The organism is Streptomyces sp. NPDC048057 (assembly GCF_040653095.1).
Taxonomy (GTDB): domain Bacteria; phylum Actinomycetota; class Actinomycetes; order Streptomycetales; family Streptomycetaceae; genus Streptomyces.
The window spans coordinates 1-114,676 of the sequence record NZ_JBEZNF010000007.1; the positions used below are offsets into that span (position 1 = coordinate 1).

Sequence of the window (114,676 nt, forward strand, 5' to 3'; positions counted from 1 at the left end):
AGAGTTCAGGATCACGGGGAAGGCCGCCCTCATACCCTGCGATCACTCCAAAGAGTGACCACGCGACCAGGCCAGACGTTAAGGATCAAGCTGGGCGTAGGGGGCGGAACTGCGCGAGCAACCCACCCCGGGCCGCAGTGGTCATGGCTCCCGCAGGGGGACGGCGGGTGTGCCAGTAGGGGCGCGGGCGGCGCTGGCGCGGCCCCCCGCCGATGAGAAACCGCGTCCGCCCCGGTCCACCCCGCAGGAGATGTTCGCAGAGCGACGGAACGGGGACCGTGAGCCATGTGCCGTAGTACGCCGACAGCGTCGGAGCCGGAGGAGCGCGACGGCGTGCCCGGTCCGCCGGACGGGCCGGAGCACGTCGTCATACGGATCACCAGGCGGGTGACCGGCAGCGACGTGCTCCTGCTCTGCACGGAACTGGGCGCCCGGATCGACGACCGGTGTCGTGACGGCGGGGAGCCGGTCGACGCGGTGTGCGACGTGGGGGCGCTCCCGGCCGACCTCGCCGCGGTGGAGGCGGTCGCCCGCCTCCACCTCACCGCTCGCCGCCACGGCGCCCGGCTGCGTCTGCACGACGTGCCACCCGAACTGCGGGACCTACTGCACCTCGTGGGCCTCGGCTGCCTCACCGAGACCATCAAGCCGCCCGGTTAGGAGTCCTCCGGCGCCAGCCGGTCCGGGAGGTCGAACATCGGGAACCAACGCGCGGTGTCCAGGAAGGAGTTGATCCCCGCGATCTTGCCGTCCCGGATGTCCATGACCATGAGCGCCCACGGCGTGTGGCCGTTGCCGTCCTCCGCCTGGTGGTAGTGCGCGAAGGCCGGCATTCCGTTGGCCACGGTCGGCACCAGCCGGGACCCGCGGCAGACCGAGCCGACGCCCAGCATCCACCCGACGATGTTCTCGTGGCCCTGGAGCCACAGGTCGTACGGCGGCATGGAGAGCGTGGCGTCGTCGTGCAGGACGGCGGTGAGCGCCTCCATGTCGTACCCCTCGAAGGCGGCCACGTACCGCTCCAGCAGCTCGCGCTGCTCCTCGTCGAGGGGGTCGGCCTGGTCGCTCGGCGCCGGCGGGGACTCGGCGAGCGTCGCCCGGGCGCGCTGCAGGGCGCTGTTCACCGAAGCGACGGAGGTGCCCAGCAGCTCGGCGACCTCACTGGCCTTCCAGGCCAGCACCTCGCGCAGGATCAGCACCGCGCGCTGCTTCGGCGGCAGGTGCTGGAGCGCCGCGACGAACGCGAGCCGGATCGTCTCCCGCTCGACGGCCGTCTCCGCGGGGTCCGCCACCGACGGCAGCACCCGCCCGTCGGGCACCGGCTCCAGCCAGGTGGCCTCCGGGCGGCTGCTGAGCTGCGCCTGCGCGACCGGCGTCGGACCGGTGAGGTCCATCGGGCGGGCCCGGCGCTTGCCCGCGTTCAACATGTCGAGGCAGACGTTCGTCGCGATGCGGTACAACCAGGACCGCAGCGACGAACGCCCTTCGAACTTCTCCATGCTCCGCCAGGCACGCACCATCGTGTCCTGGACGGCGTCCTCCGCCTCGAAGGAGGAGCCCAACATCCGGTAGCAGTAACCGGTCAGCTCGCGCCGGTAACGCTCCAGGTCTTCCTGTGTCGCCGGTGTTGCCTGTGCCGCCTGCGATTCCCTCGCGGTCGCCAGATCGCTCAGCTCGCTCATTGGGGTCCACCCCTGTAACCCATCGGAACCAGTCCTTGGGTCGGGAACCTACAGGAGGGCACTGACAACGCGGCTCAGGTTCCCGGCTTCCGACCGTATACGTACACCTCGTCGCCGTTCTTCAGCAGGTTCCAGTACGCCTTGGCGTCAGCGGGACGCATGTTGACGCAGCCCGCGGAACCCGGCGGGTTGTACATCGACTTGGTCGTCGAGTGGAACGCCTGCCCGCGGTCGAAGAACTGCGCGTACGGCATCTTCACGCCGTACAGCGACGACACGTGGTTGAGGTTCTTCCAGTACACCTTCTTCAGGCCGGTCCGCGTCTCCGCGCCGTCCCGTCCGGTGCGCACCGGAACCGGCCCGTACTTCAGCTTCGACCCGTCCTGGATCCAGGTCAACTGGCGGGTCAGGTCCACACAGGCGATCCGGCCCTTGTTCGTCGGGCACTTCCCCGCCTTGTTCGGGTTGGAGCCGGCCGCGCGCTGCTGGAGGATGGTGTCCATCGTCCGCCAGGTCAGCGGGCCCGCGTACCCGGCGGCCGGGGTGATCCCGTGCTGCGCCTGGAAGGAGCGGATCGCCCGGCAGTCCGCCGTCGACTGCCTGCCGTCGACCGGCCGCCCCAGGAACCGCTCCACCTGCTTCTGGTGCGGCCCCGCGGACGCCGTACAGGCCGACGCCGCCTGGGCGGTGCCCGAGCCGAAGACCACGGCCAACGGAACGACCATGCCCGCGACGCCGAGAACGACCCCCGCGCGTCTGCGTACGTTCTTCATGTGGTGCCCCCCTTTTCCTCTTCGATCGACAGGAACTTCTGGGATTTCCAGCGATCTTCCCCATGGGAGCCGGCCGTTGCACCGGCTCTGATGGGTTGGACGAAGGGGCGGGAGCAGCAGTTGTACAAAAGACGTCTCGGTTTTGCGACAAAGGGCGCCGGCCGTACGGTCCGCGCCGCGGGGTCAGCCGACTGCGCCCCGCGCAGCCGCCCGCGCCGCCGACCAACTCCCGTACCCCGTGATCGACACGACCCCGACGACCGCCAGCAGGCCCAGCGCCACGGTGCCCGCCCAGCCGCCGGAGTGGAAGGCGAGCGCGCCGAGCGCGCCACCGACGCTGCTGCCGACGTAGTACGCGGACTGGTACAGCGCCGACGCCTGCGCCCGACCCGTCGTCGCCGTACGGCTCACCGAGGAGGAGGCGACCGCGTGCCCGGCGAAGAAGCCGGCCGTGATCAGCACCAGTCCGAGCAGCACCGCGGTCAGCGAGTCGGAGAGGGAGAGCAGCAGGCCGGCCGCGGTGGTGACCACGGCGGCGTACAGCGCGCCGCGCCGGCCCATGCGGCCCACCAGCCGGCCGGAGGCCGCGGAGGAGACCGTACCGACGAGATAGACCAGGAAGATCGAGCCGACGACGCCCTCGGGGAGGTCGAAGGGCGCCTCCGTGAGCCGGTAGCCGATCATCGTGTACACCGCGCCGAAGACGGTCATGAAGAGCGCGCCGATCACGTACAGCCGCAGCAGCAGCGGGTTCGCGAGGTGCTCGCGTACGGTCGACCCCAGCGCCTTCGGGCTCAGCGGCGCGGGGGTGAAGCCGCGCGGCTTCGGCAGCAGGAGGCGGAAGACCAGCGCGCCCACCAGCGCCAGCAGGCCCACGGCGGCCAGTCCGGCGCGCCAGCCGCCCAGCTGGGAGGCCCAGCCGGTGACGATCCGGCCGCTCATCCCGCCGATGCTGTTGCCCGCGACGAAGAGCCCGATCGCGGCGATCAGCGCCCGCGGACGGACCTCTTCCGCGAGGTACGCCATGGCGGAAGCGGGCACCCCCGCCAGCGCCGCGCCCTGCACGGCGCGCAGCACCACCAGCGCCTCCAGGCTCGGCGCGAACGGCACCAGCAGTCCGACGGCGACGGCGACGGTCAGGGAGACGGTCATCAGGGTGCGGCGGCCGAAGCGCTCGGAGAGCGCGCTGAGCGGCAGCACGAAGAGGGCCAGTGCGCCGGTCGCCGCGGTGAGGGTCCAGCTCGCCGCCGAGGCCGTCACGCCGAAGTCGGCGGAGACGGCGGGCAGCAGTGCCTGCGTGGAGTAGAGGAGCGCGAAGGCGGCGACGCCCGCGGCGAAGAGCGCGAGGCTCATCCGGCGGTAGCCGGGCAGTCCCGGTGCGAGCGGTTCGGATCGAGGAGTCGGGGGCAGGGGAGGCAGGGACTTCGCGGCGACGGCGCCCACCGGAGTGGACGCCTCGGTACTGGCAGCAGGCATGCCATGAACGTACGGCCGCCTCAACTCATGCGTCCAATGCATGGAACGGCGATAATCGTTCCCATGGTGCATGACCGCAGTTCAGAGAAGTGGCTGTCACACGCTAGTGACACAGAAGACATGTCCATGGTGCTTGCGCCACGCCTGGCGTACTTCGCCGGGGTGGCCCGGCACGAGCACGTGACGCGCGCCGCGCTGGAGATGGGCGTGCCCCAGTCCACCCTCTCGCGCGCCGTCGTACGCCTCGAACAGGACCTCGGCGTCACCCTGTTCGCCCGCAAGGGCCGCACGGTCTCCCTGACGCCCGCGGGCCGGACCTTCCTCGCCTCCGTGGAACGCGCCCTCGGCGAGGTCGAACGCGCCGCGGACGAGGTGCGGGCGGATGCCGACCCGCGTGCCGGGAAGGTCGCGTTCGGCTTTCTGCACACCATGGGCTCGGAAACGGTGCCGGCGCTGCTGCGGGCGTTTCGGGTGGACCACCCCAAGGTGCGGTTCACCCTCGTACAGAACTACGGCGAGGCGATGCTCGGCGGACTGCGCACCGGCGAACTCGACCTCTGCCTGACCTCACCGGTGCCGGACGCGCCCGACCTGGTCGCCCGCCGCCTCGACGAGCAGCGGCTGCGGCTGGTCGTCCCCGACGACCACCGGCTGGCCGGGCGCCGCCGGATCCGCCTGGCGGAGGCGGCGGACGACGTCTTCGTCACCCTGGAACCCGGGTACGGCCTGCGCCGCATCACCGACGCGCTGTGCGCACAGGCGGGCTTCAGCCCCAAGATCGCCTTCGAGGGCGAGGAGGCGGAGACCCTGCGCGGCCTGGTCGCGGCGGGCCTCGGCGTGGCGCTCCTGCCGCCGCCCGCGGTTCCCCGCCCGGGGGTGGTGGAACTGACGGTCACCTCCCCGCGGGCGGTCCGCGAGATCGGCCTGGCGTGGTTGGACGGCCACCCCGACACCCCGCCGGTGGCGGCGTTCAAGAGGTTCCTGCTGAGCCGCCGCGGCCATCTCCTGCCGAAGTAAGAGGGCGGTGGGGCGCGCCGTTGGTTTTCGGGTGCGTCGGCCTCCGCGCCCCGGTGGGTGGCTCGTCGCGCAGTTCCCCGCGTCCCTAAAAGCCCCGCCCTGCGGGCGTGGGGGGACCCCCAAAGCACCCCGGAGGCGAACCGAGCCGCAAAAAGATCAGTGCCGGAGGGACTTGCCGAAGCCTGCCGCCAAGGGCATGCGGAGGCCCAGTGGGGGCGGGGCCGCGAGTGCGTCCGCGATCGGGCGGGCGTAGGGGTGCGGGAACAGGGAACCCCGTACGAAGTCGACCGCCAGCGCCAGCACCTCCGCGTGGTGCTGGCGCAGCGCGTTCCCGTCCGTGTGGACCTCGAACCGGCACGTGTCCCGGTTCGCCTTCTTCGCCCGCTCCGCCAGCCGGTACGACAGGTCGGGATCCGCCCGTGCGTCGTTCGTGCCGTGCACGATCAGGACCTGCCGGCCCACCAACTGCTTCACCGGCTCCGGCACGTCCTCCGCGTCCTGCCGCGGCAGCCAGGGGGCCATCGCCAGGACGGACGTCACCGCCGGATGCCCCGCCGACCGCAGCGCAGCGCGGGCGCCGAGGCCGTGGCCCGCCAGGCACACGGGTATGTCGCCGTAACGGCGGGTGACCTCCGCCAGCGCCCAGTCCGCGTCCGCCGCCGGCCCCGCGTCCGCGCCGTTCCAGCCGCGGCTGCGGTAGTGCACCGGGAACACCACCAGCCCGTCCGAGCGCCCGCCGCGGGCCAGCGCCCGCCCGAGCGGCAGCGCCGCCAGGTGCGCCCGGCGCGAGGGGCCGCGCGTCGACTGGGGCTCGCCGTCCGGCAGCACGAGAACGACGCCGCCGACGCCCGCTCCGCCCACCACGGCGCCCGCGGGCGCTCCGCCCCGTCCGCCGTACGCCCTGCCCAGCCGGGCCCCTCGCTTCGCCGTGGTCGTCGTGCGACCGCTCGTACGCCCTGTCACGACAGCACACTCTCAGAACCCCGGGGGTACGCCACCCGTCCGCACGATCACTGTTACATATCTCCACGGAGCGCTCTACGCGCGTAGGGACTAGAGTGCGCAAATGACGAGCCAGACCCTCATCACGCCCACCACGGACCAGATCCGTCGCGCGCCGAAGGTGCTCCTCCACGACCACCTCGACGGCGGGCTGCGTCCCGGCACGATCATCGACATCGCCCGCGAGACGGGGTACGACGCGCTGCCCGAGAACGAGCCCGACAAGTTGGGCGCCTGGTTCCGGGAGGCCGCCGACTCCGGCTCGCTGGAGCGCTATCTGGAGACGTTCGCGCACACCTGCGCCGTCATGCAGACCCGCGACGCCCTGGTCCGGGTGGCCGCCGAGTGCGCGGCCGACCTCGCCGAGGACGGCGTCGTCTACGCGGAGGTGCGGTACGCCCCGGAGCAGCACCTGGAGGGCGGGCTGACCCTCGAAGAGGTCGTGGAGGCGGTGAACGAGGGCTTCCGCGAGGGCGAGCGCATCGCCCGCGCCGCCGGCCACCGCATCCGCGTCGGCGCCCTGCTCACCGCCATGCGGCACGCCGCCCGCGCCCTGGAGATCGCCGAACTGGCCAACCGCTACCGCGACCTGGGCGTCGTCGGCTTCGACATCGCCGGCGCCGAGGCCGGCTACCCGCCCACCCGCCACCTCGACGCCTTCGAGTACCTGAAGCGGGAGAACAACCACTTCACCATCCACGCGGGGGAGGGCTTCGGGCTGCCGTCCATCTGGCAGGCGCTCCAGTGGTGCGGCGCGGACCGCCTCGGGCACGGCGTGCGGATCATCGACGACATCGAGGTCGACGAGGCCGGCGGCGTCCGGCTCGGCCGACTCGCCTCGTACGTACGGGACAAGCGCATCCCGCTGGAGCTGTGCCCGACGTCCAACCTCCAGACCGGCGCCGCCGACTCGTACGCCGAGCACCCCATCGGGCTGCTGCGCCGGCTGCACTTCCGGGCCACCGTGAACACCGACAACCGGCTGATGTCCGGCACCAGCATGAGCCGGGAGTTCGAGGTGCTGACGGAGACCTTCGGCTACACCCTCGACGACATGCAGTGGTTTTCCGTCAACGCGATGAAGTCGGCGTTCATCCCTTTCGACGAACGCCTCGCCATGATCAATGACGTCATCAAGCCCGGCTACGCCGAGCTGAAGTCCGAATGGCTGTTCAGGCAGACCGCTGTGACCAGCGACTCTGCATCGGCGGAACGCTGATCGTACGAATCCGGGGGCGGCGGGGAACGTCAACAAACCGCCGCCCCGGGGTGTTTGCCACGCCCTCGGACCGGTGGCTAGCTTGCGGAGCCGCTCCTGTTCCCGTTACGAGGACGACCCTGATGAAGCAGTCCGCAGTCAAGACCCTCGGTGTCACCGCGCTCGGCGCAGCCTTCGCGGCTGCCGCCGCGGGCACCGCCGCTGCAGCTCCCGCCGCGCTCCCCGCGGCGCCTTCGCTTGACACCGTCACCAGCGTGGTGCCGGTGCAGGACACCCTCACCCAGCTGCCCACTGGCGCGCCCGACTCGCTGAGCGGTGCGCAGAACGCCCTCACCGAGAGCGCGAGCACCCTTCCCGGCACCCTCCAGGGCGCGGGCGAGCGCGTGCTCGGCGGCAAGGGCATCGGCGGCGGCGACCCGGTCTCCGGCCTGCTCGGCGGGCTGCCGGTGGGTGGCCTCACGGGCGGCGGTCTCGCCTGATCCCGGAGACCTGGTGACCCCGGTCGCCCGGTGATCCGGGTGATCCCGGAAGAACCCTCTCCCGCCGTCCCTTCCCCGTGAACGGCAGGCCGACGGGGCGGGTGCGCGCCACAGTGCGCGTGCCCGCCCCGTTCGTCCGTCCAGGACGCTTGGCGTCACCAGGCGGTCGACGCGGTCTTCTCCGCCGGCAGGAAGATCCAGAGCGCGAGATAGACCAGGAACTGGGGTCCGGGCAGCAGACACGAGGCGACGAAGACGACGCGCATCGTGGTCGCGGAGGTGCCGAAGCGCCGCGCCAGCGCCGAGCACACCCCACCGATCATGCGTCCCTGACGCGGGCGGACAAGTGCGGCCATGGTGGGCTCCTTAGCGAGTCGACGAGACGATTCGGTGAGAGCCGGTACCGCTTCGAGTACCGGTGTTCCGATGACTCCATCGTCGCCGCCCGAAGCGGGCAAAGCGTCGCTCTACGGGGCGATCCCGACCCTGGGAATCGTCGGGGTCGAGCCCTGAGCCACGTCATCCGCAGGAACGGGACGGGCCACGACCTCCTCACGACCCGGCGGGGCGCCGGGTGCGAGCAGCCGACGGCGCAGCCGGGCGCGGGTCACCGGGACGACCAGCAGGTGCGCCAGCGCGACGCCGGCGCTGTTCAGCAGAAGCGAATCCACGTCCATCACGCGGCCGGCGATGCCGGTCTGCAACAGCTCGATGCCGAGCGAGATCAGCGCGCCCGCGGCGACGGTGCGCACGAGCGACCCCAGCGTCGAAGCGGTGAGGCTGCCGCCGGCCATCGGCAGCAGGACGCCGAGCGGGGCGAGCAGCGCGAGCGCGCCGCCGATGCGCTGGGCGGCCTCCATCGGGCCGAGCGCGAGGCTCGCCTCGATCCCGGCGAAGGGCTCCAGATTGGCCGCGGCGACCCAGGGGACGTCGAGGGGGCGCAGCGTGAGCCATCCGACGAGCAGCAGGTGCGCGAAGAGGAGGAGGCCGCCTGCTGCACGGAAGCGGATGGCGGTGTTGCCGCCCTTACCTTGACGCTGCACGACTCACAAGACGCCGCCCCGGCGTGTTCCGGTTCCCGGTTGCACGCGCTGCTTCTCACGCCCCTTCGGGCAGCGGCGCGTGCGCCCCTGCCCGGGGTGGCCGTGCCCGCCCTTCCCCGTGGCCCGGCGGGACGTGCCCCTGGGTGTGTGTGGGGCAGTCCCAGGGGCTCAGGACGGTGAGGGCGTGCGCGTGGGGAGAGGGGACCTGGGGCGGGATTTGGACTCGGGAGGGCAGTCGTACGTGCGGGGGGCGTACGAACCGGGGCCGCCCAGGAGGACCGCGCCGTCCAGCACGCCCACCCGGTTCTCCGCCAGCGTGCAGACGAGCTGCGACAGGGACTGGGGCTCCAGGTCCTCCGGCTGGCGGCTCAGGCGGAGGGTCGCCGAGGGGTCGCCGGCGCGGGCCGTGGTGATCGTCATCGGCTTCGGGACGTGCGTCGAGAAGCCCGCCTCCTGCTCCGCGTCCGACGGTTCCCGCTGCAACTCCGCCAGCACCGCCCGCGCCACCTGGAGCGCGCCGCGGGCCGGGGCGCCGGAGCTCGTCGTCGGGGCCTGCGCCGTGCGGTCGACGGCGACCAGTTGCGAGCCGCACACCAGGTAGATCCGTACCGGGACCACCTGCGGATGCACCTGGTCCACGGCGCCCCCGCTCACCTCGCACGGCACCCGCGACGGCGCGGGACCGCCGTCGACCGGCACCTGGGTGGGGCGGATGCCGCAGCCCGTGAGCACCAGCGCGCCCACCAGCAGGGCGCACCAGGCGTACGTCCGCCGGCCCCGGCCGGCCCCGTCGCCGACTGCTTGCGTCACCGCACACCTTCCTCTCCGGGCTCCGGGTCCTGGCCGTCGGCGTCGGGGTTCGGAGCATCGGGCCGCGGGAGCCGCAGCACGAACACCGCGCCGTCGCCGTCCGGCGAGTTCGCGGCCGTGATGGTGCCGCCGTGGATGTGCGCGTTCTCCACCGCGATGGAGAGCCCGAGCCCGCTGCCCTCGGACCGCGGCCGGGACGCGCTCGCCTTGTAGAAGCGGTCGAAGACGTGCGGCAGCACGTCCTCGGGGATGCCGGGGCCGTGGTCCCGCACCTCGATCACCAGCTCACCGCCGGTGTTCTCGCGCGAGGTCGCGCCCGTCGCCGGGTCCACCGCGCGCACCGACACCCGCACCGGGGAGCCGCCGTGCTTGAGCGCGTTCCCGATCAGGTTCGCCAGGATGACGTCGAGGCGCCGCGGATCCAGCCGCGCCATGATGCCGCGCTCCGCGTCCAGCTCCACCGCGTCCAGCCACGCCCGGGCGTCGATGCAGGCCGTGACCTGGTCGGCGACGTCCACCGTGTCCAGGACGACCTTGGCGGTGCCCGCGTCGAAGCGGGTCACCTCCATCAGGTTCTCCACCAGGTCGCCCAGCCGCCGGGTCTCGCTCACCACCAGGTTCACCGCGGGCGCGATCATCGGGTCGAGGTTGTCGACCTCGTCCTCCAGCACCTCCGTGACCGCGGTCAGTGCGGTCAGCGGCGTGCGCAGCTCGTGGGACATGTCCGCGACGAAGCGCCTGCTGGACTCCTCCCGCGCGCTCATGTCCGCGACCTGCTTCTCCAGGGACTCCGCGGTCTTGTTGAAGGTGCGCGCCAGCTCCGCGAGTTCGTCCGTGCCCGAGACCCGCAGCCGGGTGTCGAGCTGGCCCTCGCCGAGCCTGCGGGCCGCGTCGCCGAGCCGGCGCACCGGCTTGAGGACCGTCGTCGCCGCGGCCTGCGCGAGCAGCGCCGAGCCGGCCAGCGCCAGCGCGGTCGCGATCCCGAGCGACCAGGCCAGGGTGTTGAGGTCCTTGCTCTCCTGGTCCAGCGACTTGAACAGGAAGCCCGTGGGACCGCCGTTGACGATCTTGGTGCCGCCGACGAGGTACGGCTTGCCGTCGCGCTCGACGCGCTGCCAGTACAGGTGGTACGGGGCGGAGTTGCCCGCGCCCGTCTCCTGTCGCTTGCCCACCTGGTCGCGCAGCCGCTGCGGCACGTCGTCGTAGGTGAACTCGTCCGGGTCGGACGCCCCGGCCACCGGCTTGCCCTTGGCGCGCTCCCCGATCAGGAGCACGTTGTACCCCGCCTTGCCGTGGCTCATCTGCTCGGCCGCGGCCTGGAGTTCCTCCTGGGTCGCGTTCAGCGGCAGCGTCGCCGCCTGGCCTTGCATCTGCCCGCGGAAGTCGTCGATCGCCGAGTCCTGCGTACGGGTCAGCACCGCTTCGCGGTTGAGCCAGTACGCGATGCCGGACGCCGACACGGCGGCGGTCAGCGCGACCACGGCGAAGACGACCACGAGCCGCAGTCGCAGACTCGTCCAGCGCAGCCCGGTGCGTATGAAGCGTCGTGCGGTACGGCTCACCGAGCGGCACCCGTACGGAAGCGGCCCGGCGGGAAGAACGGTCGCAGGGGCGGTCGGATCACTGAGGGACGTCCAGTCGGTAACCCACGCCCCGGACCGTGCGGATCAAGGTCGGGGACGAGGGCACGTCCTCCACCTTCGCCCGCAGCCGCTGCACGCAGGCGTCCACCAGCCGGGAGTCCCCGAGGTAGTCGTGTTCCCACACCAGCCGCAGCAACTGCTGCCGGGACAGGGCCTGTCCCGGTCTGCGGCTCAGTTCCAGCAGGAGTCTCAGCTCGGTCGGCGTGAGCTGGAGGTCGTCGCCGTTCTTGGTGACCGTCATCGCCGAGCGGTCGATGACCAGCGATCCGAAGGTCGCCGAGTCCGTGGCCTCGCGTTCGCCGCGGCGCAGCACCGCACGGATGCGGGCGTCCAGGACGCGGCCCTGGACGGGCTTGACCACGTAGTCGTCGGCACCGGACTCCAACCCCACGACGACGTCGATGTCGTCGCTGCGCGCGGTCAACAAGATGATCGGCAACTGGTCGGTACGGCGGATGCGACGGCACACCTCGAAGCCGTCGATCCCGGGCAGCATGACATCCAGCACGATCAGATCGGGCCGCTGCTCGCGGAGCAGTTTCAGGCCGTCCTCGCCCGTCGCCGCGGTGGCCACACGGTGGCCCTGGCGCGTCAGGGAGAGTTCGAGGGCCGTGCGGATGGCGTCGTCGTCCTCGATCAGCAACAGGAAAGGCACGGGGGTCATTCTGACCCATGGGCGTCCCGGAGTTCGACCGGTGCACCGGTCGCTTCCCGCGGGGGCCCTGTGACAGGTCTGTGACAGTCGGCGGACACCTCGATGAAATCGCCTCGGCAAGCTTGTGGTCATCGCCGACGGCAGGATGCGAAAGGCGGGGAAACCCAGACACCACTCGACGGGGGGCGCGAGATGAACACGCTGCACAGCACCACCTCAACCGCTGTTGTCACGCGCCTCCACGACATGACCCGGGCCGCCGACCGCGCCGGCGTCGCGACCGGACGGGGCTGCGCCCGCAGCACCGCCCGCCCGCACAAGACGGCGTCGTACATGACGGTCGTCGACGTGACCGGCGCCGCCGCCGCGAACGAGTCGGTGGAGCCGACCGCGACCAAGGGGACGACGGCGAGTGCGCAGTCGCTCACGGAGGCGGAGTTCACCGCGTACGTCCAGGAGCGCCGCTCCTCGCTGTACGCGACGGCCTACCACCTCACGGGTGACCGGTTCGAGGCGGAGGACCTGCTGCAGAGCGCGCTCTTCTCCACCTACCGGGCCTGGGAGCGGATCAGCGACAAGGCGGCCGTGGGGGGCTACCTCCGTCGCACCATGACCAATCTGCACATCAGCGCCTGGCGCCGGCGCAAGCTCAACGAGTACCCGACGGAGGAGCTGCCGGAGACGGCGAGCGACACCGACGCGATGCGGGGGACCGAACTGCGGGCCGTGCTGTGGCAGGCGCTCGCCCGGCTGCCCGAACTCCAGCGCACGATGCTGGTCCTGCGCTACTACGAGGGCCGCACCGACCCGGAGATCGCGGAGATCCTGGACATCAGCGTCGGCACGGTGAAGTCCAGCATCTGGCGCTCGCTGCGCCGGATGCGGGAGGACGAGGCCCTGAGCTTCGGCCGTGACATGGAGGAGTCCTTCGGCGAGCTGGTGGCCTGAAGGCGACGGGGGAACCCCGCGGGGGAAAGTGCGGGGAGCACGAGGGGGGAACCACGGGGACACGGGGGAATCCGGGCGCCTTGCTTCGGGGGAAGCGGCGTTCGGTCGGGGGACACGGGGTCGGGGGGATCTCGTGGCCACCACACGGGGGAACAGGGTTCGTGGGGGACCCTTCGAGCGGGGCTGGACGGGCCGGGGGGTCTTGTCTGGCCCCGCTCCCTTTTTCCCTTCGGCCCCCTTCATGCTTTTCTCTCCCTTCTGCCCTCCTTCTCGTCTTCGCGGCTCAGCCCCCTCCCTCCGGTCTCCGGCCCGCTCCCCGCTCTCCGGTGACTCCCCTGTACAGGCTGCTACGCGCGTAGATATGCTCTCGTGGTGACCATGCCCCGCATCACCTCCGCCCTCGCCGACGTGACCGCGTCCGACCAGGCCCTTCGCCGGTTCCTCCACGGGCTGCCCGGCGTCGACCCCGTCGGACTCGAAGCGCGTGCCGCCTCCCTCGGGACCAGGTCGATCAAGACGTCCGCCAAGGCGTACGCCATCGACCTGGCCGTCTCGATGATCGACCTCACCACCCTGGAAGGCGCGGACACCGCCGGCAAGGTCCGGTCCCTCGCCGCCAAGGCCGTGCGGCCCGACCCCGCCGACCGGACCGCGCCGTCGACCGCCGCCGTCTGCGTCTATCCGGACATGGTGGCCACCGCGAAGGAGGCGCTGGGCGGCGCCGACGTCAAGGTGGCGTCCGTCGCCACCGCCTTCCCCGCGGGCCGCGCCGCCCTCGGCGTGAAGCTCGCGGACACCCGGGACGCGGTCGCCGCCGGGGCCGACGAGATCGACATGGTCATCGACCGCGGCGCCTTCCTCGCGGGCCGCTACCTGAAGGTGTTCGAGGAGATCGTCGCCGTCAGGGAGGCCGCGGGCCCGGCCCGGCTGAAGGTCATCTTCGAGACCGGCGAGCTGTCCACGTACGACAACATCCGCCGCGCCTCCTGGCTCGGCATGCTCGCCGGCGCGGACTTCATCAAGACCTCGACCGGCAAGGTCGCGGTCAACGCCACCCCGGCGAACACCCTGCTGATGCTGGAGGCCGTCCGCGACTTCCGGGCGCAGACCGGCGTGCAGGTGGGGGTGAAGCCCGCGGGCGGCATCCGCACCAGCAAGGACGCGGTGAAGTTCCTCGTGCTGGTGAACGAGACCGCCGGCACGGACTGGCTGGACCCGCACTGGTTCCGCTTCGGCGCCTCCAGCCTGCTCAACGACCTGCTGATGCAGCGCCAGAAGCTGGCGACCGGCCGCTACTCCGGCCCCGACTACGTAACGGTGGACTGAGCCCGATGACCCATCCCCCTACCCCCTTCGCGTACGCCCCCGCGCCCGAGTCGCGCGCGGTCGTCGACATCGCGCCCGCGTACGGCCTCTTCATCGACGGGGAGTTCACCGACGGCTCGGGCGAGGAGCGCCACAAGACCCTCGCGCCCGCGACGGAGGAGGTCCTCGCGGAGTACGTGCAGGCGACCGAGGCGGACGTGGACCGCGCGGTGCGCGCCGCCGGCAAGGCGTTCGAGAAGTGGTCGGCGCTGCCCGGTGCGGAGCGCGGCAAGTACCTCTTCCGCATCGCCCGGATCATCCAGGAGCGCAGCCGCGAGCTGGCCGTCCTGGAGACCCTGGACAACGGCAAGCCGATCCGGGAGACCCGGGACGTGGACCTGCCGCTGGTCGCCGCGCACTTCTTCTACTACGCCGGCTGGGCCGACAAGCTGGACCACGCGGGCTTCGGCCCCGACCCGAAGCCGCTCGGCGTGGCCGGGCAGGTCATCCCGTGGAACTTCCCGCTGCTGATGCTGGCGTGGAAGATCGCGCCCGCGCTGGCCACCGGCAACACCGTCGTGCTCAAGCCGGCCGAGACGACCCCGCTGTCCGCGCTGTTCTTCGCCGACATCTGCCGCCAGGCCGGGCTGCCGAAGGGCGTCGTCAACATCGTCACCGGCGACGGCCGCACCGGTGCCGCGCTGGTCGCCCACCCGGACGTCGCCAAGGTCGCCTTCACCGGCTCCACCGCCGTCGGCAAGGCCATCGCCCGCCAGGTCGCCGGCGGCTCCAAGAAGCTCACGCTGGAGCTGGGCGGCAAGGGCGCGAACATCGTCTTCGACGACGCCCCGATCGACCAGGCCGTCGAGGGCATCGTCAACGGCATCTTCTTCAACCAGGGCCAGGTCTGCTGCGCCGGCTCGCGCCTGTTGGTCCAGGAGTCGATCCAGGACGAACTGCTGGACTCGCTCAAGCGCCGGCTCGCCACCCTGCGCCTGGGCGACCCGCTCGACAAGAACACCGACATCGGCGCGATCAACTCGGCCGAGCAGCTGGCCCGCATCACCGCGCTCGCCGAGACCGGCGAGGCGGAGGGCGCGGAGCGCTGGAGCGCCCCGTGCGAACTGCCGTCCAACGGTTACTGGTTCGCCCCCACACTCTTCACCGGCGTCACCCAGGCGCACACCGTCGCCCGGGACGAGATCTTCGGCCCCGTGCTGTCGGTGCTCACCTTCCGCACCCCGGACGAGGCCGTCGCCAAGGCCAACAACAGCCAGTACGGGCTGTCCGCCGGCATCTGGACGGAGAAGGGCTCCCGCATCCTCGCGGTCGCGAACAAGCTCCGCGCCGGCGTCGTCTGGGCCAACACCTTCAACAAGTTCGACCCGACCTCGCCCTTCGGCGGCTACAAGGAGTCGGGCTTCGGCCGCGAGGGCGGTCGCCACGGCCTGGAGGCTTACCTCGATGTCTGAGTCCCGACTGAGCGTGTTCAAGACCTACAAGCTGTACGTCGGGGGCAAGTTCCCCCGCTCCGAGAGCGGCCGGGTGTACGAGGTGACCGACTCCAAGTCCGGCACGTGGCTGGCGAACGCACCGCTCTCCTCCCGCAAGGACGCCCGGGACGCCGTCGTCGCGGCCCGCAAGGCGTTCGGCGGCTGGTCCGGCGCGACCGCGTACAACCGCGGACAGGTCCTGTACCGCGTCGCCGAGATGCTGGAGGGCCGACGCGAGCAGTTCGCCCGCGAGGTCGCGGCGGCGGAGGGCCTTTCGAAGTCGAAGGCGGCGGCCGTCGTGGACGCGAGCGTCGACCGCTGGGTCTGGTACGCCGGCTGGACCGACAAGATCGCACAGGTGGTCGGCGGGGCGAACCCGGTCGCCGGCCCGTACTTCAACCTCTCCACGCCCGAGCCCACGGGGGTCGTCGCGGTCCTCGCCCCCCAGGAGTCGTCGTTCCTGGGCCTGGTGTCGGTGCTCGCCCCGGTGATCGCCACCGGCAACACCGCCGTGGTGGTCGCCAGCGAGCGCGCCCCGCTGCCGGCGCTCTCGCTCGGCGAGGTGCTGGCCACCTCCGACGTCCCGGGCGGGGTGGTGAACGTGCTCTCCGGCCGTACGGCGGAACTCGCGGCGCCGCTCGCCGCCCACCAGGACGTGAACGCGATCGACCTGGCCGGCGCGGACGCGGCGCTGGCGAAGGAGTTGGAGATCGCGGCGGCGGACAACATGAAGCGAGTGCTGCGGCCGGAGCCGGTGGACTTCGCCGCGGACCCCGGCACCCGCCGGCTGACCGCCTTCCTGGAGACGAAGACGGTGTGGCACCCCACGGGCGCGCTGGGCGCCGCGGGTTCGTCGTACTGACGCAACGAAACGGGTGAGGACCCTCCGACGAACGACCGGAGGGCACTCACCCGTCCCGACCGCGGCGGCCCTACAGCGGCAGGGTCTGCACCAGGCCTCCGACGACCGGCAGGTCCTTCAGCCCCGCGCCGTTGGACAGCGGGCCCGTCACCAGGTCCGTACCCACCGGCTTGAAGTCCGCGACCTGGGTGCCGACCCCGTTCGCCAGCGGGTCGACGCCCGTCTGCGCCAGCGGGTTGATCTGGTGCTCCTTGAGGTAACCGAGGCCGCTCACCGAGTTCGTCAGCGCGTTCGTCACGCCGGCGCCCGGCCCCGACAGGGCGCTGCCCAGCACGTCGAGGCCGCCGAGTTCGCCCACGGGCGCGGCGACGGGGGCCGCCTGCGCCGCCGTCTGGCCCGCGCCGAGGGCGGCGGCCACCGCGGCGACGGTCAGCCCGGCGCCCAGGGCGAACCGTCGGGAGGTGGAGGGGGTCTGCGAGGTCATGGCTGACTGCCTACCAATCTGTGCCTGAGGGTAATGGATCGGACACATAGGGTATTTGAGGCGAGGATGTCGGATCCACCTCATCCCCGGTGGGTCCCCTCCACGGGGCAATGCCTCACACTGGTGTTCCGTGACTGCGATCCCCGCCCAACCCTCCCCGGCCACGCGCGTGCTGCTGCTCGCCGGCCCCTCCGGCTCCGGGAAGTCGTCGCTGGCCGCGCGCACGGGACTGCCGGTGCTGCGCCTCGACGACTTCTACAAGGAGGCCGACGACCCGACCCTGCCGCTCGTCCCGGACAGCGCCGACATCGACTGGGACTCCCCGAAGTCGTGGGACGCGGACGCGGCCGTGACGGCGATCGAGGAACTGTGCCGCACCGGACGCACGCACGTCCCGGTGTACGACATCGCCACCAGCGCCCGGGTCGGCCGGGACGCGCTCGCGATCGACCGCACGCCCCTCTTCGTCGCCGAGGGGATCTTCGCCGCCGACATCGTCGCCCGCTGCCAACAGCTCGGTGTCCTCGCCGACGCGATCTGCCTGCGCGGACGCCCCGCCACCACCTTCCGCCGCCGGCTGCTGCGCGATCTGCGCGAGGGCCGCAAGTCCGTGCCCTTCCTGCTGCGCCGGGGCTGGCGGCTGATGCGCGCCGAGCGCGGCATCGTCCACCGGCAGGCCCTGCTCGGCGCGCACCCCTGCGGCAAGGAGGAGGCGCTGGGGCGGGTGGCCGCGGCTGCGGCGGGCCGCCACCGGCCCGCGATGCCGCCCGCGAGCGCGCCCGTTTCCGGACGTACGGCAGAATCGGACGCATGAGCAAGCCGAAGTCGCCCGCAGAGCCCACCTACGCCGACCGCGCGTACCGGTCGACCTCGGGAATGGTCGGCGGTGGGCTGCTGCTGGCGCTGATGGCCTGGCTCGGCGGGGACGCGGTCTTCCGCGGCGACGGGCTCACCCCCCTGTACGCCATCGCGGGCGTCCTGTTCGCCGCGCCGCTGGTCATCGCGTTCACCCTGCGGCCCGCGGTGTTCGCCAACGAGGACCGGGTCCGGATCAGGAACCCGTTCCGGACGATCGTCCTGCCCTGGGGCGCGGTCGGCCAGATCCGGGCCGCGTACTCCACCGAGGTCGTCTCCAAGGACGGCGCCAAGTTCCCGATGTGGGCGATCCCGGTCTCCCTGCGCCAGCGCAAGCGCGCCACCCGCCAGCAGGCGAAGCGCGAACGCGACCAGAGCCAGGGCCGCGAGACGGAGCTGCGGCCGGTGCAGCGGGCGCAGGCGGACGAGGCGATCAACGAGCTGCGCGAGCTGTTCGAGCGGCACGGCCCCGAGCAGGGCGGACAGGGCGAGATCTCGGTCCGCTGGTCGTACGAGGTCCTCGCGCCCACGCTGGCGGGCGCGCTGGTCCTGGTGATCCTCTCCGTGGCGAGCTGACCGCGGTACGTCTCACGGGGGGCCCGGCCAGACCAGGAGCATGTGGGCACCCAGCCAGGCCGACAGCAGCGTGGCCCCCGCCAGCACCACCGCCACCGTCAGCCGGCGGCGGGCCCGGGCCAGCGCCAGCGCCAGCGGGAGCAGCAGCGGGAAGCCGGGCAGCAGGAACCGGGCGCGCGGGAAGTACACGCCCGCGCTGCCCAGCACCACCAGCAGCAGCACGCCGGTGAAGACCAGCAGCGGCAGCGGCTGCCGGTCCGCCAGGCACAGCACGTACATCACCACGGCCAGCACCAGGCACGCGGAGACCGCGAGCACGAAGAGCTGCGGGCGCGGCTCGTAGAAGAGCTGCTGCCGCAGCTCCAGCACGGTCGCCCGGCCGCCGTCCCACTCGTTCTTCCACAACCGCTGTACGGCGAAGTACCCGTCGACCCGGCCGACGCGGGCACCCACCCACCCCACGAACCCCAACCACCCCAGCGGCGCGAGGGCCGCGCCCACGAGGGCGGGCGCACGGGGGCCGCCGTGGCGGCGCCGGCACGACAACAGCGCGGCCAGCGTCACCGCGACGGCGAGCGCCACGCCCGTCGGCCGGGCCAGCCCCGCCAGGCACGCCAGCGCGCCCGCCGCGAGCCAGCGGCCGGTGAGGACCGCGTACAGCGACCACGCGGCGAGCGCGGTGAACAGCGACTCCGTGTACCCCATCCACTGCACGACCGCGACGGGGAACGCGCCCCACAGCACCGCCAGCAACGTGCCCACGCGCCGGCCGTGCAGACGCTCCCCGACCGCGTGCACGCCCCACGCCGCGGCGAACGAGCACACCACGGAGAGCACCAGTGCCACGGAGGCGCGGGAGCCCGGGGTGACGGCCGCGAACGCCTTCACGAGCAGCGGGTAGAGGGGGAAGAAGGCGAGGTTGTTCGCGTTGACGCGGGTGCCGAGCTCGTCGGTGTAGCCGTGGTCGGCGATCCCGAGGTACCAGTTCGAGTCCCAGGACGTCGCCAGCGTGGGCCACACCCCGTGCCCCTTGGCGTGCGCCAGCCGGGCGAGCACCGCGAGGCCCACCAGCCGCACGACGAGGTACGCGAGGAGCGCGGGGGCGGCGGAGCGCAGCGAACGCAGCACCCGGGCCCGGTGCCGCGGGGCCCGGCGCCGGCGGAAGGGGCCCGTCGGGCGGGGCGTGCGTCGGGAAGCGGGTACGTACGCGCGTACGGTCGCTGCGGGTGACAACGGCGGGTGCTCCTGGTGGCTCGGCGCGCCCGTGTCGGCGCTCCCGGGCCACCATTGCCCGGGACGGTGCCCGCGCCGCCCCGTCCCGCGTCCCCCACGTACAAGAATCACCCGCGCGGTGCAGCGTGCCTGCCCCTGTCCGATGCGTGTTCGCACCCCGTCCCGGGTCCCCCCGGTGCGCGTGCGGGCGCTGTGCGCCGCTGCCCGCCTTGGTGGGCGCCGCCCCTCCTCGCGGCAGACTCAGCCGACCGGCGGGGCCGGCGGTGCGACCGCCTCACGCAGTTCGGCGGCGGTCTGGGCGACGAGCTCGGAGAGGGTCGCGTCCGGGTCTGCCAGCCAGCGGGACGTGGCGCGCCGGGAGACCGCTATCGCCACGTCGATGATGAAGCGTGCTTTGCCGGGTTCGACGCCGCGGTGCTCAAGCGCCCGTGTCAGCGCGTCGGCGATGTCGGCGAGCTTGGTCAGATCGCGCTCGGCCAGTGCCGGGCTGGCGGCGATCACCCTGACGCGGCGCAGCAGGAACTCGCGCGGGCGGAAGATCTCGTCGGCGGTCCCCAGCGCGGTCAGCAGCGCATCGATCGGCGTGAGGCCCGGGTCGGCCGCCTCGACCTGGGCGACGAGGTGGGCCTGGAGCTCGTCACCGGCGAAGAGGACCTCCCGCTTGTCGGGGAAGTAGCGGTAGAACGAGCGCTCGGTCAGACCGGCGGTGCGCGCGATCTGTGCGACCGAGGTGCGCTCGAACCCCTGTGCTTCGAAAAGCTCCAGTGCGGCGCGCTTGAGCCGGCCCTGTGCGTCTGACTCCCATCTCGGCATGCCTACCAGGGTATGACAGCAGAGGCTGTCGTCGTGGCGTTAGGGTTGATGACAACAGATGCTGTCATCAATGGAGGTCGTCATGAAGGCTCTTCAGTTCGACCGGTTCGGCTCCCCGGACGTGATCGTGCTTCGTGAGGTCCCGAAGCCGGAGCCGGGACCCGGCCAGATCCGGATCGCCGTACGGGCGTGCGGCCTGACGCCGGGTGACTGGGCAGTGGTCGACGGCCTGCTCGCCGACCGGTTGCCGCCGCTGCCGCGCGGGCTCGGCGTTGAGGTCGCGGGCACCGTCGACGCGCTCGGTGAGGGCGTCATCGGTGTCGAGGTCGGCGACCGCGTGTTCGGCCCGGCGGTCTTCGACGGCCCGACAGCCGGGGCCGCCGAGTACGCGCTGATGGCGGTCTGGGCGCGCATTCCCGTGGGCGTCACCGCCGAGCAGGCCGCCGCGCTGCCGATGGCGGCCGAGACGGCATGGCACGCGCTCGACGACCTCGGCGTCCAGCCGGGTGAGCTGCTGCTCGTTCATGGCGCGGGCTCCACCGTGGGTGAGGCGGCGGTGCGCTTCGCGCTGCACCGGGGTGTCCGGGTGATCGCCACCGCCGGGCCGACGCGGGCCGCAGCCCTGGAAGAGGTCGGCGCCCGGGTGACCCGCTACGGCGACGGCGTGGCCGAACGCGTCGCTGCATTGGCCGGCGGCCGGGTCGACCGCGCCCTGGACGCGGCCCCGACCGGTGGCCGGATCGACCGCGCCCACCAGGCCAGCCCGGGCGGCGGCTCGCTGCCGTCGCTGATCGAGCTGACCGGGGACCCCGACCGCGTCCTCACCGTCTCGGACTTCGCCGCCGCAGCCGAGCTGGGGACCCGGATTACTCAGATAGAGATGCGCTACGACCGGATGAGCGAGTTCGCCCGGCTGGCCGGCGAAGGCGTTCTCGTCGTTTCGGTCGCCCGCACCTACCCGCTCGATCAGATTCAGGAGGCGGCCACGCTCAGCCAGTCCCGTCGGCCCGGCGGCAAGCTCATGCTCGTCCTGTGATCGGGTGTGAAGCGGGTGAAGAAGCACGCGGGGTGACGATGACGCGGTGGGGTGCGTTGCAGTCCCGGAGCCGGATCATGCGGGTGGCGTCGGGCATGGGGTGTGTGCGGGTTCGACGTTGAGCGTCACGGGCCGGTCGTCCCGGGTTCGGGGTGCGGGGTCGGTGGGCCCCAGCGCACGGGTTCGCGGTGGATCTCGGCGAAGGGGTCGTGGCCGGTGGCGCGGAGGTGGAACTCCATCCACTCGTCCGCGTCCCCGTCGACGCGTTCGCCGCCTTCGTGACCGGCGTCAAGGCCGGCACCTTCGGCACGGTCTGACGAACACACCCCGCACCACCACGAGGGCGCCCCGCCGAGTCCCGTTCTCTGGCTCGGTGGGGCGCCCCCGTTGTCCCAAGGCCCGGCGGGCTACAGCCCGGCTGACGTGGCGAGGTCGGACTTGAGCGACTGGAGCAGTTCCTCCGCCCGGGACCGGGCCGACGGCAGCGCGTCCCGGTCCGCCACCGGGAGCACGACCTCCAGGTAGCACTTGAGCTTGGGCTCCGTGCCGCTGGGGCGGACGATCACGCGGGCGCGGTACTCGCCGGCGAGGTGGTAGCGCAGGCCGTCCGTCGGCGGCAGATCGCCCGCGCCCTGCGCCAAGTCCTCCGCGGAGGTCACCGCGAGGCCCGCCAGCTCCGCGGGGGGCGCCGACCGCAGGCGGGCCATCGCCGCGCGGATGACGTCCAGGTCGTCGACCCGTACGGACAACTGGTCCGTCGCGTGCAGACCGTGCTCGACCGCGAGGTCGTCCAGCAGGTCCGTCAGCGTGCGGCCCTCCTCCTTCAGTACGGAGGCCAGCTCCGCGATCAGCAGCGCCGCCGTGATGCCGTCCTTGTCGCGGACGCCGTCGGGGTCGACGCAGTAGCCGAGGGCCTCCTCGTACCCGTACCGCAGGCCGTCGACGCGGGCGATCCACTTGAAGCCGGTCAGGGTCTCCTCGTACGGCAGGCCCGCGGCGTCCGCGATCCGGCCGAGGAGGGACGAGGAGACGATCGACTCGGCGAAGGTGCCGCGCGCGCCGGAGCGGACGAGGTGCGCCGCGAGCAGCGCGCCCACCTCGTCGCCGCGCAGCATGCGCCAGTCGCCCTCGTGCGGCACGGCGACGGCGCAGCGGTCCGCGTCCGGGTCGTTCGCGATGATCAGGTCGGGGCGGACTCGACGGGCCGCGGCGAACGCGAGGTCCATCGCGCCCGGCTCCTCCGGGTTCGGGAAGGCGACCGTCGGGAACGCCGGGTCCGGGTCCGCCTGCTCGGCCACCGGCACCGGCGCGGGGAAGCCCGCCCGGGCGAACGCCGCCTCCAGCACCGGCCGGCCCACGCCGTGCAGCGCGGTGTGGACGGTGGTCGCGGTGCGCGGCGAGCCGGGGTTGAGGACCGCGTCGGTGCGCTCCAGGTACGCCGTGAGCACCTCGTCGCCGAGCACCTGCCAGCCGGACTCGGCGCGGGGGACGTCCGCGAGGCCGGCGACCGCGTCGATCTCCGCGGCGATCCCGGTGTCCGCGGGCGGCACGATCTGTGAGCCGTCCCCGAGGTACACCTTGTAGCCGTTGTCGCGCGGCGGGTTGTGCGAGGCGGTGACCTCCACGCCCGCGACGGCGCCCAGGTGCCGTATGGCGAAGGCGAGCACGGGGGTCGGCAGCGGGCGTGGCAGCACCGCGGCCCGCAGTCCCGCGCCCACCATCACCGCGGCGGTGTCGCGCGCGAAGTCGGCGGACTTGTAGCGCGCGTCGTACCCGATGACGACGAGGCCGTCGCCCCGCCCCTCGGCCTTGAGGTACGCGGCGAGCCCGGCGGCGGCGCGGATCACCACCGCGCGGTTCATCCGCATGGGTCCGGCGCCCAGCTCGCCGCGGAGCCCGGCGGTGCCGAACTGGAGCGTGCCGGCGAAACGCGCCGCCAGCTCGGCGGTGTCGCCGCCGGCCCGCACCGCCTCGATCAGCTCCGCCAACTCCGTACGGGTGTCGGGGTCAGGGTCCTCGGCGAGCCAGGTCGCGGCCCGCTCCATGAGGTCCTGCTGCACGTCCGTCCGCCTCTCGTCGTTCCTCGCGTACGCCTTCGAGCCCGACAGGCTCTCAGACGCGGGTCAGGACCCGGGTCAGCAGCTCGCCCATGCGGGCTGCGGAGTCACGGCCGGCCTGGAGCACTTCCTCGTGGTTCAGCGGCTCGCCCGAGAGCCCCGCGGCGAGGTTGGTGACGAGCGAGATGCCCAGCACCTCGGCGCCGGCCTCGCGCGCCGCGATGGCCTCCAGCACCGTGGACATGCCCACCAGGTCGCCGCCGATCGCGCGGACCATGTTGATCTCGGCGGGGGTCTCGTAGTGCGGGCCGGTGAACTGGACGTACACGCCCTCCTCCAGGGAGGGGTCGACCTCCTTGCACAGCGTGCGCAGCCGCGGCGAGTACAGGTCGGTCAGGTCGACGAAGTTGGCGCCGACGATGGGGGAGGTGGCGGTGAGGTTGATGTGGTCGCTGATGAGGACCGGCTGGCCGGGGCGCATGCCCTCGCGCAGACCGCCGCAGCCGTTCGTCAGGATCACCGTCTTGCAGCCCGCGGCGACCGCGGTGCGCACGCCGTGGGCGACCGCGGCGACGCCCCGGCCCTCGTAGTAGTGCGTGCGGCCCAGGAAGACCAGGATCCGCTTGTCGCCGATGCGGTACGAGCGGATCCGGCCGCCGTGGCCGGCGACCACGGGCGGCGGGAAGCCCGGAACCTCGGTGACCGGGAACTCGGACTCGGGCGCGCCCAGTGCGTCGACGGCCGGTGCCCAGCCGGAGCCCATCACGAGGGCCACGTCGTGGGTCTCGGCGCCGGTCAGCTCCCGCAGGCGCACGGCGGCGGCGTCGGCCGCGACGCGCGGATCGTGGGGGGCGGCAGCAGCGCCGTTGAGCTCCGGATTCACATGTGCGTTCACGCGAATGAGGGTAGCCCCAGATTCCCTACGCGCGTAGATGAAGAAGGCACGGACACGCGGATCGTTGTCTTGTCGTTTCCGACGAAGCCGCCCGACGTTCGGGCACCCGTGTCTTCAGCAGGGGCGCTTGCGCAGCTCCATCACGTAGTCGTGCGGCGCCCCGGCCGACTCCGCGGCGTCCGCCATCTCGCCCAGGTAGCGCGCCGAGGGCAACCCGCCCTCGTACCCGTTCAGGACGTACGTCCAGGCCGGCTCCTCGCCGTCCAGGGTGTGGACGCGGATGCGCATCCGCCGGTAGATGTCGAGGCCGACGCCCTCCCAACGGTCCATGGAGTCCTCGTCCATCGGGGCGATGTCGTAGAGGGCCACGAAGACCTGGGAGCGCGGCGCCTCCACGATCGTGGCGAGCGCTCCCTCCCAGCCGAGCTGTTCGCCGCCGAAGGTCAGCCGCCAGCCGTTCAGCCAGCCCGTGCCGCGCAGCGGGGAGTGCGGTGCGCGGCGGGACATCAGCCGCGCGTCGAGGTTGCCGGCGTACGCGGCGTAGAGCGACATGGGATCGAGGGTACGGGAGGGGCGCGGGTGGTTGCCTTGTCCGCTGTGTTTCCCGGCGTTCCGCGGGGGTCTGCGGCGTTCTGTGCTGCGGGATAACGCCAGGTCGGCTCCGAGCGGCGCGGAATGCCGGCCCGGGCGCGGGGCAGGTTGATGCGTGCGGGACAATGGGGTACGTACTCCAGTCCGGCGGGACGCACACGGGGCCCGCACGGCAGGCACCCGCACACCCACCCGGACCGAACGAGAGCGCGAGGCGTAACCCCAGTGACCCGGATCGTGATCATCGGCGGCGGACCCGGCGGATACGAGGCGGCCCTGGTGGGCGCCCAACTCGGCGCGGAGGTGACCGTCGTCGACTGCGACGGCCTCGGCGGCGCGTCCGTGCTGACCGACTGCGTCCCCTCGAAGACCCTGATCGCCACCGCCGAGGTGATGACGACCTTCGACTCCTCCTACGAGGAGCTCGGCATCATCGTCGCCGACGACACCCCGCCGCTGGAGCAGTCGGCCCGGGTGGTCGGCGTCGACCTCGGCAAGGTGAACCGACGGGTGAAGCGGCTGGCGCTCGCCCAGTCCCACGACATCACCGCGTCCGTGACCCGGGCCGGCGCCCGGGTGCTGCGCGGGCGCGGCCGGCTGGAGGGCCAGCAGGCCGCGGACGGTTCGCGCACGGTCGTCGTCACCGCGGCCGACGGCACCGAGGAGCGGCTGACCGCGGACGCCGTCCTGATCGCCACCGGCGGCCACCCGCGCGAGATCCCCGACGCGCTCCCCGACGGCGAGCGCATCCTGAACTGGACCCAGGTCTACGACCTCGACGAGCTGCCCGACGAGCTGATCGTGGTCGGCTCCGGCGTCACCGGCGCCGAGTTCGCCGGCGCGTACCAGGCGCTCGGCTCCCGGGTCACCCTGGTCTCCTCGCGCGACCGCGTGCTGCCCGGTGAGGACCCGGACGCGGCGGCCGTACTGGAGGACGTCTTCCGCCGCCGCGGGATGAACGTCATGGCCCGCTCCCGCGCCGAGTCCGCCAAGCGGGTCGGCGACCGGGTCGAGGTCACCCTCGCCGACGGCCGGGTCATCTCCGGCTCGCACTGCCTGATGGCGGTCGGCGCCATCCCCAACTCCGCCGGGATGGGCCTGGAGGAGGCGGGCGTACGGCTCAAGGACTCCGGCCACATCTGGACGGACAAGGTCTCCCGCACCACCGCGCCGGGCGTGTACGCGGCCGGTGACGTCACCGGGGTGTTCGCGCTCGCGTCGGTGGCGGCCATGCAGGGCCGCATCGCGATGTACCACTTCCTCGGCGACGCCGTGCAGCCGCTGAACCTGAAGACCGTCTCGTCGAACGTCTTCACGGACCCGGAGATCGCGACCGTCGGCTACACGCAGGCGGACGTGGACTCGGGGCTGATCGACGCCCGGGTCGTCAAGCTGCCGCTGCTGCGCAACGCCCGCGCGAAGATGCAGGGCATCCGGGACGGCTTCGTCAAGATCTTCTGCCGGCCGGGCACGGGGATCGTGGTCGGCGGCTGCGTGGTGGCGCCGCGGGCCAGCGAGCTGATCCACCCCATTTCGATCGCGGTCGACAACAACCTGACCGTGGAGCAGATCGCCAACGCCTTCACCGTGTACCCGTCCCTGTCGGGGTCGATCGCGGAGGTGGCGCGCCAGCTCCAGACGCGGAAGGCGACCGGCGAGGGCTGAGCGGCTCCGAGGCGGGTCCGGGCCGGTCAAGGTGGGACAAACCCGGGCGAGCATTGGCTTTTCGCTCGCCCGGTGATCACCTTCCGACCTCGGTACGGTCAGGTGTGGACCCCTCCATACCACTCGGCACCACTCCCCGGGCGCAAAACTCGTTAATCGGTGCATGGAGCTGAAAAGCGTCGGCCGATCAGGTTACTGTCAGTTCCGTGTTCGCTGCAGAACGTCGCCAACTGATCCTTGAAATGGTGCGCGCCAACGGAGCCGTATCGCTCCGGGAGCTCGCCCGCGTCGTCCAGACCTCCGAGGTGACCGTACGTCGGGACGTGCGCGCCCTGGAGGCCGAAGGACTCCTCGACCGGCGCCACGGCGGCGCGGTGCTGCCGGGCGGCTTCACCCGCGAGTCGGGCTTCCCGCAGAAGTCCCTGTCGGCCACCGCCGAGAAGACCGCGATCGCCGACCTCGCCGCGAGCCTCGTCAAGGAGGGCGAGGCGATCGTCGTGGGCGCGGGCACCACCACCCAGGAGCTGGCCCGCCGGCTCGCCCGGGTGCCCGGCCTCACCGTCGTCACCAACTCCCTGCTGGTCGCCCAGGCCCTGGCGCACGCCAACCGCGTCGAGGTCGTGATGACCGGCGGGACCCTGCGCGGCTCCAACTACGCGCTGGTCGGCAGCGGTGCCGAGCAGTCCCTCCAAGGGCTGCGGGTCTCCCGGGCGTTCCTGTCCGGGAGCGGGCTGACCGCCGAGCGCGGGCTGTCCACGTCCAACATGCTCTCCGCGAGCGTCGACCGGGCCCTGGTGCAGGCGGCGGCGGAGGTCGTGGTCCTCGCCGACCACACCAAGCTGGGCGCGGACACCATGTTCCAGACCGTGCCGACGGACGTCATCACCCGACTGGTCACCGACGAGCCGCCGGCCCACGACGACCGGGCGGCGGCGGAACTCCAGGCGCTGGCCGACCAGGGCGTCCAGATCGCCGTGGCGGGAGCGACCGGGCCCACCGCGACCGAGCAGGGCGGACGCACCCCGCGCCGCGAGGTCCCGCTGCCGGGCCAGCGCCGCACCCGCGGCGGAGGCACCCCCACCCGCCTCACGCCCGCCGCGCTCGAACGCGACGGGCTGGGCGGCGGCGGAGGCGGAGGCGGCGGAATGGAGCGCGGCGCCCGGGTCGCCGGGCTACGCCGCTGACGCAGCCCTCAGCGGCGCAGGCCGCGCAGGGTGAGGGCCAGCAGCCGGTCCGGCAGGCCCGGGTCCGCGGGCGACTGCTCGCCCGCGAGGGCGATCGCGTTCGTGAGCTGCATCAGGTCGCCGATGGACGTGTCGTCCCGTACGGCTCCGGCGTCGACCGCCCGCCGCAGCAGCTGCTCGCCCGCCTCGGCCAGCGGCACGCAGCACGAGGAGAGCGCCGAGTCCGCGTCGTGGGAGGCGGACATCAGCGCGCGTGAGATCCCGTTGTACTCGCCCGAGCAGGAGATCAGCGCGCGCAGCCACTCGGCGAGCGCGGCGAAGGGGTCGGGCGCGTCCGCCAGCGCCCGCGAACGGTCCAGCAGGGCGGCGAGCGCGTCCTGGAAGACCGCGCTCATGATCGCGTGCCGGTTCGGGAAGTGCCGATACAGGGTGCCGATGCCGACGCCCGAACGGCGGGCGATCTCCTCCAGGGACGCATCGGTGCCGCGCTCGGCGAAGACGGCACGGGCCTCGGTCAGCAGCCGGTCGTAGTTGCGGCGCGCGTCGGCCCGCTTGGGACGGACCGCCCGGGCGACCTGCCCCACCTGCCCGGTCCGCCCGGCCCTCCCGTCCGTCGTGCCACCCGTCCCCGGTCCCGGCATCATCGCGTCGTTCCTTCCTCGGTCCCCCGCTCCAGCTGGTCACCCAGCGGACGGAGGGCCCGTCCGGTCGTCGACGACCGGACGGGCCCTCCGTCACGACTCGGGCCAGGGCGGTGTCAGTCCTTGATCTCGCAGATGGCCGCACCGGAGGAGATCGCGGCGCCCACCTCCGCGGCCAGTCCCTTGACGGTGCCCGCGCGGTGCGCGTTCAGCGGCTGCTCCATCTTCATCGCCTCCAGGACGACGACCAGGTCGCCCTCCTGCACCTGCTGGCCCTCTTCGACGGCGACCTTCACGATCGTGCCCTGCATCGGGGAGGCGAGGGTGTCGCCGGACGCCCCGGACGCGGACTTGCGGGCCGCGCGCCGCTTGGGCTTCGCGCCCGCCGCCAGGCCCGTACGGGCCAGGGTCATGCCCAGGTGCGCGGGGAGCGAGACCTCCAGGCGCTTGCCGCCGACCTCGACGACGACGGTCTCGCGGCCCGTCTCCTCCTCCGTCTCCGCGTCCCCGGACGCGGTGAACGCCGGGATCTCGTTGACGAACTCGGTCTCGATCCAGCGGGTGTGCACCCGGAAGGGGTCACTGGTGAAGTCGGGGTCGACGACCACGGCGCGGTGGAAGGGGATGGCGGTGGCCATGCCCTCGACCTGGAACTCGCCCAGCGCCCGGGCGGCGCGCTGGAGCGCCTGCTCGCGGGTGGCGCCGGTGATGACCAGCTTGGCGAGCAGGGAGTCCCACGCGGGGCCGATGACGCTGCCGGACTCGACGCCCGCGTCCAGCCGGACGCCGGGGCCGGTCGGCGCGGCGAAGGAGGTCACGGTGCCGGGCGCGGGCAGGAAGTTGCGGCCCGGGTCCTCGCCGTTGATCCGGAACTCGAAGGAGTGGCCGCGCACCGGCGGGTCGTCGTAGCCCAGCTCCTCGCCGTCGGCGATGCGGAACATCTCGCGCACGAGGTCGATGCCGGTGACCTCTTCGGTGACCGGGTGCTCGACCTGGAGCCGGGTGTTGACCTCCAGGAAGGAGATCGTGCCGTCGAGGCCGACGAGGAACTCGACCGTGCCGGCGCCGACGTAGCCGGCCTCCTTCAGGATCGCCTTGGAGGCGCGGTACAGCTCCGCGTTCTGCTCGTCCGTCAGGAACGGGGCCGGGGCCTCCTCCACCAGCTTCTGGTGCCGGCGCTGGAGGGAGCAGTCACGGGTGGAGACCACCACGACGTTGCCGTGCTGGTCGGCCAGGCACTGCGTCTCGACGTGCCGCGGCTTGTCCAGGTAGCGCTCGACGAAGCACTCGCCCCGGCCGAACGCGGCGACCGCCTCGCGGACCGCCGAGTCGTACAGCTCCGGCACCTCTTCCAGGGTGCGGGCGACCTTCAGTCCGCGACCGCCGCCGCCGAAGGCGGCCTTGATCGCGATGGGCAGCCCGTTCTCCCGGGCGAAGGCGACGACCTCGTCCGCGCCCGCGACCGGGTCGGGCGTGCCGGCGACCAGCGGCGCGCCGGCGCGCTGGGCGATGTGCCGGGCGGCGACCTTGTCGCCGAGGTCCCGGATCGCCGCGGGCGGCGGACCGATCCAGGTCAGTCCGGCGTCGAGCACGGCCTGGGCGAACTCGGCGTTCTCGGACAGGAAGCCGTAACCCGGGTGGATCGCGTCGGCTCCCGAGTCCTTCGCCGCCTGGAGCACCTTGCCCATGTCCAGATAGCTGGCCGCCGGGGTGTCACCGCCCAGGGCGAACGCCTCGTCGGCCGCGCGGACGTGCAGAGCGTCCCGGTCCGGATCGGCGTATACGGCGACGCTCGCGATGCCGGCGTCACGGCAGGCCCTGGCGACGCGGACCGCGATTTCGCCTCGGTTGGCGATGAGCACCTTGCGCACGTTGGCTCCCTCCTTGAAACAAGCCGAGTTTAGGGACTGCCGACACGGCCGTTCGACCCGTCCCCTATGGTGAGCTTGCCCACACGGAGCGTGATTCGAGGCTCGCTCGAAGTCGCAAAATCCCTAGTCGCACCACGGTACGACGGGTTTACCTTCCAGACAGTAGCCCGCCTGTGTGGCGCAGGTCTCTGTGCGCGGGGCCAGCCGCCCCACCCCTTTCTTTGTGGAGTCCCTACGAATGGCCGAACGATTCCGCTCCGTTCGGTGGGGTGGGGCGGGTGGTGCCGGAGCCTTGTCCGGTGGTTTACCCATGAGTAGCGTGCACGCTGTCCTCGGTGCGTACTGGCGGTGACGGAGGGGGTGGGGTCCGTGATGCGCAGACCGGTGGCCTGGGTGGCGGCGGTCGTCCTGCTGGTGGAGGCGGTGGGCATCGTGGTGATCAACGGCGTCCTCGCCGCGTTCGTGGACGGCCAGTCCATGTCCCTGGACGGCCTGGACCCCGATGCGATGGTCGTCGGCACCTGGGCGGCGGGCGGCGCCCTCGGGCTCTTCCTCGCCGGGTGCGCGACGATCTGCGTCCTCGCCGCCCTACGGGACCGCTCGCCCGGTCGCTTCGGCCGCGGCCTGCTGATCGCGGCGGCGGTGGTGCACGGCGTGCTGGGGGCGGTGACCGTGGGCCTGGTGGGCTGGTCGGCCTTCGCCTTCCTGATGGTGGTGCTGGGGCTGATCGTGCTGGTGCTGACGTCGTACGACCCGCGGGAGGCGGAGCGGGCGCCCGCGGGCGGGCCGGCGCCGGCGTAGGGGCTCCGCGCTCTGCGCCCCGTGCTCCGTCTTCCGCGCTCCGTGCTTCCGGTTCGGCTCAGGTCCAGAAGTCGGTCACCGAGTGGCCGAGCTCGGCCAGCAGGGTGCGCACCAGCGGCAGCGAGATGCCGATGACGTTGCCGTGGTCGCCCTCGATGCCGTCGACGAACGGGCCGGAGCGCCCGTTGAGGGTGAACGCGCCCGCCACGTGGAGCGGTTCGCCGGTCGCGACGTACGCGGCGATCTCGGCGTCCGTCGGCTCGCCGAAGTGCACCGTCGTGGACGCGGTCGCCGACGCGATCCGCCCGGTGGTCGTGTCGGTGATGCAGTGCCCGGTCCGCAGCACGCCGGAGCGCCCCCGCATCGCCTTCCACCGCGCGGTGGCCTCCTCCGCGTCCGCGGGCTTGCCCAGCGCCTCCCCGTCCAGGTCGAGCACCGAGTCGCAGCCGATCACGAGCGCGCGGGTGACGTGGGGGAGGGCGGCGACGACGGCCGCCTTCTCCTCGGCGAGCACGAGGGCGAGTTCGCCGGGCGTGGGCGCGCTCAGGGCGTCCTCGTCGACGCCGCTGACGATCACCTCGGGGTCGAAGCCCGCGGCCCGCAACTGGCGCAGGCGGGCGGGGGAGGCGGAGGCGAGGACGAGGCGGAGAGGGGCGGCGGGAGCGGAGGGTTGGCCGGTCATGCGGCCATGTTAGGCGCGACCTGCCCGGGGCCCGCACTCCCTCAGCGCCAGCTTCCGTGCAGGCCCACCACGATCATCCCGAGCACCATGGCCAAGGCGAGCAGCACGCCGGCGCGGCGCATCATCGCCTGCGTTTGGCGCAGCTCCTCGGGGGCTTCGTCTTTCGGGTCGGACCACAGCATGCCTTGATGGTGGCGGGGGAGGGGGTGCGGGCGCCTGAGTACACGTACTCACCTTTGGAACCCAAGATTCCGCCACCTGTGCCCAGAGGGCGTGGGCGGACCCCCAACGCTCCTCCTGGCACGCCCCCGCGGGGGAAACGGTGAGAGTGTTCAGGGGGCTCGACCCGCGGAGCGCCACGCATCCGCGGGCCGCCCGGTGTCAGATCGGCCAGTACGTGTGGGCCCACGCCCGGGGGCCCGGCATCGGGACGGTGCCGTGGGCGATGCGGGACGGGGCGGACCAGCGTTGCTGCGGGGCCACCGCCGCGCCGCCCTCCCGCGCCGCGGACTCCATCACCCGCGCCCGCACCACCGCCACCGCCGCCGCCAGCTCCTCCGGCGTCGGGTTGCCCCGCACGATCTTGATCATGGTCACGCCCTTCCTCCGTCGGTACGGGGACCGGTGGTCACAGCGGGATGTTCCCGTGCTTCTTCGGCGGCAGGCTCTCCCGCTTCGTGCGCAACTGCCGCAGCCCCCGCACGACCTGCCACCGCGTGTCCGACGGCGCCACCACCGCGTCGACGTACCCCCGCTCCGCCGCCGTGTACGGGTTCAGCAGCGCGTCCTCGTACTCCTGGATGAGCCGGGCGCGGGTCTGCTCCTGCTCCGCCGCGTCGCCCGCGTCGGCGATCGCGCGCCGGTGCAGGATGTTCACCGCGCCCTGGGCGCCCATCACCGCGATCTGCGCGGTCGGCCAGGCCAGGTTGATGTCGGCGCCCAGGTGCTTGGAGCCCATGACGTCGTACGCGCCGCCGAACGCCTTGCGCGTGATCACCGTGATCAGCGGGACGGTCGCCTCCGCGTACGCGAAGATCAGCTTGGCGCCGCGCCGGATGATGCCGCCGTACTCCTGGTCGACGCCGGGCAGGAAGCCGGGGACGTCGACGAAGGTCAGGACGGGGACGTTGAACGCGTCGCAGGTGCGGACGAACCGCGCCGCCTTCTCGGACGCGTTGATGTCGAGGCAGCCGGCGAACTGCATCGGCTGGTTGGCGACGACCCCGACGGGATAGCCCTCGACGCGGCCGAAGCCGGTGATGATGTTGGGCGCGAACAGCGCCTGCGTCTCCAGGAACTCGCCGTCGTCCAGGACGTGCTCGATGACCGTGTGCATGTCGTACGGCTGGTTCGCGCTGTCCGGGATGAGGACGTCCAGCTCGCGGTCCTCGTCGTTGACCGCGAGGTCCGCCTCCTCGGGGAAGGCCGGCGGCTCGGAGAGGTTGTTGGAGGGGAGGTACGACAGGAGGGACTTGACGTACTCGATCGCGTCCTTCTCGTCGCCCGCCATGTGGTGGGCCACGCCCGACGTGGTGTTGTGGGTGCGGGCGCCGCCCAGCGCCTCGAAGCCGACGTCCTCGCCCGTCACCGTCTTGATCACGTCGGGGCCGGTGATGAACATGTGCGAGGTCTGGTCGACCATCACCGTGAAGTCGGTGATCGCGGGCGAGTAGACGGCGCCGCCCGCGCACGGGCCGACGACCAGCGAGATCTGCGGGATCACGCCGGAGGCGTGGGTGTTGCGGCGGAAGATCTCGCCGTACATGCCGAGCGCGCTGACGCCCTCCTGGATCCGCGCGCCGCCGGAGTCGTTGATGCCGACGACCGGGCAGCCGGTCTTCAGGGCGAAGTCCATCACCTTGATGATCTTCTGGCCGAAGACCTCGCCGAGGGCGCCGCCGAAGACGGTGAAGTCCTGGGAGAAGACCGCGACCGGGCGGCCGTCGACGGTGCCGTAGCCGGTGACGACGCCGTCCCCGTACGGACGGGTCCGCTCCAGGCCGAAGTTGGTGGAGCGGTGCCGGGCGAGTTCGTCGAACTCGACGAAGGACCCCTCGTCCAACAGCAGGTCGACGCGTTCGCGCGCGGTCAGCTTGCCCTTGGCGTGCTGCTTCTCGACGGCCCGCGCGGAGCCGGCGTGGGTGGCCTCGTCGACACGGCGCCGAAGGTCCGCGATCTTTCCCGCGGTGGTGTGGCTGTCGTGCTGTTCCGGCTCTGCCATCGGGATGCGGCTCCCTGCCTGGTCACGGGGGGGGTGGAGGGGGACGTGTCAGAGCCCGGCGGGCGGTGCCGTCGGCTGCTGATCGGCTACTGCCTCGTAGCGTATCGGCGCGTCTACGGGAGCGCAGTGCGGTCTTTGCCACACCTAACCTGGCTTGCATGACGTCGAACGATGCGCGTGGCAACAGCGGTGACGAGGCGCGTGAACCGGGGGCCCCGAGGGCCGAGGGGGCCGCGAGTCGCTGGGCCGACCTGGAGCGGCCACCCCTGAACGCGACCACGCTGCGGCGCGCGCTGGTGCGCCCCGGCGGGCTGTGGACGGCGCTGGACGTCGTGCCGAGCACCGGTTCCACCAACGCCGACCTCGTCGCCCGGGTCACCCGGGCCGCGGGCGGCGCGCCGCCCGAGGGCGCGGTGCTCGTCGCCGAGGAACAGACGGCGGGGCGCGGGCGGCTGGACCGCACGTGGAGCGCGCCGCCGCGCTCGGGGCTCTTCTTCTCCGTACTGCTGCGGCCCGGTCCCGCGGTGCCGCCGGAGCGCTGGGGGTGGCTGCCGTTGCTCGCCGGGGTGGCCGCCGCGACGGGCCTGAGCCGGGCCGCGGGCGTGGACACCTCGCTCAAGTGGCCCAACGACCTGCTGGTGACGGTGGACGGCGAGGAGCGCAAGACCGGCGGCATCCTCGCCGAGCGGGCGGGGAGCGACGCCGTGGTGCTCGGCATCGGCATCAACGTCACGCTCGCGGCGGCGGAGCTGCCGGTGCCGACGGCCGGTTCGCTGGCGCTCGCCCGGGCCGTGTGCACCGACCGCGACCCGCTGCTGCGGGCAGTGCTGCGCTCGCTGGAGCAGTGGTACGGGGACTGGCGTGCGGCCGGTGGGGACCCCGCCGTCTCGAACGTGCAGGAGGCATATGCTGCCGGGTGTGCCACGCTGGGCCGTACCGTACGGGCCGAACTGCCGGGCGACCGGTCGCTGACCGGCGAGGCGGTCGCGCTCGACGGGGACGGACGGCTGGTCCTGGCCCTGCCGGACGGTGCGCGCGAGGCGGTCGGGGCCGGTGACGTGGTGCACCTGCGGGCCGCCGGCGCAGCCGGCCCGGAGTGACGGGCCGGGGCGTACCGGTACCGTCGCGAGGACGTGAGCCAGGGCACACCTGCCGTATCGTTGAGGCGATCGAGCGACAGATCGGCAGGCAGTTGCGCAGGGAAAGGGCAGGAGGCGGCTGGTGACCGTCGACGACACCACTTCCGGCGCGGGCGCGTCCGACGACTCCGAACGATCCTCCGGCACGAGTTCTTCCGGTACGAGTTCCTCCGGCGCGGGCGCTTCGGGTGCCGGCTCTTCCGGTACGGGCTCCTCGGGCGGGGGACACCCCACGCCGCACCACGCGGTCGACCACACCGCCGAGCCCACCGACGACCCCCTCGCCATCCGCCTCGAACAGCTCATCCTCGGTGCCGAGCGGCGCTACACCCCCTTCCAGGCGGCCCGCACCGCCGGCGTCTCCATGGACCTGGCCTCCCGCTTCTGGCGGGCCATGGGCTTCGCCGACATCGGCCAGGCGAAGGCGCTCACGGAGGCGGACGTCCTCGCGCTGCGCCGGCTCGCCGGCCTCGTCGAGGCGGGGCTGCTGAGCGAGCCCATGGCGATCCAGGTCGCCCGCTCCACCGGGCAGACCACCGCCCGGCTCGCCGAATGGCAGATCGACTCCTTCCTGGAGGGCCTGACCGAGCCGCCCGAGCCCGGCATGACCCGGACGGAAGTCACGTACCCCCTGATCGAACTGCTCCTCCCGGAGCTCCAGGAGTTCCTGGTCTACGTGTGGCGCCGGCAGCTCGCCGCCGCGACCGGCCGGGTCGTCCAGGCCGCGGACGACGAGGAGATGGTCGACCGCCGGCTCGCCGTGGGCTTCGCCGACCTCGTCGGCTTCACCCGCCTCACCCGCCGCCTGGAGGAGGAGGAACTGGGCGAGCTGGTCGAGGTCTTCGAGACCACCGCGGCCGACCTGGTCGCCGCGCACGGCGGCCGGCTCATCAAGACCCTCGGCGACGAGGTGCTGTACGCGGCGGACGACGCCGGCACCGCCTCCGAGATCGCCCTGCGGCTGATCGACACCATGCGGCAGGACGAGTCGATGCCCTCGCTGCGGGTCGGCATCGCCTTCGGCACGGTCACGACCCGGATGGGAGACGTCTTCGGCACCACGGTGAACCTCGCCAGCCGGCTGACGTCGATAGCGCCGAAGGACACCGTCCTGGTGGACGGCGCGTTCGCGTTGGAGCTGATCAGGACCGGGGACGCGCCCAAGTCGGAGACGCAGGCGGCGGAGGAGGCCGCTGCGGCGGAGAAGGAGGGCGAGCCGGCGCCGCCGTACCGCTACGCGCTCCAACCGATGTGGCAGCGACCGGTGCGCGGGCTCGGCATCGTCGAGCCCTGGCTGCTCTCGCGCAGGTCCTAACTAAGGGCTGTCCCGTAATCCCTGGCGGGCGCGCGACGACAGCTACGGCACTCCCCCTGCGCCCTGCGGGCACGGTGGGACCCCCACGCCGCGTTGTCGGAATCACCACATACATCCAGTATGCGGTGACCCCTCCGCCTTGCGATGCACCGCATCTGACGCCGCGCGCTGATCCACCAGGGGATTACGGGACAGCCCTTAGGGGCCCCTCGCCTGGTGGCCCGGGGCCGCCTATGATCCGGTGAACCATCGTTAACCTGTTCGTTGTTCTGCCGGGTCACCGGCTCACCGGGAGGGTGCCAGATGTCCGTGCCGTCTTCTTCGCCTTCGGAGCCCTTGTCGGAGCAGTCGCAGCGCTACGGGGACTTCGTGCTCGTCCGCAGGCACGGGCACGTCGCCGAACTCGTCCTCGACCGGCCCGAGGCCATGAACGCCGTCTCCACCGGCATGGCGCTCGCCATCGCCGAGGCGTGCGCGGCGCTCGCCGCGGACCCGGGCGTCCGGGTCACCGTGCTGACCTCCTCGAACGACCGGGCGTTCTGCGTCGGCGCGGACCTGAAGGAGCGGAACTCCTTCAGCGACGCGGACCTGCTGCGGCAGCGGCCGACGTCGCGCGCCGCGTACACCGGCGTCCTGGAGCTGCCGATGCCGGCCGTCGCCGCCGTGCACGGGTACGCCCTCGGCGGGGGCTTCGAGCTGGCGCTGGCCTGCGACGTGATCGTGGGCGACGCGACCGCGGTCGTCGCCCTGCCCGAGGTGGCCGTCGGAGTCATCCCCGGCGGCGGGGGCACCCAGCTGCTGCCCCGCAGGGTCGGCGCCGCGCGCGCCGCCGAGCTGGTGTTCAGCGCGCGTCGGGTCGCGGCGCAGGAGGCGCGGGAGCTGGGGCTGGTGGACGAACTCGCGGACGACGCCCGTACGGCCGCGCTCGCCCTCGCCGGGCGGATCGCCGCGAACTCGCCGGTGGGCCTGCGCGCCGCGAAGCGCGCCCTGCGGCTGGGGCAGGGGCTGGACCTGCGGGCCGGCCTGGAGGTGGAGGACGCGGCGTGGCGCGCGGTGGCCTTCTCCGGGGACCGGGCGGAGGGGGTCGCCGCGTTCAACGAGAAGCGGAAGCCGCAGTGGCCGGGGGAGTGAGCGAGCGGCGCGGAGAGTGAGCACGCCATGATCACGCTGCGTCATCACTTGTGGGGTCGTCCAACCGCTTAAAACCGGTAAACCTCCCTAAGCTGGGGTGATGGCAGAGGATCAGCGGTTGCGGGCCGTAGTCTCACTGGCCCAGGCGATGGCTGCGGCACAGACCCCGCGCGAGTTCTGGCGCGCGGCGGCACTGGGCGCCTGCTCCGCGCTGAACGGTTCCTTCGCGGCGCTGTCCGTGTGGGAGCGGGAGCTGGGGCGGCTGAAGGTCCTGGTGAACGCGGGCGAGCGGGTCGTGGACGAGGAGGAGTTCCCGGAGTCGGAGACGTACCCCGTCAATCGCTTCCCCGAGATCACGGAGTTCCTGCACGAGCGGTGGGCGGGCGGCGGGGAGCCGGAGGCGTGGGTGGAGACGGCGGAGCCGGCGACGGTCGCCGGGGAGGGGTCGGCGTCCTGGTCCGACCCGGGCCGTGACTCGATCGTCCCGGAGTACGGCCCTGTCCCCGCGCGCGGGTACCGCCACCCGTCGGTGACGTCCGGCGGCGCGGGCGGCCGGGCCTCCGCACTGCGGCGCCGCCGCCGAGGGTGCTGCGTGGTCGCGCCGATCGTGCTGCACGGGCGGGCGTGGGGCGAGCTGTACGTGGCCCGACCGCTCGGGGCGCCGGTGTTCGGTCGGGACGAGGCCCACTTCGCGACGGTGCTGGCGTCCGTCGTCGCCGCGGGCATCGCACAGACCGAACGGCTGGAGGAAGTGCGACGGCTGGCCTTCACCGACCCGCTGACCGGCCTGGCGAACCGACGCGCGGTGGACGCCCGGCTCGACGAGGCGCTGGAACTCCACCGTGCCGACGGCACCGTGGTCAGCCTGGTCGTCTGCGACCTCAACGGGTTGAAGCGGGTCAACGACACCCTCGGCCACGCCGTCGGCGACCGTCTGCTGGAACGGTTCGGCTCGGTGCTGTCGCTGTGCGGGGCGATGCTGACGGACGCGTTGGCTGCGCGGCTGGGCGGCGACGAGTTCTGTCTGGTGTGCGTGGGGCCGGCGGCGGACGAGGTGGTGCGCGTCGCGGACGAACTGTGCGGGCGGGCGGCGGAGCTGGAGCTGGGGGAGGGGGTGGCGTGCGGGGTCGCGTCCACGGGCGACCCCATCGGGCAGGTCAGGAGCGCGCGCCGGCTGTTCCGCCTGGCGGACGCGGCGCAGTACCGCGCGAAGGCGGAAGGGGCGGTGGGGCCGGTGGTGGCGGGGCGGGACGGTGCGGTGCTGAGGCTGGCGGACGAGCCGGGGCGGGGCCGCGAACGCCGCCGCTTCCGCGGCGCGGGCTGACCCGGCACGACCTGCCCCCGCCGTGCGCCCTGCGGGCGGGCTGATTGGGGCGACCTCGCCGTTTGCCCTACGGGCTGTTCGGCTTCTGCGGCCTGGTGGTGGACTGTTCGCGCAGTTCCGCCCCCTGTGCCCTGCGGGCACGATGGGGCCCCCGGCGCCCCTGGACACCCCGCCGTTTTCCTGCGGGAGCCGTGTTTTCTGCGGGTGCGTTGTGGCTTGTCGCGCAGTTCCCCGCGCCCCTGTGTGCCTTCTGCCGTCGAGCAACTGCGGGTGTTTGGGGCAACGATGCCCCAAGCAACCCAGGGGGCGGAACTGCGCGACAAGCCACGCACGGGCGTGCAGTGACTCATGGTCCGGCAGGAAAACGGCGGGGTGTCCAGGGGCGCCGGGGCCCCATCGTGCCCGCAAGGCACGGGGAGCGAAACCGCAGGACAAGCCCCACGGCCCGTGGGGGCCAACGCGCCCGCAGTGGTGTCCCGGGGGGCCCACGTGGGAGCGGCGCGGGCAACCACAACGCACCCGCAGGGGGCCTCGCGCATGCCCCGCCGGCGGCGGACGCGCAACAGGCTCGTGACATGCGGGAATTCAGTACGTACGCTGCTGAATATGGATATGCAAACCGTGGTGGTGCGCACCTCCGGGGCCACCCGTGCCGACGTCATCGCCGTGGCCCGCCACGGCGCCCGGGTCCTGATCTCCCAGGACGCGCTCGACGCGCTCGCGGCCTCCCGCGCCGTCGTCGACGCCCTCGCAGCCAAGCCCGAGCCCGTCTACGGCGTGTCCACCGGCTTCGGTGCGCTCGCCACCCGGCACATCGGGCACGACCTGCGCGCGCAACTCCAGCGGAACATCGTGCGGTCGCACGCGGCCGGCATGGGGGACCGCGTGGAGCGCGAGGTGGTGCGGGCGCTGATGTTCCTGCGGCTGAAGACCCTGTGCTCGGGGCACACCGGCGTACGGCCCGAGGTCGCCCGCACCATGGCGGACGTGCTGAACGCCGGCATCACCCCCGTCGTCCACGAGTACGGCTCCCTCGGCTGCTCCGGCGACCTCGCGCCGCTGTCCCACTGCGCCCTGACCCTGTTGGGCGAGGGGGGCGCGGAGGGGCCCGACGGGCGGCTGCGGCCCGCCGGCGAGCTGCTCGCGGAGCACGGCATCGCCCCCGTCGAGCTGCGGGAGAAGGAGGGGCTCGCCCTCCTCAACGGGACCGACGGCATGCTCGGCATGCTGATCATGGCGATCGACGACCTCCAGCGCCTGCACACCAGTGCCGACATCACCGCCGCGCTCTCGCTCGAAGCGCTCCTCGGCACCGAGCGGGTCCTCGCTGCCGAGCTGCACGCCATCCGCCCCCACCCCGGGCAGGCCGTGGCCGCCGCCAACATGGCCGCCGTGCTCAAGGGGTCCGGGCTCACCGGGCACTACCAGCAGGACGAGGCGCCGCGTGTCCAGGACGCGTACTCCGTACGCTGTGCGCCCCAGGTCTCGGGCGCGGGCCGGGACACCCTCGCGCACGCCCTGCTGGTCGCCGAGCGCGAGCTGGCCGCCGCCGTGGACAACCCGGTGGTCCTGCCGGCGCAGGGCCGGGTGGAGTCCAACGGGAACTTCCACGGCGCCCCCGTCGCGTACGTCCTCGACTTCCTCGCCATCGCCGCCGCCGACCTCGGCTCGATCGCCGAGCGCCGCACGGACCGCCTCCTCGACAAGAACCGCAGCCACGGCCTGCCGCCGTTCCTCGCCGAGGACCCCGGCGTCGACTCCGGGCTGATGATCGCCCAGTACACCCAGGCCGCCCTGGTCAGCGAGATGAAGCGGCTCGCGGTGCCGGCGTCCGCCGACTCGATCCCGTCGTCGGCGATGCAGGAGGACCACGTCTCGATGGGCTGGTCCGCGGCCCGCAAGCTGCGCACCGCCGTGGCCGCGCTCGGCCGGATCGTCGCGGTCGAGCTGTACGCGGCGACCCGGGCCGTCGAGCTGCGGCAGGGCCTCACCCCCGCGCCCGCCACCCGGGCCGCCGTCGACGCGCTGCGCGCGGCGGGCGTGGCGGGTCCGGGACCGGACCGCTTCCTCGCGCCGGACCTGGCGGCGGCGGAGGCGTTCGTCCGGGACGGGCGACTGGTCGCGGCAGTGGAGGAAGTCACCGGCCCGCTGGGCTGAGGGCCGGGGTCCGGCTCAGCGGTCCCGGGCCGGACCCGTACCCGCGGCGGAGGAGGAAGCGGAACCGGAAGAGGACCCTCCGCGGCGGAGTGCGAAGGTCACCGACGCCACCCCCACCGCGAGGAACGCCGTACCGCCGAGCACCGGCGGGGTGAGGTCCACGCTGCTCGGGTCGGTGAGCCGCAGCTCGTCCCGCCCGACCGCTCCGACGCTGGTCGCGCCGGAATCCACCGACGGCCGGCCGTCGGTCGCGTTCGCCGACGGAACGAACCAGAGCGCGCACAGCAGGGCCCCCGCGGCAGCAGCGGTCAGCAGCGGTCGGCGAGCGACGGGCACAGACGTGATCCCCCTTGTGGAATCGTGGACTTGGGCGGTTGGCTGATGCTAGTGAACGCGGCGGCCGTCGCGAAAGTTGGATGTTCACAGCTGCGTAACAGGGGTGTGCCGACCTCGTCCCGGTCGGCGCGGAACCACGGACAAGCGCCGAGCCGTCACCGTGTGTACCGTGAAACGGTATGTACCGTGAAGGGGTGCCCCACGACAGGCCCTTAACCGTCCGGGGCGTGCGGAAAGCCGTGCCGGGCGGCGCGCCCGACGGCGTACCGTGGCGGACGGGGCGGGCGGCGGAGCGACCGGGTCGACGGTGCAGAACGGGGTGACCGCGGCGGCCGGAACGGCCCCCGCAGTGGTGTCCGTCACATTCCGGGAGGGGTGTGGAACCGGACACCCGGAATACTCGAAATAGGTGGTGTCCCCCGTGTTCGGTCCCGGGGGCTCGGCGACGATGGAGAAGCGTGTGATGACGGACAGCAAGCGGCGGCGTCGGGCCCTCGCAGCCGCCTCCGCTGTGCTCGGCGGCGTACTGGTGTTGTCGGCCTGCGGTGGCGACGGCGAGAAGGGCAGCGGCGACGCGGCCAAGAAGTCGCAGGCCCAGGTCGACGAGGCCGCCGCCAAGGCGGTCTCCAAGGCCCGAATAGCCATCGAGCCCAAGAACTCCACGAGCAACGCGAGCATCAACAACGCCAAGGTCACCGTCACCGACGGCACCCTGACCAAGGTCACGTTGACCAGCTCCGAGGGCACGGAGGTCAAGGGCACCATCGCCGCCGACGGCAAGAGCTGGAAGCCCGACGCCAGCCTGAAGCGCTCCACCACCTACAAGGTGTCCGCCAGCGCGAAGGACGAGAAGGGTCTCGTCGCCTTCGAGAACTCCTCCTTCACCACCGTCTCGCCGAGCAACAGCTTCATCGGCAACTTCACCCCCGAGGACGGCTCCACCGTCGGCGTCGGCATGCCGGTGTCCATCACCTTCAACAAGCCGATCAGCAACAAGAAGGCCGTGCAGTCCGCCATCGCGGTCACCTCCACCGGCGGCCAGGAGATCGTCGGCCACTGGTTCAGCTCCCAGCGCCTGGACTTCCGCCCCGACCAGTACTGGAAGGAAGGCTCCACCGTCACGCTGAAGCTGGCCCTGGACGGCGTCGAGGGCTCGCAGGGCGTCTTCGGCGTCCAGCAGAAGACGGTCACCTTCAAGGTCGGCCGCAACCAGGTCTCCACCGTCGACGCCGCGACCAAGATGATGACGGTCAAGCGCAACGGCAAGGTCGTCAGGGAGATCCCGATCTCCGCCGGCGCCCCGGGCACCCCGACGTACAACGGTCAGATGGTGATCTCCGAGAAGTTCAAGGAGACCCGGATGAACGGCGCCACCGTCGGGTTCACCGACTCCGACGGCAAGGGCGAGTACGACATCAAGGACGTCCCGCACGCGATGCGGCTGTCCACCTCGGGCACCTTCATCCACGGCAACTACTGGGGCCCCGACTCCATCTTCGGCAAGTCCAACACCAGCCACGGCTGCGTCGGTCTGAACGACAAGCAGGGCGCCAACGACCCCAACCAGCCCGGCGCCTGGTTCTTCAACAACTCGATGATCGGCGACGTCGTCATCGTGCAGAACTCCAAGGACACGACGATCAAGCCCGACAACGGTCTGAACGGCTGGAACATGGACTGGGCGGCCTGGAAGGCCAAGTCCGCGGTCTGAGCCGCCGAGTTCCCGAGCTCCTGAGTTCCTGAGTCGCTGAACGGTGGCGGCACCCTCGCCGGGGTGCCGCCACCGTCCTTTCGTCACGACCCGTCACAACCCGAGCCGGGTCAGCTGCTCCTCGTACGTGATCGTCACGTCCTCCAGATCGCCCTGCGGGTCGTCCCAGAGCGCGGCCAGCTCCGCCTTCACGTCCGTGGCCAGCGCCTCGTACCGCGCGGACCAACTCTCGCCGCCCGGCGCCCAGTAGCCGACGACCTTGAAGCGGTCGGTGGGCAGGGCGAGCGTCTTGCGCAGGTGTTTGCGGACGGAGCGCAGCGCGGTCGTCTCGCCCGCCACCCAGATGTAGGTGCCCGTGAGGTCGGCGTCCGGGGGCACCGCGGTGGTGACGAGTTCGGCGAGCCGGCTCGGGCCGTGGCCGTTGCCGCCGTGCGTCCAGGTGACCTTGGCCCGCGGGTGCGCCGGCAGCGGCTGGACGGAGCGCTCGTCGGGCACCTCGACGACCGCGCGGGTGGTGACGTCCCGCGGGGTGCTCTCCAGGATGCGGGCGAGCGCCGGCAGGCCCGTCAGGTCGCAGACGAGGAACTGCCGGGCGAGGTCGGCCGGTGGGTCGTACAGACCGGTCGGGGAGTTCAGGCCGAGCGGGTCGCCGGGGCGCGCCGCCGCGGCCCAGGGGCCCGCCACCCCGTCGTCGTGCAGCACGAAGTCGATGTCTATCTCGGCGGCTTCGGGCCGCGCGGCACGGATGGTGAAGGTGCGCATGGGGGCGGTGGGGCGGCCCTCGGGGGTCTCCCAGCCGCCGTTGTCGGTGGACACCGGCAGGGACAGCTCCCGGCGGTCGGGCCCGTGCGGGAAGAAGAGGCGCACGTACTCGTCGCCCACCCCGGTCGAGACGAAGGCGGGCACGTCGTCGGCCGCGAACGTGATGCGGACCATGGTGTCGGCCAGGGGCCGCACGCGGGAGACGGTGGCACGGTGGATGGTCATGGCTCAGGGCTCCTCGGTCGTTTCCCGGGGGACGCCGATGCGGCCCCCGCTGTACGCGTGCCAGAGGGCGGCGTACTCGCCCCGCTGGGACAACAGGTCTTCGTGGGTGCCCTCCTCGGCGATCCGGCCGTCCTTCAGGAGCACGACGCGGTCGGCGTCGCGGGCCTGCTCCAGCCGGTGGGCGACGACGACACCGGTACGGCCCCGGGTCACCCGGCGCAGCGCCTCGGTGAGCTGCGGCCGGGCGGCGGCCCTGCGCACCGGGCGGCGCGGCTGGTGCTCGTCGACGGACGGTGGTGAAAGCCGTCACCGCGGTGCGGACACGCGTCACTTCCGGTCCCCCGGTACCGGAAGTCAGGCAACCCTCACTTCGCTCCACGCTAGGGAACGGAAGCGCCGTCGGGCGTCGCGTGCCGGCCAGGGTGCGTCGCGAATCGGTCACGCGCAGCCCGACGGCGGACGCGAGACGACATGAGGGGACGTGAGCGGACGCGGAAGGGCGTGCTGGTGGGTCGCGGAGCTACGACGCTGCGACGTCGGGCAGTTGTCGTGTCAGCGCGTTACGGGTGTACGGCGTTCACAGGGTTAAGGGCGCGGGCGACGCAGAACGGGGCAGAGCGCGCAGGTACTCGGTGGGGCTGCTGCCGGTGACCCGGCGGAAGGCGGCGCTGAACGCGCTGGTCGTCGAGTAACCGCAGCGGTGCGCCACCAGGTTCACCGGCTGCCCCTCGCTGAGCAGGGCGACGGCCCGGGACATCCGCACCAGGGCGCGCCAACGCGTGAACGGCATGCCGATGTCCTGCGCGAAGGCCCGGGTCACGGTGCGCACGCTCAGCCCGTGCCGCGCGGCGAGGTACTCCAAGGAGGCGTCGTCGTCGGGGTCCTCCAACACCTCGTGCGCGAGGGCCCGGATGCGCCAGTCCTCCGGCACCGGCACGTCCAGCGCCGGCAACGGGTCGTCCTGGAGCATCTCCAGCACCACCCGCTGGGTGCGCAGCCGCAGCCCGTCGTCCATCGGCGTCACGTCGAGGTGCAACAGCATCTCCTGGAGCGCCCGCCCCACCCGCAGCGCCCGCGGCGCCGACCAGTCCCCGGGGGCGGCGGAGCGCGTCACGTAGGTGTAGCAGCCGACGCTGCCCGGCTCGGCCGCGGAGGCGTGCGGCATGCCGGCCGGCACCCACACCCCTTGTCCGGGAACGAGTCGGCGCACCGCCCCGGGGGTGTGCAGGGTCATCGACCCGGCGTGCGGCCACACCAACAGCGCGTCGGTGTGCGTGTGCACGCCGACGTACACCGACCCGGTGGGCTCGCTGCCGTCGAAGACCGACGTGGTCAGCAGATACGGCGGCGTCACCTCGGCACCCCCGACCACGGGGTCTGACCACCGGAGCACGGGTGTGGCGAGCGACCCGCCCCACGGGCGGCCTGACGCAGCAGCAACCGACATGAACTTAGGCTAACCTAACCTGACTCCGGGGTGGGATGCCTCCCCAAGCCACATGCTGGCGGCACCCCGCGCCCAGGCTTTCGGCCCGATTCCCGGCCCCAGCCATGCCCCACGGGCAAACGACGCTGCTTTCCGGACAGCCCCCGCGCTCTCCGCCCGCGGCTCAGCAGCCCGCGCCCGCACCCCGCGACAGCCGGTACGCGGAGTCCAACCGGTACTCCCCGGCCTCCTTCACCGTCAGCCGGGTGAACTCACCCGCCGGCTCCAGGCACGCCCCCTCGGCCCGCAGCCACGGCGAGTGCGCCACCCGTATCGTCACCGACCCGGGCTGCGACATCCGTATGACCAACTCGGCCGGGTCCAGGCTCACGACCTGCGCCGGTGCCTCCACCAGCGGCACCGCGTCCTTGACCCGGTAGATCGTCCAGTGCTTGTCCTTCCAGACCCGCTTCAAGTACTCGGGGCCGCTGCGCACCAGCGCTGCCTCTTCCTCGGCCGGGCCGTCCGGACGGCCGTGGTGCAGCACCACGAAGCCCACCGCCCACCGGTCCAGCCACGCCCGGTACGTCTCGGGGCTCAGTGACCCGTCGTAGAACAGCCGGCCGCGCTCCACGTCCAACTGGCGGTTCCATCCGCGGGCCAGATTCACATGCGGGGCCAGCAACGTCGCCTCGCGGTGGTTCCGGGCGGGGACCGCCTCCACCCGCGTGCGGTCCGCGCCCAGGCGCTGCAACTCCGCGACGACCCCGTCGGTGTGCTGCGCCCAGGCAGGCACGGTGTTCGACACGACGAGGTCGTCCTCCGTCTTGTCGATCAGCCAGGACGTGTTCACCGCCAGGGCCACGGTCAGCACGCCCACCAACAGCCACGCCCCGACCCCGGCGCCGGCCCCGGGCTTTGCGCCGGCCTCGGGCCCCGCGACGGGCCCGGTCTCCGCGCCGGACGCCGCAACCGGCGCGGCTTCCGCGCCCGAGCTCCGCCGGGACCTCGCCCGCAGTGCGCCCCACACCAGGGCGCCGCTCGTGAGCACCGCGGCCAGCAGCACGGGCGGGCCCGCGAGGCCGGTCAGCCGCTCCACATTCCGCCCTATGGGGGAGGGCGTGAAGTACGTCAGCACCACACCCAGGGCGTACACCCCGGCCGCGTACCGCACCAGCCGCCACTCGCGGAGGGGCGGTGCGGCCAGCACCACCACCGCGGAGACGAAGAGCGACATCCACAGCTTCCCCGACTGCATCGGCATCTCGCCCTTGAAGGGGAACAGCAGCGTCGTGGCGCCCACCACCAACGCGGGCGGCACCAACAGCACCACCGCCTTCCACCACTGGCGATCCAGCAGCCACGCCGCGCCCACGACCACCAGGAACAGGCCCGCCACCGGGCTCGCCGCCGTCGACAGCGCCGCGCACAGCGCCGCGAGCGTCGCCGCCCCCGCCGTCCGGCGCTCCACCCGCGCCAGCGCCACCAGGGCGACCAGCCCTATCGCCGTGCCGAGCGCGAACGTCGTACGGCCGGAGGCGACATTGGCCCACAGCGCGAGCGCCCCGGCGAGCGCGGGCCACACGGGACGGCGCAGCCCGCTGCGCACGCACAGCAGGGCCAGCGCCCAGGTGGCGCCGAGCCCGGAGGCGACGGAGACCGCCTTCACGCCCATCAGCGCCATCAGCGGGGGAGCGAGCAGGCTGTAGTTCGCGGTGTGCGTGCCGCCGTACCACGACAGGTTGTACGCGGCGCCGGGGTGCTGCTCGGTGAAGCCCTTCCACGCCAACTGGGCCGCGAGGTCACCGCCGCCGGTGGCCAGCCAGCCGGCCCACAGCACGTACAACGGCACGACGACCGCGGTGGCCAGGAGCGGGACGCGCCACCACGACGACGACGTCGACCCTCCCCGCTGCCCCTGCCCGCCGGCGTCGTCGCTGCCGCCGCTGCTGCTGTCGGTCCTGCCGACCCGGCCGTCCTGGGCAGCACCTCTCGGACGCGCACCTTGTGGCGCGTGTCCGGTGCTCTCCGGGACGGGTGATGTCTGTGCCGTTTCGCTGATCCCCACGCACGAAACCCTAACCTCGGCCGTCGACCTCGCCGCGAGCCTGTGGACAACGCCCGGCCGCCGCCTGTGGAAAACGACCACCAGCCGTGGATCGCGCCAGGTCACGCCGGACCCAGCCGGACCGGCACCGGTCATACCGGTCCCGCCGGGAGGCGCGGACCCACAGCGCGACGCGGACCCGCAGCGCGGCGCGGAGTCACCATGCGACGTGAAACCACCGCGCGACGTGGAGGGTCACGCCGCCTGACGTCCCGAACGCAGCTCCAGCAGATCGCCCCCGAAGCCGCTGCGGAACCTGCGGTCGTGGGAGACCGCGACGACCGCCCCCGCGTACGACCCCAACGCCTCCTCCAACTCCTCCACCAGGCTCAGCGCCACGTGGTTCGTCGGCTCGTCGAGGACGAGGAGGTCGGCGGGGGCCACCAGCAGCCGCGCCAGCTCCAGCCGCCGCCGCTGCCCGATGGAGAGCGCCGCGACGGGCACGATCAGGTCCTCCTCCCGGAACAGACCGAGGCCGAGCAACTCGTCCGCGTACTCGTCGGGATGGCCGGGGCGCCCCGCCGCGTACGCGCCCAGCAGCGGCTTCGCCGTCGGCACGGCCGGCAGCTCCTGCGGCAGATAGCCGACCGCGACGCCCTCGGCGCGGGCCACCGTGCCCCGGTCGGGGCGCAGGTCACCGGCGAGCACCCGCAGCAGGGTCGTCTTGCCCGCGCCGTTCGGGCCCGTGACCAGCAGCCGCTGCCCGGGCTCCACGCACAGGGCGTCCAGCCGCAGCCGATCCCCGACGGCGACGTCCTTCAACTCGGCCACCGGCCCCCTCCCCGACGCGGCCCCGTCCCCGTCCCCGTCCGCCGTGGTCACCGGTCGGCCCGTGAACCGCAGCGGCTCGGGCGGCGCCGCCACCGGCTCCCGCAGCAGCCGCTCCAGCCGCTGCCGCGCCGCTCTGACCTGCCCCGACAGCTTCGCCTCGGAGGACCTGCGGTGCTTGCCGAAGCCCTGCCGGGGGTCCTTCCCGGTGGCCGCGAGCCGCGCCCCGGCCGCCGCGACCAGCTCCTCCGTGGCCGCCAACTCCGCTACGTACTCCTGGTGCTCCTGCTCCCGGCGCCGCCGGGCCGCGGCCTTCGCCGCCCGGTACCCGTCCCAGCCGTCGCCGTAACGGTGGACCGCACGGGTGTCCCGGTCGACCTCCAGGACCGTGGTGGCCACGCGCTCCAGGAACGCCCGGTCGTGGGTGACGGCGACGACGGTGCCGCGGTGCGCCCGCAACTGCGCCTCCAGCCAGGTGACCGCCGCCAGGTCCAGGTGGTTCGTCGGCTCGTCGAGCAACAGCAACTCGGGCGCCGACGCCAACACGCAGGCCAGCGCCAGCCGGGACTGCTCGCCGCCGGAGAGCGTGCCGAGCGTCCGGGACCGCTCGATGCCCTGGAGCCCCAGGCCGTTCAGCGCGGCGTCCACCCGCGCGTCCGCCTCGTACCCGCCGCGCTCCTCGAACGCGGTCAGCAGCTCCCCGTACGCGGCGAGGCCCGCCTCGTCCGGATCGGCGCCGAGGCCCTGCTCGGCCTCCCGCATCCGCCGCTCCAGCTCCCGCAGCTCGGCGAGGGCCGCGTCCACCGCGTCCTGCACGGTGTGCTCCGGCCCGAGCCCGAAGGTCAGGGCCAGCGTCTGGGCCAGGTGCCCGGTGCCGCCGGGCGCACTGACGGTGACGGTGCCGGTGTCGGGCGACGCGGCGCCCGCGATCAGCCGCAGCAGCGTGGACTTCCCGGAGCCGTTCTCACCGATCACCGCGGCGCGCTCGCCGGGGCGCACGGTGAAGCCCACCTGGTCGAGGACGGAGCGGGTGCCGTACGCCGCGGAGACGTCCTTCAAGGTCAATTGGGCGCGTTCGCGCATGGTTCTTCCCCTGGGGGTGTGCTTGCTCAATGTGATCAGGGCAGCGAAAAGCGACCACCGGCGGAGCGGTCAGACGCTCGACGCCGCGGTGGCCGCGGTCCCGATCAGATGAAGAAGAAGAGCTTGAAAGCACCCATGCGTCCACCGTAACGGAGGCGCGGGCACGACGCCGAACCGTTTTTCCCAGCGCCGTACGAGCTTCCCAGCGCCGTACGGGTTTCCCCAGGGCGGTACGAGCTTCCCAGTGCAGTACGAGCCGGGGCCGGCCGGAGTCGTCCCCCGCTCCGACCGGCCCCACCCCCTCGGCGCTGCGGCTACCTCCCCAGGTACGCGTCGTGGATCGTCACCGAGCCGCTGTTGCCCTGCCGGTCGACGACGTGGGCACGCAGCGCGACGCCTTCGCCCGCCCGCGGGTTCACCAGCGTGATCCGACCCCGGCGCACCGGCACCTCACGCCACGTCGCACCGCCGTCGTACGAGGCGTGCACCCGCAGCGACGCCAGGTTCCGCCCGGCCGCCGCGCCCTGCACCGCGACCGGGAACGTCTGCCGGCGGCCCGCCGGCGCGGTGGAGTCCAGACCGACGGACGGGGCGAAGCGCACCGTGGACAGCGGCAGCGCGGTCTCCGCCGCGACCGTGTCCGAGGTGAACGTCCACGAGGCGTCCACCCGGCCCGCGACCCGCGAGACGTCCGCGGACCGCCGCACCGACGAGGCGAGCGTGTACGTGTGGCGCCCGGCCGGCAGCGTGAACAGCGGATCCTCCACCATCACCTTGTCCGTCACCAGGTCGTCGTCGAGCCGGGCGACGAGCTCCGAACCGCGGTGCAAGGTGGTGCTCGCGCTCGTGTACGTCGAATCGCCCGGGTGGCCCCGGCCGTCCGCGACCAGCGGCACCTGCCCGTACACCGCGTCGCCCTGCCGGGCGAGCCGGTTGTCCCGGTCGAGCAACGGGCCGTGGACGGCGGTGTTGACGTCGATCCGGTACGTCGTGCCCGGCCGGAACGCGCGCGGAGCGGAGAAGCCGTGCAAGGTCTCCAGCTCGCCCCCGGAAGGGCCCTCGGCCGACCACTGCCCGTACCTCAGGTCCCACACGACGTCGTCACCCGTGGACAGCCACACGTCGCGACGGCTGCCCGCCTCGTGGAGGGTGGCGTAGCCGAAGCCCGAGCCGTTGGGCATCTGGCCTATCGGCAACAACTCGCCACGCTTGCCGGGAACGGAAGAGCCCAGACCGACCTTGATGCGCGCGAACTCGCCGCGCGTGTGCTTCTTGGCCAGGCCCGTGGGGAACCGCCCGCCCGGGCCGTCGCGCAGCGCGTCGACCGCGACGTCGTACCTCCGGTCCGGGCTCGACCAGGTGCCGTGCCAGGAGAACGCCGCCCGGCCGTCGGGGGAACCGGGACCGAGGTGCGCGATGCGGTGGTCGACCCCCGCCTCCAGGCCGGTGAAGCCGGCGTACCCCAGGGCGTCCAGGCCGCGGTCCAGACCGTAATGGACCGCCGACATCTCCTGCCGCGCCCGTGCGTCGGGCACGGTGACGAGGACCGGCTCGGCGGTACGGGCGTCCAGCGTGACCGTCGTCTTCCCCGTGACGTTCAACTCGGGCCGGAGGATCTGGTCGAACGTCGTGCCTTGAGGGCCCGCTGCGCGGTACGAGGACGCGTCCAGGAAGTAGCGGCCCTTCGGAAGGCGGAACGACGCCGAACCCGACGCCAGGTTCGGCCGGTGCACGACGTCCGCGCCCTCGCCGGTCATCGCGTACAGCAGCGCGACGGCGTTCGTGTCCGGCTCGCCGTCCCGCCCGACGGCGTTGAGCGTGACGTCGTACGCCTCGCCCTCGCGGTCGACGCTGACGGCGGTACGGACCGACTGGCCGCCGCCCGTGGCGACGACGGTGACGTGGTAGCCGCCGTCCCGCGCGCCCACCGCATCGGTGTCGGCGGTGACGTCCACGGCGACGCTGCCACCGGCGGGCACGGTCACCTGCCGCTGACCGAGGGCGAACAACCCGGCCGGGGCGGCGGCGCCACCGGGGCCGCTCGCCCCGGCCAACGCCAGGTCCAGCGCGACCGCCGCGGTGCCGGAATTGCGGTACGTCAGCTTCCGGGTGATCGGGGCGTCGTCGTCACGGGGCCAGAGCTGCGGGCCCAGATTCAGCGAAGCCGGCGACGCGGACACGGACTGCGCGACGGCCCGGTCCACGGCGATGCGGCCCGTGCCCTGCTCGGGCGCCGGGTACGACCCCGGCACGGCCGAGCCGACCAGGGCGGACTTCAACTCGGCCGCCTTCCAGTCGGGGTGCTGCTGCTTCAACAGCGCTGCGGCGCCCGCGACGTGCGGAGTCGCCATGGACGTCCCGGAGAGGGTGACGTACCCCTCCGGCCGCTGGCCCACCGCCTGTCCGATGGCGCTGCCCGCGGCGGACGCCGCGGTGACGTCGACGCCCGGGGCGGTCACGTCGGGCTTCACGGCAGAGTCCCCGAGGCGCGGTCCACGGCTGGAGAAGTCCGCGAGCCGATCGTCGCCGTCGACCGCGCCGACGGTGAGGGCGGCGTCCGCGGCGCCGGGGGAGCCGAGGGTACGGGCGTCGGGACCGGAGTTGCCCGCGGCGATCGCGAAGAGGACGCCCTTCTGCGCGGACAACGCGTTGACCTGCGCCTCGACCGGGTCCGTCCCGACGCTGTCCGAGCCGCCGAGACTGAGGTTGACGACGTCGGCGCCCTGCGCCACGGCCCAGTCGATGCCGGCCATGATGCCGGAGTCGCTGCCCGAGCCGAAGTCGCTGAGCACCTTGGCGTTCAGCAGCTTCGCGCCGGGCGCGACCCCCTTGTAGACGCCGCCCGACCTGGCGCCCGTGCCGGCCGCGGTGGACGCGACGTGCGTGCCGTGCCCGTGGCGGTCCTCGGTGCCGGGCGACGTCGAGAAGTTCGCCGCGCCGACGACCCTGCCCTTCAGATCGGGGTGCGCGGCGTCGACACCGGTGTCGAGGACGGCGACGGTCACGCCGGTGCCGTCGTACGACCGCTGCCAGGCCGCCGGCGCCCCGATCTGCGCGGCCGTCGTGTCCAGGCTGGCCTTCTTGATGCCGTCCAGCCAGATGCGGGAGATCCCGGCGGAGGGCGTGACGGCGCCGTCCCGCCCGGTGCGGGTGAGCGCCCGCCACAGGGCGGTCCCGCTGTCGGGGGCCGCGGTGACGGCGTCCGCGTTCGCCGAGACCAGGGTCCGGTGGACGGCGACCCCGTCCGCACCCCGCACGCCCTCCCGGGCCTCCTTCGCCTTCGCGCTGCGGTAACTGACGATGACCTTCAGCCCGTCGGCGTACGCCGTCCGGCTCTCCGGCCGGCTCAACTCGGTGACGTCGAACAGCCGCTCGTCGAGGGAGCCGGCCGCGAGCAACTGCTGTGCGTCGTACGGCACGACGTAGGTGCGCCCGCCGGCGGTGTGCGCATGGACGGGCATCCCCTCGCGCCCCTTGGCCCGTCGGACCTCGACGACCCGCCCCCGCTCCCCGAGCACCACCCGGTCCCCGGTCACCAACGTCACGACCTGCGCTCCCACCCCGCTCGCCCGCGCACCCCCGCCCGGCGCGCGATCCGCCCCCGGGCCGACCACACCGACGCTCAACACCACCCCGACGCCGACGGCCACGGTGGTTCGCCCGACCCTCATCACCCGTCTACGCACGTCTCCTCCTGGAGCCGAGACCCGATCTCACGAACACGTCCGCCCCCGTCCGGGGAAGTATGTCCGCGAGCCCGGCCCGCCCAACGACGTGATGACGGTGATTTTCCGAGCCTCAGATGACGCGGTTGACGCCCTGCTCGCTGCCGTCCGGGTCCTTGGCGGAGAGTTCCTCGGCCAGCTCCATGCAGCGCAGGCGGGCGGGGGAGAAGGCGTAGGGCATCTTGCCGATGGCTTCGAACGCGCTCATGGAGCCGGGCTCCCGCCCGCCCGAGCCGGCCTCGGCCTCGCCGTCATCGGCGGGGTGCACAGCGTCCCAGGCGTCGAAGAGAGCATCGTCGTCCTTGTCCAGGCCGGACTCCTCGATGACGGCGTGCAGGGCGCTTTCGAAGGCGTACCGCTCGGCGGCCAGGAGAGCCACCCGTGGATCGTCGACGGCGACGCCGTCGTCGAGTGCCTCCTCGGCGGCGTCGATGCGGTCGGAATCCTCCCGCAGCGGGGGATGCCTGGCCAGGGCCACGAAGCGGGTGGCCTGGACGGCGGCGCCGAGCGGGCCGAAGATCCGCTCGGTGACCAGCAGAACGTCCAGGTCGGCCTGGCGCAGGGAACCCTCGGGCAGGTCCTTGAGGCGTTCGGCGACGACGTCGGAGAGCAGGCCCATCCGGCTGCCCTGGGTCCGCATCCGCTGCACGGCGGTCCGTTGCCTCCGCAGTTCCGCCTCCTGCTCGGCGAGGGTTTCCTCCAACCGCTCCAGGATGCCCGCGATTCCTTCTGCGCCGTCCGCACCGGTGGAAGCCGGGCCGGTGGCAAAGGCGTCACGGATGTCGTCCAGGGCGATCCCGGCGTCGGCCATCTTGCGGATCCACAGCAGGCGGATCATGTCCTCGTACCCGTAGCGGCGGCGGCCGTCGCCGCCCCGCTCGGGCTCGGGGAGCAGGCCGATCTCGTGGTAATAGCGGATCGCCCGTGGCGTGGTACCGGCGAAGGCCGCCGCGTCACCGATCCTGACCTGGCGGGGTGGCATGAAAGACACATCCATGAGCAGGGACCTTCCTCAAGGGGCCGGGGCGTCAGTCCACCGGACCACATGCCGCTACGGAAGGTGCAACTCCCCGTACGGCCGCGTACCGAGCCTCGTCGCCCTCGCGGGCCGACAGCGCCCGGGTGCCGCACGCCACCCCGTCGCGTCAGCCGTCGGCCTTGGCCACGCCGATCGGGCAGGAGACGCCCGTGCCGCCGATGCCGCAGTAGCCCGCGGGATTCTTGTCCAAGTACTGCTGGTGGTAGCCCTCCGCCGGATAGAACGGACGGCCCTCGGCCGGGAGGAGTTCCGTGGTGATCGTGCCGTAGCCAGAGGAGGCGAGGACCTGCTGGTACGCGTCGCGGGACGCGGCGGCGGTCACGGCCTGGGCGGGGGAGTGGGTGTAGACCGCGGAGCGGTACTGGGTGCCGACGTCATTGCCCTGGCGGAAGCCCTGGGTGGGGTCGTGGGACTCCCAGAAGACCTTCAGGAGCTGCTCGTACGAGACGACGGACGGGTCGAAGACGACGCGGACCGCTTCGGTGTGGCCGGTGAGGCCGGAGCAGGCCTCCTCGTACGTCGGGTTCGGGGTGTGGCCGCCCTGGTAGCCGACGAGGGTGGTCCAGACGCCGGGGACCTGCCAGAACTTGCGCTCGGCACCCCAGAAGCAGCCCAGGCCGAAGTCCGCGACCTCCAGGCCCTCGGGGTAGGGGCCCTCAAGCGGGGTGTCCAGGACGGTGTGGCGCTCGGGGACGGAGAACGCGGGGGCGGGGCGGCCCGGCAGGGCTTCCTCGGGGGTGGGGAGGACGGGCGCGCGGCGGGACAGGAACATGCGGATTCCTCCTCGGAGGTCGGTATCCGCACAACGCACGGGGCGCGGCGGACATTCCGGAAGCGGTACGGGCAGGGGGCGGCGGCTCAGCCGCGGAGCATCGCGGGGGTACCCCCGTTCGCCTCGAAGCCGGCCACCGCGAGGTTCCGGTAGACGGTGTACTCCGCGGCCGGGTCCTCACTGAGGGTCCACGGCAGGGCCCCCACGTGACCGTCGATGTGGACGAGCTGGCTCATCGCCTCCGCCCAGCGCTCGGAGCGGACGAGGAACAGCACCAGCAGATGGCGGACGTGGGCGAGCATCGGGTCGTCCGCGCGGGCCGAGTGGACCGCGTAGAGCGCGCCCTCGACCGCCTTGGAGACCACCGCGCTGCGGTAGAAGTCCTGCATGAGCACGACCTCGGGGACGTGCTCGTGCACCGCGAACAGGGGGAGCGCGGCCAGCAGCGAACCCTTGGGCGCCCGCGCCGCGGCCGTCGTGGCGAAGTGATCGGCCTCCACGCGGGAGCCGTGCCACTTCTCGCCGAGGTAGAGCAGCGCGACCAGGTGTGCGCCCATGTGGTCGGGCGCACGGTCGATGACCTTCGCCCAGAGCTGGTCGAACTGCTCGTGGCCGTAGCCCAGGCCGCGGGCGACGGCCAGCTCGATGACGTACGGAACGGGGTCGTCCGGAGCCAGCCGCGCCGCTTCCTCGCAGACCGTGCGCGCTTCCTCCAGGATCATCCGGAAGTCGTCCTCGCCGACGGCGGACGACCGCCACGCCTGCTGCACCAGGAACTGTGCGTGCACCTGCGCGGCGCCCGCGTCCTGCGGGGCCTCGGCGCGCCAGGTCCGCAGCCAGGCGCCGCCCGCACCGGGCTTCTGGTGCAGCTCCAGGGAGGCCGCGCCGGCGAACGCCTGCACGCGCTGCCAGCGCACCTCGCCGCGCGCCGGCGTACCGGCGAGGAGCTGGGATGCGGCGCGCCAGTTCTGCGTGTGCTGGACGACCTCCAGGACGTCGAGGAGGTCCCGGTCCGGACCGGGGAGGCGCAGATCCAGCTCCTCCTGGCGCAGGAACCCGTAGTCGTCCGGGTTCGCAGCGTCCGGGGAAGCGGGGTCGACCACCTGTAGCCCGCCCGAGCGGCGTCGGCGCACGAACGGTGCGACGACGGCGATCAGCAGGCCCACCGCGATCAGGAACCAGAGAATCTCCATGGCCCCATTGTCCCGGACCCGCTCCGAAACGGGCCACGCCCGGTCCCCGTTCCCCGCATCGGGGCACGGAGTTGTCCACAAGCGGGGCGCTGTCCACAGCCCAACACCGCGACGCCCGGGCTAGGTCCTTTCTTTCGGATCAGGCTGGGCGAGCCCAGCAAGGTCCGGAAGAGAGGGCCTAGTCTCGGGCGTCATGAGCCACCAGCACAGCTTCGACCACCTCGAAACCCTCGCCATCCACGCGGGCAACACCGCCGATCCGCTCACCGGCGCCGTCGTGCCGCCGATCTATCAGGTGTCCACCTACAAGCAGGACGGAGTGGGCGGACTGCGCGGCGGTTACGAGTACAGCCGCAGCGCCAATCCGACCCGCACCGCCCTGGAGGAGAACCTCGCCGCGCTGGAGGGCGGGCGCCGCGGCCTGGCCTTCGCGTCCGGCCTGGCCGCCGAGGACTGCCTGCTGCGCACCCTCCTGGTCCCCGGCGACCACGTGGTGATCCCCAATGACGCGTACGGCGGCACCTTCCGCCTCTTCGCGAAGGTCGTCGCCCGCTGGGGCGTTGAGTGGTCGGTCGCCGACACCTCGGACCCGGCGGCGGTGCGTGCCGCGATCACTCCGAGGACCAAGGTCATCTGGGTCGAGACCCCGTCCAATCCGCTGCTCGGCATCACGGACGTCGCCGCGCTCGCCGAGGTCGCCCACTCGGCCGACGCCCGGCTCGTCGTGGACAACACCTTCGCCAGCCCCTACCTCCAGCAGCCCATCGCCCTGGGCGCCGACGTCGTGGTGCACTCCCTCACGAAGTACATGGGCGGCCACTCGGACGTGGTCGGGGGCGCCCTGGTCGCCGCGGACGCCGCGGTCGGCGACGACCTGGCCTTCCACCAGAACGCGATGGGCGCGGTCGCCGGTCCCTTCGACTCCTGGTTGGTGCTCCGCGGCATCAAGACGCTGCCGGTGCGCATGGACCGGCACAGTGCGAACGCGAGCCGGGTCGCCGAGATGCTCACCAGCCACCCCAAGGTCACCCAGGTGCTGTATCCGGGGCTGCCGGACCACCCGGGGCACGAGATCGCCGCGAAGCAGATGAAGTCCTTCGGCGGGATGGTGTCCTTCCGCGTCGAGGGCGGCGAGGCGGCGGCGGTCGAGGTGTGCAATCGCGCCCGGCTGTTCACCCTCGGTGAGTCCCTGGGCGGGGTGGAGTCGCTGATCGAGCACCCCGGCCGGATGACGCACGCGTCCGTCGCGGGCTCCGCGCTGGAGGTGCCGGCCGATCTGGTGCGGCTCTCGGTGGGCATCGAGGCGGTCGACGACCTGCTCGCCGACCTCCAGCAGGCGCTGGGCTGACGCCGGACGCGAAGGTGCCGCCTCCGACAGCGCGGAGGCGGCACCCGCGAAACTTCAGATCAGACTCAGACGAGCCAGCCCACGAAGTGGAGGACGCCGGCGAGCAGGTCGGTCAGAACGTTCATCGTTGCTTCTCCTGTGTCTTGCGTTCACGTGCGTGGGACTACGCACGCCACGTGCCGGGCAGCACGTGAGGGACATGCACAGGACGCCGGTCTGCAGCCCGTTCTTCCTGCGCACCACCAGAATCGTTGGGTCACAGGCCCCTCCGCAGGCACATGTGTACTCTGCACCCGTTTCGGGGAGGGCTTGTCCTCCTGTTCGATTCATAGGCCATGCACATCGCCGTGCAGGCGACGCGGCGCAGCCGGTGGAGCGCCTGGTTACGCGGGGACCTTCTCGTCCTCCAGCAGCTCGCGGAGCTGTGCGCGGAACTCGGGGGAGTCGGTGTGGCCGTGGACGGAGATCGCGTGCTCCGTCGCGGCGCGCACGACTTCCTCCTCCTCGCCGGAGATGGTCAGCGTGCAGTTCACTTCACTGGGGAACTTGCGGCAGTCAGCGACTTTCCTGGTCATGACGACCTCCTCGGACGTACACCGCTCCTTCCAGCATAGGCAGCTTGACGGCGTCGGTCACGGGTTCTGAAACCGCAGGTCACACCCCTTCCACGGGAGGCGTCGTCGCTCTCGGGCCGGCCTCCCAGGGGGACACCGTCGCCGCCCACACCGTGAGCACCGCGATCAGGGCCAGCACCAGGACCCAGGCCACGGCCCGGGCGGCGCGGCGGCGGCGCTGCATCCGGTCGCCGCGTTCGACCGCGCGCACCGCGACGTCGTGGGGCAGTGGCGGGTGGTGGGCGTCCAGCATCCGGCGCACGTTCTGCTGGCGTCGGGTCTCAGCGCTCATCCGCGTGCCGTCCGCTGTTCCGGTTCCGGCTGTCCCGGCTCCTCCGACTGCTCTGGCTGTGCTGAGTCTTGCTGCTGGACCGGCTGGACCGGCTGGACCGGCCGGTCCAGCTCTTCTCGCTGCTGAGGCTGGGCCGGCTCGGCGCCCTGAGCCTCTTCCGCGCTGACGGCGCCGACGGCGCTGGCGGTGTCGACAGGGCCGGCGGGTTTGGCATCGGCCGCGGCGACCGCCCGTTCGCACACCGTGTGGATCCGTTCCACCGGCAGCCCGAGCAGCGCCGCGGCCTGCTCCTCCGGGACGCCCTCGTACAGCCGGAGCACGAGGACGAGCCGTTCGCGCGGGGTGAGGCGTTGCAGCACCCCGCCCCGCGCCCGACGGAAGCGCCACGAGCCGCGCGCGAAGCGGATCGCGAGCTCCTGGCGGGTGCGGTTGTACGGGTCCTCGCCGCGCAGCCGGCCCCACTCGGCGTAGGTGTGCGCCAGTGCGGCCGTCAGCAGGCGGCGGGCGTGCGGATTGTCCTCCGTGGTCTCGGAGGTCAGCAGGGTGGCGGCATGCAGCAGCCGGCCCCCCGCCCCCGCCATGAACGCTTCGAACTGTCGGGCACGGTGGTGCTTCACCACGGACCGCTGCCGCTCGCTCACGTCCTCATCTAGGAACAGGCGCGCGCCCCGGGTCAAGACGTCGGCGGACATTGCCCGTGCTGACGGGCGTGCGCCGGCGCCGTTCGCGGGGGAAGGGGGCGCGGCCCCGGTCGAAGGCCCGGTGGACGTGGACCCAGGTGGTCGGCGTACCAGGGTCGGTCACAAAGGACGGGCAGGACCGGAAGGACCGGAGGGAACAACAGGGGAAGGGGAGAAGGAGAAGGGGGAGAAGCGTCGGTCAGGTCACTGCGGGTGGCGCTTCAGCTCCGTTCTGACGCGTGGACAGCGCCTGGTTGAAGCGGGTGAGCAGAGAGGTGAAGGACTCCCGTTCGGAGTCCGACCACCCGTCCGTGACCTGCTCCATCAAGGCTCTGCGCGAATTGCGCACCTCTTCCAGGCGGGCTTGCCCGCGCGGGGAGAGCTGGAGCACGACGGCTCGGCCGTCCTCGGGGTGCGAGGTCCGCTTCACCAGTCCGGTGTCGACGAGGGGCGCGACCTGGCGGGTGACGGTCGACGAGTCGATGCCCATCCCCGCCGCGAGCGCTTTCACCCCCATCGGCCCCTCGCGGTCGAGTCGGTTGAGTAGGAGGTATGCGGCGCGGTCCATGGAGTTGCGGACCTGACCGATGCCGGCGAGACGGGTTTGCTCTGCGCGCCGTGCGAACAAGGCGACTTGGTGTTGTAGAGCATCGAGGAGACCGGGATCGAGACGGGTCGTCATGTCCTGAGTAGTGGGCATGGCAATGGGCTCTCTTGTACGGGAGCGGTCGATTGGTGGGGGACAGAGTACGCGGCCCGCAGGCGGTCCGTACGGGCCCTGGGAAAACCGGCGAGGAAGCGGTGGGGAAGGGCGCGAGGGCGCCGAACGCGCTTGCCGCACAAGGGCGTACGCCTGCGAACGCGCTTGCCGCACCCCGGCGCCCGCCGTCGAACGCGTCCGCCGCGGAGCTGCGAGACTGGAGGTCATGAGCTTCACAACGCGTGGCACCTTTCCTCCCGTGATCATCGACGACGTCCGGGGGGCGCAGAAGATGCTGACCGGTGTCGCCCGGGTCACCGCGTTGGAGGGCAGTCGCTACCTGTCCCGGCTGGTCAGCGCGCCGGTGCACCTGAAGTGCGAGAACCTCCAGCGCACCGGTTCGTTCAAGCTGCGCGGAGCGTACGTGCGGATCTCCGGGCTGCGCCCCGAGGAGCGCGCGGCGGGCGTCGTCGCCGCCTCGGCGGGCAACCACGCGCAGGGCGTGGCCCTCGCCTCCGCGCTGCTCGGAGTCCACTCGACCGTGTTCATGCCGCAGGGCGCCCCGCTGCCCAAGGTCGCGGCGACCCGCGAGTACGGCGCGGAGGTGCGGCTGCACGGGCAGGCGATCGAGGAGACCCTGGAGGCGGCGCAGGAGTACGCGCGTACGACGGGTGCGGTGTTCATTCACCCCTTCGACCACCCGGACGTCATCGCGGGGCAGGGCACGGTGGGCCTGGAGATCCTGGAACAGTGCCCGGAAGTGCGCACGATCGTGGTGGGCGTCGGGGGCGGCGGGCTGATCGCGGGCATCGCGGTGGCGGTGAAGGCGGTCCGGCCCGACGTGCGGATCGTCGGGGTGCAGGCGGCGGGCTCGGCGGCGTATCCGCGCTCGCTCGCGGCCGGGCGGCCGGTGACGGTCGAAGCGCCGGTGACCATGGCGGACGGCATCAAGGTGGGCCGCCCCGGGGACGTGCCCTTCGCCCTCGTCCGCGACCTCGTCGACGAGGTGCGCACGGTGACCGAGGACGAGCTGTCCAGCGCGCTGCTGCTCTGTCTGGAGCGGGCGAAGCTGGTGGTGGAGCCGGCGGGGGCGAGCCCGGTGGCGGCGCTGCTGAGCGATCCGGACTCCTTCGAGGGACCGGTGGTCGCGGTCCTTTCGGGCGGCAACGTGGATCCGCTGCTGCTCCAGCGCGTCCTGCGGCACGGGATGGCCGCCGCGGGCCGCTACCTGTCGCTGCGGCTGCGGCTCACCGACCGGCCGGGGGCGCTGGCGGGGCTGCTCTCCGCGCTCTCCGCGGTGGACGCCAACGTCCTGGACGTCAGCCACGTGCGCACCGATCCCCGGCTGGGGCTCTCCGAGGTCGAGGTGGAACTGCGGTTGGAGACGAAGGGGCCCGAGCACTGCACCGAGGTCACCGCGGCCCTGTGGACGGCGGGGTACGAGGTGGTCTCCCAGGGGTGACCGGCGGGCTCCCGGGGGCTCTCCGGGCGGGCGCGATGTATCGCGTCCAAAGGGGTTGAGAGACGCGATACATCGCGTTACGGTGAGCGCCTTGCTGCGCTCCGCCGGGTCTTGGTGACCCCGTCGATCCTCCGCCAGCGGTGGAAAAGTCGGCCAAGTGTTGCAAACCTGGACATCTTGCGTGAGCGTGAATCACCCAACCGCCATCCTGGGAGACCCCAATGCCAGGCGCCATTTACGCCGAAGGTCTGGTGAAGTCCTTCGGCGCGGTCAAGGCTCTGGACGGCGTCGACATCGACGTCCCCGAAGGCACGGTCCTCGGCCTCCTCGGCCCGAACGGTGCCGGGAAGACCACCACCGTGCGGGTGTTGACCACCCTGCTCCAGCCCGACGCGGGCAAGGCCGTCGTCGCCGGAATCGACGTCCTCAAGCACCCCAACGAAGTCCGGCGCTCGATCGGACTCTCCGGCCAGTTCGCCGCGGTCGACGAGTACCTCACCGGCCGCGAGAACCTCCACATGGTCGGCCAGCTCTACCAAATGGGCTCGCGCGCCGCCAAGGCCCGCGCCGGCGAACTGCTGGAGCGCTTCAACCTCGCGGAAGCCGCCGACCGCCCCGCCAAGACGTACTCCGGCGGCATGCGCCGCCGTCTCGACCTCGCCGCCGCGCTCGTCGTCGCGCCGCCCGTGATGTTCATGGACGAGCCCACCACCGGCCTGGACCCGCGCAACCGCCAGCAGCTGTGGACCGTCATCGAAGAGCTGGTCAAGGGGGGTACGACCCTGCTGCTGACCACCCAGTACCTGGAAGAGGCGGACCACCTCGCCGACGCCATCGCCGTCGTCGACCACGGCCGGGTCATCGCCCGCGGCACGGCCGACGAGCTCAAGGCCCAGACGGGCGGCGAGCGCGTCGAGGTCGTCGTCCACGAGCACGGACGCATCGCCGACGCCCGCGAGGTCCTCCGGACCCTCGGCAAGGGCGAGGTCGCCGTGGCCGACCACACCCGCAAGCTCACCGTCCCGGTCACCGGCGGCGCCAAACTGCTCGCCGAGATCATCCGCGAACTCGACGGCCGGGGCATCGAGATCGACGACATCGGACTGCGCCGCCCCACCCTCGACGACGTCTTCATATCGCTGACCGGCCACGCCGCCGTGGCGGAGGACGGCGGGGAAGGGGGCGCCGGGGAAGAGGGCGCGCAGCCGGCCGGCCGTACCGCCTCCAAGGAGGGCGTGCAGTGACCACCGCTACGAAGATCGCCGACGTCACGGCCCCCAAGCCGCGCGGCGGCATCGCCCAGTCGGTCTCCGACTCACTCGTCATCGCCCGCCGGAACCTCATCCGGATGACCCGGATCCCGGAGATCGTGCTCTTCGGACTGATCCAGCCGGTGATGTTCGTCGTGCTGTTCAGCTACGTCTTCGGCGGCTCGATCAACGTCCCCGGCGCCGGCCTCAGCTCGTCCGGGTACCGCGAGTTCCTGATGGCGGGCATCTTCGCCCAGACGGTCACCTTCGCCACGGCCGGCGCGGGCGCCGGCATCGCGGACGACATGCACCGCGGCCTGATCGACCGCTTCCGCTCGCTGCCGATGGCCCAGGGAGCGGTCCTCACCGGTCGCACCCTCGCCGACCTCGTCCAGACCGCGCTGACCCTCGTCGTCCTGGCCGGCGTCGCCCTCCTCGTCGGCTGGCGCATCCACGAGGGCGTCCCGAAGGCGCTGGCCGCCTTCGGGCTGCTGCTCCTGCTGGGATACGCCTTCACCTGGATCGGCGCGCTGATCGGCCTGTCCGTGCGCACCCCCGAGGCGGCCACCTCCGGCGGGCTGATCTGGCTCTTCCCGCTGACGTTCATCTCGAACGCCTTCGTGCCGTCGGAGAACATGCCGACGTTCCTCCAGACCATCGCGAACTGGAACCCCTTCAGTGCCACCGTCCAGGCGTGCCGCGAACTCTTCGGCAACCTCCCGCCGGGCTACCCGGTCCCGGACGCCTGGCCCATGCAGCACCCGGTGTGGGCGTCGCTGATCTGGTCCGTCCTGATCGTCGTGGTCTTCCGCACCCTGGCGGTCCGCAAGTACCGCTCCGCGGCGATCTGACCCCGGTGAAGACGGCGGCGCCCCCGGAGCAGGGCTCCGGGGGCGCCTTCACGTGTGTGTGGGCTCAGTCGGTGTACGGCTTGGCCGCGAGGATCTTCACCGACGCGAGCTTGCCGTTCGGCAGCTCGTACTGCGCGGTGTCGCCGACCTTCTTGCCGTCCACTCCGGTGCCCAGGGGGGACTGCGGGGAGTACGTCTCGATGTCGCTGCTGGCGTACTCGCGGGAGGCCATCAGGAACGTCAGGGTGTCGTCCTCGTCGCCGTCGAAGGCGATCGTCACGACCATCCCCGGCTCCACGACGCCGTCGTCCGGCGGGGTGTCGCCGACCTTCGCGTGCTCCAGGAGCTGGGTCAGCTGGCGCACGCGGAGCTCCTGCTTGCCCTGCTCCTCCTTGGCCGCGTGGTACCCGCCGTTCTCCCGCAGGTCGCCCTCCTCGCGAGCCGCCTCGATCTTCTTGGCGATCTCGGTGCGCGCGGGACCAGACAGGTACTCCAGCTCGGCCTTGAGCTGGTTGTACGCCTCCTGGGTGAGCCAGGTGACGTTCTCGCTGGTCTGGGTCACAGGTGCTCCTCGTAGGTACTGGGATACAAAGCTTCGCCCTACCCAGAAGCATGTGCTGCCACAGGGGGGCGAAACCACGACCCTAACAATTTCGTGCCGAAAGGGGGAGAACAAAAGCCATCAGATTCACATCAACGCAGGTCAGGGATTGATCCCCGAGGGACCTGACAGTGCTTTTTTCCGATGGCCCGATGAGCCGCCGACGGCCCCAGCCGTCGCGTCCGCGGGGTCAGCCGATCGGCCGGATCCGACGGCTCAGTCGTTGGTGCACTGCACCAGTTCGGCCGTCGTGCCCCGCGACATGGTCCGGATCTTGACCACCTGGTCGATCCGGGTCTCGCCCCGCTGGTCCACCCGGACGTCCAGGCGGCCGACCTCGGCACCGTCCGCCGAGCGCGAGCGCACGGTGCAGCTGCCCGTGGCGTCCGCGTTCTTGCGGATCTCCAGGTGCGCCTGCACCTCGGTGTCGGAGGTCACGTCGAACTTGATCATCTCGGCGCTGATCTTCTGCCCGGCGATGTAGTCGTAGCCGAACCAGCCGACCATCGCGAGGAAGCCCGCGCCGAGGACCGCGCCCAGGATCTTGAGCCGACGATCGGCGCGCTGGTCCGCCGAGCGCCCGTAACGGGACTCGGGAAGCTGCTCGCGCACGCCGCTCATGGTCATTCCTCTCCGCGCGGACGGGACGGACGGCCGGAATTTTCCGCCGCCTGATTCGGTCACTATAGAAGCCGTGCCGACCGACCAATCAATGAGGATCCCGCTTTGACTGAGCAGCTGCGACTGATGGCCGTGCACGCCCACCCCGACGACGAGTCGAGCAAGGGCGCGGCGACGATGGCCAAGTATGTTTCCGAGGGGGTGGACGTGCTGGTCGTGACCTGCACGGGCGGTGAGCGCGGCTCCATCCTCAACCCCAAGCTCCAGGGCGACGCGTACATCGAGGCGAACATCCACGAGGTGCGCCGCAAGGAGATGGACGAGGCCCGCCAGATCCTCGGCGTACGGCAGGAATGGCTCGGGTTCGTCGACTCCGGGCTGCCCGAGGGCGACCCGCTGCCGCCGCTGCCCGACGGGTGCTTCGCCCTGGAGGACGTGGAGAAGGCGGCCGGGCGGCTGGTGCGGTCGATCCGCTCGTTCCGCCCGCAGGTGATCACCACGTACGACGAGAACGGCGGGTACCCGCACCCCGACCACATCATGACCCACAAGATCACCATGGTGGCCTTCGAGGGCGCGGCGGACCCGGAGCGCTTCCCGGAGTCCGAGTTCGGCCCGGTGTACCAGCCGCTGAAGCTCTACTACAACCAGGGCTTCAACCGCCCGCGCACCGTCGCGCTGCACGAGGCGCTGCTCGCGCGGGGCCTGGAGTCGCCGTACGGGGAGTGGCTGGAGCGCTGGAAGGAGTTCGAGCGCGTGGAGCGCACGCTGACCACGCACGTGCCCTGCGCCGACTTCTTCGAGATCCGCGACAAGGCGCTGATCGCGCACGCCACGCAGATCGACCCCGACGGCGGCTGGTTCCGGGTTCCGCTGGAGCTCCAGAAGGAGGTCTGGCCCACCGAGGAGTACGAGCTGGCGAAGGCGCTCGTCGGTACATCCCTCCCCGAGGACGACCTCTTCGCGGGCATCCGCGACAATGCCTGACATGAGCGCTAGCGCAAACCTGGCAATGATGCACGCAACCGAGCTCGCGCAGGAGCTGGACAAGAACAAGGTGACCCCGGGTGTCCTGGGGTTCCTGATCTTTGCGGGTCTGGCGGTCGGTGTGTGGTTCCTGATGAAGTCCATGAACCGACACATGAACCGGATCTCGTTCGACGAGTCGTCGACGGTGACCTCGCCGGCGGGCGGCGGCAAGGCCGCGGGCGGTGCCGCGAGCGACGGTGCGTCCGCGGACCGGGGCGCGACGAAGTCGGCTTAGCCCGCCGTCGCGCACCGGTCGTGCCGTGAGGGGCGCTGGAGTCACCAGCGCCCCTACGAGCGCGTTCCCCGGGGCGTGCCGGGCGTCGCAGACCAGGCGGGACTCTCCGGACACGCCCTACGGCGTGGGGACGCCCATGACCTCACGGGCGTGGCGGTTGGGGACCAGGCCCAGGTGCCACGCCTGCCAGCCGTCCTCCAGCCGCACGCCCCGGTCCACCATCACCGCCAGCGCCTCCGCGCACTCCACCAGCTTCCCGTCGCGACTCGGGTGCACCTCGCCGGTCAGCCGGGACAGCTCCTCCTGCGCGACGACCGTGCCGACCTCCGTACCGCCGGGCGAGGCGTACGGCAGCAAGGTGCAGCGCAGGAAGCGGGCCCAGTCCCCGCCGCGGTCGTCCCGGTACGAGGCGAACAGCTCGACCGCCTCGTCGCACAGGGCGAGCGCCTGCGCCAGCCGGCCGTTCCCGGCGTCGACCAGCGCCAGCTCCAGACAGGTCCACGCCTCGCCGTGCGCCACCCCGATGCGGCGGAAGTCGGCGCGGGCGTCCACCAGGAGCTGGCGGGCGAAGCCGGAGTTGCGCAGATTGCCCGTCTGGGCGGCGCGCAGGTCGCGGGTGACCCGGCCCGAGTGGTGCCGGGCGCACGCCAGCCCGTACACGTCCCGCATCCGGGAGAACATGGTGCGCGCCCGCTCCAGCTCCCGCACCGCCTGGTCGAGGTCGCCGCGCTCCTCCAGCGCCTGCCCCAGGTAGTACAGCGTCCACGCCTCGCCGCGCGCGTCCTCGTTGTCGCGGTGGCGCGCCAGGGCCTCGCGGAGCCGGTCCACCGCGGGCCCCGCGTCCCCCTCGACCAGCCGCGCCCGCGCGAGCTGCGTCAGCGCCCACGCCTCGCCGCGCCCGTCGCGGGTCCGCCCGTACTGCTCCAGCGCGGTCGCCAGCTCCGTCTCGGCGCGCGGCACGTCGCCCATCCGCAGGCACACCTGGCCGAGCTGGAAGTGGGTCCACGCCTCGCCGTGCAGCGACTCGCCCTCCCGGTGCAGCTCCAGCGCCGTCGCCAGCAGGGTGAGCGCCTCCGCGAGGTTCGCCTGGTCGCGGCGGACCGCGGCGAGCGCGTGCAGCGACCAGGCGCGGTCCTCGGACTGCTCGTCGGAGGACTGGAGCGCGATCGCCTCGTTCAGCTTCACCGCCGCCTCGGTGAGGTTGCCCTGGTGGTGCAGGGTGATGCCGAGGGAACAGAGCGCGAGGGCGGTGCCGGCCTCGTTGTGGGCGTCGCGGTACAGCCCGACGACCGACGACAGCGTGGTGCGCGCCTTGTCCAGCTCGCCGAGCTGGCGCGCGGCGATGCCGGTGCGCAGTTGCACCGCCCGCTCCAGCAGCCCCTTGTCGACGGCCTGGGACAGCTCGCTGATCTCGCCGAGCCGGTACAGGTCGCCCCGCAGCAGGCAGTAGTCGGCCAGCGCGCCCAGCAGGTTGAGCACCGTCTGCTGGTTGACGCCCTCCGCGTACCGCAGGGCGGAGGTGATGAAGCTGGACTCGTCGTCGAGCCAGCGCAGCGCGGACTCCAGGGACGGGAAGCCGTGCGCGTCGAACTTCCCGGCCCGGGTGGACAGCTTGCCGTCGACCATGCGGATCACGGCGCCGGCGAGGTCCGCGTAGTTCTGGATCAGCCGCTCCTGCGCGGCGGTGCGCTCGGCGGCCTCCTCCTCGGCGAAGAGCCGGGCGCGGGCGAAGGTGCGCACCGACTCGTGGAGGCGGTAGCGGGACGAGCGCACCCGGTCGATCAGCCCGGCGTCCGCCAACTCCCGCAGCAGTCGCAGCGATTCCGTCTCGTCGGTGGCGAGCAGGGCCGCGGCGGCTGCGGCGCCCAGCGAGGCGCGGCCGGCCAGCGCGAGCCGGCGCAGCAGCCGTCGGCCCTGCTCCGGCAGGTCCGCGTAGCGCAGCGACAGCGCCCGCTCGACCGGGTCGAGCTGTTCGTACGCCGTGAGGTCGGCCGCGAGCCGGGTGGCGGTGCGCGTGCCCAGCGAGGTGCCGGCGACGCGCAGCGCCAGCGGCAGCCCGCCGCACAACTCGCTTACGCGCTCGGTGCCCTGGGCGTCGTACGGGACGTCCTCCGGGGCCGCCGAAACCGCGCGCAGCAGTTCCTCGGCGCCGGCGTCGTCGAGGGCGTCCACCGGCAGTTGGTGCACCCACGCGGGGATGTCGTCCGGCAGCTCCAGCTCCTCCCGCGCGGTCACCAGGACCAGGCTGTCGGAGCGCTCCGGCACCAGGGTGCGCACCTGGGCGGGGTCGTTGGCGTCGTCGAGCACCACCGTCACCGGCAGCCCCGTCAGGTGCTGGTGGTACAGCTCGGCGAGCCGGCGCACCTGCTGCTCGGCGGACGAACGCTCGCGGAAGAGCAGTTGCTCGCGGGGCGCGCCGAGGCGGTTCAGCAGGTGCAGCAGGGCGTCGCGGGTGGTCAGCGGGTGCCCGCTGTTGCCCCGCAGGTCGACCACGCACGCGCCCCGGAACTGGTCCTTCAGATGGTGCGCGGCGCGGACCGCCAGCGTGCTGCGGCCCGAGCCCTGCCGGCCGTACAGCACGACGACCGTCGGCTTCGTCTCGGTCGACACGCGGGCCGCGTGCACCCACTGCGCGATCTGGTTCATCGCCTCCCGCCGCCCCGCGAACGGCCCCTTGGGCTCTGGCAGGTGCCCGAACGACTGCTCCAGCACGGAGCGACGTCGGGCCGCGGCGCTGCGGTCGGTGACCCGCGGCCGGTCGGCGCCCTTCGCGGCCGAGCCGGTACGCCCGCGGGCGCTGGCCGCAGCGAGCATCCGCTGCTGGTCCAAGAAGGGCCGGATGCCCCGCACCTCCAGCGCCGTGAGCCACTGGAGCCGCAACTGCTCGGGGCCGCCCGGCTGACCGAGGGCGCCCGCCGTGCGGTGCGCGGCGGGCCAGTGGGACGCGGTGACCTTGAGGACCGTGGCCGCGGCGCCGGCCACCGCGACGACCGCCCCCGCGCCGAGCGCGGTGGCGGTGGAGGTGTCGAGGGCGAGGTCGGCGCCGACGGCGGCGAGCGCGGAGACTCCGGTCACCAGCGCGGGCGCCGACAGGTTCCGCCAGGCGAACCGGGCGGCGAGCGGCGTCCGCGCGGCCTCCGCCTGCGCCGACGCCTGCTCGTACGCCGCGTACTCCTCGCCGGCCGACTCGGCCATGGAGTCGAGGGCGGACCGGGCGCGGGCGAGCAGGGTGCCGGTGTCCGTCTGCCCTCCGGTCCGTCGCGCCTCTTCCTCCACAGCGCGTACCAACAGCCGCTCAGCTTCCGTCCGATGGGTGTCCCGCACGGCAGCCCCCTCCCGTGATCCGTTACGTGTGACGGTCCGGGCCGTGCGGCGACCGGTGCAGCGGAGAACCCGTACGTCGAACGAGGAACGGGCGCGCAGGACAGCGCTGTCCTGCGCGCCACGCCGCGCGACGGGAGGGGACCGGGAGACCACGGGGCCCGAACCTGGGGACCCGTCGGTCTGACGAGAGATCGGGCCCCGTTACCCGCCCTACCCGTTTACGTCATGCCCACGCCTAGGGCGTGTCTTGTGGGTCGGGCCGGTCACGACGTCCGGTGGACGAAGTCCGCGATGTGCCCGGCCAGCTCGGCCGGCTGGTCCTCGGGGATGAGGGTGTAGCAGTCGGGGATCTCCACGTGCCGCGAGTCGGGGAGGAGTTCGGCCAGCCGTCGGCCGTGCTCGGGCGGCATGACCTTGTCCTCCGCGGCCCAGGCGACGAGCGCGGGCCCCTCGAACTCGCTGAGCTTCTCTGCCCACCGCAGCAGTTCGTTCTTGGGCGGCACGCTCAGGATGTACTTACGCAGGTCACGCCGGACGTCGGGGGAGTTCCACACCGGCCGGAACCAGTTGTCCATGACGTCGTGGTCCACGGGGCGCTTGCTCATCCAGCCCCACGTCAACGGCGTCCGCCGCATGGACCGGAGCTTCAACAGCGCGAACGCGGCGGAGAGTCCGCCGGGCATCTTCGCCGCGAGGACGAGATTGCTGCCGGGCAGCCCGGGCGGGAAGTTGTCGAACGCCTCGCACGAGGTGATGACCAGCCGTCCGATGCGCTCCGTACGACCGTCGGCGACGAGCGCCTGCGCTCCTCCCCAGTCGTTCATCGCCAGGGTCACCTCGCGCAGGTCGAGGCGCTCAAGGAACTCGTCGACCAGTCGGGCCACCCCGAGGACGGACAGGTCGGCGTCGGGCTTCATGGGCTTGCGGTGCCCGCCCAGCGGAAGCGTGGGCACCACGCAGCGGAAGTCCGTTCGCAGCTCGGCGACGACCTTCCGCCACAGCGAGCCGTCCATGGCGACTCCGTGTAAGAGCACCAGCACCGGGCCGTTGCCGCCGGTGTCCTCGTACGCGACGGTTCCGGCAGAGAGTTCCACCTCGGGCATCCAGCGACTCCTTCTCGGGCGGCGGGTTCAGTGATCGGACGCCCGTTCGGCGCGGGCGAGGGTCCGGTCGATGACGTCGGTGAGGAACGCGGGCGTCACCGCTTCGCCCTCGTACGTCGCCCGGACGAGGACCGCCCCGACGAGCATCGCGAGGCAGGGCTCGACGGCGTCGGGCCGGAGGTGGGCGGTGAGGACCCCGCGGACTGCGGCGGTGGCGGTCTCGTACAGCCGGTGCTGGAGGTCGCGTGCGCCTTCGTCGTGGCCGGCGCGTTCGATGACGCCCGCCATCAAGCGGTCGTACCGACGCTCCGACAGCGTCTGCGCGAGCGCGCCCAGGGCGGTGTGGAGGTCCTCGTGGAGATCTCCGCTGACCGGTGGGTGGGTGGCGTCCTCGCAGATCAGGGCGATCGCATCCCGCACGAGGTCGACGGACGTGGGCCAGTGTGCGTAGATCGTGGCCTTCGAGTACCCCGCCCGTCGCGCGACCTCCGCGTGCGTCGTCGCCCCCCAGCCGTCTTCCAGCAGCGATGCGGCGCTGGCACTGATCACATCGCGCCGGGTGCGCGCCACACGCGGATCCCCGGACTCACTGGACGACTTCGCCATACCTCGAGGATAGCTCCTTCTGATCCAGGAGCCCACTATTGAACATCTCGTACAGTACTGGTCTATGAGTCAAAAACCAGACGAGGCGTCGGCCTCGGACTCCGGGGCGCGTCCGGTGCCCCGGACCCAGCAGGCGATCGTGCAACTCCGGTACGGAGCGGTCCGCGACGTCCTCGCACTGGCCGAAGCGGTCCCCGTCCGCGCCCCCGGCCCCCAGGAGGTGCAGATCCACGTCCGGGCGGCATCGCTCAACCCCATCGACTGGCAGACGATCGAGGGAAACCGACGCCTCATCGCCCGCCGCTGCTTCCCGTTCACACCGCTGTTCGACCTCGCCGGCGTCGTCACCGAGGTCGGCCACGGGGTCACGTCCTTCCGTACGGGCGACCGGGTGCACGCCGACAACGAGGTCCACGGAGGCGGCGCGTCGCAGTACGCCAACATCCCCGCGAGGCTGCTCGCCCACGTGCCGGCGGAGCTGGACTTCGCCGAATCCGCCGCGCTCCCGCTGGCCGCGCAGACCGCGATGACCTGCCTGGACCGCGGCCGGGTCGCGGCCGGAACGCGAGTCGCGGTGATCGGGGCGTCCGGCGGCGTCGGCCACTTCGTCGTCCAACTCGCCCGCGCGGCCGGGGCCCACGTGGTGGGCGTCGCCAGCGCGCGGAACCACGAGTTCGTCCGGTCCATGGGGGCGGACGAGGCCATCGACAGGCACGAGACCGACCTGTCCGCCAGCTTCGGCGCGGACTCGTTCGACGTGGTGATCGACTGCGTCGGCGGTCGCGAACAGTGGACCCGCGCGCAGCACGTCCTGCGGCCGGGCGGACGGTTCGTCACCATCGCCCGCGACGAGGACGGCGTGGTCACCCCCGCCTCCGCGGCCCGACTCCTGTCGACGATCACCGCCCGCAGGCTGCGCGGCGCGGGACCGCGGGGAAGGAAGTACGTCCCCGTCTTCCTCAAGGCGTCCGGAGACCTCCAGCGCCGCGTGAACGCCCTGGCCGAGACCGGCCAACTCCGCGCGCACCTCTCGCGCACCTTCCCGCTGACGCTGGAGGGCGTGCACGCGGCGGTCGAGGAGAGCCGCGCGGGACGGACCGTCGGAAAGCTGGTGCTCCTGCGGTGACACCCGACTCCCCGGCCCCGGGTTCGCTATGTCGGGTCGCCCGAACCGGAGGAACCCTGGGAAAGCCGACCATCAAGGGAAGGCGCCACTCGCCTCGTGACGGCCCACGCGTGGATTCGGCCGAGCGAGGCGGGCTCGTGCGGGTTTCGCTGGCCGCGTCAGGCGTTGTGAGAGGCTGGCTCGCATGAACCGGCTGGCTGGTGCGACCTCGCCTTATCTCCTTCAGCACGCTGACAATCCGGTGGACTGGTGGCCCTGGACGCCGGAGGCGTTCGAGGAGGCGCGGCGGCGCAACGTGCCCGTGCTGCTGTCGGTCGGCTACTCCGCATGTCACTGGTGCCAGTGACTTAACACAACCAGGTAGTCCTGACCTGGGATGTTTCCAAGGAGTGCTGGCGCGGACACGTACGATGAGGGTCTCGGGACGTAGGCGCCTGAGGTGAAGACCAGTTGGCCCGCCTCGCCCGAGACCGGCCAGCCATCGTCCGGGGGACGAGTCAGATCGTGCTGAGGTCGATCTCGACTGCGAACGGAGCGGCCGTCCTGATCGTGCCCGTGAACACGTCCGCGTCGCGGTAGGACCGGCTCGCGGGATCAAGGACGTAGGTGTAGACGAGAGGGACGCCGTTGGCGGTCTGCTCGATCCGCCAGTAGAAGGCGATGCCGGCTTGGGCGTACTGATCCACCTTCACGATGCGGTCAGTGGTCTCCGAGCCCGGTGACACGACCTCGACGACCAGGAGGACGTGTTCCGGGCGGGTGGGCGTGATGTCGATGGTCTCGGCCCGGTAGACCACGACATCGGGCCGCCGGTTGGCGAGTGGCACGTCCTGCAACCGGACATCGAAGTCCGTGTCGGCGTTCCAGTCCGGACCAGCGGCCGTATCCAGGGTGTTCGCCAGGATCCGGGCCAGGCGGTTGTGCCGCTTGGAGGCACTCGGGCTCACGACGACCATCCCGTCCACGATCTCGATACCCGCACACTGCTCCTCGGACCAGGAGTCGTACTCGTCCACGGTGATCTGGTGGTGCATCCACTCGGGAGCGACCATCTCGGCGGTCATCGGCGTACCTCCTCGGGACTCGACGGGCTCGGTGCTGCTCGGCCCAGCGTACTGTTCTGCGGCTCGGGGACGCTGCTCTTGCCAGGCCTTGATGTCGGGCTGGCTTGCACGAGCATCGCTGTGCTGCCGGTCTTGCAGCAGCTGCTCCAGGTGGAGCCAGCAGGCCTGCCCGGATCCTCTCGACATCGGCGACGCGAGCGCTTTTCTCGAGCGCCGGACATCTCGCGGCCTACGCCGGCCTCGGCTCCGTCATCTGCGGCGAGCACCCCTCTCGGCGCGGCAGCAAGCGGCTCAAACGGGCCTTCTACCTCGTGGCGTTCGCAACCGGAGTCACAGGCCTACTATGACCGGAAACGCCGCGAGGGAAAGCACCACGTCGCCGCCCTCGTCGCCCTCCCGAGCCGCCGCATTAACGTCCTGTTCGCCATGCTCAGAGACGGCACCCTCTACCAGCCCCTACCGCCGCCACTGCTTGACAAAGACCATAAGGGCACCCTTTCGCGCGCACGTGGGAGGCGTCCACGCGCGTCCAGTCAATCCGTTGGGCTGCGTTCAACTCGGCGAGCAGTAGCCGGTGGACCTGGTCGAACACTCCGGCGTCGTGCCACCGGCACAGCCGGCGCCAGCACGTCTGCCGAAGCCCAGCTCCGGTGGAAGCTGCTGCCAGGTGATGCCGGTGAACAGTACGAACAGGACGCCTTGTAGGCACAACCGGTCGTCCACCGGCCGAGGCCCCGGGGACCGCTCCGGCCACGGCGGAAGCACCGGCTCGATCAGCGCCCACAACTCGTCATCGACCATCCACGGTGCACTCACGCCACCACCAACGGACGAATCGTCACACCGGATACGGCCCACCAGCCCACATCCACGAGATCGTGTTACAAGAAGAACCCGGATCACGACGGGACGTGACACGTGATGCCGCATGGTGCTGAACCTGCAGGTCAGCGCGGCAGGTTCCGTGATCCACCATGCAACCGTTCGATCCATCCCGTCCGCTCGCGCGGTGCTCACACATTCCCGTCTGCACCGGCGAGATCCTGGATACATTGCTCGATGCCTCGATGTGAGACCCCCAAACCTGAGGAGGTAACCCCAATGCCGCACGAATCGGGCCGCCCGACGCCCGCCAACATGCCCCACCGATCGGCCGATGCGAGCACAGCCCAATCACCGCGGATCACTCCCCACCCTGTGGCCCCCGCATCGAACGACCAGGCCGGTTCGACGGGCGCGGTCGTTGAATGGTGGAATTCCATCCGCGGCTTTGGGATGGTGAGACTCAACTCTTCCAATGAGACAGCATTTGTGCATATTTCAACCCTCCCCGGTCGAGGATACCGATGTCTAGTGGAAGGGGAGAAGGTACTGGTATCAACGGAACCCGATCCAACTACTGGAAAGACCCGCGTGGCAAACCTGGAATTTCCAGCCGATCGGCAGTATGGAACCGTCCAGGAGTTTGACCATTTGAAGGGGTTCGGCTACATCGTCGACGCCGATACGGGAAATTCATCCTTCGTTCACCACACCGAGATCCTTCGCCCCAGCTCAACTCGCGCCACGCTCTCAACCGGAGAGAAGGTGGAATTCGAGATCGAGCCCGGCGCCAAGGGCCCAGTGGCGAAGCGCGTCAAACGCCTGGACCCGAGAGAGCCTCTGCAGCGATTCGTCCGCATGCCTGCGGCATCATGGCAAGACCTTGCGAACCTGGCAGAGGGTGAAGCATGGATTATGAACAGCCCGGACGAAGATGACGAGCTGCTCGACGACACCGAAGGCAGTGGCACCTCACCAGCGGATCTACCGATCCTTCGCAGTTACATCCAGCACACCTTCGCGCGCCTGCTGGATCAGGGAAAGATAGCGTATGGGGAGACAACGGACGGCAAGCGAGCGGGTTTCAATACCGGCCTGGTGACCCAAAATCAGGAGGAGATCTACGGGATCCTCGCAGAGAAGTCGGACGAGGACGGGTACCCGTGGCGCCACCAAGGGTGGATGAAGGAGTCCGACGGGCGACTTGCCGGACTGTTTTCACCACGCCCCGCCAGGGCCACCTATTGGTCAGATCCGTCGGTCCTCTTTTACGATCCGCGCCTTCCGCTGATTCTGGATTGGGACCATTTCGTCAAGGACAACATCTCGCGATACCCCTCGGATCTACGCGATCAAGCAATGGCCCTAATGCTCACTCGATCAGCGATTGACCGTGCTGTCGAGCGAGTTGCCCGCAACTACAAGGCAGCGGTTCCGCAGTTCCACAGAGGTGAGGTCCAACTGCTTCTACCGCTCGCATTGCGTGGCACCGCAGAAGCGCAGCTGGCGCTGGTGGTCCGGCGAGTGGGCGACGAATATCACGGCGAGACCGTTCTTGCGCTTGCGGCGGCCCTCAAGAACGCTCGCCTCCTGGCACGGCCCGACCGGGACTGGCTGAACCCTTAATCCGAAAATCCATCCCTCGCCGATCGTCGAGGGATGGAATGAGAGCCTATGCTCGGTAGGGCAGAACTCTACTTTGAGCCCATTCTCGGAAGTACTGAGGGCGAGGCGGCCGGGCTTGGCCCCGGGCGCGCAGTCCGAGGCTGTGGTGTCTGCCACTCCACCGGTCGGCCTTCTTCCCGTTTCGGGAAGAAGGCCCTCATCGAGTGGATCCTGAACTGGCTTCGCCTGGGCGGCTGATCCGAGGAGAGCCGTCAGCGGAGTAGGCGACCGCAACGATGTTGAGTGGACCGACCCACTCCTCCATGGTCTTCAGAGCTTCCTTAGGGAGCTCCGTGGTGAAGAGCAGGGCTAGGTTCTCTTGAGCGCGCGAGCACGCAACGTAGAAGAGATTTCGCGACCGCTCGAACCTCTTGCGATCCTCATCGTTGAGCAATTGACGGCGAGAGAAGTCAGCCAGCATCTTCGGAAAGTTGTACAGGGACCAGCCACCGAACACAGCCAGTACGGATGGGTATTCCTCGCCCTTGACGCCATGCTGGGTGGAGAACGGTGTCTTTTCGTCCACGTATTCGCGGAGAGCTATGATCTGGCGATACTGGACTTCTCGGAGTTTTCCGTACTCGACGATCCGCCTCGGCTCTGACGGCACCTGTCCGGGCTCCAGAACGCTCAGCGCTTCCGCCCACTTCCGTTGACGGTCGTGAACTGCCCGGGGAGGGGAGAAGTAGCTCTGCTGCAGCACGATATCCAGGACATCTCCGACCGTGCCGCTGTTACGGGCCTCGTCGAGGCGATGGAAAAGTTCTGCCCAGCCGGTTTTATCGCGGCGATCTTTCATGCGAGGGCGAGAGCGCTTAAGAGCGTCGAATACCGGGCCGTACCGTTTATTGCGAAAATACTCGCAGGCCGGCTCCAGGGTTTCCAGCAGGAAAGCCACTACCTCGTCCTGTTTGCGGACGTAGTCGTCATTATATCGGAAGACATCATTTATATTGCCGAAGCCTAGCTCGCCAGCGATTGACGAATGGGTGAGCATAAGGGTCTTCAGTGGTTCGTTCTGGGGGGTCAGATTTCGCAGCCGGGCGTCCTCTGTGACGAGGCGAAGAGTTTCCTTCAAAGTTATGTCAGGGATCTGCCCCTTCTTCGAACGCGACTCTCTAGGGCCGGTCCAGGAATTCGTGTGATAGACCACGACAGAGCCGGTCTTGCGATCAGGGACTGGAGCTTGGGGAAGTTCGGGCCGCATGTGGTTAAGCAGGCTCACGACGGTCGGGCTGGAGCGCCAGTTCGCTCGTTTGTCGATCGCAGTCACCGGAAGGTGGTCTATCGTTCCGCAGGTTCGATCGTAGATCTGCTGCCAGTGGTCCCCGAAGAATCCGTAAGTTGACCCAGTGGGCTGGGTCGCAGTATCGCCGATCATGGCTTCCGCCAAACCGGCGGGAGTGTCCTGATATTCGTCGATGAAGATGATTGGAAACCTATCGGCAACAAGCGACCGGAATTTCTTCCGCTCAAAGAGCCTGATGGCGAGAGCTGGGACATCGTCGTGATGGAGCCGGACGACGCCGTCCCTAATGCGGCGAAAGCCCAGATCATAGCTGATCGAGAAGCCGTCTATGGGGCCTTCTTCGGCCAACAATCGATCCCAACTAGGAAGCGTGCTGATCTCTTGAGCAAGTGTTTTTTGAAATCCGGAAATAATCTCCCACAGAAAGCCGTGGATCGTTCCAGCAAAAACATGGGAACTGGCGTCGGTGCGGCTTATGATCTCATCGCGGGCGACGTTGGTATAGGTGACGCATGCTACTTGTTGGCCATCTTGTGGCAAGTATTCCGAACGGTTTTCTAGGATGTGCCGAAGCGTGTCGATCAGCGAGTGGGTCTTGCCTGCACCAGCGCCGGCCTCCAACTTGAAATTGCGGCGACTGTCCAGGGAAGCGAGAATCTGCCGCAGCGCATGCTGGCTTTCGTGGTCCGCCGTGGCACCTTCTAGGAAGGTGGAGGTCTTCATCGCACTGCCACCTGGCTTTCCGGCGGTGTTTCACTGTGTTCGGCGTTGGGCTCCGGCACGTTCGCCTCGGTCAGTGTCGGTTTCTGGCGAAGCAGCCATTCGAGACCGCGTCTGATGTAGCGTGGGATATTCCAATTCTCCTCCATGACGGCGAAGCGGAGGGCGAAGTTGCTTTTCTTCTGCCCCTTGGCCAGGTCTCTAGCCTCCTGCTCCTGCTCCGCAACGCTCATGGTTGCGAAATCTTCCAGGTTGAAGATTCCGGGGTTGGCCAGGATGAACGCATCCTCGAATGTTCGCCCGCACGCGCCGCCGGGAATTTCCGGCACCTGGTAGGCGAGCCCGCGTCGCTCGATCACGGGCATCTCTTGAGCGGCGAACTTTTCCAGTTCGGTGAGGGTGATTTTTTCGTTGTTGAACCACTTTTTGATCCCCTCGTTTGAGGTTGTGGTTCCTTCGGTCGCGCAGCAGCTTTTGAGCTTCTTGGAGGAGTCGGGCTTTACTGCGTCGAGGTCGGTGATGACGAGCGTCGGAAGCCCCAAGAAGTCCAGGAACGGATAGAAGAGGTGAGCGTAGGCGCCGCCGACCTCCATGACGGTGACGTACTGGCTCCCCAGGCTCCCTCCCCCTACCCCGCTGGCTTGGTCGAGCCTCGCGATTGCGGCGGGAATGAAGAGGCGTTCGCTCGTTCCCTCGATCAGGATGGCCTTGTCGGCGAAGAAGAGGTCGGCTCTCGTCAAGGTCAGGTACTTGTGCAGGAACTCCTTGCTCACTCCCGGGGCATCGGCAAGGTTCAGAACCTGTGAGCTAGTGGCGCCATCCGGCTCGCTGTGCTCATCCAGTCGGAAGTATCGAACTGCGGAAAACCCCACCCTGTTGGCGATATGAGCGGAGTGAGTAGTTACGAGGAATTGCGCGTTCCAGGAATTCGACTTCTGATCCGTGGCGGGGAAGTTCTTCTTGAATACCCCGAGCTGGTTAATGAAGATCTCCTGCATCTGGGGGTGCAGGTGCGCTTCGGGTTCCTCGATGAAGATCAAGTGGATACAGGACTGGTTGCGGTGGGCCGCGTAATCCCGATAGTAACTGAAGAGCGTAAGTAGGATTAGGAGGAGATTTCGAGACCCCAGGCCGCTGTACGACTCGGGTAGTTCGATTCCTGCCGATCCTGGGTACCTGATGCTCGTGAAGTTCGCCAGAAGACGTTTTGCGTCGAGGGTGGTCCGAGTGGAGAAATTTCGGTTCCCCAGGCCGGGATATCCGAAGTCGGAGACGGTGGGTGCCATCTTGTCGTACATGTCCTGGATTTTTCCATCCAGGTTGGAAAAGATCTCTCCCAAAGCGGCTTCCGCATCATCGGCGAAGTCCCTGAGGGGAGAGTTTTCATCTGCCTTCGATGCTCCGACGAAAAGCGATTCAAAGACCTTGCCGATCGGCTCCTTGGGTCGCTCCGTTTCGTCGTCGAGGCCGCGCTGCGCTTTCACGAAATCGACCTTGATTGCTCTGGCGACCTCGCTCATCGAAACCTGGCGGAAGTTCGTCGGATCGGCTGGGTCCACGGCCATGGCGGATCGCTCGAAGAGGTGAGGGATTCGAGGGCCTACCAGGGAGAGGAGGAGCGAATCACCCCAACCCTCTGCCAAGTCGTTTGGCCCGTCCCGAAAGAAATCTTTCATTGCGCCGGGCCTCAGTGCGTAGCGGACAGTCACAACCACTTCGGTGCAGTCCGGATCGAGGTCGACGATGAGCGAGCCGAGGGGGCCGTACTCAGTGGTCTCCTTGTCGTAGCTGATGAAGACGGTCAGCGAGATCTCTGGGAGCAGCTTTCGCGCGGCTTCCTCGTCTCCAGTGGTGAACGTCTTGTATGCCTGGGAGAACTCTGAGTACGCCTCTGTAGAGAAGTCCTCTACACGGAGCCTGATGTCGCCAGGGCGGAGGAACCTGCTCAGTACCTCCGCCAGTGACGTCTTTCCGGTGTTGTTCCGGCCCACACAGACGGTGACGTCCTTGTCGAAGGCGATGCTGACGTCCCGCAGAAGACGGAAGTTCTTGACGTCCGTCCTCGTGACCCTGGGCGGGCTCACCTTCGGTACGGACTGCGGCTGTTCGGAAGACTCTGGCTGACCTGCGCTCACGATCGCTCCTGTCAGGGCGCGCACTTGGGCCAAGACAGTAGCCTCGAAGCGGTCACCGTGTGACCGTTTGGGCTGATTTACCAGCCCTGGCTGACTTGCAGAGCGGGCTGCCTGACACTGACGGCTACGGCCGGTCGCTGCTTGGCTTGGGGAGCGATGCTGCAGTGGCGGAGCGCCAATCGATGCTCTGAAGCTGTGCTGCTGCGAAGCGTTGGCGCAGGTCGCGAGGGGCAGATACTCGGCGTGTTGGCTGATCGGTCCGCGCGGTGGGTGGAGGGTCTGGGATACTGCGGGCATGGTGAATCGACTGGTGCACGCCCAGTCGCCGTATCTCCAGCAGCACGCCACCAATCCTGTGGACTGGTGGGAGTGGGGAGAGGAGGCGATGTCAGAAGCAGCAAGGCGGGACGTACCCATCCTCCTCTCGGTAGGGTACGCATCCTGCCATTGGTTACCGCTTCTGACGACAAATCAACTGGTGCCACGTCATGGCGCACGAGTCCTTCGAGGACGAGGTGACCGCCGCGTATCTGAACGAGCACTTCGTCGCGGTGAAGGTCGACCGCGAAGAGCGGCCGGATGTCGATGCGGTGTACATGGAGGCGGTGCAGGCGGCCACCGGGCAGGGGGGCTGGCCCATGACCGTCTTCTTGACGGCGGAGGGGGAGCCCTTCTACTTCGGGACGTACTTCCCGCCCGAGCCGCGGCACGGGATGCCCTCCTTCCGGCAGGTGCTGGAGGGGGTCGCGACGGCGTGGGCGGAGCGGCGCGAGGAGGTCGCGGAGGTCGCCGGGAAGGTCACGCGGGATCTGGCGGGGCGGTCGCTGGCGCACGGTGGGGAGGGCGTGCCGGGGGAGGACGAGTTGGCGCAGGCGCTGCTCGGGCTCGCCAGGGAGTACGACGAGCGGCACGGGGGGTTCGGGGGCGCGCCGAAGTTCCCGACGGCGATGGTGGTGGAGTTCCTGCTGCGCCACCACGCCCGCACCGGCGCCGAGGGCGCGTTGCAGATGGCCGTCGACACCTGCGAGGCGATGGCCCGCGGCGGCATCCACGACCAGCTCGGCGGGGGGTTCGCCCGCTACGCCGTCGACCGCGAGTGGGTCGTGCCGCACTTCGAGAAGATGCTGTACGACAACGCGCTGCTGTGCCGGGTGTACGCGCACCTGTGGCGCGCCACCGGGTCCGAGCTGGCCCGGCGGGTCGCCCTGGACACCGCGGACTTCATGGTGCGCGAGCTGCGCACCGCCGAGGGGGGCTTCGCCTCCGCGCTGGACGCGGACAGCCACGACGCGGAGGGGAACGCGGCCGAGGGCGCGTTCTACGTGTGGACGCCCGAGCAGTTGCGCGAGGTCCTCGGCGAGCAGGACGCGCGTCTCGCCGCGGAGGTCTACGGGGTGACGGAGGCGGGAACCTTCGAGGAGGGCGCGTCCGTCCTCCAACTGCCGCGTCGGGAGGACGTCACGGACGTCGAGAGCGCCGACGCCGAAGCCGTCGAGGACATCAGGGCGCGGCTGTTCGCGGCGCGTGAGCAGCGGCCCCGGCCGGGTCGGGACGACAAGGTCGTCGCCGCGTGGAACGGCCTGGCGATCGCCGCGCTCGCCGAGACCGGTGCGTACTTCGACCGGCCCGATCTCATCGAGCGGGCCACCGAGGCCGCCGATCTGCTGGTGCGGGTGCACATGGACAGCCATGTCCGGCTCGTCCGCACCTCCAAGGACGGCGTTCCCGGTGCGAACGCCGGTGTCCTGGAGGACTACGCGGACGTGGCCGAGGGCTTCGTCGCCCTCGCCGGCGTCACGGGCGAAGGCGTGTGGCTGGACTTCGCCGGGGTCCTGCTGGACCTGGTGATCGACCAGTTCACCGGGGAGAACGGCACCCTCTTCGACACCGCGCACGACGCCGAGCAGCTGATCCGGCGGCCCCAGGACCCGACGGACAACGCGACCCCCTCCGGCTGGAGCGCTGCCGCGGGCGCCCTATTGTCGTACGCCGCGCACACCGGCTCCGAGGCCCATCGCACCGCCGCCGAGCAGGCGCTCGGGGTGGTGAAGGCGCTCGGTCCGCGGGTGCCGCGGTTCATCGGGTGGGGGCTCGCGGTGGCGGAGGCGCTGTTGGACGGGCCGCGGGAGGTCGCCGTCGTCGGGCTGGCGGGCGACCCGGCCGCGGTGGAACTGCACCGCACCGCGCTGCTCGGTACCGCGCCGGGCGCGGTCGTGGCCGCGGGCGAGCCGGACGGCGAGGAGTTCCCGCTGCTGCGGGGGCGGCCCCTGGTGGACGGGCGGGCCGCCGCGTACGTCTGCCGGGCCTTCACCTGTCGTACGCCCACCGGCGATCCCGCCGAGCTGGCCGCACAGTTGGGGCCCGCCGCGGCGCAGTGACCGGGCGCCGGAGCCCCCTTCGCCGGTCCCGTTCGATCGTCGATGATCCATCGATGGCTGGAAACGCGCCAAAGTTCGACATCGCGTCAACGATTATCAGATGAACACCGGATTTTCACACATCGGCGATAAAGTCCCCCCATCATCGACATGGGGTAGCCGGGAGTGCACACAGGGGAGTGTGTCGACCACCCGACTGCGCCGGGCGCGTACGCCGGCAGGGGGGTCCTGACGCCGCGCGCGGGGGTTCAAGGGGGGACTTCGTGCTGTTATCGGTGTTCGTCGTGGCCATTTCCATGGCCCTGTTCTTCATGGCGGTCTTCACGCTCTGGTGGCAGATGCACGCCTGGCGCACGCCCGAGACCCTGGCCGCCACCAGCTTCGACCAGCCCGACGGCGACGTCGGACTCTCCTTCTCGCTGCTGCTCCCCGCCCGCCACGAACAGGCGGTGCTGGAGCACACCATCGAGCGGCTGCTGGAGTCCAGCCACGGCAACTACGAGATCATCGTCATCGTCGGCCACGACGATCCGGAGACCACCGCCGTCGCCGAACGGGCCGCCCGGCGCCACCCGCTGCGGGTCCGCGTCATCACCGACACCCACGAGAAGAAGAACAAGCCCAAGGCGCTCAACACCGCGCTGCCGCACTGTCGCGGCGACGTCGTCGGGGTCTTCGACGCCGAGGACCAGGTCCACCCCGAACTGCTGGCCCACGTCGACCACGCCTTCACCACCACCGGCGCCGACGTCGTCCAGGGCGGCGTGCAGCTCATCAACTTCCACTCCTCCTGGTACAGCCTGCGCAACTGCCTGGAGTACTTCTTCTGGTTCCGCAGCCGGCTCCACCTGCACGCCGAGAAGGGCTTCATCCCGCTCGGCGGCAACACCGTCTTCGTCCGCACCCGGGTGCTGCGGGACGCGGGCGGCTGGGACCCCGAGTGCCTCGCCGAGGACTGCGACCTGGGCGTGCGGCTCTCCTCCGTCGGCAAGAAGGTCGTCGTCGCGTACGACAGCGACATGGTCACCCGGGAGGAGACCCCCGACACCCTGCTGAGCCTGCTCAAGCAGCGCACCCGCTGGAACCAGGGCTTCCTCCAGGTGTACCGGAAGAAGGACTGGCGGCAACTGCCAGGCCGGGGACAGCGGTTGCTCGCCCGCTACACCCTGATGACCCCCTTCCTCCAGGCGTTCTCCGGGGTGGTCATCCCCCTGAACACCGCCGTCGCGATCTTCTTCGACGTGTCCGTGGGCGTCGCGATGGTGACCTTCCTGCCGGCGATCGCGGCCGTGGTCACCTTCATCTTCGAGGTCGTCGGACTGCACGACTTCGGCAAGCAGTACGGGCTGCGCGTCCGCTTCGTGCACTACCTCAAGCTCATCGCCGGCGGCCCCTTCTACCAGGTCCTCCTCGCGGGCGCGGCGCTGCGCGCGGTCTGGCGCGAGCAGCGCGGACGCAACGAGTGGGAGCTGACGAGCCATGTCGGCGCCCACCTCACCGACACCCGCGTCCCGGCCGGAGCCGAACTCCGCGCCGCCACCGCCGCGCTCGGAGAGGACGCCCACCGGTGACGACGACCCTGCCCACGCCCGAAGACACCACGCCAGAAGACACCACGCCCGAGGCCACGACGCCCGACGCCACCACCCCGGGCAGGAGCGCCCAGCCGGCCGCCGTCACCACGGAACCGAAGACCGTGCCGACGCAGCGCACCAGGGACACCAGCACCGGCCGCACCGAGCCCCGCCCCGTCATACGCTTCCGGTCCTCCCGCCCCGACCTGCTGATATGCCTCGGTCTCCTGACCGTGATCGTGCTCGTCCAGGGCTGGAACATCACCGGCTTCCCCGCCCTCAGCGACGACGAGGGCACGTACCTGTCCCAGGCGTGGGCGATCCAGCAGGGCGAGGGCCTGGCCCACTACACGTACTGGTACGACCATCCGCCCCTCGGCTGGATCCAGCTCGCCGGGCTCACCTACCTCCCCGCCCTCCTCGTGCCCGAAGCGATGACGGTGGCCACCATGCGCTTCGCGATGCTGCTGATCAGCGCGGTGAGCGCGGTCCTCGTCTACGTCCTGGCCCGCCGGCTCTTCCTGCCCCGGTGGGCCGCCGCCCTCGCCACGGCGCTCTTCGGACTCTCCCCGCTCTCCGTCCACTTCCAGCGGGAGATCTTCCTCGACAACATCGCCGTCATGTGGATGCTGCTGGCCTTCTGCCTGGCCGCGTCCCCCCGCCGACACCTGTGGCACCAGTTCGGCGCCGGCGTCGCGGGCGCCGTCTCCGTGCTCTCCAAGGAGACGATGCTGCTGGTCCTGCCCGCCCTGCTGCTCACGCTCTGGCGCCACAGCCACCGCGACACCCGCAAGTTCGCGGTCACGGGCGCCGTGACGTCCTGTGCGCTGATCGGTCTGATGTATCCGCTGTACGCCCTGCTCAACAACGAGTTCTTCGCCAGCCCGCACCACGTGTCGCTGATCGACGGCATCCGCTACCAACTCAGCCGCCCCGGCTCCGGATTCCTCCTCGACGTGGGCAGCGGCTCGCACAAGACGTTCGAGGCGTGGCTGTACTACGACCCGGTGCTCCCGTTCGCCGGCGCGGCGGCGGCCCTGCTCCTGCTGCTGGCGCTGCGGTGGTCGGTGACCGCGCGCGCCCTCGCCGGGCCCGCGCTCGCCGTGGCCCTGCTGACCCTGGTGGCGTTCCGACCCGACGGCTATCTGCCCGCGATGTACGTCATCCAGGCCCTGCCGTTCCTCGCCCTGGTCCTCGCGGGCGCGGCGGCGAGCGCGGTGCACGCGATCCTGCATCGGCGCCGCACCGCGCGCCCCGACGACAAGGCCGTACGCCCTCCCCGTACGCGCCGGATCGCGGTCGCCGCGCTCGCCCTCACCGCCGCCGCCCTGCTGACGCCCCGCTGGGTCGAGGGCAACCACGACGCCCTCACCCAGGACGCCAACAAGCACTACCGGGCCGCCGCCGCCTGGTTCGAGGAGCGGGTGGGCGATCCGGCGTCCACCCGGGTCCTGGTCGACGACGCGCTCTGGCTCGACCTCGTCCACGCCGGCTACGAACCCAGCGTCGGCGCGATCTGGTTCTACAAGGCCGACCTCGACCCCAAGGTGACGAAGACGATGCCGCGCGGCTGGCGCGACCTGGACTACGTCGTCTCCACGCTGACGGTCCGTCGGGACGCCCCGACCCTGCCGAACGTGCAGGCGGCGCTGGCGAACTCCGCCCCGGTCGCCGTCTTCGGCACCGGCGAGGACCGGATCGAGATCCGCCGCATCACCGGCTCCACCGCCGACACCCGCTGAGCCGAGGAAGCGCGGAAAGCCACGGAAAGCGCAGAAGCCACGGAAGCACGGAGGACCCCGCCATGCCGACAGCCGCATCCCGCCGCCGAAAATCGCTCGCGCTGCTGGCCGCCGCGGCCGTGAGCGCCGCCCTGCTCGTCTCCTCGCCCACCCCCGCCACGGCCGGGCCGAACCTGATGCGCAACCCCGGCTTCGAGACGCCGGGCGGCCCGGGCGGCGACGGCATGCCCGAGTGCTGGCAGAAGGCGGGGTGGGGCGACAACGACGTCTCCTTCGACACCGTCGCCGACGCCCGCACCGGCTCCGCCGCCATGAAGGTCACGCTCACCCGCCGCGTGAACGGCGACCGCAAGGCGCTGATCGCGGAGAACACGCTCTGCGCGCCGCGCGTCACGCCGACCCGTCAGTACGACCTGTCCCTCTGGTACAAGAGCACCACGCCCGACGCCGCCGTGACCCTCTTCCGACGCGACGCCACCGGGGGCTGGCAGTACTGGACGGACCTGATGACCCTGCCGGTCAGCCCCGGCTACGCACGGGCCGAGGTCCGCACCCCCGCCGTGCCGCCCGGTACGGACCGGATCGCCTGGGGCGTTTCGGTGTACGGGCTCGGCTCGGTCACCACCGACGACCACGCGATGGAGGAGGTCACCGTCCCGGTGCCGCAACCGGGCTGCACCGGCACCGCCGAGGAGTGCGCCAAGGGCCGTTGGGACGTGCTGCCGACCCGCAACCCGGTGCGTTCCATGCACTCGGTGGTGTTGAAGAACGGCAAGGTGCTGGTGATCGCCGGCTCCGGCAACGACCCCGCGGCCTTCGCGGCCGGCACCTTCACCTCCGCCGTGTACGACCCGGCGCACGGCACGTGGAAGCAGGTCCCGACCCCCGCCGACCTGTTCTGCGCCGGTCACGTGCAGCTCCAGGACGGCAAGGTCCTGATCATGAGCGGCAACAAGGGCTATCCGACGGCCGACGGCCGCCTCGGCTACCAGGGGCTGAAGGACAGTTACGTCTTCGACCCGGACACCGAGGCGTACGTCCGCACCAACGACATGCACGACGGGCACTGGTACCCCTCGGCGACCGTCCTCGGCAACGGCGACGTGCTCTCCTTCGGCGGACTCAAGGAGGACTCCACCGGCAACGTCACGGCCGAGCGGTTCTCCGCCGCGCAGAACCGCTGGCTGCCCATCAGCCAGGTCAACCAGACCTGGTCGTACTGGGGGCTGTACCCGTCGATGATCCTGATGCAGGACGGCCGGCTCTTCTACTCGGGCAGCCACGTCTTCGGCAACGGCACCCCGGGCACCGGCGCGTCGATCTACGACTACGACCGCAACACCATCACCGACGTCCCCGGCCTCCAGAACAAGGACGAGCGTGACCAGTCGGCGAGCGTGCTGTTGCCGCCCGCGCAGGACCAGCGGGTGCTGACCGTCGGCGGCGGCAACAACGAGCGCAACCCGGTCGCCAACCGCCTCACCGACATCATCGACCTCAAGGAGCCCAGCCCCCGCTACCGGCCGGGGCCGCTGCTGCCGCAGGGCGAGGTGGACCAGGGGCAGGGCCGCCGCCCGCAGCGGGGCGGCGAGGGCAAGATGTACGTCTCCGCCGTACTGCTGCCGGACGGGCAGGTCTTCGAGACCGGGGGCGGGCTGCACGACCGGGCCGACCCGGTGTACGAGGCGTCCATGTTCGACCCGGTGACCGACACGTACCGGCCGGACATGGCGAAGGACCCGGTGCCGCGCGGCTACCACTCGTCGTCGTTCCTGCTGCCGGACGGGCGGGTGATGTCGACGGGCGACAACCCGGGGAACAACACCTGGAACCACGAGGTGTCCGTCTACAGCCCGCCGTACCTCTTCAAGGGACCCCGGCCGCAGATCACCGCGGTGCCGGACGACCGCTGGAACCACGGCGACACCCAGCGGATCACGGTCGACCGGCCGATCGCCAAGGCCGAGCTGATCCGCCCGGCGGCGGTCACCCACTCCTCCGACCCCAACCAGCGGTTCGTCGACCTGCCGTTGACGGTGCACGGCGGCAACGCCGTCGACCTCAACGTCACCAGCAACCCGAATCTGGCGCCGCCCGGTTGGTACATGCTGTTCGCGGTCGACGCGAACGGGGTGCCGTCGGTGGCGAAGTGGGTCCACCTCGGTCCGGCCACCGGACCCGCGTCCGGGCCCACCACCGGACCCGCGTCCGGGCCCACCGCCGGACCCGCGTCCGGGCCCACCGCCGGACCCGCGACCGGGCCCGCGACCGGATCCCCGGTCCGCGCGGCGGAGCGCCACGCCCCGTCCCCTCCGGCCGCGTCCGCCCACGTCCACGACTTCGCCGACGCCTTGGCGCAGCCCGCGAAGAAGCCGCTGAAGAAGCGTTCGTCGGCGCCGGTCAGCCCCACGGTCGACGGGTGTCAACGGGCGTACGGCCCGGTCGGGGTGTGCGTGCCGGCCGCCTTCCCGAAGGCGGTGCCGGCGACGGCCGAGGCGCGCTGCGACTGGCTGGCCGAGCGCCAGTACCCACGGCTGGTGCGCAACGGTCGCAAGGACCCCTTCGGGCTGGACCGCAACAGGGACGGCATCGCCTGCGGCAAGGGGGACCGCGGCTGATGCCGAGGGGTCGGGGGCGTACGGCACCCCCGGCCCCGGCGCCTCCGGCGCCGCCTCGACGGGGGGGCGTCAGTCGTGCAGACCGTTCCTGAGCACGCCGAGCGCCTCGTCGACCAGATCCATCAGATCGTCCTCGTGGCCCCGCTCCGCCCAGACCACCAGGGCCTCGCGCAGGGCGCCCAGCACCGCCGCCGCGAAGACCCGCAGTTCGAGGTCGCCCTGGGAGCGGCCGGTGCGGTCCGCGATGGCGCGGATGAGCACCTGGGACGTCGCGGCCATGGTCTCCGTCATCCGGGCCCGCAGCGCCGGCACCTCCAGGATCAGCCGGGTCCGCAGGGCGATCTCGGCGTACGTCTCCTGCTGGGCGTGCTGCAACCCCTCCCGGACGACGTGCACCAGCGACACCAGGGGGTCCTCGCCGGCCGGCCGGCTCCGCAACTGCTCTTCCAGGTACGGATCGAACTCGTCGGTGAGGAGGATGTCCTCCTTGGTGGGGAAGTAGCGGAAGACGGTGGAGGGGGAGACCTCGGCCGCCTCCGCGATCTGCTCCACCGTCGTCGACTCGTACCCCTGCTGCGCCAGCAGTCGGTACATCGCCGCGCGGATCGCGATCCGGGTCTTGATCTTCTTCCGCTCCCGCAGCCCGAGCTGCGGCAGCGTGCGGGCGAGGCGCTCGTCCATTCCGGCCAGGGCGACCAGGTCGCTCGGGGTGCCGGCGGGGGGACGTGCGGTGGCTGCCATGCCCTCATTGTCGGGCATCGCTGCCCTCGCGATCCACGTCCGGTGCACCGGCCGGCCCGGGGCGCCCGCCGCGGGGCCCCAGGCCCCCGACCGCGAGTCCCGCCACCAGCGCGAGGACGGCACAGGCGATCAGGACCGCCGACATCCCCTGTGCGAAGGCGTCGTTCGCCGCCGAGACCAGGGAGCCGTCGCCGAGCCCCTGCGCGACCCGGTGCGCCGCCACCACGGACTCCTCGGCCCGGTCCGCGGCCGGGGTCGGCAGCGCGGAGGTGTCGAGCCGGTTCGCGTACACCGACGCCAGCAGCGAGCCGAGGACCGCGACGCCCACCGCGCCGCCGACCTGGCGGAGCGTCATCAGCAGCCCGGAGCCGGCACCCGCGCGCTCCGCGTCGAGCGCGCCGACGGCCGCGTCCATCGCGGGGACGATCGCGAAGCCGAAGCCGACCGAGAGGACGGAGAGCCAGACCGCGGTCGTGCCGTAGCCGTCGTCGGCGCCGGTGGTGCTGCCGAGGAAGGCGGCGAAGGAGAGCACCACGAGCCCGCAGGACATCACCGCGTGCGGCCCGAACCGCCGCACCAGCGGGCCGGTGACCCGGGCCGCGAGCACCAGCCCGGCCATCATCGGCAGCAGCCGCACGCCGGTGCCCAGCGTGTCGTACCCGAGCACGGTCTGGAGGTGCTGGGGGAGGACGAAGAGCATTCCGGCCATGATCAGCGTCACCAGCGTGGCGGTGAGCGCGGGCAGCAGGAAACCGCGGTTCGCCAGCAGCGTCAGGTCCAGCAGCGGGCGGACGGCCCGGCGCTCGCGGAGCACCAGCGCGGTCAGCAGGACGACGCCCAGCACGAACGCCCCGATGACCAGCGGGTCCGCCCAGCCCCGCACGGGCGCCTCGATGACGCCGAAGATCAGCGTGCCGAGCCCGCCGACGGTGAGCGCCGCGGTGACCGCGTCCACCCGGGGCGCGCTCGGGTCGCGGGACTCCGGCAGCAGCAGGCAGGCGGCCATCCCGATGACCACCATCGGCACGTTCAGCAGGAAGATCGAGCCCCACCAGAAGTGCTCCAGGAGCCAGCCGCCGATGATCGGGCCGAGCGGCATGCCGGCCGCCGCGGCGGCGGAGACCCCGCCCACGGCCTTGGTGCGCTCCGCCCGCTCGGGGAACAGGGACGGGAGCACGGACAGGGCGAGCGGCATGATCAGCGCGCCGCCGACGCCCATCACCGCCCGGGCCGCGATCACGGTGGGCACGTCGTCGGCGACGGCCCCGAGCAGCGAGCCGGCGGCGAAGACGCCGAGGCCGGCGAGGAGCATCCGGCGGCGGCCGAAGCGGTCGCCGACCAGTCCGGCCGGCAGCATCAGCGCGGCGAACACCACGATGTACGCGTCCGCCGTCCACTGCTGCTCGCCGGTGGACGCGTCCAACTCGGCGGCCATGGTCGGCAGGGCGACGTTGAGGATCGTCAGATCGAAGCCGATGACCAGCATGCACATCACCAGTGCACCCAGGGCCCACCAACGACGGGTCACGGCACTCACCCCCAGAAGCGATAGACAGCGTTAAATGACAGTAGCTCTCAAACAAGTTCATCTGTCAATCGAACGCGTGACGCGGGCCGTCCGGTTCCGGACGCGCGAAGGCCGCGGCGCGCCGGGCGCCACGGCCTTGGAGGAGGGGAGGGGGAGCGTCAGTTCTGGTATGCGACCAGGGAGATCCCGACGTAGTGGACGACGAATGCCGCCAGCGTGAAGGAGTGGAAGACCTCGTGGAAGCCGAACCAGCGCGGCGAGGGGTTCGGCCGCTTGAAGCCGTACACCACCCCGCCCATGCTGTAGAGGACCCCGCCGACGATCACCAGCACCAGCACCGCGATCCCGCCCGCGTGCATGAAGTCGGGGAGGAAGAAGACGGCGGCCCAGCCCATCGCGATGTAGCAGGGCGTGTAGAGCCAGCGCGGCGCCCCGACCCAGAAGACCCGGAAGGCGATGCCGGCCGCGGCGGCGGCCCACACCGCCCACAGCAGCGGCCGAGCGGTGGAATCGGGGAGCAGGAGCATCGTCAGCGGGGTATAGGTGCCCGCGATGATCAGGAAGATGTTGGCGTGGTCCAGCCGTCTCAGTACGGCCTCGCAGCGCGGGCTCCAGTTGCCGCGGTGGTAGAGCGCGCTCACTCCGAAGAGCAGGCAGGCGGTCAGCACGTAGATGGCGCAGGCCACCCGTGCCTCGGTCGAGCCGGCGAGCGCGGTGAGGACGAGCCCGGCGACCAGGACCGCGGGGAACATCGCGGCGTGCAGCCAGCCGCGCAGCCGCGGCTTGGCCGGGAGGGGCGGGAGGGAGGGGACGGCGGTGGCGGGATTCGCGGCGGGTTCTGCGGGCGCGGCGGGCGACGTCATGCCTGGATGGTAGCCACGCCGGGGTGTCCCGGGCACCGTCGGTCGGTGGCCGGGATGCGCCCCCGGCGCACGTGTCACTGCCGCACCCCGAGTGGTGATGCTCACGTGAGTGGCCCCCTGGACATATGCGCACCGCCCACGGATGATCAGATGAGTGCGGTCGGCACCGGATGAGCGCTCGCGTGGCATCCGGGTCGCAGCCCCCACGGGGCAGTCAGTGGAACAAGACCCTCATTTAGGAGCGATCGTGGCTCGCGACGCTGTGCTCTCCGGCGGCTCTACCCCCAGCCCCGGGGACGCCCCCAGCACCCTGCCCACCACCCACCGGGAGCTGATCTCCTGGGTCGACGAGATCGCCGCGATCACCCAGCCCGACCGCGTCGTGTGGTGCGACGGTTCCGAGGCGGAGTACGAGCGGCTGTGCGAGGAGCTCGTCGCGAAGGGCACCTTCACCCAGCTGGACCCGGTCAAGCGGCCGAACTCGTACTACGCCGCCTCCGACCCGACCGACGTCGCCCGCGTCGAGGACCGCACCTTCATCTGCTCCGAGAAGGAGGAGGACGCCGGCCCCACGAACCACTGGAAGGCACCCGCGGAGATGAAGGAGGTCTTCGCCGGCGAGCAGGGCGTCTTCCGCGGCTCGATGCGCGGCCGGACGATGTACGTCGTCCCCTTCTGCATGGGCCCGCTCGGCTCCCCGCTCTCCGCCATCGGCGTCGAGATCACCGACTCCGCGTACGTCGCGGTCTCCATGCGCACCATGACCCGCATGGGCCGGCCCGTCCTCGACGAACTCGGCTCCGACGGCTTCTTCGTCAAGGCCGTCCACACCCTCGGCGCCCCGCTCGCCGAGGGCGAGGCCGACGTCCCCTGGCCGTGCAACTCCACGAAGTACATCTCGCACTTCCCGGAGACCCGCGAGATCTGGTCGTACGGCTCCGGCTACGGCGGCAACGCCCTGCTCGGCAAGAAGTGCTACGCGCTGCGCATCGCCTCCGTCATGGCCCGCGACGAGGGCTGGCTCGCCGAGCACATGCTGATCCTCAAGCTCACCCCGCCGCACGGCGAGGCCGAGTCGCCCAAGTACATCGCCGCGGCCTTCCCGTCCGCCTGCGGCAAGACCAACCTCGCCATGCTGGAGCCCACGATCCCCGGCTGGACCGTGGAGACCATCGGCGACGACATCGCCTGGATGCGGTTCGGCGAGGACGGCCAGCTGTACGCGATCAACCCCGAGGCCGGCTTCTTCGGCGTCGCGCCCGGCACCGGCGAGCACACCAACGCCAACGCCATGAAGACCCTGTGGGGCAACGCCGTCTTCACCAACGTCGCGCTCACCGACGACCGGGACGTCTGGTGGGAGGGCATGACGGAGGAGACCCCGGCGCATCTGACGGACTGGCGGGGCGACGACTGGACGCCGGACAGCACCACCCCGGCCGCCCACCCGAACGCCCGCTTCACCGTCCCCGCGGCCCAGTGTCCGACGGTCGCCCCGGAGTGGGAGGACCCCAAGGGCGTGCCGATCTCGGCGATCCTCTTCGGCGGTCGGCGCGCCTCCGCGGTCCCGCTGGTCACCGAGTCCTTCAGCTGGCAGCACGGCGTCTTCCTGGGCGCGAACGTCGCCTCCGAGAAGACCGCTGCCGCCGAGGGCAAGGTGGGCGAGCTGCGCCGCGACCCGTTCGCGATGCTGCCCTTCTGCGGCTACAACATGGGCGACTACATGGCCCACTGGATCAAGGTCGGCGCGAGCGCGGACCCGGCGAAGCTGCCGAAGATCTACTACGTGAACTGGTTCCGCAAGAACGACCAGGGGAAGTTCGTCTGGCCCGGCTTCGGCGAGAACAGCCGCGTGCTGAAGTGGATCGTGCAGCGCCTCGACGGCCGCGCCGAGGGCGTCAAGACGCCGATCGGCGTCCTGCCGACGCCGGAGTCCCTGGACACCGATGGCCTGGAGCTGTCGGCGGAGGACCTGGACTTCCTGCTCTCGGTCGACCCCGAGGTCTGGCGCGAGGAGGTGGCCCTGGTCCCCGAGCACCTGAACACCTTCGGCGACCACACCCCCAAGGAGCTGTGGGACGAGTACCGCGCCCTGGTGGCCCGCCTCGGCTGACCCGCGCAGCCCCGTGACCCGGCCCCCGCAGCTGCCCTCACGGCTGCGGGGGTCGTTCGTGCGTGGGCCCTGGGGACGACTGCGGGATCAGTCGGCCTGAGCCCGCACCCCTACGCCGCCTCCATGACCGCGTGCGCGTCGACGCGCTCCGCAGCCAAGATCGCCACACCGGTGTCCGCCCGCGACGCGGCGACGACCAGCGCCCGCCCGGCCAGCGCGTGCGCCCTGCGGTGCAGCGCGGCTGCTCCGGTGCGGGCCGCACTGCTCAGCGCCGCGTGGCGCACCGGCACAGCTCCCCGCAGCCGCGCGACCTCGCGCGCGATGCGGTCGCCCGCCTCCGCCAGCCCCAGCTCGTCCGTGACGGCCAACAGTGCGGAGAGGTGTCCGGCGAGCTGGATGTCCAGCTCCTCCTCGCGCGAGCGGTGCGGATACCCCGCGGTGTCGGCCATCGTGTGGACCGACTTGGTACGGATCGGCTCGTACATGGGTGATGGCCTCCTGCCCACAGTCACCACAGTGATAGTCAGGAGGCCATCTTACCTTGGATTCAGTCTAAAGTTCGCTCCGGTCGGAAATTCGTCAGTGCTGCCCGTACCCGTCCAGGAAGTTCCCGATCCGCGTCACCGCGTCCGCCAGGTCCTGTACCGCCGGCAGCGTCACGAGCCGGAAGTGGTCGGGCTCGGGCCAGTTGAACCCGGTGCCGTGCACCACCATGATCTTCTCGGCCCGCAGCAGGTCGAGCACCATCTGCCGGTCGTCCTTGATCTTGTAGACCGTGGGGTCCAGCCGCGGGAAGAGGTACAGCGCCCCCTTGGGCTTCACGCAGGTGACCCCGGGGATCTGCGTCAGCAGGTCGTACGCCACGTCCCGCTGCTCCAGGATCCGCCCGCCGGGCAGCACCAGGTCCTCGATGGACTGCCGCCCGCCGAGCGCGGTGGCCACCGCGTGCTGCGAGGGCATGTTGGCGCACAGCCGCATGTTGGCCAGGATCGTCAGGCCCTCGATGTAGGAGGACGCCTGTGCCTTGGGGCCGCAGACCGCCAGCCACCCGGAGCGGTACCCCGCCACCCGGTAGTTCTTGGACAGCCCGTTGAAGGTGAGGACGAGCAGGTCGGGGGCGATCGCGGCGGTGGGGGTGTGGGTGGCGTCGTCGTAGAGGATCTTGTCGTAGATCTCGTCGGAGCAGACGACCAGCCGGTGGCGGCGGGCGATCTCGGTGAGCCCGCGCAGCATCTCCTCGTCGTACACCGCACCCGTGGGGTTGTTCGGGTTGATGATCACGATCGCCTTGGTGCGGTCGGTGATCTTCCGCTCGATGTCGGCGAGGTCGGGCATCCAGTCGGACTGCTCGTCGCAGCGGTAGTGCACCGCGGTGCCCCCGGCCAGCGACACCGACGCCGTCCACAGCGGATAGTCGGGCGCGGGCACCAGCACCTCGTCGCCGTCGTCGAGCAGCGCCTGCATCGACATCTGGATCAGCTCGGAGACGCCGTTGCCCAGGTAGACGTCCTCGACGTCCAGGTGGACGCCCTTGGTCTGGTAGTGCTGCATCACCGCGCGGCGCGCCGACAGCAGGCCCTTCGCGTCGCCGTAGCCGTGTGCGTCGCCCAGGTTGCGGAGGATGTCCTCCAGGATCTCCGGCGGGCACTCGAAGCCGAATGCGGCCGGGTTGCCGGTGTTCAGCTTGAGGATGCGGTGGCCTGCCGCCTCCAGCCGCATCGCCTCCTCCAGCACCGGACCGCGGATCTCGTAACAGACATTGGCGAGCTTCGTCGACTGGATCACCTGCATGAGCGTGAGCTTACGGCCGGCCCCGCCCGATCGCGGCGTGTTTTTGACCACGATGTGCTGCACCCGGCGGTCGGGGCCGCCACGGCACCGCCCCGACCGCCGGGGAGGGGCGGCGGGGCGGCTGCCGTGCTCAGCGCGCCGTCAGGGCGCCGGCCCGGGCGCAGGCGTTCCCGGACCGGCCCCGGCGTCCGCACGTCGCACGCCTTCGCACCGGGGACGTGAGCAGTCGTCCGGGCGGATGATCATGGGCATGACACCCTCGCACGGCGATGTCCGTGCTTTTCCATCTGCCGGCGAAGGGCTGGACAGCTGAAAGCGTAAATACGTCCCCGTGAGCGTGCCAGTGGCACCGGCGGACTACTCCGCAGTATGAGAGGAATTGGCGAAAAACAGGTCCCGAGGTGCTCTGTTGCGGCACCTCGGGACCCATTTGCCCACCGACGAGATGTCGGCAGTTCTCATGCTCTCATGAGAACCGGCGTCAGCCGTTCGCGCAGACGTTGCCCGCGGTCGGGTTCAGCAGCGCGAGGATGTTCACGGTGTTGCCGCAGACGTTGATGGGCACGTGGATCGGGACCTGGACCACATTGCCGGAGAGTACGCCGGGCGAGTTGACGGCAGCCCCGTTCGCGGTCGAGTCGGCGAGGGCGGGAGCGGCGGACCCCAGCGCCAGCAGGACACCGGCGACGACGGCGGCAGCCTTCTTGTGCTTCATTCAATCGATCCTTTCGGCGGAGGTGCAGACCTAGCAACGTCTGGGTTCCCGTCGGGAAACCCGCATAGCGCGACGCCGGGAAAAGTCACTCGTATTTGCGAATGCCGCGGCGTGTCGCGCGCGCTGTGCGACATCCCGTGAAAAAGGGGGTGCCCCCGAGCGCGGTGCGCTCGGGGGCACGGGTCACGGAGCTGCGGCTCAGTTGTTGCCGGCGCCGTTGCCCGAGAGGATCGGGATGTTGCTGAGGATGTGCGACAGCGGCTCGTCGCCCTTGGCCTGGGTCGAGTTCTCGGTGCACTGCTGGTTCTGCGGGGCCGACAGGATCGGGACGTCCTGGACGGCGATCGGCACGACGCCGATCAGCGAACCGGCGTTGACCTTGGCGGGCAGGCCGATGCAGGGCTTGTTCAGCGAACCCTGGATGAGCGCCATCTGCGGGCTCATGTCGCCGTGCGTGGCGGCGTTGCCGTAGTTCTGCGTGGCACCGTTGCCGCTGAAGGACGTGGTGCCCGTGTCGTTGCCGATGGCCATGGCCGGGGCGGCCATCGTGGCGCCGGCGCCCACCATCGAAGCGGTGACCGCAGCGGTAGCCAGAATCTTCTTGATCACGTGATGCTTCCTTTTCGCTATGAACGATCGATCGTGGAGCAGACTGATCAACTGCCCCCGATCTGATTGGTTCCGCCCGTTCACCCGAAAGCCGCAAACGCGGCCACATGGTCGACGGAAGGATTATCGGAAGGGATCGCCGATGTGCGGGCCCCCGCTCCGATGCAGCGGACCGCGACTCGCACCCGGGCGCGCCATGCCAAGCTGGAAGCACGACTGCCCCACGACGCAATGCGCCGCCGGCTGGAGGCGTGCGCCCGGAGGACTCCGAAGCGCGGTCCGCGGCGTTATTCAAGCACCTCGGACAGCCCCATCAAGCACTCCGTTCACCCATCTGCCGGATGAATTTTCCGCGAGTGAATCCCATCGAAATGATGAAGCATTTGGGTCAACTGTTTTCGAGGAATCGATTCTGCGGTGGCGGGTCCCGACGACCTGTGGCACGGGGGTTCTTCTTCGGCTGTGCGGCGGAAACGCGAACCCCGGCACCAGGCGGGTGCCGGGGTTCGTACGGCGCTTGTTCGTGCCGCGGACGTGCCGTCAGCGGTTGGCGACGCCGTTGCCCGAGAGCACCGGGATGTTGCTGAGGATGTGCGACAGCGGCTCGTCGCCCTTGGCCTGGGTCGAGTTCTCGGTGCACTGCTGGTTCTGCGGGGCCGACAGGATCGGGACGTCCTGGACGGCGATCGGCACGATGCCGATGAGGGAGCCGACGTTGGCCTTGGCGGGCAGGCCGACGCAGAGCTTGTTCAGCGACCCCTGGACGAGGGACATCTGCGGGCTCATGTCGCCGTAGGTCTCGGCGTTGCCGTAGTTCTGCGACGAGTTGTTGCCGCTGACGGACGTCGTGCCCTGGTGGTCGCCGATGGCCATAGCCTGCGCCGCGCCCACGCCGACCACGGTGAGCGAGACCGCCGCAGTCGCCATAACCTTCTTCAGCATGTTCAGTCCTTCGGTGTCGTGGATGCCCACTAGCGGAGCGCCCTGACAACAGGACCCCCGGAAGTTTGGTTCTCCCGGTTCACTCCAATGGCGGCGCGCGGCCGGCCCGGGGCCCGTGGGGGCGGGGTGGCCGGTGGGGACGTTGGGCCGAACGGGGGTCACCCGTCACCTCACCCGTGTCCCCGTCACCTGTCGCCCGTTTCGACATGTGTGAGCCCTCACGCAGGGCAGAACGCAGAACATCGAACAGAAGGTGCTATTTCTCATGAAGACTGCCAAGAAGGTCGCCGTGGTGCTCGCCACCGCCGGTATTGCCGCTGGTGCCGCTTCCGGTTCCGCGTTCGCCAGCAGCGATGCGAACGGTGCCGCCGCCAACTCCCCGGGCGTCCTGTCCGGCAACGTTGTGCAGGTCCCGGTGCACGTGCCGGTGAACGTGTGCGGCAACTCCATCAACGTCATCGGGCTGCTGAACCCGGCGTTCGGTAACACCTGCGTGAACGGCTGACGTTCCCACGCGTCACATTGCACGTCACAGTGAGGGTGGCGTCCCGGTCCGACCGGGGCGCCACCCTTCGCGTTGCCCCCGCGCCGGCGGGCGCGCACGCTGGACGCGGCGGAGGGGCGCGGCCCGCCGAAGCGCCGCGCCCCTCCGTCCACCCGACCCGGTCGGGTGCGTCGAGCCGTACCCCGGTCAGCCGCCGACCGAGATGCCGCCGAGCATCGGGGTGAGCTGCCCGGCGGTCTTCAGGACGCGCTCGGGGGCCTGCCCCTTGATGCTGTTCAGCTCGAACGCCGTGTCGGCCGCGTCCTTCACCACGTTGCCGCTGCCGCCGTTCAGCAGCGGGGTCTCGTTGACGACGTGCGCCAGGCCGCCGTTGAGGCTCATGGGAGGCATGGCCGACGGCGCCGCGGCCATCGCGGGCGACGCCGCACCGACCGCCGCCACCGAACCGGCGATGACCGCGGCGACCCTGGAGTACTTCATTCTTCTGATCCCTTCCTCCGGCGGCGGTTCTCGCCGTCGTCGCCCTGGACAACGACGCGCACGCCCAGGGGTTATCACACGTCGTGGCCGGAGCGGAAATCCCATAACGAGCGTGCCGGGAAAAGGATGTGCGGGATCATCCGAAGGTTTATTCCTGCAACTCTTACGCGTTCTTCAGATGGCGGCACGGGCGCGTCCGACGTGATGACCACCCGGTCGCCATGTCAAAGTGCACTCCTGTTTTTGTCATGTTGAACGAGTGGGAGAGACGTCGCATGTCGAACTCGCCGGGTTTCACCGCGAAGGGCGTACCGGGGGCCGTGCGCACACCCCGTCGGCCTTTCCGCGCCGCGCTTCCCGCGCTTCCCGCGCTTCCCGCGCTTCCCGCGCTTCCCGCGCTTCCCGCGCTTCCCGCTCTTCCCGCGCTTCCCCTCCTCTCTGTCCTCTCGTTCCTGCTCCTGCTGTCCGCGGCGCCGGCCGCGGGCGCCGGGACGGCGGACGTCGAGGAGTCGCCGCGGCTGCCCTTCGCCCAGCGCTACCACGCCGTCCAGCACGGCGGCATCGCGCGGGCCGCGAACTCGGCGATCACCTGCCGCACCCCGCACGCCGCCAAGGCCGCCGGCTGCACCTCGGTCAAGCAGGGCGGACGCGGGGTGAACGGCGACTACGAGATGTTCTACGTCGACGAGGACGACGACCCCAACACGTACAACTCCAGCCGGGCCCACCTCGCGCTGCCGGCCAACTCGGTCGTCACGTACGCCCGTCTGTACTGGGGCGGCAACCTGCGGGTCGGTGAGCAGAAGCCGCCGAAGGACAACGGGCGGGTGCTGATCGCCGAACCGGGCGGGCGCTACAAGGAAGTCCTCGCGGACACCCGCATCGCCCACCGGGACGCCGCCGGCGCCGACGCATTCCAGGCGTCCGCCGACATCACCCCGCTGGTCCGCGACAGCCGCTCGGGACTGTGGACCGTGGCGCAGGTCAACGTCGCCATGGGGCACTCGAAGGTGGGCGCCTGGGGCGGATGGACGCTGGTCGTCGCGTACGAGAACAGCGCCGAGCCGCTGCGGCAACTCGCCCTCTGGGACGGCTTCGAGGTGCTGGACGCGACCCGCACCCGCCAGGAAGTGAAGCTGGCCGGGCTCAGGATCCCCGCCCGCGCCAAGGGCACCGCCGGATTCGTCGCGTACGACGGCGACCGCGGCGTGAGCGGCGACGCGCTGAACGTACGGACGAATTCCGGAAAGGCCCACGCCGTGCACGACGCGGCGAATCCGGTCGCGGACGTCATGAATTCCACCATCAGCAATCCCGGTCCGGTCATGAACAGGCAACCGGCCCATCTGAACACCCTCGGATACGACTCCGACGTCGTGGACATCAGTTCCGCACTGGTGTCCGGGGGCACCAGTGTGAGTTTCCGCTTCGAGACCGAGAACCCCGAAGACCACAAAACCCGCAAAAACTTCGGGTACTTCCTCGGCGTTCTCTTCGTGCAGGCAGACACCCGCCGTTGACGCCCGTCGCGGCGCTGCTCGCCCCGAGCCTGATTCCCTCCCCGTACCAAGAGAGCTGCCCGTGCTGCACCTTTCCCGGGCCGAGCCCGGCCGACCGACGATCCTCCACCTGGCGCAGCCGGTGGAAGGGGGCGTCGCGCGCGTGGTCGCCGACCTCGTGCGCGCACAACTCGCCGCGGGGCTGTCCGTCGAGGTCGCCTGCCCGCCCGGCGGGGAACTCGCCGACCGGGCCGCCGGCGCCGGCGCCCGGGTCCACCACTGGCCCGCCGTCCGCCAGCCGGGGCCCGCGCTCGCGCGGGAGGTGTGGACCGCGTCCCGACTGGTCCGCCGCAGCGGCTGTGCACTGGTGCACGCGCACAGCGCGAAGGCGGGCCTGGCCGCCCGGCTCGCGGTCCGCGGCCGGGTGCCCACCGTCTTCCAGCCGCACGCCTGGTCCTTCGACGCCGTCGAAGGACGCGCGGCGCAGCTCGCCCTGGGCTGGGAGCGGTACGGCAGCCGTTGGGCCGCCCGCACCCTGTGCGTCAGCGAGACCGAGCGGCGGGCCGGCGAAGCGGCCGGGATCGCCGCCCGCTGGGCCGTGATCCACAACGGCGTCGACCTCGACCACTTCGGGCCCGCCGGCGAACAGCGCACGGCCCGATCGGCGTTGCCGCAGCTCGCGGACGTCCCGGCCGGTGCGCCCGTCGTGGTGTGCGTGGGGCGGCTGTGCCGGCAGAAGGGGCAGGACGTGCTGCTGCGCGCCTGGTCCGCGGTGCTCGCGGCCGTGCCCGACGCCCGGCTCGTCCTCGTCGGCGACGGCCCCGCCCGGCCGCAGCTCCTACGACTCGCCCCGCCCGGCGTCCTGTTCACCGGCGCGGCGAGCGACGTACGACCCTGGCTGGGCGCCGCCGACCTGGTCGTCCTGCCGTCCCGCTGGGAGGGGATGGCCCTGGCGCCGCTGGAGGCCATGGCGGCGGGCCGGCCCGTGGTGCTGACCGACGTCAGCGGCGCCCGGGAGAGCCTGCCGCCCGGCCACGACGCCCACTGCCTCGTACCGCCCGAGGACCCCCGCGCGCTGGCGGCCGCGCTCACCGCGCTGCTGGCCGACGCGGCGCTGCGCACCCGCATCGGCCGGCAGGCACAGGACCACACGCGGGCCTTTCGTGACGTACGACGGACGGCCGCCGCCGTCCACGACCTCTATCAGGACCTGCTCGACGCGCCCCACCCCAAGACGAGGAAGCACACCAGGCGATGACGACGGAGAGCGCACCGGCGCCCCACCACACCCGCCACCCCGTCGCCGTGCCGGCGCCGGCCACGCCCCTGCGCACACCTCACCGCAGCCGTCGGGCGCCGCAGGCCCGGCACGGGCTGCGGGGTGCCCGCCGGCTCGGCCCCGCGGCCGGGCTGTGCGCCGCGGACGTGCTGGCGCTCGCGGGCACGGTGGCCCTGATCCCGCCGCTGCCGTGGCCCGTGGCCGCGCTCGTCCTCGCCGCGGCGCTCCAACCCGCGGTGCACGCCTGCCGCGGTCTGTACCGGCCGAGTCTGTCGCCGTCCGCGCTCGCCGACGTGCCCGCGCTCGCCGGGCTCGCCCTGGTGCAGTGGCTGCTGCTGAGCGAGGCACTGGCGGCGCACGATGCGGGGCGCGCCGTCGACTGGCACGCGGTGCTGCTCGCCGTCCTCATCCAGACCCTGTTGTGCTGCGGGGCGCGCGCGTTGGTGTACGCGGCGCGCCGGCGCCGCGCCGCGCGCCGGCCGCAGTCCGTACTCGTCGTCGGCGACGGGCCGATCGCCCACCAGGTGACGATCGCGCTGCTGGAACGCACCCAGTACGGGATGCGGCCCGTCGGCCGGGTCGGCGCCGGGGACACCGGCGTCCTGCCGCAGCTCGGCACCGCCGAGGACGTCAGCCGGGCCGTCATCCAGAACGACGTCCGCCACGCCGTCTTCACCCGGCAGCCCGGCGACGACCACGAGTCGGCCGCCCTGATCGGGCTGTTCGCCGCGCACGGCTGCCGGCTGTGGCTGGTCGACGGCGGCGCCGCGGCCGAGAACCTGTGGCGGTGCGCCACCGGCCGCGACCACCTGTGGGGATTCTCCGTACAGCCGCTGCGCGCCGGGCTGCACCGGCCCGTGGCCCGTGCCGTGAAGCGGGCCATCGACATCGTGCTCGCCGGCGCCGCGCTGGTCGTGGCCGCGCCCGTGCTGGCGGTGTGCGCCCTCGCCGTACGCCTGTCCGACGGGCCCGGCGTCATCTTCCGCCAGGAGCGCATCGGGCTCGACGGCCGGCCCTTCACGCTGTTGAAGTTCCGCACCATGGCGCCCGCCGACGAGCACGAGTCCGCGACCCTGTGGAACATCGCCCTCGACCGCCGGGTGAGCGTCACCGGCAGCGTGCTGCGGCGCACCTCGCTGGACGAGCTGCCGCAGCTGTGGAACGTGGTCCGCGGCGACATGAGCCTGGTCGGACCGCGGCCGGAACGCCCGTACTACGTCGGCAAGTTCAGCCACGCTCACCCCGGCTACCGGGCCCGCCACCGGATGCCCGTCGGCCTCACCGGGCTCGCGCAGGTCAACGGTCTGCGCGGCGACACCTCCATCGAGGAGCGGGCCCGCTTCGACAACCACTACATCGAGACGTGGTCGCCCTGGCAGGACGTGTGCATCATGGTGCGCACCGCGGCGACGCTGTTCCGGCTCGGAGGCAGCTGACCATGGCCGCATCGTGGGCCGCGCCGAGGCCGCGCACGGCCGTCGCGCCCGGGGACGTGACGGGGACCCTGCCGCTGCTGCCGCTGCTGGCGACGGTGCTGCTGTTGGCGTTCCCGCTGGCGCAGGTGCAGGCCGGCGGGCGCGGCGGGTTGGGCCCCGCGGACGTCACGTCGGGCGCGCTGGTGCTCGTCGGCGCGGCGCAGGCGGTACGGAACCGGGTCCGGCCGCTGAGCGTCGCGGCGGCGGTCGTCATCGGCGCGCCCGCGGTCGCGATCGCGCTGGCCACGGTCACGGCGGCGGACCCGGCGGCGGCCGTCCCCGGATTCGTCCGCTACCTCCAGGTGTTCGTCCTCGTACCGGCCGCGGTCCTGCTCGTGGTGCGCACCGCCCGCGACTTCCGGCTCGTCATCGGCGCGTTCGTGGCGCTCGCGCTCGTCCAGGGCGCGATCGGGGTGCACCAGTACGCCACCGGGACCGGCGCCTCCTACGCGGGCGCGGACATCAGGGCCGTCGGCACCTTCGGCCCCCTGGACGTCATGGGCATGGCCACGGTGGTGGCGTACGGGCTGCTGGGCGCCGCGGCGCTCGCGCTGGGCGCTGGGCCGTGTCGTCACGATGGCGCCGTCCGCCCGCAGGGCGGGGTCCGCGGCGTCCGGTGCGTGCAGTCGCAAGGCGGAGGGTCGCCCTCGTACTGGACGTACGTGGGTGATCCCGACAACGCAGCGAGTGTGCGTGACGGGCGTCGCGGACCAGGCGAGATGGTGACGACACGGCCCAGCCGCGCGGACGCGCCCCGGTGGCTGCGGCCGGTGGCCGCGGGCGCCGCGGTCCTGCTCGTCGTCCCCCTCGCGCTGTCCTTCAGCCGCGGCTCCTGGATCGCCACCGCGCTCGCCGTGCTGGCGGTGCTGCTGCTGTCGGGTGCGCGCCGGGCGTTCGCGGTGCTCGCGGTCGCGACGGCCGCCGCGGTCGTCCTCGTCGGCGGCTTCGGCGTCGGCTCGGCGGCGATGGGGGAGCGGCTCGGCAGCATCACCGAGGTCACCGACGCCCCGGACCGCTCGGTCACCGACCGGTACGCCATGTGGGCGGCGGCGCACGACATGTGGCGCGGGGCGCCGGTGACCGGCGTGGGGCTCAAGGGCTTCCCCGACCACCGCGACGCGCACGCCTCCGTCGGACTGTCCTCCGGGAGCGACACGGCCGGCGCGGGGCAGGAGTTCCAGCGGCAGCCGCTGCTCTCCCCGCACAACATGTACCTGCTGATCCTCAGTGAACAGGGGCTCGTCGGCGCCACCGCGTTCGTGGGGAGCTGGGCGGCGCTGCTGGTGGGCGGTGCGCGCCGGCTCGCACGCGGGCGCGGTGCGCGGGACGTGGGGCTCGCGGCCGTCGCGCTGCTGCTGTGGCAGACGGTCGACTTCCTGTACGCGGACATCGGCGGCCCGTCGACCGTGCTGACCGGCGTGGTGCTCGGGCTCGCGGCGCGGTGGGCGCTGGCGCCGCTGCCGGAGGCGGACGCCGCATGACGCAGGCGCAGCACACCCCGGAGACCTCCCGCGGCGAGTCCTTCCGGCTCGGCAACGTGCTGGCCCGGGCCGCCGCGGTCACCGCGGGCCTGACGGTCGCCGGCGCGCTCCTCGGACTCGTACGGGACCAGGCCATCGCGCAGATCTACGGTGCGAGCGTCGACAGCGACGCGTTCCTGATCGCCTGGACCGTCCCGGAGATGGCGGCGACCCTGCTGATCGAGGACGCGATGGCGCTGCTGCTGGTGCCCGCGTTCAGCCATGCGCTCGCCGAACGGGCGGCGCACCGGCCCGATCCGGTGCGGACGCTGGTCGGGTCGACCTTCCCGAAGCTGTTCGCGGTGCTGGCCGCGGCGACCGGGGTGCTGATGGTCTTCACCCCCCAGTTCGTGGCGGCCCTCGCGCCTGGCTTCGCGGACCCCGAACTCGCCGTGGACTGCACCCGGCTGACCGCCCTGACGGTCCTCACCTTCGGCCTCGCGGGCTACTTCAGCGCGGCCCTGCGCGCCCACGGCCGCTTCGTGCCGCCCGCGGGCGTGTACGTCGCGTACAACACCGGCATCATCGCCACGACGATCGCGCTGCACGCCCTGTGGGGCGTCCGGGCGGCAGCGGCCGGCGTCGCGGTGGGCGGCGCGCTGATGGTCCTCGTCCAACTGCCGACCTTCGCCCACCACGTGCTGGGCGCCCGCCCGCGGGCCAGGGGCGCGGGCGGGGTGCCGCGGCCACGGTCCGCGGGGCCCGCTGGCGCGGGCGGTGAGACGGGCAAGGGCGCGGACGCGAAGCCGGCGGCGGACGGCGGCGCGTGCCCGCACCGCGCCGCCGCGCGCGCGGACGCGGCGTCCAACGACGGCGGGCCGTCGACCCGCCGCACGGGCGGGCCCGAGGACGCCTGCCTCCGCGGCGCGTTCGGTGGCGACGCCGCCGACGACGAGCGCACCGACTGCGGGTCCGCCCCGGCCGGCGGTGGCGGGGTCCGTACGGAGGCAGGGGGCGCCGGGGCGCCGGGCGTGGACGCCTGCGCCGACGGTCAGGCCGCGGGGTGCGCTGATGTGCGCGCAGACGCGGCGTCCGGCGGCGCGTGCCCCCGCAGCGCGGGCGGCGGTGACGGACGCCGCGCCGGGGCTGAGGAGGACTCAGCGGCACGCACGGGCGCCGGGGCACCGGGCGCGGGGCCCGTACGTGACGCCGGTGGCGGTGGGACCGCGGGTGGTCCGACTGCTGGCGACGGGTCGGCACCAGCCGATGTGCCCGGCGGCCGTGGCGTGGCTGGACGCGAGGCGTGCCGCGCCGCCTCGCTCGGCGCCGAAGGGCCCGGCCGGGCCGCGGGGCGCGTCGACGGCGGGGGCCCGTCGGGGCTCGTCCGCGGAGCGCGGGACGCGCGACCCGGCAGCGCACGTGGTGGCAGCGCGGGGGCCGAGCCGCCGGCCGACAGGGTGGGCGCCGCCGTGTGCGGGGGCGGGGCGTCAGACGACGGCGGGGTCGGTGTGGGGCGCGCTCGCGCGGGCGCTCCGGGCGGTGGCGGGCGTGGAGGGTACGGCGTCGGGATCGCTCTGCTCGCGCCCATCGTGTTCTTCGCCGTCAGTCGGCAGTCGCAGGTCCTCGTCGAGCGCTTCCTCGCGTCCTCCCTGCCCAGCGGCGCCATCTCGCACCTCAACTACGCGCAGAAGGTCGCGCAGATGCCGATGGTGCTGTCGCTGATGTTCTGCACCGTCACGTTTCCCGTCGTCGCCAAGGCCATGGCCGAGGGCGACCGGGAGGGCGCGCGGCGGCGGGTGGAGAACGACCTCGCGCTCGCGGGGCTGGTCGTCCTGCTCGGGACCGCGCTCATCCTCGGGTACGCGCCGCAGATCATCGAAGTGCTCTTCCAGCGCGGGGCGTTCGACGCCGAGGACACCGAGTCCACCGCCACCGTGATGCGGGTGTACGCCGTCGGGCTGCTCGGGCACACCCTCGTCGGCGCGCTGGGGCGGCCGTTCTTCTCCTCCGGGCGGCCCACCTGGTACCCGGCCGCCGCGATGGCCGGCGGGCTCGTCGTCACCGTCGTCGCCGGGACGTACGCCGTCGGGCCGTGGGGCGTGTACGGGATCGCCGGCGCCAACGCGGCCGGCATCACCACCACCGCCCTGCTCCTGCTGCGCGGCCTCGGCTCGCGGGTGGTCTCCATCGAGGTGCGGGCCATCAGCCGCGCCCTCGGGCGCCTCGCGGTCGCCGCCGCGGCGGCTGCGCTCGCCGGTCGGCTGGCCGCCGGCGCCGTCGACGGCGCCCTGTCCTCCCTCGCCGTCGGCGCCCTGCTCGTCCCCGCCGTCTTCACCGTCACCGGGCTCGCCGTCCGAGCCCCCGAAGTCGTCCACCTGCTGGCACTCACCCGACGGAGGATCGCCCGACATGTTCGCTGACACGGCGCCCGCACGCACCCAACTCCCGCCCGTCCCCACCGCTTCCCTCACCGACGTCACCACCCGACCGCCGTGGATCCTGATGTACCACTCGGTGGCCGACCCCGCCGACGACCCGTACCGCATCACCGTCGCCCCCGACCGGCTCGACCTCCACCTGCGCTGGCTGCACCGCCACGGACTGAGCGGCGTCAGCGTCTCCGCGCTGCTGCGCGCCCGCGCCGAGGGGCGGGACCGCGGGCTGGTCGGCCTCACCTTCGACGACGGCTACGCCGACTTCGCCGCCGCCGCGCTGCCCGTACTGCGGCGCCACGGTTGCAGCGCCACCCTCTTCGTGCTGCCCGGCCGGCTCGGCGGCGACAACGCCTGGGACCCCGAAGGCCCACGAAGACCCCTGGTCGACGAGGCCGACCTGCGCACGGCAGCCGCCGCCGGCACGGAGATCGCCTCGCACGGCCTGTACCACGTGGACCTCACCCGACTCGACGCCGCGGCGCTGCGGGAGGAGACCGCGCGCAGCCGCGCCTGGCTCGCCGAACTGACCGGCCGCGCCCCGCAGGGCTTCTGCTACCCGTACGGCACGGTCGACGAGCGCGTGGCGTCCGCCGTGCGCGACGCGGGATACGCGTACGGCTGCGCGATCCGCCCGCCCGCCGGGCTCGGCGGCCCGTACGCCCTCGCCCGTACGCACATCAGCCAGGCCGACCGCGGGGGACGGCTGTGGGCGAAGCGGCTGCGGCACCGGGCGGGGACGCGGTGACCCGAGCGCCACGGGTGCTGCACGTCATCACCGGGCTGGGCGTCGGCGGGGCCGAGCACCAGCTCCGGCTGCTGCTGCGCCACCTCCCGGTCCGCTGCGACGTGGTGACGCTCACCAACCCGGGCCCCGTCGCGGCCGGGCTGCGCGCGGACGGGGTGCGCGTCACCGACCTCGGGATGCGCGGCAACCGCGACCTGGCCGCGCTGCCGCGGCTGACCCGGCTGATCCGGTCCGGCGGCTACGACCTCGTCCACACGCACCTGTACCGGGCGTGCGTGTACGGGCGCGTCGCGGCGCGGCTCGCGGGGGTCCGCACGGTCGTGGCCACCGAGCACTCCCTGGGCGCCGCCGAGATCGAGGGCCGGCCGCTGACCGCGGGCACCCGGGCGCTGTACCGGGCCACCGAACGGCTGGGGACCGCGACCGTCGCCGTCTCCGCGACCGTGGCCGAACGCCTCGCCGGCTGGGGCGTGCCCGGCGGCCGGATCCACACCGTGCCGAACGGCGTCGACGCCGACCGCTTCCGCTTCGACGCGGGGGTGCGCGCCGCGGTGCGCGCGTCGCTCGGGGTGCCGCCGGGGGCGTTCGCCGTCGGCGGGGTGGGGCGCCTCGTCCCGGGCAAGCGCTTCGACGCCCTGGTGCGGGCGGTGGCCGCGGTCGCCGCCGGAGAGGGCCGCGAGGTCGTGCTGCTGATCGCCGGCGACGGGCCCGAGCGGGGCGCGTTGGAGCGGCTGGCCGCGCGGCTCGGGGTGGCGGACCGCGTACGGCTGCTCGGCGAGTGCGCCCAGGAGGCCGGGGCCGGGGGCGGCGCGCCGTCCGTCGCGGAACTCCTGGGCGCCCTCGACCTCTTCGTCTCCACCTCCGTGGAAGAAGCCTTCGGGCTCGCCGTCGTCGAGGCGCTCGCCGCGGGGCTGCCCGTGCTGTACCGGACCTGCCCCGCCGTCGAGGACCTGCCGCCGCACGAGGCGCCAGGCGCCCGGCGCGTCGAGGGCGACGACGCCCTCGCCCGGGCGCTGCGCGAGCGGGTGGCGGCCGGCGCCCGCCGGTCGGCGGTGGCGCCGGTGGTGGAGCGGTACGCGATGGCGCGCACCGCCGAGCAGGTCATGGACGTGTACCGGCGGGCCCTCGCCGCACGGGGGCGCGCCGGGCGCCCGGCGCCGCCCCCGGGCCGGCCCCGTGAACACCACCATCCGAATCCGATCGGGAGAACCAGCCGATGAAGTCGATGAAGTCGATGAAGAAGCCCAAGGAACAGCAGACCGTCGTGGCTGAGGAGAAGGAGCCGGCGGCGGAGCAGCCGGCCGTGGCGGAGCCCGTCGTGGAGAAGCCGCGTCGGACGGGGCCGGGGCGGCTCGGCACGTGGGCCGCGCGCGCCAAGGGCCGGGGCAGGCGGCTGCCGCCGTGGTGGCCGCTGCCCGCGCTCGTGGTCGCGGGCGGGCTGTGCGGCAGCGCGTACGGACTGCTGGCCACGCCCGAGTACGCCGCCACCAGCTACGTCGTCGCCGTCACCGGCAAGGACGCCCAGCCCGGCGCCGCCCTCGGCTTCGCCCAGGCGTACGGCCGCATCGCCACCAGCGACTCCACCATCGCGTACGCCCGCGTGGCCGCCGGCATGCCCGCCGACGAACTGCGCAGCCGGGTGCGCACGGAGACCTCGCCCGACTCGCCGATGATCGCGATCACGGGCACGTCCGACCGGCGGGGTGAGGCCGCGGACATCGCGAACGCCGTCGCCGACGCGGTCTTCGTCAGCAGCAACCAGGTCGCCAAGAACACCGGCGTCCAACTCCTCAGCTTCTCCCGCGCCATCCCGCCCGCGAAGCCGGTCTCGCCGTCCGCGCCGATCGGCGCCGCGGTCGGGGCGGCGGCCGGCGGGCTGATCGGCGGGCTGGTGCTGCTGGTGCGACCCCGTGGCGCGCGCCGCGCCGAGAGCGGTGCGACGGGGGAGGGCGCGGTGACCGTGCCCGCGCCGGCGGCCGAGTTGGAACGGGTGTGATCGCCGCCGCCGCGGGCGGGGCGGGCCTCGCGGTCACCCTCTGCCGGGACGGACGCGCCTTCGCCCGGCTGCGCCCCGAATGGGACGACCTGCAACGGCGCTGCTCCACCGCGACCCCCTTCCAGAGCCACGCCTGGCTGGACTCGTGGTGGCAGTCGTACGGCACGCGGAGCCGGCTGCGGGTCGTCCTGGTGCGCCGGGACGGGCAACTCGTCGCCGCGGCGCCGCTGATGCTCGTCCACCGGCCGATGCCGCTGCTGGTCGCCCTCGGCGGCGGCATCTCCGACTACGCGGACGTCCTCCTCGACGACACCGACGACTCTTCTGCCGGGGCGGCGGTCGACGCGCTGGAGCACGGGCTCCAACGGGCCGCCCGGCGCGCCGTGATCGACCTGCGCGAGGTGCGCCCCGGCGCCTCCGCGGAACGCCTGTACGCCCGGTGGACCGGCGCTCGGCACCGTCGGGCGGACTCGATGTGCCTGGAACTCCCGGCGATCCCCATGGACGAACTGGTCAAGCGACTGCCGAAGGCCCGCGCCCAGCGCGTACGGGCCAAGCTGCGCAAGATCGACGCGCTGGAGATCGAGGGCGTCAGCGTCGGCGAGCAGCAGGTGCCGGAGGCCGTGGGCCATCTGCTGCGGCTGCACGAACTCCAATGGCGGGGACGGGGCGTCACCGTCGAGCACCTGCGCCCCCGGTTCGCCGAGCACCTGGTCCGGGCGACCCGGCGCATGGTCCGCGACGGCGACGCGGCGCTGACGGAGTACCGGATGGGCGGCGAGGTGGTCGCGGCGAGCGTGGCGCTGCTGTCGGACGGGCTGACCGGCGGATACCTGTACGGGGCGCACCCGCGGCTGCGGGAGGGCAAGGTCGACGTGGCGACGCTGCTGCTGCGTCACGAGGCGGACTTCGCGGCGCGCACGGGGCGGCGGGTGGTGAGCCTGCTGCGGGGCGAGGAGCCGTACAAGGCCCACTGGCGCCCGGAGGCGGTGGCCAACCAGCGCCTGATGATGGCCCCGCGCGCGCTGGCCCCGGCGCTACGGTTCCACGCGGCGCGCGCGGGTTGGCGCGCCCGCGCCTCGGAAACGGTGGCGTCCCGCCTCCCCCGCGCCCGTGAGTGGCGCGCCCGCGCCCGAGGCTGGCGCACCCGTGCCTAGGGCCTCTCAGGCGGGGTGCCCTTTGCGGCGCATTGGCGCCGTGCCGGTGAGGCCGTACAGCGTCCGCGGCCCGTCTGTGGCTGTTCGCGCAGTTCCCCGCGCCCCTGAAAACCCACGCCCTCCGGGCGTAGGGGGTGGAACTGCGCGAGCAACCACGCCCGGTTCGCAGACGCCGTGCGGCCCCACCGGCCCGGTGCTGGCGCGCCGCTCGGGGGACTCCTTCGGGGGTGCTAAGCGTCCGCGAGGCGACCGTCAGTCGAGGCCGCGCGGGAGCTTCACGCAGAACTTGTTGGAGGGCGCCCAGGGGACCGGCCACTCGGTGGGTGGGAGGGGGACGCACCATTCCCTCGTCTTGGGGGCGGGCGTCGAGGCGGGCGTCGGTTCCTCCGGCTTGGGCGTGGGCTTGGGGACCGGCGTCGGAACGACCGGTTCGGTCGGCGTCGGCGTCGCGGTCGGCTCCGGCTGCTTGGGCGTCGGCACCGGCGGGACCGAAGGCACGGGCGGCACCGACGGCACCGGCACCGGCTGCTTGCCGAAGAGCCTCGTACGGAACACACCTGACGACTGGGGGTTGTCATCGCACTGCCAGACGCCGTGCGGACAGTAGTCCGTGATGGTCTGATAGAGCGGCCCGTGCTCCTCGATCCAGTCGAGCATGCCCCGCATGTACTCCGGGTTGTCCCCGTTCCGGAACAGCCCCCACTCGGGGTACGAGATCTCCTTGCCGTGCTCGCGCGCGAACGCGACCTGGTCGCGCAGCCCGTACGGCGCCGACGCCTGTTCCTCGAAGGTGCGGCCGGGGGCCTGGTCGTAGGAGTCCATGCCGATGATGTCGACGACGTCGTCACCGGGGTAGCACTCGGTCCACGGGATCGCGTCCTCGCCGCGGTTCGGCGCGAAGTCGAAGCGGAACTCCTCCCCCGGCACCGCGCGCATCGCCGTCACGATGCGCTGCCAGTACGCCTTCCACGCCGCCGGATCCGGACCGCACCGATGCGTGTACGTGACGCCGTTCATCTCCCAGCCGAGCACGACGACGGTGTCCGGCACCCCGAGGTCGACCAGGCGCTGCGCCAGGGTGCGGAAGTGGTGGTCGAACCGCCCGTCCGCGCCCGCCCGCAGCAGCCGGCGCACCTGGTGGTCCGGCACCCGGCCCTCGTTCCGCTCCAGCATGGGCACGTTGAGGACGAACATCCGTTCCTCGTCGCCGGCCCGCCAGCGCGCCCACGCGTCGAGGAAGTCGACGTTGCCCTCGATGCCGCCCCAGCTGTCGCCGGGCAGGTACGTGTGACCGACCCTCAGCTCCGTGCCCCCGAGCCAGCGGGAGAGCTCCGCGATGCGCCGCGGGCCGGCCGCCCCGTAGTCGACGTACGCGCCCAGGGCCACCGGGGCGCGTTCCTCGGCGCGGGCCGAGCCCGCCGGCCCCGCGCCGACGCCCGCGAAGACGCCCGCGGAGACGAGGAGGGAGGCGGTGACCGTACTGACACAGGTGCCGGTGGCGGTGCGACGGCGCCCTCGCTTCATGGTTCCTCCTTGGCTTCCCTGAATTCCCTGGCCGGCGTTCGAACTGATGACTTGTCCGACCGTAGGCAGAAAGTCCTATTAATGGGCGTTCTGGGGGAGCGTCGCTAGGCCATCCGCGAACACGTCCGCGCCCTTGAGGGGCCATCCAGGTGAAAGTTGTGACGTCCATGCCACCGTTCGACGCCGGGGTCCCCGCGCTCGTCTTGCGCCTCGACCGGAACCCCTTTCACCACGGCACCCTCGGTGCCGTCAGATCGCTGGGGCGCGCCGGCGTCGAGGTGCACGCCGTCGTGGAGTCGGCCCGCAGCCCGGTCGCCCGCTCCCGCCACCTGCGCCGGGTCCACCCCGCGCCGCGATGGGCCGCGGCCGACGCCGCCCCGGACCCCGACGCCTTCGTGGACCTGCTGCTCGCCGTCTCCGAACGGATCGGCCGGCCCGCGGTGCTGGTCCCGATGGACGACCTCGGCGCCGTCCTCACCGCCGCCCGCGCGCCGCAGCTCGCCGAGCGCTACCTCTTCCCCGCGCTGCCGCCCGCCCTGCCCGGACTCCTCGCCGACAAGGGCGAACTCGCCGCCGTGTGCCGGGCCGCCGGCGTCGCGCACCCGGAGACGGTGGTCCCGGCCGACGCCGCCGCGACGGCCGACGCCGTGGTGCGCCTCGGGCTGCCGCTGGTCGCCAAGTGGAGCCGGCCCTGGCTGCTGCCGCCCGCGGCCGGGCTGCGCAGCACCTGCCTGGTCCGCTCGCCGGCCGAGGCCAGGGCGCTGTACGAACGCGGCGCCGGCACGGGCGCCGGGCTGCTGCTCCAGCGCTTCCTGCCCGACGCCCCGGACGGCGACTGGTTCTTCCACGGCTACGTCGACGCGCACGCCGTCTGCCTCGCCGGCGGCAGCGGGCGCAAGGAGTTGTCGTGGCCGCCGCGCACGGGACTGACCGCCAAGGGGCGCTGGCAGCCGAACGCGGCGGTGGAGGCGGCGGCCCTGCGGCTGGTCGCGCACGTCGGCTACCGGGGCGTCATCGACCTCGACTTCCGGTGCGACCCGTCGACCGGCGCGTACTCGCTGCTGGACGCCAACCCCCGGCCCGGCGCGCAGTTCCGCCTCTTCACCGGGGCCGACGGCACCGACGTCGTGCGCGCCCTGTACCTGGACCTGACCGGGCAGCCCGTGCCGGCGCGGGCGGAGCGGCCCGGGCGGGTCTTCGTCGCCGAGAACTACGCGCTGCTGGCGACGGCCGCGGGCGGGCGGCGACGGGCGGCGCGCGCGCCCCGGGGCGCCGGAGTGGAGACCGCCTGGTACGCCGCCGACGACCCGCTGCCCTTCCTCGCGATGGCGGGGGCCTGGCTGGGGCGCGGGCTCGCCAAGGGGGCGGGCCGGACGGCGTCCGCCCTCCGCGACCCCCGCATCCCGCTCCCGCGCACCGCCGCGACCGCGGCCACCACCGAACCCCAGCACACGCAGCACTGACGTGAAGGAACCTCACATGTACGACGTGGCAGTCATCGGCGCCGGCCCCTACGGGCTGTCCGTCGCCGCGCACGCGGCCGTCGCCGGAATGCGCCTGAAGGTCTTCGGGCGGCCGATGGCCACCTGGCGCGACCACATGCCGGAGGGCATGTTCCTCAAGTCCGAGCCCTGGGCGTCGAACCTGAGCGACCCGGCCGCGGACCGCACCCTCGCCCGCTACGGCGCCCGCGCCGGCTTCGCGACGGAACACGGCCGGCCGCTGCCGATCGGGGCGTTCACGGCTTACGGCCGCTGGTTCGCCGACCACGCGGTGCCCGAGGTCGACGAGCGGACCGTGACCCGCGTCGCCCGGCGCGACGGCCCGGGCGACTGCTTCGCCGTGCACACCGCAGACGGGGACGTCGTCACGGCCCGCACGGCGGTCGTCGCCGTCGGCCTGCTGCCGTTCGCCCGCGTACCGCAGGAACTGGCCGGGCTCGGGCCGGAACACGTCTGCCACAGCACCGGCCTGCGTGACCTGAGCGGCTTCCGCGACCTGGACGTCACCGTCGTCGGCGCCGGTCAGGCGGCCCTGGAGACGGCGACGCTGCTGGCGGAGAGCGGCGCCCGGCCCCGGCTGGTGGCCCGCGCGCACGCGCTGCACTGGAACACCCTGCCCGTGCCCGAGGCGCGCGGCCCGTACCGCAAGCTGCGGACCCCGCTCAGCGGCCTCGGCTCCGGCTGGCGCAGCTGGGCGTACTCCGAAATCCCCTGGGCCGTACGCCATCTGTCCGCGGCCAAGCGCGAGCACATCGCCCGCACCGCGCTCGGGCCGGCCGGCGCGTGGTGGCTCAGGGAGCGGTACGAGGGCACGGTCCCGCAACTGCTCGGGCACGCGCTGGGCGGGGCGTGGGTGGTGGACGGAGGGGTCCGGCTGACGCTGGCCGGGCCGGGCGGACCGGTGGCGGTGGACACCGACCACGTGGTGGCCGCCACCGGCTTCACGCCCGACCTCGACCGCCTCGCCCTCCTCGACGCACCGCTGCGGACCGGGCTGGCGACGGTGGGGGCGGGGCGGGCGCCGGAGCTGAGCGCCGTCTTCGAGTCGTCGTGCGCGGGGTTGTTCTTCGCGGGGTTGCTGGCGGCGCCGTCGTTCGGCCCGTCGATGCGGTTCGTGTACGGCGCGGAGTTCACGGCGCCGCGCGTGGTGACGGGCCTGCGCGCCCGCCTCCGCACCGCCGCCTTGTGCCCGCCGAGGCAACGGCCCTGCTCGCGAGCGACGGTGTAACGCGCACCGTTCCCGTGCGGGAGCGTTGGCCACTGCGGGCCGTCGTTGGCTTGTC

At 71.9% G+C, this 114,676-nt stretch carries 96 protein-coding genes and 6 pseudogenes; 48 read left to right on the forward strand and 54 right to left on the reverse strand.

Annotated features, from left to right (window positions below; all coding sequences use genetic code 11):
* Nucleotides 1-333 precede the first annotated feature (333 nt).
* On the forward strand, nt 334-660 hold the full coding sequence (locus AB0E05_RS09530) for an STAS domain-containing protein (protein ID WP_361961088.1): 327 nt from the start codon (nt 334-336) through the stop codon (nt 658-660).
* On the opposite strand, the gene AB0E05_RS09535 is transcribed toward AB0E05_RS09530, so the two are convergent.
* The 3 genes from AB0E05_RS09535 to AB0E05_RS09545 all read right to left on the reverse strand — a co-directional run bounded on the left by AB0E05_RS09535 (nt 657) and on the right by AB0E05_RS09545 (nt 3,931).
* Nucleotides 657-1,682 (reverse strand): sigma-70 family RNA polymerase sigma factor, encoded by a 1,026-nt coding sequence (locus tag AB0E05_RS09535; protein WP_361961090.1) that lies wholly within the window; start codon nt 1,680-1,682, stop codon nt 657-659. The genes AB0E05_RS09530 and AB0E05_RS09535 overlap by 4 nt on opposite strands.
* A gap of 74 nt (nt 1,683-1,756) precedes the next feature.
* On the reverse strand, nt 1,757-2,455 hold the full coding sequence (locus AB0E05_RS09540; RefSeq protein ID WP_361961092.1) for a L,D-transpeptidase family protein: 699 nt from the start codon (nt 2,453-2,455) through the stop codon (nt 1,757-1,759).
* A 183-nt stretch (nt 2,456-2,638) separates the two neighbouring features.
* Entirely contained in the window at nt 2,639-3,931 is a 1,293-nt protein-coding gene (locus AB0E05_RS09545; protein WP_361961094.1) for an MFS transporter, read from the reverse strand.
* 63 nt (nt 3,932-3,994) lie between these two features.
* Between AB0E05_RS09545 and AB0E05_RS09550 the strand changes: the two genes are divergently transcribed.
* The gene (locus tag AB0E05_RS09550) at nt 3,995-4,948 is read left to right on the forward strand and encodes a LysR family transcriptional regulator (RefSeq protein ID WP_361961096.1); all 954 of its coding nucleotides are present in this window, start codon (nt 3,995-3,997) and stop codon (nt 4,946-4,948) included.
* 156 nt (nt 4,949-5,104) lie between these two features.
* Here the strand turns inward: AB0E05_RS09550 and AB0E05_RS09555 are convergent, their stop codons facing one another.
* On the reverse strand, nt 5,105-5,812 hold the full coding sequence (locus AB0E05_RS09555; protein WP_361961514.1) for an alpha/beta hydrolase: 708 nt from the start codon (nt 5,810-5,812) through the stop codon (nt 5,105-5,107).
* Between the two features lie 202 nt (nt 5,813-6,014).
* Here AB0E05_RS09555 and AB0E05_RS09560 point away from each other — a divergent pair, with 202 nt between their 5' ends.
* Both AB0E05_RS09560 and AB0E05_RS09565 read left to right on the forward strand, forming a co-directional pair.
* Nucleotides 6,015-7,169 (forward strand): adenosine deaminase, encoded by a 1,155-nt coding sequence (locus AB0E05_RS09560; protein WP_361961099.1) that lies wholly within the window; start codon nt 6,015-6,017, stop codon nt 7,167-7,169.
* A 122-nt stretch (nt 7,170-7,291) separates the two neighbouring features.
* A complete protein-coding gene (locus AB0E05_RS09565; protein WP_361961101.1) occupies nt 7,292-7,648 on the forward strand; it encodes an ATP-binding protein in 357 nt (118 codons plus the stop codon).
* Between the two features lie 155 nt (nt 7,649-7,803).
* Here AB0E05_RS09565 and AB0E05_RS09570 read toward each other — a convergent pair whose 3' ends face one another.
* The 5 genes from AB0E05_RS09570 to afsQ1 form a co-directional block, all read right to left on the reverse strand.
* Nucleotides 7,804-8,004, reverse strand: coding sequence for a PspC domain-containing protein (locus AB0E05_RS09570; RefSeq protein ID WP_361961103.1), 201 nt, complete (start codon nt 8,002-8,004; stop codon nt 7,804-7,806).
* Nucleotides 8,005-8,115: 111 nt separating this feature from the next.
* Nucleotides 8,116-8,691 (reverse strand): VanZ family protein, encoded by a 576-nt coding sequence (locus AB0E05_RS09575; protein WP_361961105.1) that lies wholly within the window; start codon nt 8,689-8,691, stop codon nt 8,116-8,118.
* Nucleotides 8,692-8,859: 168 nt separating this feature from the next.
* Nucleotides 8,860-9,501, reverse strand: a complete 642-nt coding sequence (locus AB0E05_RS09580; protein ID WP_361961107.1) for a hypothetical protein — start codon at nt 9,499-9,501, stop codon at nt 8,860-8,862.
* Nucleotides 9,498-11,063 (reverse strand): HAMP domain-containing sensor histidine kinase, encoded by a 1,566-nt coding sequence (locus tag AB0E05_RS09585; RefSeq protein WP_361961109.1) that lies wholly within the window; start codon nt 11,061-11,063, stop codon nt 9,498-9,500. The genes AB0E05_RS09580 and AB0E05_RS09585 overlap by 4 nt, the downstream gene beginning before the upstream one ends.
* Nucleotides 11,064-11,121: 58 nt before the next feature.
* Nucleotides 11,122-11,799 carry a two-component system response regulator AfsQ1 gene (afsQ1, locus tag AB0E05_RS09590; protein ID WP_361961111.1) on the reverse strand — a complete coding sequence of 226 codons (678 nt, stop codon included), beginning with the start codon at nt 11,797-11,799 and terminating at the stop codon, nt 11,122-11,124.
* A gap of 192 nt (nt 11,800-11,991) precedes the next feature.
* Here afsQ1 and AB0E05_RS09595 point away from each other — a divergent pair, with 192 nt between their 5' ends.
* The 4 genes from AB0E05_RS09595 (at nt 11,992) to AB0E05_RS09610 (ending at nt 16,407) form a co-directional block, all read left to right on the forward strand.
* Nucleotides 11,992-12,747, forward strand: a complete 756-nt coding sequence (locus AB0E05_RS09595) for a SigE family RNA polymerase sigma factor (RefSeq protein WP_361961113.1) — start codon at nt 11,992-11,994, stop codon at nt 12,745-12,747.
* A 378-nt stretch (nt 12,748-13,125) separates the two neighbouring features.
* Complete coding sequence (deoC, locus tag AB0E05_RS09600) at nt 13,126-14,073, forward strand: deoxyribose-phosphate aldolase (protein ID WP_361961516.1); 948 nt, start codon at nt 13,126-13,128, stop codon at nt 14,071-14,073.
* A gap of 5 nt (nt 14,074-14,078) precedes the next feature.
* Complete coding sequence (locus AB0E05_RS09605; protein WP_361961115.1) at nt 14,079-15,524, forward strand: aldehyde dehydrogenase family protein; 1,446 nt, start codon at nt 14,079-14,081, stop codon at nt 15,522-15,524.
* Nucleotides 15,517-16,407, forward strand: a complete 891-nt coding sequence (locus tag AB0E05_RS09610; RefSeq protein WP_361961117.1) for an aldehyde dehydrogenase family protein — start codon at nt 15,517-15,519, stop codon at nt 16,405-16,407. The genes AB0E05_RS09605 and AB0E05_RS09610 overlap by 8 nt, the downstream gene beginning before the upstream one ends.
* A 70-nt stretch (nt 16,408-16,477) precedes the next feature.
* On the opposite strand, the gene AB0E05_RS09615 is transcribed toward AB0E05_RS09610, so the two are convergent.
* Entirely contained in the window at nt 16,478-16,891 is a 414-nt protein-coding gene (locus AB0E05_RS09615) for a hypothetical protein (protein WP_361961119.1), read from the reverse strand.
* 139 nt (nt 16,892-17,030) lie between these two features.
* Between AB0E05_RS09615 and AB0E05_RS09620 the strand changes: the two genes are divergently transcribed.
* Both AB0E05_RS09620 and AB0E05_RS09625 read left to right on the forward strand, forming a co-directional pair.
* The gene (locus AB0E05_RS09620; RefSeq protein ID WP_361961518.1) at nt 17,031-17,705 is read left to right on the forward strand and encodes an ATP-binding protein; all 675 of its coding nucleotides are present in this window, start codon (nt 17,031-17,033) and stop codon (nt 17,703-17,705) included.
* Nucleotides 17,702-18,322, forward strand: a complete 621-nt coding sequence (locus AB0E05_RS09625) for a PH domain-containing protein (protein WP_361961121.1) — start codon at nt 17,702-17,704, stop codon at nt 18,320-18,322. Before AB0E05_RS09620 ends, AB0E05_RS09625 begins: the two co-directional genes overlap by 4 nt.
* Nucleotides 18,323-18,334: 12 nt before the next feature.
* On the opposite strand, the gene AB0E05_RS09630 is transcribed toward AB0E05_RS09625, so the two are convergent.
* Together AB0E05_RS09630 and AB0E05_RS09635 are read right to left on the reverse strand one after the other, a co-directional pair.
* Nucleotides 18,335-19,555 (reverse strand): glycosyltransferase family 39 protein, encoded by a 1,221-nt coding sequence (locus AB0E05_RS09630; RefSeq protein WP_361961123.1) that lies wholly within the window; start codon nt 19,553-19,555, stop codon nt 18,335-18,337.
* A 240-nt stretch (nt 19,556-19,795) separates the two neighbouring features.
* Nucleotides 19,796-20,368, reverse strand: a complete 573-nt coding sequence (locus AB0E05_RS09635; protein WP_361961125.1) for a TetR family transcriptional regulator — start codon at nt 20,366-20,368, stop codon at nt 19,796-19,798.
* A gap of 82 nt (nt 20,369-20,450) precedes the next feature.
* Here AB0E05_RS09635 and AB0E05_RS09640 point away from each other — a divergent pair, with 82 nt between their 5' ends.
* Together AB0E05_RS09640 and AB0E05_RS09645 are read left to right on the forward strand one after the other, a co-directional pair.
* Complete coding sequence (locus AB0E05_RS09640) at nt 20,451-21,404, forward strand: NADP-dependent oxidoreductase (protein WP_361961127.1); 954 nt, start codon at nt 20,451-20,453, stop codon at nt 21,402-21,404.
* Between the two features lie 188 nt (nt 21,405-21,592).
* The gene (locus AB0E05_RS09645) at nt 21,593-21,721 is read left to right on the forward strand and encodes a hypothetical protein (protein ID WP_361961129.1); all 129 of its coding nucleotides are present in this window, start codon (nt 21,593-21,595) and stop codon (nt 21,719-21,721) included.
* Between the two features lie 90 nt (nt 21,722-21,811).
* On the opposite strand, the gene AB0E05_RS09650 is transcribed toward AB0E05_RS09645, so the two are convergent.
* The 3 genes from AB0E05_RS09650 to AB0E05_RS09660 form a co-directional block, all read right to left on the reverse strand.
* Nucleotides 21,812-23,464, reverse strand: a complete 1,653-nt coding sequence (locus AB0E05_RS09650; RefSeq protein WP_361961131.1) for a phospho-sugar mutase — start codon at nt 23,462-23,464, stop codon at nt 21,812-21,814.
* 52 nt (nt 23,465-23,516) lie between these two features.
* Nucleotides 23,517-24,344 (reverse strand): purine-nucleoside phosphorylase, encoded by an 828-nt coding sequence (locus AB0E05_RS09655; protein ID WP_361961520.1) that lies wholly within the window; start codon nt 24,342-24,344, stop codon nt 23,517-23,519.
* Between the two features lie 126 nt (nt 24,345-24,470).
* Entirely contained in the window at nt 24,471-24,908 is a 438-nt protein-coding gene (locus AB0E05_RS09660) for a gamma-glutamylcyclotransferase (protein ID WP_361961133.1), read from the reverse strand.
* A 264-nt stretch (nt 24,909-25,172) separates the two neighbouring features.
* On the opposite strand from AB0E05_RS09660, the gene AB0E05_RS09665 reads away from it, so the two are divergent.
* The gene (locus AB0E05_RS09665) at nt 25,173-26,612 is read left to right on the forward strand and encodes an NAD(P)H-quinone dehydrogenase (RefSeq protein ID WP_361961135.1); all 1,440 of its coding nucleotides are present in this window, start codon (nt 25,173-25,175) and stop codon (nt 26,610-26,612) included.
* Nucleotides 26,613-26,818: 206 nt separating this feature from the next.
* Nucleotides 26,819-27,796 carry a DeoR/GlpR family DNA-binding transcription regulator gene (locus AB0E05_RS09670; protein ID WP_361961137.1) on the forward strand — a complete coding sequence of 326 codons (978 nt, stop codon included), beginning with the start codon at nt 26,819-26,821 and terminating at the stop codon, nt 27,794-27,796.
* 8 nt (nt 27,797-27,804) lie between these two features.
* Here AB0E05_RS09670 and AB0E05_RS09675 read toward each other — a convergent pair whose 3' ends face one another.
* Together AB0E05_RS09675 and AB0E05_RS09680 are read right to left on the reverse strand one after the other, a co-directional pair.
* Nucleotides 27,805-28,440: a helix-turn-helix domain-containing protein gene (locus AB0E05_RS09675; RefSeq protein ID WP_361961139.1), complete on the reverse strand. Its 636-nt coding sequence runs from the start codon at nt 28,438-28,440 to the stop codon at nt 27,805-27,807.
* A 113-nt stretch (nt 28,441-28,553) separates the two neighbouring features.
* Nucleotides 28,554-30,308 carry a biotin carboxylase N-terminal domain-containing protein gene (locus tag AB0E05_RS09680; RefSeq protein WP_361961141.1) on the reverse strand — a complete coding sequence of 585 codons (1,755 nt, stop codon included), beginning with the start codon at nt 30,306-30,308 and terminating at the stop codon, nt 28,554-28,556.
* Between the two features lie 372 nt (nt 30,309-30,680).
* On the opposite strand from AB0E05_RS09680, the gene AB0E05_RS09685 reads away from it, so the two are divergent.
* Complete coding sequence (locus AB0E05_RS09685) at nt 30,681-31,109, forward strand: hypothetical protein (RefSeq protein WP_361961143.1); 429 nt, start codon at nt 30,681-30,683, stop codon at nt 31,107-31,109.
* A gap of 58 nt (nt 31,110-31,167) precedes the next feature.
* Here the strand turns inward: AB0E05_RS09685 and AB0E05_RS09690 are convergent, their stop codons facing one another.
* The 4 genes from AB0E05_RS09690 to AB0E05_RS09705 form a co-directional block, all read right to left on the reverse strand.
* Nucleotides 31,168-31,791, reverse strand: coding sequence for a nucleoside triphosphate pyrophosphatase (locus AB0E05_RS09690; protein ID WP_361961145.1), 624 nt, complete (start codon nt 31,789-31,791; stop codon nt 31,168-31,170).
* Nucleotides 31,792-31,832: 41 nt separating this feature from the next.
* Nucleotides 31,833-31,973 (reverse strand): hypothetical protein, encoded by a 141-nt coding sequence (locus AB0E05_RS09695; RefSeq protein WP_361961147.1) that lies wholly within the window; start codon nt 31,971-31,973, stop codon nt 31,833-31,835.
* 199 nt (nt 31,974-32,172) lie between these two features.
* Nucleotides 32,173-32,382, reverse strand: a complete 210-nt coding sequence (locus tag AB0E05_RS09700; RefSeq protein ID WP_361961522.1) for an acyl-CoA carboxylase epsilon subunit — start codon at nt 32,380-32,382, stop codon at nt 32,173-32,175.
* Nucleotides 32,383-32,419: 37 nt separating this feature from the next.
* Nucleotides 32,420-34,012 (reverse strand): acyl-CoA carboxylase subunit beta, encoded by a 1,593-nt coding sequence (locus AB0E05_RS09705; protein WP_361961149.1) that lies wholly within the window; start codon nt 34,010-34,012, stop codon nt 32,420-32,422.
* A gap of 158 nt (nt 34,013-34,170) precedes the next feature.
* Here AB0E05_RS09705 and AB0E05_RS09710 point away from each other — a divergent pair, with 158 nt between their 5' ends.
* The 5 genes from AB0E05_RS09710 to hutH all read left to right on the forward strand — a co-directional run bounded on the left by AB0E05_RS09710 (nt 34,171) and on the right by hutH (nt 41,078).
* Nucleotides 34,171-35,112, forward strand: a complete 942-nt coding sequence (locus AB0E05_RS09710) for a biotin--[acetyl-CoA-carboxylase] ligase (protein WP_361961151.1) — start codon at nt 34,171-34,173, stop codon at nt 35,110-35,112.
* A gap of 121 nt (nt 35,113-35,233) precedes the next feature.
* Nucleotides 35,234-36,466 carry an adenylate/guanylate cyclase domain-containing protein gene (locus AB0E05_RS09715; protein ID WP_361961153.1) on the forward strand — a complete coding sequence of 411 codons (1,233 nt, stop codon included), beginning with the start codon at nt 35,234-35,236 and terminating at the stop codon, nt 36,464-36,466.
* Nucleotides 36,467-36,769: 303 nt separating this feature from the next.
* Nucleotides 36,770-37,597 (forward strand): enoyl-CoA hydratase-related protein, encoded by an 828-nt coding sequence (locus tag AB0E05_RS09720; RefSeq protein WP_361961155.1) that lies wholly within the window; start codon nt 36,770-36,772, stop codon nt 37,595-37,597.
* Nucleotides 37,598-37,697: 100 nt separating this feature from the next.
* The gene (locus AB0E05_RS09725; RefSeq protein WP_361961157.1) at nt 37,698-38,921 is read left to right on the forward strand and encodes a diguanylate cyclase; all 1,224 of its coding nucleotides are present in this window, start codon (nt 37,698-37,700) and stop codon (nt 38,919-38,921) included.
* Between the two features lie 612 nt (nt 38,922-39,533).
* Nucleotides 39,534-41,078: a histidine ammonia-lyase gene (gene hutH, locus AB0E05_RS09730; RefSeq protein WP_361961524.1), complete on the forward strand. Its 1,545-nt coding sequence runs from the start codon at nt 39,534-39,536 to the stop codon at nt 41,076-41,078.
* Nucleotides 41,079-41,093: 15 nt separating this feature from the next.
* On the opposite strand, the gene AB0E05_RS09735 is transcribed toward hutH, so the two are convergent.
* Nucleotides 41,094-41,414 (reverse strand): hypothetical protein, encoded by a 321-nt coding sequence (locus AB0E05_RS09735; RefSeq protein ID WP_361961160.1) that lies wholly within the window; start codon nt 41,412-41,414, stop codon nt 41,094-41,096.
* Between the two features lie 448 nt (nt 41,415-41,862).
* Between AB0E05_RS09735 and AB0E05_RS09740 the strand changes: the two genes are divergently transcribed.
* A complete protein-coding gene (locus AB0E05_RS09740) occupies nt 41,863-43,125 on the forward strand; it encodes an Ig-like domain-containing protein (RefSeq protein ID WP_361961526.1) in 1,263 nt (420 codons plus the stop codon).
* A 93-nt stretch (nt 43,126-43,218) separates the two neighbouring features.
* On the opposite strand, the gene AB0E05_RS09745 is transcribed toward AB0E05_RS09740, so the two are convergent.
* The 9 genes and pseudogenes from AB0E05_RS09745 to AB0E05_RS09785 form a co-directional block, all read right to left on the reverse strand.
* A complete protein-coding gene (locus AB0E05_RS09745; RefSeq protein ID WP_361961162.1) occupies nt 43,219-44,112 on the reverse strand; it encodes a siderophore-interacting protein in 894 nt (297 codons plus the stop codon).
* A 3-nt stretch (nt 44,113-44,115) separates the two neighbouring features.
* Nucleotides 44,116-44,337: pseudogene (locus AB0E05_RS09750) on the reverse strand (ABC transporter ATP-binding protein); the annotation flags it as partial.
* Nucleotides 44,338-44,689: 352 nt separating this feature from the next.
* A complete protein-coding gene (locus tag AB0E05_RS09755; RefSeq protein WP_361961164.1) occupies nt 44,690-45,466 on the reverse strand; it encodes an AraC family transcriptional regulator in 777 nt (258 codons plus the stop codon).
* Between the two features lie 256 nt (nt 45,467-45,722).
* Nucleotides 45,723-47,606, reverse strand: coding sequence for a hypothetical protein (locus tag AB0E05_RS09760; RefSeq protein WP_361961166.1), 1,884 nt, complete (start codon nt 47,604-47,606; stop codon nt 45,723-45,725).
* Nucleotides 47,607-47,840: 234 nt separating this feature from the next.
* Nucleotides 47,841-49,496, reverse strand: coding sequence for a ribosomal protection-like ABC-F family protein (abc-f, locus tag AB0E05_RS09765; protein WP_361961169.1), 1,656 nt, complete (start codon nt 49,494-49,496; stop codon nt 47,841-47,843).
* Between the two features lie 314 nt (nt 49,497-49,810).
* A complete protein-coding gene (locus AB0E05_RS09770; protein WP_361961171.1) occupies nt 49,811-53,041 on the reverse strand; it encodes a S8 family peptidase in 3,231 nt (1,076 codons plus the stop codon).
* A gap of 253 nt (nt 53,042-53,294) precedes the next feature.
* Nucleotides 53,295-54,218: a MerR family transcriptional regulator gene (locus AB0E05_RS09775; RefSeq protein WP_361961173.1), complete on the reverse strand. Its 924-nt coding sequence runs from the start codon at nt 54,216-54,218 to the stop codon at nt 53,295-53,297.
* Between the two features lie 148 nt (nt 54,219-54,366).
* Entirely contained in the window at nt 54,367-55,032 is a 666-nt protein-coding gene (gene msrA / locus AB0E05_RS09780) for a peptide-methionine (S)-S-oxide reductase MsrA (RefSeq protein WP_361961175.1), read from the reverse strand.
* Nucleotides 55,033-55,118: 86 nt separating this feature from the next.
* A complete protein-coding gene (locus tag AB0E05_RS09785) occupies nt 55,119-56,225 on the reverse strand; it encodes a hypothetical protein (protein WP_361961177.1) in 1,107 nt (368 codons plus the stop codon).
* Between the two features lie 193 nt (nt 56,226-56,418).
* On the opposite strand from AB0E05_RS09785, the gene AB0E05_RS09790 reads away from it, so the two are divergent.
* Complete coding sequence (locus AB0E05_RS09790; protein ID WP_361961179.1) at nt 56,419-57,573, forward strand: cystathionine gamma-synthase; 1,155 nt, start codon at nt 56,419-56,421, stop codon at nt 57,571-57,573.
* Between the two features lie 383 nt (nt 57,574-57,956).
* On the opposite strand, the gene AB0E05_RS09795 is transcribed toward AB0E05_RS09790, so the two are convergent.
* The 4 genes and pseudogenes from AB0E05_RS09795 to AB0E05_RS09810 form a co-directional block, all read right to left on the reverse strand.
* Complete coding sequence (locus AB0E05_RS09795) at nt 57,957-58,148, reverse strand: DUF1059 domain-containing protein (protein ID WP_361961181.1); 192 nt, start codon at nt 58,146-58,148, stop codon at nt 57,957-57,959.
* A 79-nt stretch (nt 58,149-58,227) separates the two neighbouring features.
* Entirely contained in the window at nt 58,228-58,479 is a 252-nt protein-coding gene (locus AB0E05_RS09800) for a hypothetical protein (RefSeq protein ID WP_361961183.1), read from the reverse strand.
* Nucleotides 58,480-58,700: 221 nt separating this feature from the next.
* Nucleotides 58,701-59,060, reverse strand: a pseudogene (locus AB0E05_RS09805) (sigma factor-like helix-turn-helix DNA-binding protein); the annotation flags it as partial.
* A gap of 298 nt (nt 59,061-59,358) precedes the next feature.
* Entirely contained in the window at nt 59,359-59,859 is a 501-nt protein-coding gene (locus tag AB0E05_RS09810; RefSeq protein WP_361961185.1) for a MarR family transcriptional regulator, read from the reverse strand.
* Between the two features lie 226 nt (nt 59,860-60,085).
* Between AB0E05_RS09810 and ilvA the strand changes: the two genes are divergently transcribed.
* The 3 genes from ilvA (at nt 60,086) to AB0E05_RS09825 (ending at nt 63,422) form a co-directional block, all read left to right on the forward strand.
* Nucleotides 60,086-61,321 (forward strand): threonine ammonia-lyase, encoded by a 1,236-nt coding sequence (gene ilvA, locus AB0E05_RS09815; protein ID WP_361961187.1) that lies wholly within the window; start codon nt 60,086-60,088, stop codon nt 61,319-61,321.
* A 221-nt stretch (nt 61,322-61,542) separates the two neighbouring features.
* Nucleotides 61,543-62,565: an ATP-binding cassette domain-containing protein gene (locus tag AB0E05_RS09820; protein WP_361961189.1), complete on the forward strand. Its 1,023-nt coding sequence runs from the start codon at nt 61,543-61,545 to the stop codon at nt 62,563-62,565.
* Complete coding sequence (locus tag AB0E05_RS09825; RefSeq protein WP_361961191.1) at nt 62,562-63,422, forward strand: ABC transporter permease; 861 nt, start codon at nt 62,562-62,564, stop codon at nt 63,420-63,422. Before AB0E05_RS09820 ends, AB0E05_RS09825 begins: the two co-directional genes overlap by 4 nt.
* 64 nt (nt 63,423-63,486) lie before the next feature.
* Here the strand turns inward: AB0E05_RS09825 and greA are convergent, their stop codons facing one another.
* Together greA and AB0E05_RS09835 are read right to left on the reverse strand one after the other, a co-directional pair.
* Nucleotides 63,487-63,984 carry a transcription elongation factor GreA gene (gene greA / locus AB0E05_RS09830; protein WP_361961193.1) on the reverse strand — a complete coding sequence of 166 codons (498 nt, stop codon included), beginning with the start codon at nt 63,982-63,984 and terminating at the stop codon, nt 63,487-63,489.
* Nucleotides 63,985-64,239: 255 nt separating this feature from the next.
* On the reverse strand, nt 64,240-64,644 hold the full coding sequence (locus tag AB0E05_RS09835; RefSeq protein WP_361961195.1) for a DUF4307 domain-containing protein: 405 nt from the start codon (nt 64,642-64,644) through the stop codon (nt 64,240-64,242).
* Nucleotides 64,645-64,749: 105 nt separating this feature from the next.
* Here AB0E05_RS09835 and mca point away from each other — a divergent pair, with 105 nt between their 5' ends.
* Together mca and AB0E05_RS09845 are read left to right on the forward strand one after the other, a co-directional pair.
* The gene (mca, locus tag AB0E05_RS09840) at nt 64,750-65,631 is read left to right on the forward strand and encodes a mycothiol conjugate amidase Mca (protein WP_361961197.1); all 882 of its coding nucleotides are present in this window, start codon (nt 64,750-64,752) and stop codon (nt 65,629-65,631) included.
* Entirely contained in the window at nt 65,624-65,908 is a 285-nt protein-coding gene (locus AB0E05_RS09845; RefSeq protein ID WP_361961199.1) for a hypothetical protein, read from the forward strand. The genes mca and AB0E05_RS09845 overlap by 8 nt, the downstream gene beginning before the upstream one ends.
* Nucleotides 65,909-66,025: 117 nt before the next feature.
* Here the strand turns inward: AB0E05_RS09845 and AB0E05_RS09850 are convergent, their stop codons facing one another.
* The 3 genes from AB0E05_RS09850 to AB0E05_RS09860 all read right to left on the reverse strand — a co-directional run bounded on the left by AB0E05_RS09850 (nt 66,026) and on the right by AB0E05_RS09860 (nt 70,941).
* Nucleotides 66,026-69,232 carry a tetratricopeptide repeat protein gene (locus AB0E05_RS09850; protein ID WP_361961201.1) on the reverse strand — a complete coding sequence of 1,069 codons (3,207 nt, stop codon included), beginning with the start codon at nt 69,230-69,232 and terminating at the stop codon, nt 66,026-66,028.
* Nucleotides 69,233-69,495: 263 nt separating this feature from the next.
* A complete protein-coding gene (locus tag AB0E05_RS09855) occupies nt 69,496-70,335 on the reverse strand; it encodes an alpha/beta hydrolase (RefSeq protein WP_361961203.1) in 840 nt (279 codons plus the stop codon).
* Nucleotides 70,336-70,362: 27 nt separating this feature from the next.
* Nucleotides 70,363-70,941, reverse strand: a complete 579-nt coding sequence (locus AB0E05_RS09860) for a TetR/AcrR family transcriptional regulator (protein WP_361961205.1) — start codon at nt 70,939-70,941, stop codon at nt 70,363-70,365.
* A gap of 64 nt (nt 70,942-71,005) precedes the next feature.
* Between AB0E05_RS09860 and AB0E05_RS09865 the strand changes: the two genes are divergently transcribed.
* Nucleotides 71,006-72,067, forward strand: coding sequence for an NAD(P)-dependent alcohol dehydrogenase (locus AB0E05_RS09865; RefSeq protein WP_361961207.1), 1,062 nt, complete (start codon nt 71,006-71,008; stop codon nt 72,065-72,067).
* Between the two features lie 184 nt (nt 72,068-72,251).
* Nucleotides 72,252-72,407: pseudogene (locus AB0E05_RS09870) on the forward strand (DUF255 domain-containing protein); the annotation flags it as partial.
* A 157-nt stretch (nt 72,408-72,564) separates the two neighbouring features.
* Here the strand turns inward: AB0E05_RS09870 and AB0E05_RS09875 are convergent.
* Entirely contained in the window at nt 72,565-73,131 is a 567-nt protein-coding gene (locus tag AB0E05_RS09875) for a Uma2 family endonuclease (protein WP_361961209.1), read from the reverse strand.
* 203 nt (nt 73,132-73,334) lie between these two features.
* On the opposite strand from AB0E05_RS09875, the pseudogene AB0E05_RS09880 reads away from it, so the two are divergent.
* Nucleotides 73,335-73,587: pseudogene (locus AB0E05_RS09880) on the forward strand (IS110 family transposase); the annotation flags it as partial.
* A 46-nt stretch (nt 73,588-73,633) separates the two neighbouring features.
* On the opposite strand, the pseudogene AB0E05_RS09885 reads toward AB0E05_RS09880, so the two are convergent.
* Nucleotides 73,634-73,947, reverse strand: a pseudogene (locus tag AB0E05_RS09885) (transposase); the annotation flags it as partial.
* 285 nt (nt 73,948-74,232) lie between these two features.
* Here AB0E05_RS09885 and AB0E05_RS09890 point away from each other — a divergent pair.
* Nucleotides 74,233-75,579 carry a DUF3825 domain-containing protein gene (locus tag AB0E05_RS09890; protein WP_361961211.1) on the forward strand — a complete coding sequence of 449 codons (1,347 nt, stop codon included), beginning with the start codon at nt 74,233-74,235 and terminating at the stop codon, nt 75,577-75,579.
* 196 nt (nt 75,580-75,775) lie between these two features.
* Here AB0E05_RS09890 and AB0E05_RS09895 read toward each other — a convergent pair whose 3' ends face one another.
* Nucleotides 75,776-77,590, reverse strand: a complete 1,815-nt coding sequence (locus AB0E05_RS09895; protein WP_361961213.1) for a UvrD-helicase domain-containing protein — start codon at nt 77,588-77,590, stop codon at nt 75,776-75,778.
* On the reverse strand, nt 77,587-79,722 hold the full coding sequence (locus tag AB0E05_RS09900; RefSeq protein WP_361961215.1) for an ATP-dependent endonuclease: 2,136 nt from the start codon (nt 79,720-79,722) through the stop codon (nt 77,587-77,589). The genes AB0E05_RS09895 and AB0E05_RS09900 overlap by 4 nt, the downstream gene beginning before the upstream one ends.
* Before the next feature lie 295 nt (nt 79,723-80,017).
* Between AB0E05_RS09900 and AB0E05_RS09905 the strand changes: the two are divergent.
* From AB0E05_RS09905 to AB0E05_RS09920, 4 genes and pseudogenes are all read left to right on the forward strand, one after another.
* Nucleotides 80,018-82,100: pseudogene (locus AB0E05_RS09905) on the forward strand (thioredoxin domain-containing protein).
* Nucleotides 82,101-82,363: 263 nt separating this feature from the next.
* Nucleotides 82,364-83,671, forward strand: coding sequence for a glycosyltransferase family 2 protein (locus AB0E05_RS09910; RefSeq protein WP_361961217.1), 1,308 nt, complete (start codon nt 82,364-82,366; stop codon nt 83,669-83,671).
* Entirely contained in the window at nt 83,668-85,416 is a 1,749-nt protein-coding gene (locus AB0E05_RS09915; protein ID WP_361961219.1) for a glycosyltransferase family 39 protein, read from the forward strand. Before AB0E05_RS09910 ends, AB0E05_RS09915 begins: the two co-directional genes overlap by 4 nt.
* 62 nt (nt 85,417-85,478) lie before the next feature.
* A complete protein-coding gene (locus AB0E05_RS09920; RefSeq protein ID WP_361961221.1) occupies nt 85,479-88,034 on the forward strand; it encodes a galactose oxidase-like domain-containing protein in 2,556 nt (851 codons plus the stop codon).
* A 69-nt stretch (nt 88,035-88,103) separates the two neighbouring features.
* Here AB0E05_RS09920 and AB0E05_RS09925 read toward each other — a convergent pair whose 3' ends face one another.
* The 3 genes from AB0E05_RS09925 to AB0E05_RS09935 form a co-directional block, all read right to left on the reverse strand.
* Nucleotides 88,104-88,775: a TetR family transcriptional regulator gene (locus tag AB0E05_RS09925; RefSeq protein WP_361961223.1), complete on the reverse strand. Its 672-nt coding sequence runs from the start codon at nt 88,773-88,775 to the stop codon at nt 88,104-88,106.
* Between the two features lie 4 nt (nt 88,776-88,779).
* Nucleotides 88,780-90,303 carry an MFS transporter gene (locus tag AB0E05_RS09930; RefSeq protein ID WP_361961225.1) on the reverse strand — a complete coding sequence of 508 codons (1,524 nt, stop codon included), beginning with the start codon at nt 90,301-90,303 and terminating at the stop codon, nt 88,780-88,782.
* 158 nt (nt 90,304-90,461) lie between these two features.
* Nucleotides 90,462-91,166 (reverse strand): hemolysin III family protein, encoded by a 705-nt coding sequence (locus tag AB0E05_RS09935; protein ID WP_361961227.1) that lies wholly within the window; start codon nt 91,164-91,166, stop codon nt 90,462-90,464.
* A gap of 262 nt (nt 91,167-91,428) precedes the next feature.
* Between AB0E05_RS09935 and AB0E05_RS09940 the strand changes: the two genes are divergently transcribed.
* On the forward strand, nt 91,429-93,279 hold the full coding sequence (locus AB0E05_RS09940; RefSeq protein ID WP_361961528.1) for a phosphoenolpyruvate carboxykinase (GTP): 1,851 nt from the start codon (nt 91,429-91,431) through the stop codon (nt 93,277-93,279).
* A gap of 110 nt (nt 93,280-93,389) precedes the next feature.
* On the opposite strand, the gene AB0E05_RS09945 is transcribed toward AB0E05_RS09940, so the two are convergent.
* The 5 genes from AB0E05_RS09945 to AB0E05_RS09965 all read right to left on the reverse strand — a co-directional run bounded on the left by AB0E05_RS09945 (nt 93,390) and on the right by AB0E05_RS09965 (nt 97,336).
* Nucleotides 93,390-93,764: a hypothetical protein gene (locus AB0E05_RS09945; protein ID WP_361961229.1), complete on the reverse strand. Its 375-nt coding sequence runs from the start codon at nt 93,762-93,764 to the stop codon at nt 93,390-93,392.
* A 94-nt stretch (nt 93,765-93,858) separates the two neighbouring features.
* Entirely contained in the window at nt 93,859-95,070 is a 1,212-nt protein-coding gene (locus AB0E05_RS09950) for a pyridoxal phosphate-dependent aminotransferase (RefSeq protein WP_361961231.1), read from the reverse strand.
* A 481-nt stretch (nt 95,071-95,551) separates the two neighbouring features.
* The gene (locus AB0E05_RS09955; protein ID WP_361961233.1) at nt 95,552-95,785 is read right to left on the reverse strand and encodes a chaplin; all 234 of its coding nucleotides are present in this window, start codon (nt 95,783-95,785) and stop codon (nt 95,552-95,554) included.
* Between the two features lie 198 nt (nt 95,786-95,983).
* Nucleotides 95,984-96,394, reverse strand: a complete 411-nt coding sequence (locus AB0E05_RS09960) for a rodlin (RefSeq protein ID WP_361961235.1) — start codon at nt 96,392-96,394, stop codon at nt 95,984-95,986.
* 540 nt (nt 96,395-96,934) lie between these two features.
* Nucleotides 96,935-97,336 (reverse strand): rodlin, encoded by a 402-nt coding sequence (locus AB0E05_RS09965; protein WP_361961237.1) that lies wholly within the window; start codon nt 97,334-97,336, stop codon nt 96,935-96,937.
* A gap of 265 nt (nt 97,337-97,601) precedes the next feature.
* Here AB0E05_RS09965 and AB0E05_RS09970 point away from each other — a divergent pair, with 265 nt between their 5' ends.
* A complete protein-coding gene (locus AB0E05_RS09970; RefSeq protein ID WP_361546191.1) occupies nt 97,602-97,841 on the forward strand; it encodes a chaplin in 240 nt (79 codons plus the stop codon).
* Between the two features lie 186 nt (nt 97,842-98,027).
* Here the strand turns inward: AB0E05_RS09970 and AB0E05_RS09975 are convergent, their stop codons facing one another.
* Nucleotides 98,028-98,321, reverse strand: coding sequence for a hypothetical protein (locus tag AB0E05_RS09975; RefSeq protein ID WP_361961240.1), 294 nt, complete (start codon nt 98,319-98,321; stop codon nt 98,028-98,030).
* A 275-nt stretch (nt 98,322-98,596) separates the two neighbouring features.
* Between AB0E05_RS09975 and AB0E05_RS09980 the strand changes: the two genes are divergently transcribed.
* From AB0E05_RS09980 to AB0E05_RS10020, 9 genes are all read left to right on the forward strand, one after another.
* Nucleotides 98,597-99,841 (forward strand): DUF3344 domain-containing protein, encoded by a 1,245-nt coding sequence (locus AB0E05_RS09980; protein ID WP_361961242.1) that lies wholly within the window; start codon nt 98,597-98,599, stop codon nt 99,839-99,841.
* A gap of 61 nt (nt 99,842-99,902) precedes the next feature.
* Nucleotides 99,903-101,078 carry a glycosyltransferase gene (locus tag AB0E05_RS09985; RefSeq protein WP_361961244.1) on the forward strand — a complete coding sequence of 392 codons (1,176 nt, stop codon included), beginning with the start codon at nt 99,903-99,905 and terminating at the stop codon, nt 101,076-101,078.
* Entirely contained in the window at nt 101,075-102,535 is a 1,461-nt protein-coding gene (locus AB0E05_RS09990; RefSeq protein WP_361961246.1) for an exopolysaccharide biosynthesis polyprenyl glycosylphosphotransferase, read from the forward strand. The genes AB0E05_RS09985 and AB0E05_RS09990 overlap by 4 nt, the downstream gene beginning before the upstream one ends.
* 2 nt (nt 102,536-102,537) lie before the next feature.
* Nucleotides 102,538-104,055: an O-antigen ligase family protein gene (locus AB0E05_RS09995; RefSeq protein ID WP_361961248.1), complete on the forward strand. Its 1,518-nt coding sequence runs from the start codon at nt 102,538-102,540 to the stop codon at nt 104,053-104,055.
* On the forward strand, nt 104,052-106,454 hold the full coding sequence (locus AB0E05_RS10000; RefSeq protein ID WP_361961250.1) for a lipid II flippase MurJ: 2,403 nt from the start codon (nt 104,052-104,054) through the stop codon (nt 106,452-106,454). The genes AB0E05_RS09995 and AB0E05_RS10000 overlap by 4 nt, the downstream gene beginning before the upstream one ends.
* A complete protein-coding gene (locus AB0E05_RS10005; protein ID WP_361961253.1) occupies nt 106,444-107,214 on the forward strand; it encodes a polysaccharide deacetylase family protein in 771 nt (256 codons plus the stop codon). Before AB0E05_RS10000 ends, AB0E05_RS10005 begins: the two co-directional genes overlap by 11 nt.
* Nucleotides 107,211-108,434, forward strand: a complete 1,224-nt coding sequence (locus AB0E05_RS10010; RefSeq protein WP_361961255.1) for a glycosyltransferase — start codon at nt 107,211-107,213, stop codon at nt 108,432-108,434. Before AB0E05_RS10005 ends, AB0E05_RS10010 begins: the two co-directional genes overlap by 4 nt.
* Nucleotides 108,431-109,210 (forward strand): lipopolysaccharide biosynthesis protein, encoded by a 780-nt coding sequence (locus AB0E05_RS10015; protein ID WP_361961257.1) that lies wholly within the window; start codon nt 108,431-108,433, stop codon nt 109,208-109,210. The genes AB0E05_RS10010 and AB0E05_RS10015 overlap by 4 nt, the downstream gene beginning before the upstream one ends.
* Nucleotides 109,210-110,367 carry a GNAT family N-acetyltransferase gene (locus tag AB0E05_RS10020; RefSeq protein ID WP_361961530.1) on the forward strand — a complete coding sequence of 386 codons (1,158 nt, stop codon included), beginning with the start codon at nt 109,210-109,212 and terminating at the stop codon, nt 110,365-110,367. The genes AB0E05_RS10015 and AB0E05_RS10020 overlap by 1 nt, the downstream gene beginning before the upstream one ends.
* A 252-nt stretch (nt 110,368-110,619) precedes the next feature.
* On the opposite strand, the gene AB0E05_RS10025 is transcribed toward AB0E05_RS10020, so the two are convergent.
* Nucleotides 110,620-111,891: a glycosyl hydrolase gene (locus tag AB0E05_RS10025; protein WP_361961259.1), complete on the reverse strand. Its 1,272-nt coding sequence runs from the start codon at nt 111,889-111,891 to the stop codon at nt 110,620-110,622.
* A gap of 167 nt (nt 111,892-112,058) precedes the next feature.
* Here AB0E05_RS10025 and AB0E05_RS10030 point away from each other — a divergent pair, with 167 nt between their 5' ends.
* Both AB0E05_RS10030 and AB0E05_RS10035 read left to right on the forward strand, forming a co-directional pair.
* A complete protein-coding gene (locus AB0E05_RS10030) occupies nt 112,059-113,354 on the forward strand; it encodes an ATP-grasp domain-containing protein (protein ID WP_361961532.1) in 1,296 nt (431 codons plus the stop codon).
* Between the two features lie 16 nt (nt 113,355-113,370).
* Nucleotides 113,371-114,621 carry an NAD(P)-binding domain-containing protein gene (locus AB0E05_RS10035; RefSeq protein ID WP_361961261.1) on the forward strand — a complete coding sequence of 417 codons (1,251 nt, stop codon included), beginning with the start codon at nt 113,371-113,373 and terminating at the stop codon, nt 114,619-114,621.
* The last annotated feature ends 55 nt before the right edge of the window (nt 114,622-114,676 follow it).

Coding starts and splice junctions, on each gene's coding strand:
- AB0E05_RS09535 (WP_361961090.1), bottom strand. CDS start 1,682: ATGAGCGAGCTGAGCGATCTGGCGACCGCGAGGGAATCGCAGGCGGCA.
- AB0E05_RS09540 (WP_361961092.1), bottom strand. CDS start 2,455: ATGAAGAACGTACGCAGACGCGCGGGGGTCGTTCTCGGCGTCGCGGGC.
- AB0E05_RS09545 (WP_361961094.1), bottom strand. CDS start 3,931: ATGCCTGCTGCCAGTACCGAGGCGTCCACTCCGGTGGGCGCCGTCGCC.
- AB0E05_RS09550 (WP_361961096.1), top strand. CDS start 3,995: ATGGTGCATGACCGCAGTTCAGAGAAGTGGCTGTCACACGCTAGTGAC.
- AB0E05_RS09560 (WP_361961099.1), top strand. CDS start 6,015: ATGACGAGCCAGACCCTCATCACGCCCACCACGGACCAGATCCGTCGC.
- AB0E05_RS09565 (WP_361961101.1), top strand. CDS start 7,292: ATGAAGCAGTCCGCAGTCAAGACCCTCGGTGTCACCGCGCTCGGCGCA.
- AB0E05_RS09570 (WP_361961103.1), bottom strand. CDS start 8,004: ATGGCCGCACTTGTCCGCCCGCGTCAGGGACGCATGATCGGTGGGGTG.
- AB0E05_RS09595 (WP_361961113.1), top strand. CDS start 11,992: ATGAACACGCTGCACAGCACCACCTCAACCGCTGTTGTCACGCGCCTC.
- deoC (WP_361961516.1), top strand. CDS start 13,126: ATGCCCCGCATCACCTCCGCCCTCGCCGACGTGACCGCGTCCGACCAG.
- AB0E05_RS09605 (WP_361961115.1), top strand. CDS start 14,079: ATGACCCATCCCCCTACCCCCTTCGCGTACGCCCCCGCGCCCGAGTCG.
- AB0E05_RS09610 (WP_361961117.1), top strand. CDS start 15,517: ATGTCTGAGTCCCGACTGAGCGTGTTCAAGACCTACAAGCTGTACGTC.
- AB0E05_RS09615 (WP_361961119.1), bottom strand. CDS start 16,891: ATGACCTCGCAGACCCCCTCCACCTCCCGACGGTTCGCCCTGGGCGCC.
- AB0E05_RS09625 (WP_361961121.1), top strand. CDS start 17,702: ATGAGCAAGCCGAAGTCGCCCGCAGAGCCCACCTACGCCGACCGCGCG.
- AB0E05_RS09635 (WP_361961125.1), bottom strand. CDS start 20,368: ATGCCGAGATGGGAGTCAGACGCACAGGGCCGGCTCAAGCGCGCCGCA.
- AB0E05_RS09640 (WP_361961127.1), top strand. CDS start 20,451: ATGAAGGCTCTTCAGTTCGACCGGTTCGGCTCCCCGGACGTGATCGTG.
- AB0E05_RS09660 (WP_361961133.1), bottom strand. CDS start 24,908: ATGTCGCTCTACGCCGCGTACGCCGGCAACCTCGACGCGCGGCTGATG.
- AB0E05_RS09675 (WP_361961139.1), bottom strand. CDS start 28,440: ATGATGCCGGGACCGGGGACGGGTGGCACGACGGACGGGAGGGCCGGG.
- AB0E05_RS09685 (WP_361961143.1), top strand. CDS start 30,681: ATGCGCAGACCGGTGGCCTGGGTGGCGGCGGTCGTCCTGCTGGTGGAG.
- AB0E05_RS09690 (WP_361961145.1), bottom strand. CDS start 31,791: ATGACCGGCCAACCCTCCGCTCCCGCCGCCCCTCTCCGCCTCGTCCTC.
- AB0E05_RS09695 (WP_361961147.1), bottom strand. CDS start 31,973: ATGCTGTGGTCCGACCCGAAAGACGAAGCCCCCGAGGAGCTGCGCCAA.
- AB0E05_RS09700 (WP_361961522.1), bottom strand. CDS start 32,382: ATGATCAAGATCGTGCGGGGCAACCCGACGCCGGAGGAGCTGGCGGCG.
- AB0E05_RS09705 (WP_361961149.1), bottom strand. CDS start 34,012: ATGGCAGAGCCGGAACAGCACGACAGCCACACCACCGCGGGAAAGATC.
- AB0E05_RS09710 (WP_361961151.1), top strand. CDS start 34,171: ATGACGTCGAACGATGCGCGTGGCAACAGCGGTGACGAGGCGCGTGAA.
- AB0E05_RS09720 (WP_361961155.1), top strand. CDS start 36,770: ATGTCCGTGCCGTCTTCTTCGCCTTCGGAGCCCTTGTCGGAGCAGTCG.
- AB0E05_RS09725 (WP_361961157.1), top strand. CDS start 37,698: ATGGCAGAGGATCAGCGGTTGCGGGCCGTAGTCTCACTGGCCCAGGCG.
- hutH (WP_361961524.1), top strand. CDS start 39,534: ATGCAAACCGTGGTGGTGCGCACCTCCGGGGCCACCCGTGCCGACGTC.
- AB0E05_RS09740 (WP_361961526.1), top strand. CDS start 41,863: ATGGAGAAGCGTGTGATGACGGACAGCAAGCGGCGGCGTCGGGCCCTC.
- AB0E05_RS09745 (WP_361961162.1), bottom strand. CDS start 44,112: ATGACCATCCACCGTGCCACCGTCTCCCGCGTGCGGCCCCTGGCCGAC.
- abc-f (WP_361961169.1), bottom strand. CDS start 49,496: ATGCGCGAACGCGCCCAATTGACCTTGAAGGACGTCTCCGCGGCGTAC.
- AB0E05_RS09775 (WP_361961173.1), bottom strand. CDS start 54,218: ATGGATGTGTCTTTCATGCCACCCCGCCAGGTCAGGATCGGTGACGCG.
- msrA (WP_361961175.1), bottom strand. CDS start 55,032: ATGTTCCTGTCCCGCCGCGCGCCCGTCCTCCCCACCCCCGAGGAAGCC.
- AB0E05_RS09785 (WP_361961177.1), bottom strand. CDS start 56,225: ATGGAGATTCTCTGGTTCCTGATCGCGGTGGGCCTGCTGATCGCCGTC.
- AB0E05_RS09790 (WP_361961179.1), top strand. CDS start 56,419: ATGAGCCACCAGCACAGCTTCGACCACCTCGAAACCCTCGCCATCCAC.
- AB0E05_RS09795 (WP_361961181.1), bottom strand. CDS start 58,148: ATGACCAGGAAAGTCGCTGACTGCCGCAAGTTCCCCAGTGAAGTGAAC.
- AB0E05_RS09800 (WP_361961183.1), bottom strand. CDS start 58,479: ATGAGCGCTGAGACCCGACGCCAGCAGAACGTGCGCCGGATGCTGGAC.
- AB0E05_RS09810 (WP_361961185.1), bottom strand. CDS start 59,859: ATGCCCACTACTCAGGACATGACGACCCGTCTCGATCCCGGTCTCCTC.
- ilvA (WP_361961187.1), top strand. CDS start 60,086: ATGAGCTTCACAACGCGTGGCACCTTTCCTCCCGTGATCATCGACGAC.
- AB0E05_RS09820 (WP_361961189.1), top strand. CDS start 61,543: ATGCCAGGCGCCATTTACGCCGAAGGTCTGGTGAAGTCCTTCGGCGCG.
- AB0E05_RS09835 (WP_361961195.1), bottom strand. CDS start 64,644: ATGAGCGGCGTGCGCGAGCAGCTTCCCGAGTCCCGTTACGGGCGCTCG.
- AB0E05_RS09845 (WP_361961199.1), top strand. CDS start 65,624: ATGCCTGACATGAGCGCTAGCGCAAACCTGGCAATGATGCACGCAACC.
- AB0E05_RS09855 (WP_361961203.1), bottom strand. CDS start 70,335: ATGCCCGAGGTGGAACTCTCTGCCGGAACCGTCGCGTACGAGGACACC.
- AB0E05_RS09860 (WP_361961205.1), bottom strand. CDS start 70,941: ATGGCGAAGTCGTCCAGTGAGTCCGGGGATCCGCGTGTGGCGCGCACC.
- AB0E05_RS09865 (WP_361961207.1), top strand. CDS start 71,006: ATGAGTCAAAAACCAGACGAGGCGTCGGCCTCGGACTCCGGGGCGCGT.
- AB0E05_RS09875 (WP_361961209.1), bottom strand. CDS start 73,131: ATGACCGCCGAGATGGTCGCTCCCGAGTGGATGCACCACCAGATCACC.
- AB0E05_RS09890 (WP_361961211.1), top strand. CDS start 74,233: ATGCCGCACGAATCGGGCCGCCCGACGCCCGCCAACATGCCCCACCGA.
- AB0E05_RS09895 (WP_361961213.1), bottom strand. CDS start 77,590: ATGAAGACCTCCACCTTCCTAGAAGGTGCCACGGCGGACCACGAAAGC.
- AB0E05_RS09920 (WP_361961221.1), top strand. CDS start 85,479: ATGCCGACAGCCGCATCCCGCCGCCGAAAATCGCTCGCGCTGCTGGCC.
- AB0E05_RS09925 (WP_361961223.1), bottom strand. CDS start 88,775: ATGGCAGCCACCGCACGTCCCCCCGCCGGCACCCCGAGCGACCTGGTC.
- AB0E05_RS09935 (WP_361961227.1), bottom strand. CDS start 91,166: ATGACGTCGCCCGCCGCGCCCGCAGAACCCGCCGCGAATCCCGCCACC.
- AB0E05_RS09945 (WP_361961229.1), bottom strand. CDS start 93,764: ATGTACGAGCCGATCCGTACCAAGTCGGTCCACACGATGGCCGACACC.
- AB0E05_RS09950 (WP_361961231.1), bottom strand. CDS start 95,070: ATGCAGGTGATCCAGTCGACGAAGCTCGCCAATGTCTGTTACGAGATC.
- AB0E05_RS09955 (WP_361961233.1), bottom strand. CDS start 95,785: ATGAAGCACAAGAAGGCTGCCGCCGTCGTCGCCGGTGTCCTGCTGGCG.
- AB0E05_RS09965 (WP_361961237.1), bottom strand. CDS start 97,336: ATGCTGAAGAAGGTTATGGCGACTGCGGCGGTCTCGCTCACCGTGGTC.
- AB0E05_RS09970 (WP_361546191.1), top strand. CDS start 97,602: ATGAAGACTGCCAAGAAGGTCGCCGTGGTGCTCGCCACCGCCGGTATT.
- AB0E05_RS09975 (WP_361961240.1), bottom strand. CDS start 98,321: ATGAAGTACTCCAGGGTCGCCGCGGTCATCGCCGGTTCGGTGGCGGCG.
- AB0E05_RS09980 (WP_361961242.1), top strand. CDS start 98,597: ATGTCGAACTCGCCGGGTTTCACCGCGAAGGGCGTACCGGGGGCCGTG.
- AB0E05_RS09990 (WP_361961246.1), top strand. CDS start 101,075: ATGACGACGGAGAGCGCACCGGCGCCCCACCACACCCGCCACCCCGTC.
- AB0E05_RS09995 (WP_361961248.1), top strand. CDS start 102,538: ATGGCCGCATCGTGGGCCGCGCCGAGGCCGCGCACGGCCGTCGCGCCC.
- AB0E05_RS10000 (WP_361961250.1), top strand. CDS start 104,052: ATGACGCAGGCGCAGCACACCCCGGAGACCTCCCGCGGCGAGTCCTTC.
- AB0E05_RS10005 (WP_361961253.1), top strand. CDS start 106,444: ATGTTCGCTGACACGGCGCCCGCACGCACCCAACTCCCGCCCGTCCCC.
- AB0E05_RS10015 (WP_361961257.1), top strand. CDS start 108,431: ATGAAGTCGATGAAGTCGATGAAGAAGCCCAAGGAACAGCAGACCGTC.
- AB0E05_RS10025 (WP_361961259.1), bottom strand. CDS start 111,891: ATGAAGCGAGGGCGCCGTCGCACCGCCACCGGCACCTGTGTCAGTACG.
- AB0E05_RS10030 (WP_361961532.1), top strand. CDS start 112,059: ATGCCACCGTTCGACGCCGGGGTCCCCGCGCTCGTCTTGCGCCTCGAC.
- AB0E05_RS10035 (WP_361961261.1), top strand. CDS start 113,371: ATGTACGACGTGGCAGTCATCGGCGCCGGCCCCTACGGGCTGTCCGTC.